The sequence below is a fragment of the Leifsonia shinshuensis genome (assembly GCF_013410375.1).
GTDB classification, from domain to species: domain Bacteria; phylum Actinomycetota; class Actinomycetes; order Actinomycetales; family Microbacteriaceae; genus Leifsonia; species Leifsonia shinshuensis.
This window is the reverse complement of the sequence record NZ_JACCFL010000001.1, coordinates 3994861-4107298: the sequence shown is the minus strand read 5'-3', so window position 1 is coordinate 4107298 and position 112438 is coordinate 3994861. Positions and strand designations below refer to the sequence as shown.

Genomic DNA, 112438 nt, shown 5'->3' with positions numbered 1-112438 from the left:
AGCTCCTCGGCTGAGCAGACCGAACAGAACCGCACCATACCGAACCGACCATCGAAGGGGACTCGATGACCGCCACCGCCACCTCGCATCGCCCGGCCGGAGCCCACACCTCCGGACTCCGCATCGGCACGGCTCCCGACTCCTGGGGAGTCTGGTTCCCGGACGATCCGCGGCAGATCCCATGGGACCGCTTCCTCGACGAGGTGCAGGCCGCCGGCTACCACTGGATCGAGCTCGGTCCCTATGGCTACCTGCCGACCGACCCGGCGCAGCTGCTCGACGAACTCGCGAAGCGCGACCTGCGGATCAGCGGCGGCACCGTGTTCACCGGCTTCCACAAGGGGGCCGAGCAGTGGGACCGCGCGGCCGAGCAGGTCGAGAAGGTCGCCGCGCTGACCCGGGCGGTCGGCGGCGAGCACATCGTCGTCATCCCCGACCTGTGGCGATCGGACGCCACCGGGGAGGCGCTGGAGCCGCGCACGCTGACCGATGAGCAGTGGGCCGCGCTGGCGGCCGGGCACGACCGCCTCGGTCGTATGCTCCTCGAGGAATACGGCCTCCGCCAGCAGTTCCACTCGCACGCCGACTCGCACGTCGGCACCCACCGGGAGGTCGAGCGCCTGCTGGCCGAGACGGATCCGCGCTACCTGAACCTGTGCCTCGACACCGGCCACCTCGCCTACTACGGCGGCGACAGTGTGAAGATGATCCACGACCACCCGGAGCGCATCGGGTATCTGCACCTCAAGCAGATCGACCCCGAACTGCGCTTCGAGGTGCTGAAGAACGATGTCCCCTTCGCCGACGCGGCCATCGACGTCATGGTGGAGCCTCCGGCCGGGATCCCCGACTTCGCACCGATCATCGAGGCGGTCGCCGCCATCGACCCGGAGACGTTCGCGATCGTCGAGCAGGACATGCCCGGCATCGACATCGACGTCCCCCTGGGGATCGCCACCCGCACCCGGGAGCACATCTTCGGGTGCTCGCCGCTGACCCGCACGCGCTGACCCGCACGCGCTGACCCGCGGGCGCTGACCCGCACCCCGCCTGACCCGCGCGCCGACCCTCCGACGCCGACACCTCCACCACGCAGAGAAACGAGCCAGACCGCATGACCAGCACCAACCAGGACCTCCGCGTCGGCGTCGTCGGCGCCGGGCAGATGGGCGCCGACCACATCCAGCGCATCACCCGCACGATCAGCGGCGCGACCGTGTCGGCCATCGTCGAGCCCGACGCCGGCCGGGCGGCAGCCGCCGCGGCGGCCGCGCCGGGCGCGCAGCCGTTCGCGAGCATCGAGGACGCGATCGACGCGGCGGCGCTCGACGCGGTGATCATCGCGACCCCCGGCCCGTTCCACGAGCCGGTGCTCCTGCCGGCGCTGGAGGCCCGGCTGCCCATCCTGTGCGAGAAGCCGCTCACCCCCGACAGTGCGTCGTCGCTGCGCATCCTGGAGCGGGAGCAGCAGCTCGACCGGCCGCACATCCAGCTCGGCTTCATGCGCCGGTTCGACGACGAGTACCGTGCGCTGCGCGAGCTCATCGCCGGCGGCGACGCGGGGGAGCTGCTGATGCTGCGCGGCGTGCATCGCAACCCGTCGGTCCCGGACAGCTACACGCAGTCGATGCTCATCACCGACTCGGTCGTGCACGAGTTCGACGTCATGCCGTGGCTCGCCGGCTCGCCCATCCGCAGCGTCGAAGTCAAGTATCCGCGCCGCAACGGCCTCGCGCCCGAGCGGCTCCGCGAGCCGATCCTGGTGCTCATCGAGCTGGAGAACGGCGTGCTCGTGGACGTGGAGATGAACGTCAGCGTGCGGTTCGGCTACCAGGTCGGCACGGAGGCGGTTCTCCAGACCGGCATCGCCCGCATCGGCCAGCCCGCGGGACTGCAGCGCTGGTCGGACGCCGCGTTCTCGATCGCGGAGCACACGACGTTCAAGACCCGGTTCGCCCGCGCCTACGACGCGCAGGTCCAGGCCTGGGTGGACGCGGTCCGCGACGGCTCGCTGGTCGCCGGCCCGAACGCGTGGGACGGCTACCTCGTCGCGCTCGCCTGCGAGGCCGGCGTGCGGGCGCTCGACGAGTCCGGCCCCGTCCCGGTCGAGTCGGCCGCGCGTCCCGCGTTCTACGCCTGATGTCGGCCCGTCGCGGAGGTCAGCGGTCGACGAGCGTGAGCTCGAACGAGTAGAGGTCGGGCCGGTACACGTGCCGCCCGAACTCCACCGCCCGGCCGGAGTTGTCGAAGGCGGTGCGGGACATGGTGAGCAGCGGCGAACCGCGCCGGATCTCCAGGAGGTCGGCCTCGTTCGCGTTCGCGGCGCGGGCGCCGATCCGCTGGTTGGCGACCCGGATGGCGACCCCGCGCGCCTTCAGCAGCTGGTACAGGCCGCGCGACTCGAGCTCTTCCCGGGTGATGCCGATGAAGTCCTCCGGCAGCGTGTTCTCGAGGATCGCCAGCGGGACGCCGTCCGCCGACCTCAGCCGGGTGAGCTCCAGCACCGGGTTCCCGATCGGTACGCCGAGCTCGCGCGCCGCGGTCTCGTCCGCGATCCCGATCTCGTAGGAGATGACGCGGGTCGTCGGCGTCTGCCCGGACTGGCCGAGGTCCTCGTAGAGGCTGGTCAGCTCGACGTTGCGGGTCACCCGGCCGTGGACGACCTGGGTGCCGATGCCGCGGCGACGGACCAGGAGGCCCTTGTCGACGAGCTCCTGCAGCGCGCGGCGGATGGTCGGACGCGACAGCCCGAGCCGGTTGCCGAGCGAGATCTCGTTCTCGAGGCGCGATCCCGGCGGCACCGTCTCGGAGCGGATGGCCGCCTCCAGCGCGGTGGCGAGCTGGTAGTAGAGCGGCACCGGGCTCGACTTGTCGAGGCTGTCGAACAGGTCCACGGGAAGCGGGTACTCGGCTTGCATCCGTGCCCTCCACAGCTTGGTGTAAATGTCAGAACAACCGTACACCAGTGGATGCTTGTCAGCCCTGTGGACCGGGGCTCGGCGTCACTCCGCGGCGCTGAGGGCGATGGTCCCGATGCCGAGGGCGGCCAGGATCGCCGCGGAGATCCGCTCCAGCGCCCTCGTCACGGACGGCTTCTTGAGCCAGGCCACGGCGCGCGAGGCGAGCAGCGCGACAACGCAGAGATAGGCGGACCCCACCGCGGCGTCGATCCCGCCGAGCAGGAGGGTGTTGCCGATGGCGTGGCCGTCCCGCGGGACGAACTGCGGCGCGATCGCGACGAAGAAGAGGCCGACCTTCGGGTTCATCAGCGTGGACAGCATCCCCGCGAGGAAGCCGGAGCGGAGCGTCGTGGTGCGCACCTGCCCCTCCGGCCCGTGCGCGGCCTTCCGCCGGCTCGCGATGAGCGCGGCGACGCCGAGGTAGAGGAGGTAGAGGCCGCCCGCGATCTTGACGACCCGGTAGATCTCGGCGGACTGCTCCAGCAGTGCGGCCAGCCCCAGCGCGACGGCCAGCGCCCAGAGCATCGAGCCCACGGCGGACCCCGCCGACGCCGAGAGGCCGGCGCCCGGACGGGCCAGGCTGTAGCGGAGCACGAGGAAGGTGTCGGGGCCGGGCGTCACCGCCAGGATCGCGCACAGGCCCGCGAAGGCGAGGAGGGCAGGGGCTGTCATGGAGCAAGTGTAGAGGGGCGTAGGCTCCCGCCATGACCGACGATCTGCTCGCCGCCGTGCGCGCCCGCTTCGACGGCCGAGTACGACGAGAGCGCGATGCACCGGGAGCTGGCCGCTGCGGTCGCGGCCTTCGCCGACCTCGACGGCGTGCACGACGTCCTCGACGTCGCCACCGGGACCGGGCTGGTCCTGCGCGCGCTGGCGTCACGCGACCGTGCGCTGCAGCTGACCGGCATCGACCTGTCCGGCGGGATGCTGGCGGTCGCCCGCGCCGCGCTCCCGGAGGCCGAGTTGGTCGAGGCCGACGCCACGGTCCTCCCGTTCGGCGACGACGCGTTCGACCTGGTCACCTGCGCGACGGGGGTGCACCTGTTCCCGGACGCCGACGCCGCGATCGCGGAGTGGGCGCGTGTGCTCCGGCCCGGAGGCCGCGTGGTCACCGCCACCTTCGGCGAGATCGACCCGTCCCAGCACGGCGGCCGCCCGGACGGGGCCGTCGCCCCGGGCGCCGCCCGCGCGGCCGGCCACGGCGCCGGCCACCCCGGAGCCGGCCGCCACGGGGCCGGCCACCACGGGGCCGAGCCCCCGCCCTACCCGACGCACCACGAGCGCTTCCGCACCCCCGAACTCCTCGCCGCGGCGGTCGCCCCCGCCGGCCTCCACCTCGCCCGCCACGCCTGGTGGACCCACGGCGACGACCGCATCCTCCTCGCCGACCTCCGCCTCGCCTGACCCGCCCGCCCCGCGAACAACGGAGGACCCGCGCCCTCCCTCCGCCCCGATCTCCTCCGCTGACTGCGTTCCAGGCACTCCCGCCCCCGGATCTCCTCCGCTACCTCCGCGCCCGCCCGGGGTTGCCCACGCGTGCGCAACGGAGGACCCGCGCCCTCCGTCCGCCCGGATCTCCTCCGTTGACTGCGTTCCGGCCGCTCGCGCCCCCGGATCTCCTCCGCTACCTCCGCGCCCGCACGGGGGTTGCCCACGCGTGTGCAACGGAGGACCCGCGCCCTCCGTCCGCCCCGATCTCCTCCGTTGACTGCGTTCCGGCCGCCCGCACCCTCGGATCTCCTCCGCTACCCCCGCGCCCGCACGGGGGTTGCCCACGCGTGTGCAACGGAGGACCCGCGCCCTCCCTCCGCCCGGATCTCCTCCGTTGACTGCGTTCCAGGCACTCCCGTCCCCGGATCTCCTCCGCTACCTCCGCGCCAGCCCTGCGAGCGACCGGGCGATCACCACGGCCCGTGCCGACACCTCGTCCGGCGTCCCGGTCGCGCCGGCCTCCGCCCACTCGCGCACCGCGATCCGGACCGCTCCGATGCACGCGACCACGAGCAGTTCGGCCTGCGCCTCCACCGGCACGTCGGCCGTGGAGTCCACGGAGCCCGCGGAGTCGGCGGCGTCAGCCCGCTCGATCAGTTCCGCGACCGCCGCGACCACGCCGTGCCGGAGGTCGTCCAGCCGGCGCACCTTCCGCTGGATCAGCCCCGGGTTGCGTGACGCGATCAGCATGCGCGCCTCGTGCAGCGCCGGGTCGGCGGTGTCGGCGGGGAGGGCGCGGAACAGCGTCTGGATGACGGCTGCGACCACGCTCCCGTCGTACGCCTCCTGCAGGCGCGCAGCCACCAGCGAACGGTCGCCCCAGGCACGGCGGACGCCGAACAGCGCGTCCTCCTTGCTGTCGAAGTAGTTGAAGAACGTCCGGTGGGATACCGGGACGCGCGCGCAGATGTCGTCCACGGTGACGTCATCCAGGTCCCGCGCGAGGACGAGCTCGACGGCGGCGCGCTCCAGGTCGGCGCGGGTCTGCGCCTTCTTGCGCTCCCGCAGGCCGGGCTCGGGCGCGGCCGCTTCGGGGATGGTCGGAAAATTTTGCATGCTCGGAAATTTTACATCAATGCAGATTGTTAGTTGACTGTGGTCCACTAATTATATATGGTTGCTCATTGTCAACCAACTGCGAAGGAATCACATGTCCACTGTCACCACGAGGGAGGACGCCCCCGCCTCGGCCATGTCGCACCGGCAGGTGCTCGAATCCCTGTCCGGGCTCCTGCTCGGCATGTTCGTCTCGATCCTCGCCGGAACGGTCGTCTCGACCTCCCTGCCGCGCATCATCTCGGAGCTCGGCGGCAACCAGACCGCGTTCACCTGGGTCGTCACCAGCACGCTGCTCGCCACCACGGTCTCGACGCCGATCTGGGGCAAGCTCGCGGACCTGCTGAACCGCAAGATCCTCATCCAGTCCGCGCTCGTGCTGTTCGTGCTCGGCTCCGCGCTCGCCGGCTTCTCGCAGAACACCGACATGCTCATCGGCTTCCGCGTGGTGCAGGGCCTCGGCGCCGGCGGCCTGACCGCGCTGAGCCAGATCATCATGGCCGACATCATCAGCCCCCGCGACCGCGGCCGGTACATGGGCCTGTTCGGCGGCATCATGGCTGTCGGCACGGTCGGCGGGCCGCTCATCGGCGGCCTCCTCACCGACTCCGTCGGGTGGCGCTGGAACTTCTTCGTCGGCGTCCCCGTCGCGATCGTCGCGATCATCCTGCTGCAGGTCACCCTCAAGCTCCCGAAGCGCCCGGCCCGCAAGGTCCGCATCGACTACCTGGGCGCGATCTTCCTCGCCGGCGGCATCTCGCTGCTGCTCATCTGGGTGACGATGGCCGGCTCGCAGTTCGACTGGTGGAGCGCGCAGACCTTCTGGATGGTCGGCGGGTCGGTCGCGCTGCTGGCCGCGACGGTGATCACCGAGCTCGTGGTGAAGGAGCCGATCATCCCGCTGGCGATGTTCAAGAACCGCACCTTCACGCTCGCGGTCATCGCGTCCATTTCGGTGGGTGTGGCGATGTTCGGCACCTCGGTCTTCCTCGGCCAATACATGCAGCTCGCCCGCGGCGCGACCCCGACCGAGTCGGGACTGCTGACCCTCCCGATGATCGTCGGCCTGCTGCTCTCGTCCACCATCGTCGGTAACCTGATCAGCCGGTTCGGCAAGTGGAAGGCGTTCATGGTCACCGGCGCGGTGCTGCTGACCATCGGCCTCTACCTGATGAGCACGATCGAGTACGACACGAACTACGTGCTGGTCTCGCTCTACATGCTCGTGCTCGGCGCGGGCGTCGGCATGGTCATGCAGAACCTGGTGCTCATCGTGCAGAACACGGTGCGCCCGGAGCAGCTGGGAGCGGCGAGCTCCAACGTCGCGTTCTTCCGCAGCCTCGGCGGCACCATCGGCGTCTCGGTGATGGGCAGCCTCCTCGGCACGAAGGTCACCGACCTGATGGCCGACCGGCAGCACGACCTCCAGGTCGCCATCGCCAAGCTCGGCCAGAAGGGGCTGGAGGTCGCGCAGTCGCTGCAGAGCGGCACCCTCCCGGAGGTGGGCAAGCTGCCGGTCGGCATCCGGACCATCATCGAGGCGGTCTACGGCCAGGCGGTCGCGGACATCTTCCTGGTGGCGGTGCCGCTGGCGATCGTGACGATCATCGCGATCCTCCTGCTGCCGAACGCCAAGCTCGGCACCAAGACCGCGATCCAGCAGCTGGACGAGAACACGGCGGCTGCCGCCGCTCCGGAGTCGGCCGCCGAGCAGGCCGAGGAGACGGTCGTGGAGGTCGCGGAGGCCCTGATCGGAGCCCCGGCGACCGGGTCGATCGGCACTCAGGAACGGCGCTGACGGGACGCGTTATGATCGCGGCCATGGACAACACGGAGCGGGCGGCGCTGCAGGACAGCACCGCCCGTTCCGGGCCGGCGTCGGCGAACCCGGCCGACGCGGCGATCGCGGCCGTCGAGGAGCAGTTCACGATCCTCTTCAACCGCGTGAGCGCCGGGATGCGCGAGCGCTCCGCCCGCGTGCACCCCGACCTCCAGCCCGTCGGCTTCAAGCTGCTGAACACCCTGGTGCGGACGGGTCCGGTCCACGCGGGCGCCCTGGCGGGCGAGCTCGCGACGGACAAGAGCGTCGTCAGCCGGCAGGTCCGCATCCTGGAGGAGCTCGGCTTCGTGGAGCGCCGCACCGACCCGGCCGACCGCCGGGCCAGCTTCCTGGTCGCGACGCCCGCGGCGATCGAGCGCGTCAACGAGGCGCGCGCCGCCGACCAGGCCCAGCTCTACCGCAGCCTCCGCCAGTGGGGCGCCGACGACGTCGGCCGCCTCGCCGACCTGCTGGCCCGCCTCAACGAGTCGACCCCGATCCGCTAACGGCGCGGGAAGGCCAGGTCGCGCCGCTTCGCCGCCTGGGAGTCCGTATCTCCGGAGATCCCGCGCTCCGCGCCCCGGGTCTCCGGAGCTACGGTCCTTTCCGGCCCGGCTCCGCCCGACCTTCCGGAGTTGCGTGCGGCGTCCCCAACTCCGGAGCTTCGCCGCGCCGCGCCGCCCGGGAGACCGTATCTCCGGAGATCCCGCCCTCCGCGTCCCGGTTCTCCGGAGTTACGGTCATGGCCCGGCCTTACCGAACCATCCGGAGTTGCGCGCCCCGCCCGCTCAGCGGGCCGGCAGCCGCAGCTCGAGCGCGGTCCCGTCCGGCCCGGTCGCAGCGACGCGGACCTCGCCGCCGTGGCGCACCGCGACCTCCCGGACGAGCGCGAGCCCGATGCCGAACCCCGACCGGGAGCGGCCCGCCGTCGCGGCGGAGGAGGGCTCCGCGCGGGCGAACCGGTCGAAGATCCGGGCCGGGTCGATGCCCTGGATGCCCGGGCCCTGGTCGGCGACCGTCAGGTACGCCGCGCGTCCCTCCCGCCGGATGGTCGCCGTCACCACGCCGCCGGCGGGGGAGTGCGCGACCGCGTTGTCGAGCAGCGCCGTCGCGCAGCGCTGCAGCGTCATCGCCGGGACGTCGCTGGCGACCTCGTCCCGCACGTCCAGCCGGACCTCCACCCCGGCCTTCTCCGCGAGCACCCGCAACGAGTCGACCGCGCGCCGCACCGGCTCGGCCAGCGGCACCGGCCCGTCCGACGCGGCCGCCCGCTCGCGCTCGGGGTCCGCCGCCAGCAGCAGGTCGTTCACGACCTCGATCAGCGTGCGGGTGTCGTCGCGCAGCTCGGCCACCGTCGCCGCCGAGGGGTCGTCGTCCGGGAGGCCGCGCTGGAGCACCTGGAGGCGTGCGTCCAGCACGGCGAGCGGTGTCCGCAGCTCGTGGCTGGCGTCCGCGACGAAGTCCCGCTGCCGGCGCAGCGCCTCCCCGAGCGGCCGCACCGCGCGACGCGTCACCACCACGGCGAGCACCCCGGCGACGGCCACCGCCAGTACGCCCACGATGATGAAGGCGATCATCGCGTCCACCGTGTCGATGTAGATCTTGTGCTGGCCGGGCCGCGGGACCTCCTCCAACTCCTTCGGCTGGAGCTGGTCGAGCACGAAGAAGAACGCCACCCCGATCGCCGCGACGACCAGCGCGCCGGACGCGATGGTGAGCTGGAGGCCGACCGTGCGGGACGCGCGGCGGACCTCCTGGAAGTCGACGTCGTCGCGCCTGCTCACCGCCGGCACCTCACAGCTGCCCCAGCCGGTAGCCCTCGCCGCGCACGGTCGCGATGATCTCCGGGTCGGTCTTGCGCCGCAGGTAGTGCACGTAGGTGTCGACGGTGCCGGGCTGCTCGTCGGCCTCGAACACGGCCTCCAGGATGTGCGCGCGCGAGAAGGTGCGCAGCGGGCTCTCGGCCAGCAGCCGCAGCAAGTCCGACTCGCGCTCGGTGAGCTGGATGCGGCCCTCGTAGGGCGAGTAGATGCTGCGGCTCTCCGGGTAGAAGCGCCACTCGCCGACCGGCAGCTCGCGCCCTTCGCCGCTGAAGGTGCGGGTGAGCGCGCGCAGCCGCGCCAGCAGCTCGTCGAACTCGAACGGCTTCACCAGGTAGTCGTTCGCGCCGGCGTCCAGGCCCTCCACCCGGTCCCGGAGTGCGCCGAGCGCCGTCAGCATGATGATCGGCGCGACGACGCGGCCGTCCCGGAGCTTGCCGACGAGCGTCACGCCGTCGATGCCCGGCAGTCGGCGGTCGACCACCATCGCGTCGAAGCGCTCGCCGAGGCCGACGGCGAGCGCGGCCTCCCCGTCGGTGACGCGGGTGACCTCGTAGGTCTCCGACAGCACCTGCTCGATCAGCGGCCCGAGACGCGCATCGTCCTCGACCAGCAGCACGCGCAGTCGGGTGGCCTCCATGTCGTTCAACCTATCGCGCGCTCCGCGGTTCGCGGCGGTCTCGCGGGTCGAGCCCGGGCCCGATCAGCGGGAACCGCTCCAGCGCGGGCGCGATGGCTCGCAGGACACCGAGCACGAGGAGGACCGCCGCCGTCGCGTACACGAGCGACACCAGCACGTCGGTCGGGTTGTGCACCCCCAGATAGACGCGCGAGAACGCGGTGACCAGCGGAGCGAGGATCGCGAACGCGATCAGCGGCCGCCGCAGCCGGCCGTGCCCGAACACGATCAGCAGCGCCAGGGCGAGCGCCACCGCGAAGCTGGTGTGCCCGCTCGGGAAGCTGAACCCGGTGTCCGTGAGGACGTGGTGCGGGAGGTCGGCGGACAGCGGCCGGGGCCTGCGCACGATGTCCTTCACGACGGTGCTGCCCAGCCAGGGGAGCAGGGCGAGCGCCGCGAATGCGAGCGCCGGCCCCAGCCTCCGCCGGGCGATCCAGGTCGCCGCCGAGATCAGCCCGACGATCGTGAGTGCCGCCACCGGCGAGAACAGGACGGAGTCGGTCAGGGTCACGGCGTCGAGGAAGGGGGTGCGGGCGCCCTCGATGGCGCGGATGACGCCGAGGTCCCACGCGGTGACGGCGGGGGAGGCGGCGATCGCGAGCCCGGCGAGGATCACCAGGAGGATGACGGTGAGCGGGAGGACGATGGCGCGCGCGGTCGCGGCGCCCTCCCGGTGCGGCCCCGCGGCCGCCTGCGGCGTGGATGTGCGGCGGGGTGTGGTTGCGGTCATGGATCCTCCTCGACATCCCAGCCTCCGGGCCGCCTCCCCAGATGCCGCTAAGGATCCCCAGCGCGCTCTCAGGATCCGTCTCCGCCCTGGCCCACCGCCCCCGCCTCTCAGAGGATTCTGGGAGTGGTTGCGCCATGCTGTCGGGATGCTCCGCAACAAGGTCCCCGCCGTCACGGCGCTGTTCTGGGTCACGAAGCTGCTCACCACCGCGATGGGGGAGACCACCTCCGACTACCTGGTCAAGAACTACGACCCGGTGATCGCGGTCATCGCCGCCTTCGTGGTGTTCGCCGCCGCCCTGGTGCTGCAGTTCGCCGTGCGGAGGTACATCCCGTGGGTGTACTGGCTGACCGTGCTGATGGTCGCCGTGTTCGGGACCATGGTCGCCGACGTCCTGCACATCGTGATCGGCATCCCGTACCTGGTGTCGACGGTCTTTTTCGCCATCGTCCTGGCCGTGGTGTTCGCGGTCTGGTACCGGACGCAGCGGACGCTGTCCGTGCACCACATCGACACCCGCGCCCGCGAGTTCTTCTACTGGTGCGCCGTGCTCGCGACCTTCGCGCTCGGCACGGCGGTCGGCGACCTCACCGCGACGACGTTCGGTCTCGGCTACCTGGTGTCCGGGATCCTGTTCGGTGTGCTGTTCGCCGTGCCGGGTGTCGCGTACCGCTGGTGGGGCCTCGGCGCGACCGCAGCCTTCTGGATCTCATATGTTCTGACCCGCCCGTTCGGAGCCTCGATCTCGGACTGGCTGGCCGTCTCGCACGCGCGCGGCGGACTGAACCTCGGCACCGGCCCGGTGAGCCTGGTGCTGTTCGCCGGCATCGTGGTGTGCGTGGTGGTCATGACCGTGCGCCGTCCGGCCGACCCCGGGGCCGCGGCGGCCGAGGGACGCGTCAGCGCGCCCATCCCCGTCGACTAGGCGCAACGAGGCGGCCGCGAGCGGCGTGTCCCCTGTCCGCGGGTGAAATAGGTTTTCCAAAACCCTATTTGTCCATTGACACAACAAATCGATCTGGCGAAACTTCACTGCGGACGCCCAAAGCCCGGGCGTCCAAGCATACGAAGGAGTATCGCGTGACAATTCGAGGTCGATTGGTGATCGCCGGCGCCGCCCTGCTCGGGGCGAGCGCACTGTTCGTCAGCCAGGGCGCCGCCGTGGCGGACCCGCACGGGAGCACGGAGCGCCCCTCCCCGTCCCAGTCCACATCCCTGCGCTCTCTCGCCGCGCAGAGCGGGCTGCGGATCGGAACCGCCGTCAACATGGACGCCTTGGCGAGCGATGCGGCGTACAAGGCCATCGCCGCCGGCCAGTTCTCGACGGTGAGCCCGGAGAACGTCATGAAGTGGGACACCATCGAGCCCACGCAGGGCACGTACAACTGGGCCCCCGCCGACCAGCTCGTCGCGTTCGCCCAGCAGAACGGCCAGCTCGTGCGCGGCCACACGCTGGTCTGGCACAACCAGCTCCCGGCGTGGCTCTCCCAGGCACTGCCGTCGATGTCGTCCGCCGACGTGGCGGCGCTGCTGAAGAAGCACATCACCGACGAGGTCACCCACTTCACGGGCAAGATCTGGCAGTGGGACGTCGTCAACGAGGCGTTCAACGACGACGGGACGCTGCGCGACTCGATCTGGCTGCAGAAGCTGGGGCCGGCCTACATCGCCGACGCCTTCCGCTGGGCGCACGCCGCCGACCCGAAGGCGCTGCTGTTCTACAACGACTACAACATCGAGTACACCGGCCCGAAGAGCAACGCGGTGTACAGCTACGTGCAGCAGCTGAAGGCGCAGGGCGTGCCGATCCAGGGCGTCGGATTCCAGACCCACCTCGACACCCAGTACGGGCTGCCCGACCTGCAGAACAACCTGCAGCGGTTCTCGGACCTCGGCCTGAAGGTCGCGGAGACCGAGGTGGACGTGCGGACCACGCTCCCCGTGACCCCGGTGGAGCAGAACGCCCAGGTGGCCGGCTACACGAGCACCCTGCAGGCCTGCCTCGCGGTGCGCAGCTGCCTCTCCTACACGGTCTGGGGATTCGGCGACGCGTACTCGTGGGTGCCTGGCGTGTTCGCGGGCGAGGGCGCGGCGGACATCTACGACGCCAACCTCCAGCCCAAGGCCGAGTACACGGCGCTGCAGCAGACGCTGGCGCTCGCGGCGGCGCCGGCGCGGGACGACCGGCGCTGACGGGTCGACGGGAGGTCTCCGGGGCGCGTTCCCTGGAGATCTCCCGGGTTCCCTTAACGCGAGGCGCTGGTACCCTCGATCGGGTATGACGCCCGCGGACCCCCCTCGCATGCGCGGCCGCCGCTCGGCAGGCCGTCGTGCCGCCGTACCCCCGGCGAGGCGGTCGAGCGCCCGGAAGTCCGCCCGTCCCGCGTCCACCGCGCCGGAGGCATCGCCCTCGCGTCGGCGCGCCCGTCGCCCGTTGCAGCTCCCGCTCCACCACCGGCTCGGCGTCTCCTTCGCGGTGATCGCGCTGGTGTGCGGCTTCTCGATCGTGCCGACCGACGCCGCGCTCGCCGCGACCGTCATCGGCCCCGCCGCCACCGACTCGGACGCCACGACCCTGGCACCAGGCGCGCCCGGCGCCCCGCCCGTGCAGCACCTGCTGGTGGACGCCACGATCGGCGCTCCCGTGGTCAACCGGGACACCCTCGGCGCGACGGACAGCATCCAGAGCCTGTCCCGCATCGGTACGAACGAGTCGTGGGCGGAGCTGGTGCTGATGTTCGGCGGCTGGCCGACGACCAAGCCCAACGTCGACTTCATGCTGCGCTGGATGCGCCAGGAGAACGGCCCGCCGGACTGGTGGAACCGCAACAACCCGCTCAACAACGGCTACGGCTCGGGAGGCGGCGCCGGTTTCGGCAGCTACCCCGACCTGGTGACGGCCGCGAAGTACTGCGCCGAGAACCTGCAGCGCGGCTACCCGGCCGTCGTCGCCGGGCTCACCGCGGGCACCAGCGCGGACGTCACCGCTGCCGCGATCTGGGCGTCGCCCTGGGCGAGCAGCCACTACGGCTACGGCTCGCACTGGAGCACGAGCCCGGTCCAGATCGTGACGGCCCCGGCCTCCGCCTGGGGCAACTAGCGCGACCTAGCGCACCGCCTCCGACGGCGCGCCCTCGCGGGTGATGATCGCGGCGTCGCCGTCCTCGTCCAGCTTCACGCCGAGGCGCTTGCGGAAGGCGCGGGTCAGCACGAGCAGCGTGACGATGCCGATCGCCAGCCAGATCAGGCCATAGGTGAGTGCGTCGAAGTGGAGGTTGGCCCACAGCACACCGGTCAGCAGCATTCCGATGCCCGGCAGCACGATGTTGCGGATGATCTGCTTCGCGCCGTGCACCTGCCGCTTGCGGATCGCGAAGTGGATGATGACCGTCGCGTTCACCATCGTGAAGGCGATGAGCGCGCCGAAGTTAATCATCGACGACACGAACTCCAGCGTGAACGCCGCCGCGAGCAGTGACACCGCGCCGACCAGGAGCACGGCCACCGCCGGCGTGCGGAACTTCGGGTGGACGAACGAGAGCGTGCGCGAGATGCGGCCGTTGCCGTTGCGGGCCATCACGTAGATCATCCGCGAGACGCTGGCGTGCGACGCCAGGCTGGAGGCCACCGCCGCCGCGACCGCGGCCGAGATGAAGAGGATCTGGAAGAAGAGGCCGCCGGTCTTGAGCGCGATCTCCGGCAGCGTGTCGTCGGTGAAGTGGAAGCCGGCCAGGGTCGGGAAGCGCGACTGCGCGAACCACGCGGCGACGAAGAAGATCGCGCCGCCGATCATCAGCGCGAGGACGATCGCCTTCGGCACCGTGCGGGCGTCCTTGGCCTCCTCGGTGTACATCGTTATCGCGTCGAAGCCGATGAAGGAGAAGCAGACGACGGTGGCTCCGCCGATCACGGCGAAGATGTTGACGCCGGCATGGAACAGCGGCGTCAGGCTGAAGGCCGTCCCGGTGCCCGCGCCGCCGTTCAGCGCCGCCCAGGTCAGCGCCACGAACACCCCGATCAGCACGATCTGGAACGCGACCAGGATGCCGTTGACCTTGGAGGTGGACGACATGCTGAACAGGTTCATCGCCGTGATCGCCGCGACGTAGCCGACCACCCAGATCCAGCCGGGCACCTGCGGGAAGAACGACTCCAGGTAGAGCCGGACGATCAGCGCGTTCACGAGCGGCAGCAGCAGGTAGTCGAGCAGCGACGACCAGCCGACCAGGAAGCCGACGTTCGGGTGGATGGTCTCCGACGCGTAGGTGTACGCCGAGCCCGCGGAGGGGAACACGCGGGTCATCCGGCCGTAGCTCACTGCGGTGAACACCATCGCCACGAGAGCGAACAGGTACGCGGACGGGACGACGCCGTTGGTCTCACCGGTCACGATGCCGAACGTGTCGAACACGGTCATCGGGGTCATGTAACCGAGGCCGAGGCCGACGATCGCCCAGAGGCCGAGGGACCGTCGCAGTGCGGTGGGGGCGGGGTTGGTGGACACGCGAGCTCCTTCGCTGCAGTCGGGGACGTGCCATAGTAAGCCCACTCCGCGACGAAATCCGAATCGACAACGACGGATCGCATACCACATCGGGCGATTTCGCCACGGAATACGTGGTGATTCGGCGTTTCGAGCGCCGATTCCGATAGTCGGCGGAATCCCCGGATCGGGACGCCGACGGCGGCTCGCGCGCTACTTCGCGAGCCACTCCCGCAGCCGCGGCAGCGGCCAGGTCGTCACGATGCGCTCGGCCGGGACGCCGTTCGCCGCCGCCCGCGCCGCGCCGTAGGCGAGGAAGTCGAGCTGCCCCGGCGCGTGCGCGTCCGTGTCGATCGAGAACAGGCAGCCCGCGTCGAGGGCGCGCCGGATGAGGTCGTCCGGAGGGTCCTGGCGCTCCGGGCGCGAGTTGATCTCGACCGCGACGCCGTGCTCCGCGCAGGCCGCGAACACCGCGTCGGCGTCGAACTCGCTCTGCGGGCGGGTGCCGCGCGAGCCCTGCACCAGCCGTCCGGTGACGTGGCCCAGCACGTTGGTGTGCGGGGCGCGGATGCCGCCCAGCATGCGCGCGGTCATGGTGCGGCTGTCCGCGCGCAGCTTGGAGTGCACGCTCGCGACCACGACGTCCAGCCGGTCGAGCAAGGCGGGGGTCTGGTCGAGCGTGCCGTCCTCCAGGATGTCGACCTCGATGCCGGTGAGGAGCGTGACGCTGCCGGTGTCGAGACCGGCGATGACGTCGAGCTGCTCCTCCAGCCGCTCGGCGCTGAGCCCGCTCGCGACGGTGAGCGTGGGGGAGTGGTCCGTGATCGCCTGGTACTCGCGGCCCAGCGTGGCGGCGGCCGCGGCCATCACCTCGATGGGCACGGTGCCGTCCGACCACTCGGTGTGGCTGTGCAGGTCGCCCCGCAGCTGCGCGCGCAGCTCCGCGCCGCCGGCGTCGAGCGGCTCGGCGTTCCGCTCGCGCAGGTCGGCGAGGTACGACGGGACCTCGCCGTCGACGGCCTGCGAGATCACCTGGAACGTCCGGTCGCCGATCCCCTTCGTGCGCTTGAGCCGCCCGTCGGCGACGCGCGCAGCGACCTCGGCGGTGTCCAGCGGCGCGATGATCGCCGCCGCCTTGCGGAACGCCTGGACCTTGAAGGACGGCGCGAGCTCCCGCTCCAGCCAAAAAGCGATCTCGTTCAGCGCGGCGACCGGTTCCATGCCCACATGCTCCCACCCCGAGCCGCCCCGCGGTCGCCCCGCAGCCATCGCTTCCTCACTTTCTCCCGCCTCCCATCGGCGTGTTGCGGGAGGAAGTGAGGACGCGATGGCGGTTACGGGCGGTTACGCGGGAGGCGGGAGGCGGCGGGGGGCGCGGCTAGCGTCGGAGCGTGAGCGGTGCGATCGAGAACCTGGCGCGCGAGTCCCGCGTGTACGAGCCGAGCCCGGAGTTCGCGGCGCAGGCCAACGTCGGCGCGGAGGTGTTCGCGGAGGCAGCCGCCGACCCCGTCGGGTTCTGGGAGAAGCAGGCGGGCCGCCTGGACTGGGCAGAGCCTTGGCACACGGCCCACACCTGGGAGCCCGCGACGCCGGGCCCCGACGGCGAGCTGAGCGTCCCCCGCGCCGAGTGGTTCGCCGGCGGGAGGCTGAACGTCGCGGTCAACTGCGTCGACCGGCACGTCGCGGCCGGGAACGGCGACCGCGTCGCGCTCCACTTCGAGGGCGAGCCGGGCGACCGCGAGACCGTCACCTATGCCGACCTGCAGCGCCGCGTCGCGCAGGCGGCCAACGCGCTGACCGCCCTCGGTGTCGGGAAAGGCGATCGCGTCGTCGTCTACCTCCCGGTGCTGGTGGAGACCGTCGTCATCACTCTCGCGATCGCGCGCGTCGGCGCCATCCACTCGCTCGTGTTCGGCGGGTTCTCGGCAGAGGCGCTGCGGTTCCGCGTGGAGGACACCCGCGCGAAGCTGCTGGTGACCTCCGACGGGCAGTTCCGCCGCGGCGCCGCGGTGCCGGTGAAGGCCCAGGCGGACACCGCGGTCGAGGGCGTCGACGCGATCGAGCACGTGCTGGTCGTGCGCCGCACCGGCGAGCTCACCCCGGACCTCCCGTGGACCCCCGACCGGGACGTCTGGTGGCACGACGTCGTCGACACCGCGCCGGACGTCCACAAGCCCGAGTCCTTCGACGCCGAGACCCCGCTCTTCATCATCTACACGTCCGGCACCACCGGCCGGCCGAAGGGCGTCGTGCACACCACCGGCGGATACCTCACCCAGGCGTCCTGGAGCCACTGGGCGCTCTTCGACGCGAAGGACTCCGACGTCTACTGGTGCACGGCCGACCTGGCCTGGGTGACCGCGCACACCTACGTCCTGTACGGCCCGCTGTCGAACGGCGCGACCTCCGTCATCTACGAGGGGACGCCGAACACGCCGAGCACCGGCCGGCACTTCGAGATCATCGAGCGCTACGGCGTGACGACCTACTACACAGCGCCGACCCTCATCCGGACGTTCATGAGCTGGTTCCCGGACGGGCTGCGCGCGGCCGGCGACTGGGACCTGTCCAGCATCCGCCTGCTCGGCACCGTCGGCGAGGCGATCAACCCGGAGGTCTGGGTGTGGTTCCGGGAGCAGCTCGGCGGCGGCCGGGCGCCCGTGGTCGACACCTGGTGGCAGTCGGAGTCCGGCGCGGCCATCGTCGCCCCGCTCCCCGGTGTCACCGCGCTGAAGCCCGGTTCCGCGACCGTGGCGGTGCCCGGAGTGACCGTGCGCGTGGCGGACGAGCACGGGGAGGACGTCCCGCGCGGCTCCGGCGGCTCCATCGTGATCGACGGCACCTGGCCGGCGATGTCGCGCACGGTCTGGGGCGACCCGGAGCGCTACCGCGACTCGTACTGGCGGGCCTTCGCCGACCGCGGCTACTTCCTGGCCGGCGACGGCGCGGCCGTGGACGACGACGGCTACCTCTGGCTGCTCGGGAGGCTGGACGACGTCATCAACGTTTCCGGCCACCGGCTCTCCACCATCGAGATCGAGTCGGCGCTGGTCGCGCACCCGTCGGTCGCCGAGGCCGCGGTGGTCGGCGTCGGCGACGCGACGACCGGTCAGGCGGTGGCGGCGTTCGTCATCCCCGTCGGGATGCCTCCGGAGGCGTCGGGCCTGCGCGATCAGGTCGCCCGCGCGATCGGCGCGATCGCCAAGCCGCGCCATGTCGTCGTGGTGGACGACCTCCCCAAGACCCGCTCGGGCAAGATCATGCGGCGGCTGCTGGTCGACCTCTTCGACGGGAGGCCGCTCGGCGACACGACGTCCCTGCAGGACGAGACGGTGCCCGGCCGCATCGCGGAGGTGCTGGCCGGCACGCGCTGACCGCGCCTCAGTCCTGTTCGAGCCCCACGAACATGGTCTCGTGCAGTACCGCCACGTGCCGTTCCGCGAGCGCGACCGCCGTCACCGGGTCCCGCCCGCGGATGGCGGCGGCCAGCGCGGCGTGCTCGGCGTTGACTTCGTGGAGGTACGCGATCGGGTAGGGGATGAAGTACGCGTAGAGCCGCCGCAGGGTCTCCTCGTAGAGCCCGGCCAGCGCCGGGCGCCCCGCTGCGCGGGCGACCGCCAGATGGAAGCGCTCGTCGGCGGCGTGGTAGTCGCTCCAGTCCTGCGCGGACGCCGCCGCCGCGACGGCCGCGTCCAGCTCGGCGAGGTCGTCCTCCGTGGCGGAGACCGCGGCGAGATGGGTCAGTCCCGCCTCGGCCAGGAGGCGCTGGTCGATCAGGCGGTGGACCTGCTCCGCGTCGGCGCGGTAGGCCGCCACGGCCGGGCCTGCGCCGCCGGCGGCCTCCGGGGCCGCCTCGGCCACGAACGTGCCGCCCGAGCGCCCCCGCACGCGCCGGAGCAGCCCCTCCTCGGCCAGGCTCTTGATCGCGCGGCGCGCGGTGATCTCGCTGACATCGAGGGCGGCGGCGATGTCCGCGTCGCTCGGCAGCTGCTCGCCGGGCGCCAGCAGGCGCAGCTCGACGGCCAGCGCGATCCGCGCCCGGACGGTGTCGACGGCGGACAGCCGCGTGATCCCGGCCACGGCGGGTCCCGTCAGTGCGGGCACGGCCGTGTGCGTGAGCGTGCCGGGGGCGTCGCCGGTCATGGCCTCCAGCATAGGGAGATCAGTGGGGGTGGACAAATCCGATCATAATGATCTATTTTATTTCCCAGCACCTTCGCAGCACCGGTGCACCGCCCTTCTCCACCCGTCCCCGACCAATGGAGGTCCCCATGCCGGGTCAGCTCAGCGTCGCCGGCGTCCAGGCCGCACCGCGGCCGATCGGCGCCGAACTCGAGCCCTTCGCCGCCGACGTCGCACGCCACGCGGCCGCAGGCGCCCGCCTCGTCGTCTACCCGGAACTCCACCTCTTCGGAGCCGACCACCTCGCGGCGTCCGCGCGGAACACCGCCCTCGGCGCGTCGGCCGTGGCGCTCGACGGCGAGCTGGTGCGCACGCTCGGCGCGATCGCCGCGGACGCGGGGGTCTGGCTCGTGCCAGGGAGCATCTGCGAGCGCGGCCCGCAAGGCGAGCTCTTCAACACCGCGCTGGCGTTCTCGCCGGACGGCGCGCTCGCCGCGAGCTACCGCAAGATCTTCCCCTGGCGGCCGTTCGAGCCGTACGTGCCGGGCGACCGCTTCGTCGTCTTCGACCTCGACGGCAGCACCGTCGGGCTCGACATCTGCTACGACGCCTGGTTCCCCGAGGTCAGCAGGCACCTCGCCTGGCTCGGCGCCGAGGTGATCGTGAACGTCGTGAAGACCACCACCCCCGACCGCGAGCAGGAGGTCGTGCTCGCCCGGGCCAACTCCATCGCGAACCAGGTCTTCACGGTGAGCGTCAACACGGCCGGTCCGGTGGGCCGCGGCCGCTCGATCGTCGTCGACCCGGAGGGCGCCGTCCTCGCGGAGTCGCCCGGGGACGAGGAGACCGTCCTCGCGCTCGACCTCGACCTCGACCAGGTCGCCCACGTCCGGGAGCACGGCACCGCCGGCGTCAACCGGATGTGGTCGCAGTTCCGTCCAGAGGACGCGGTGATCCCGCTGCCGCTGTACGCGGGCCGGATCGACCCGCGCGACTGGGCCATCCAGTCTCGCGCCGCTCAGTCCAGCCCCCTCCCGAGCACCACCCCCTCCCGTCAGCCTCTCCTGTGAAGGATCCCGGCATGTCCACTGCTCCCGCTTCTGCCGCCCAGCCGTCGCTGGCCCGCACGCTCCGCCTCCCGTCCCTCGTCCTCTTCGGCCTGGCGTACATGACGCCGCTGATCGTCCTCGGGATCTTCGGCGTCGTGGCCGAGACCACCGGTGGCGCGAGCGCGTCCGCCTACCTGGTCGCGCTGGTCGCGATGCTGTTCACGGCCTCCAGCTACGGCAGGATGGCCGCCGCCTACCCCGTCGCCGGCTCCGCCTACACCTACGTGCGCCGCACCATCGATCCGCGGGTCGGCTTCCTGGTCGGCTGGGCGGTGCTGCTCGACTATCTGTTCCTCCCGATGGTCATCTGGCTGATCGGCGCCGCGTACCTGGAGGCGCAGTTCCCCGCGGTGCCCGGCTGGATGTGGATCCTCGGCTTCATCATCGTCACCACGCTGCTGAACATCCTCGGCATCAAGGTCGCCGACCGCGCGAACTACATCCTGATGGCCTTCCAGGTGCTGGTCATCGTCGTGTTCGTCGGGCTCTCGATCGGCTCGGTCGTCGCCCACCAGGGCGCGGGCGGCCTGATCTCCGCCGGGCCGTTCCTCAACCCGACCGCGACGTTCCAGGGCGTGACGGCGGGCGCGGCGATCGCCGCGTACTCGTTCCTCGGCTTCGACGCCGTGACGACGTTCACCGAGGAGACCATCGAACCGCGCAAGACGGTGCCCCGCGCCATCCTGCTGATCGCCCTGATCGGCGGCGTGATCTTCATCCTCGTCTCGTACACGACGCAGCTCGTGCACCCCGGCGGGCAGTTCCACGACGCGTCGTCCGCGGCGTTCGACATCGCGATCACCATCGGCGGCAACGTCTTCGGCTCGATCTTCATCGCGGGCCTCGTCGTCGCGCAGTTCGCCTCCGGCCTCGCCGCCCAGGCGTCCGCCGCCCGCCTGATGTTCGCGATGGGCCGCGACGGCGCGCTGCCGCGCAAGGTGTTCGGCGAGATCAGCCGCCGGTTCCGCTCGCCGGTCGTGAACCTGGTCATCATCGGCGTCGTCGGCCTGGTGGCGATGTTCCTGGACGTCGCGACCTCCACGTCGTTCATCAACTTCGGCGCCTTCGTCGCCTTCACGATGGTGAACGTGTCCGTCATCGTCTACTACTTGCGGCAGCGCAAGGAGGGCGTGCGCCACAATGCGGTCCTCTATGTGGTCCTCCCGGCGGTCGGCGCGATCGTCACCGGCTACCTGCTGACCCGGCTGGACATCAACGCGATCGTCCTGGGCCTGAGCTGGCTGGTGCTCGGCATCATCGTGCTCGCGATCGTGACCAAGGGCTTCCGGCAGCTGCCCCCGGAGATCGCGTACGACGAGGCCGACACCGAAACGACCGCGGCGCCGGCCGCGGCGGCGCCGGTCGCCGGGCCCGCGCCGGAGGCCGCTCCCGCCCCGGCGCGGGAGTGACCGTGCGGCTGGCCCTCGCGCAGCTCGCGTCGGACGACGACGTCGCAGGCAACCTCCGGGCTGTCCGCGACGTCGTCGCGCGCGCGGCGGACCAGGGCGCGGAGCTCGTGCTCCTGCCGGAGTACGCGATGTACGAGAAGAAGATGGTGGACGCCACCTTCGCCGGCGTCGCCGAGCCGCTCGACGGCCGGTTCGGCTCGGCGGTCGCGGAGCTCGCGGCCGCCCGTGGCGTGACCATCGTGGCGGGACTCGTCGAGCGGGCCCCGGAGGGCGACGACCCGCGACCGTTCAACACCCTCGCGGCGTTCGGGCCGGACGGCGCCCTGCTGGCGCGGTACCGCAAGATCCACCTGTTCGACTCGTTCGGCTTCCGCGAGTCGGAGTGGATCGCTCCCGCCCCGGAGCCCGAGCCGGTCGTGTTCGAGACCGGCGGCGTGACCGTCGGGCTGATGACCTGCTACGACCTTCGCTTCCCCGAGCTGGGGAGGGCGCTCGCCGACGCCGGAGCCGGCCTGCTCGCGGTGTGCTCGTCCTGGGTGCCCGGCCCGTCGAAGGTGGAGCAGTGGCGGACGCTCGCGCGGGCGCGGGCGATCGAGAACGGCTGCTACACGGCGGCGGTGTCCCAGTCGGAGCCGATCTCGGTGGGCCACAGCCTGCTCGCCGACCCGCACGGCGACGTGCGGGTGGAGGCGGCCGGCGGTCCGGAGCTGGTGCTGGTCGACATCGACCCCGGCGAGGTCGACGCCGCACGCGAACGGGACCCCGCGCTGCGGCTCCGGAGGCTCTGAGCTCAGCCCGCGACGGTCACCCCGGACGCGGCGATGACCTCCTCGCGGAAGGCCTGCGCCAGCGTCGCGGAGGCGGGCCGCGCCGCCGGGTCGCGGGCGGTCATCGCGCGCAGCAGCGCCGTCCACCCGCCGGGGAGGTCGTCGGGCACGGACGGGTCGGCCTTCAGCCGCGCGAGCGCCGAGTCCACCGCGGTGCCGGGGAAGGCGACCGTGTGCGTGAAGCACTCCAGCAGCACCAGGCCGAGCGAGTAGATGTCGCTCGCCGGCGTCGCTGCCTTGAGCGAGGCCTGCTCGGGACTGAGGTAGGCGGCCGTCCCCGTGGTGGTCTTGCCCTCCTCCTCGGTCTGCGGCGAGGCCAGGATGCCGCCGGCGATCCCGAAGTCGGTCAGCCGCGCGCGGGCGCGGAAGGTAGTGGTGCCGTAGGTCACCAGCATCACGTTGGACGGCTTGATGTCGCGGTGCACGACGCCGTTCGCGTGCACGTACTCCAGGGCCTCCGCGATGTCGTAGGCGATCTCGGAGATCTCCTCGGTGTTCAGGGTCCGCTCGCGGAGGGTGGCGGCCAGGTCGTTGCCGGTGACCAGCTCCATCACCAGGAACGGCCGCGGGTCCGTGGGCGCCGAGTAGTCGATGCCGGCGTCGATGAGGGAGACGATGCCGTGGTGGCTCAGCCGGGCGAGCGCGGCCTGCTCCGTGCGGAACTGCGCCATCTGCTCCTCGGTCGCCGAGCGGTAGAGCTTGATGGCGACCTCGCGGTCGAGCAGCTCGTCGGTCGCCCGGAACACGCTCGCCTCGCCGCCGCGGCCGATGATGGTCTGCGGGCGGTAGCGGCCGAGCAGGGCGGGGATCGGGGTGTCGGTCATGTCCGGGCGGCCGATCGGAACAGCGCGAAGGAGGTCTCGCCGACGATCACGCTCTCGCCGTCGTTCAGGGCGAGCTCCGGGTCGCTGGACAGCTCCAGCTCCCAGTGCGCGCCCGGCGGGTCGGGCAGCACGAACTCCACCCCGTTCTCGGCGGCGTTGAGCATCAGCAGGAACGAGTCGGCGCCCTCGTGCATGAGTTGGAAGGCGATCGAGCGGGCCTCCGGGTCGCCCCAGTCCTCGTCCGCGAACGGCTCCCCGTCGGCGCGCACGATGCGGACCGTGTCCGGGCCGCCGACGTCGGGAGCGTGCCGGTACCACTCGGGCCGGAGGGCGGGCTCGCTGCGGCGGAGGCGGATGAGCACCGCCGTGAAGGCGTGCAGGTCCCAGTCGGCGTTCGCCCAGTCGTACCAGGAGATCTCGTTGTCCTGGCAGTAGGCGTTGTTGTTGCCCTGCTGGGTGCGGCCGATCTCGTCGCCGCCGAGGATCATCGGCACGCCGGCAGAGAGCAGCACGGTGGCGAGGAAGTTCTTGCGCTGCCGGATGCGGACGGCGTTGATGGCCGGGTCGTCGGTCGGGCCCTCCACGCCGTAGTTGCGCGAGCGGTTGTCGGATTCGCCGTCGCGGTTGTCCTCGCCGTTGGCCTCGTTGTGCTTCTCGTCGTAACTCGTGAGGTCGGCGAGCGTGAAGCCGTCGTGGGCGGTGACGAAGTTCACGCTCGAGAGCGGGGCGCGCCGGGAGTCCTCGTAGATGTCCGGGCTGCCGAGCACGCGCTGCGAGAGCGTCCCGAGCACGCCGGGGGTGCCGCGCCAGAAGTCGCGGACGTCGTCGCGGAACTTGCCGTTCCACTCCGACCAGTCGGCCGGGAAGCCGCCGAGCTGGTAGCCGGCGGTGTCCCACGGCTCGGCGATCATCTTCACCCGTGCGAGGACCGGGTCCTGCTGGATGAGCGTGAGGAACGCGCTGTGCAGGCTGGCGTCGCCGCCCTGCCGGGTGAGCGTGGTGGCCAGATCGAAGCGGAACCCGTCGATGTGGTAGTCCTCAACCCAGTACCGCAGCGAGTCCATGATGAGCTGCAGGGCGGCGGGATGGCTGACGTTGACGCTGTTCCCGGTGCCGGTGGTGTCGAAGTAGTGCGCGCGGTCGCCCTCGACGAGCCGGTAGTAGGAGGGGTTGTCGATGCCCTTGAAGCTGTAGGTGGGACCGAGGTCGTTGCCCTCCGCGGTGTGGTTGTAGACCACGTCGAGGATGACCTCCAGGCCGGCCGCGTGCAGCGCCTTGACCATGCCCTTGAACTCGTCCACCTGGTGCCCGGTGTCGCCGGTGGCGGCGTACTCGTTGTGCGGGGCGAAGAAGCCGATGGAGTTGTAGCCCCAGTAGTTGCGGAGACCCTTCTCCTGCAGGTGCGGGTCCTGGACGAACTGGTGCACCGGCATGAGCTCGACCGCGGTGACGCCGAGGTTCTTCAGGTACTCGACGGCGGCCGGGTGGGCGAGGCCGGCGTAGGTGCCGCGGAACTCCTCCGGCACCCACTCCATCAGCTTGGTGAAGCCCTTGACGTGGGTCTCGTAGATGATGGTCTCGCTGAGCGGCGTGTACGGCCGCTCGTGGTCGCCCCAGTCGAACTCCTGCGGGTCGACGACGACCCCGAGCGCGACGTGGCCCTTGCCGTTGGTGTCGCTGCGCCGCTTCGGCCGGCCGAGCTGGTGGCCGAACACGGCCTGCGAGTTGTCCCACGAGCCGCTCACGGCGCGGGCCCGCGTCGGCAGGAGCACCTTCGCGGGCGAGAAGCGCAGGCCGTTGGCCGGATCCCACGGACCGGCGACCCGGATACCGTAGCGGGTGCCGGGGACGAGCCCCGGCACGAAACCGTGGAACACGTGGCCGGTGCGGTTGTGGAGCTCGGTCCTGGTCTCCCGGCCGCGCGCGTCGAAGCGCGACACGTAGACGTTGTCGGCGTTCTCGCTGTAGACGGCGACGTTCGCCCCGCCCTCGACGAGGGTGATCCCGAGCGGATACGGGTTGGAGCCGTCGGCGCTCACTGGGCGGTCCCGCGGACGCCTGCGAGCCGGACGCGGAGCTGTGCGCCGGCCGACCCGGAGAAGCCGGGATGACGAAGCGCAGGCAGGGGGCAGAGCTGGGACACGGTGCCTCCGATGATCGGGTAGACCGACAGGCTACCTGCGTGCGACGGACCGCGGGAAGCGGTTGACACGGGGGAGCGGTCCCGCTATCGGGTCAGCGAGTGATCCGCACGACCCGCACCGCGTCGTCGAACACGGCCTCGGTGACGGTGCCGTCCGCCGGGTGCGGGAGGTCGTGCCCGCTGAGCGCCGCCTCCACCCGCAGGCCCGCACGCGTGAACCCGAAGACGCCGTCCGCGCAGGTCACGTCCTTCGCGCGGGCGTCGGCCGGGAGGGCGCGCCGCACCTCGATGAGGCGGCGGTACCAGGCGAGCAGGCGCGCGTGGGACGGCTCGGCCGGCTCGGTCCAGTCGAGTTTCGCGCTCTCGAAGGTGGCGGGGTCCTGCGGGTCGGGGACCACGGCCGGGTCCCAGCCCATGCGGGCGAACTCGGCGATCCGGCCGGTGCGGGTGGCCTCCGCCAGGTCGGGCTCGGGGTGGGAGCTGAAGAACGGCCACGGGGTCGTCGCGCCCCACTCCTCGCCCATGAACAGCATGGGCGTGAACGGGCCGAGCAGGATCAACGCCGCGGCGACGGCGAGACGGCCCTCGTCGAGGGTCGCGGTGAGCCGGTCGCCGATCGCCCGGTTGCCGACCTGGTCGTGGTCCTGGCTGAACGCGACCAGCCGGGAGTGCGGGATGTCCGCGTCGAGTGGGCGGCCGTGGTGCCGTTCGCGGAAGCTGGACCAGGTGCCGTCGTGGAAGAAGCCGCGCTCGAACGTCTTGATCAGCGCCTCCGGCCCGGCGAAGTCGGCGTAGTACCCGCTCGTCTCGCCGGTCAGGTTGACATGGACCGCGTGGTGCACGTCGTCGTCCCACTGCGCGTCGAGGCCGTAGCCGTGCCGGCGGCGGTCGCGGATGAGCCTCGGGTCGTTGAGGTCGCTCTCCGCGATCAGGGTCGCCGGGCGGCCGGTCGTGTCGCGGAGCGCCGCCGCCTCGCGGGCGAGGGCCTCCAGGATGTGCTCCGCGCTGCTGTCGCGGAGCGCGTGCACGGCGTCCAGCCGCAGCCCGTCCACGTGCATGTCGCGCAGCCAGAACGCTGCGTTGTCGAGGATGAGCCTGCGCACCTCGTCGGAGCGCGGGCCGTCCAGGTTGACGGACGAGCCCCAGGTGTTGCGGCCCTCGCTCAGGTAGGGGCCGAACACCGGCAGATAATTGCCGCTCGGCCCGAGGTGGTTGTAGACCACGTCCTGTATGACCGCGATGCCGCGCCCGTGGCACGCGTCGACGAAGCGCTGGTAGGCGTCTGGACCGCCGTACGGTTCGTGGACGGCGAACCAGAGCACGCCGTCGTACCCCCAGCCGTGCGGGCCGTTGAACGCGTTGACCGGCAGCAGCTCGACGGCCTCCACGCCGAGCTCGGCGAGGTGGTCGAGCCGGCCGGCCGCCGCGTCGAGCGTCCCCTCGGGGGTGAACGTGCCGAGGTGGAGCTCGTAGATCACCCGGCCGGTGAGTGTGCCGGGCCGCCAGCCGCCGTCGGTCCAGCGGAACGCCGACGGGTCCCACTCCCGGCTCAGCGCGTGCACGCCGTCCGGCTGCCGCCGCGAGCGCGGGTCGGGGTGCGGCCCGGCGCCGTCGACGACGAAGCCGTAGTCGAGGGGCGCGCCATCGCCTCCTCGGTCCAGGGGAGCGGGAAGCCGCCACCACCCGTCGTCGCCCTTCTCCAGGGGATGCCGGCCTGCTCCGGCCACGTCCACCAGGACCGACTCCGCGTCGGGCGCCCACACCGGGAACGTGCGGTCGGGCACCGGCCGCCACGTGCCCCGCGCGCTCATCGGCCCACCGCCAGCAGCGCCACCGGGTACCGATCGAAGAGCTCGGCGAGACGCACCCGGCCGCTCACCTCGCGACCGGTCAGCTCGTCCCGGAGGGCGGCGTCGCCGAGGTCGACCGAGGTGTCGCCCCAGCCTCCCGCCGCCGCCAAGCCGACCGGCAGCCGGGTCGCGAGCGTGATCGCGCCGCCGCGGTCGAAGGCCACAAGGTGGTCCGCGCGGTCGCCGGAGGCCGTCACCGGCCGGTACTCCGAGAACAGCTCCGGCCGGTCGCGGCGGAGCCGCAGCGCACGGGAGGTGACCAGCAGCTTCGCCGCGCCCGACGAGTCGATCGGCGGCAGCCTGCCCTCGTCGAGGTGCGCGAGCAGCCCGGCCGCCGCGTCGAACTCCACCGGCCGCCGGTTGTCCGGGTCGACCAGCGAGCGCTCCCAGCGCTCGGACCCCTGGTACACGTCCGGGACGCCGGGCAACGTCAGTTGGACCAGCTTGGCGCCGAGGCCGTTGCTCGCTCCCGGCGCGTCGAGGATCGCTGCGATGGCGGTCACCTCCGCTGCAACGCGCGCGTCGTCGAAGGCGGCGTCGACCAGTTCGCCGAGCGCGTCCTCGAAGGACGCGTCCGGATCGGCCCAGCTCGTGCTCGCTCCGGCCTCGCGTGCGGCCTTGAGCGCGTAGGCGTGCAGCCGCTCGCGCGACGCGGGCCAGGCGCCGACGATCGACTGCCAGAGCAGGTTCTCGAGCGACCCGTCGCCGACCGACACGCGCAGGCGCACGGCGGCGAGGAAGCGCCCCCAGCGTTCCGGCAGCTCCGCGAGCACGGCGATGCGCGCGCGTGTGTCCTCGCTGCGTTTGGTGTCGTGCGTGCTGAGCGTCGTCAGCGAGTGCGGGAGCGCGGCCAGCCGCCGCTCCTGCAGCCGGTGGAACTCCCCGACCGGGAGGGCGAACTCGCTGGGATCGCCGCCCACCTCCGTCAGCGAGGCCAGCCGGGAGTACCGGTAGAAGGCGTTGTCCTCGACGCCTTTGGCCATGATCGCGCCGCTGGTCTGCTGGAACCGTGCGGATGCCGGCGCGATGCCGCCGTCAGGGCCCGGGGCGAACGCCTCGCCCACCCCGTTCAGCGCGTCGGCCAGGTCCGGCCGCGAGGCCGCCGCCGCGTCGAGCGCCGCACTCAGGTGGTCCGCGCCGAACGGGAGGTAGCTCCGGTAGACCGGGAAGCACGCCGCCAGTTCCGCCACTGCGTCCGCCCAGGTCTCGGACGCCGCCTCCGGATCCGGTTCCCCCGCGGGCGAACCGAGCTCTCGCACCACCCGCAGCACCTCCGACCGCAGGATCCCGTCGGCCGCCGCGCGCTTGCGCCGGTGGACGAGGCCCGGCCAGTCCCTGCTCTCCTCGCGCGCGTCGTGCTCCTCGGCCAGCGCGGTCAGCGGCTCCTCGCCCGCGGGGTCGACGAACACCCGGTCGACGATCCCGAGCGCGTCGTAGCCGGTCGTTCCGGCGATCGGCCAGTCGGGGATGCGCTCGTCGCCCTCCAGGATCTTCTCGACCCAGATCGGGCGCCCGTCGGCGAGGCCGGCGAGCCGGCGCAGGTAGTCGCCGGGGTCGCGCAGACCGTCGGGGTGGTCCACGCGGAGGCCGTCGACCAGGCCCTCGCGCAGCCAGCGCCCGATCTCGGCGTGCGTCGCCTCGAACACCCGCGGATCCTCCACCCGCAGCCCGGCGAGCGAGTTCACCGCGAAGAACCGGCGGTAGTTCAGCTCGGCGTCCGCGCGGCGCCAGGAGATCAGCTCGTAGTGCTGTCGCGCGTGCACTTCCCGCGGAGACGCGAACTCCGTTCCGGGAGCGAGCGGGAAGCGGTGCTCGTAGTAGCGCAGCTCGCCGTCCACCACCCGCAGCGCGTCGAGCTCGTCGGGGCCGTCGCCGAGCACCGGGAGGCGCAGCCGGCCCCCGCCGAACGCCCAGTCGATGTCGAAGTGGTCGGCGAACGCCGAGCCCTGGCCGGATCGGAGGACATCCCACCACCAGGGGTTCTCGTGCGGCACGGCGACGCCGAGATGGTTGGGCACGATGTCGACGACGACCCGGAACCCGCGGAGATGGGCCGCGTCGGCGAACTCGCGGAGCGCCTCCGGGCCGCCGCGCGCCTCGTCCACCCGGGTCGGATCGACGACGTCGTAGCCGTGGTCGGACCCGGCCGCCGACTGCAGCAGCGGCGACAGGTAGACGGCGTCGACGCCGAGGCGCCGCAGATAGTCGAGCACTTGGGTGGCGTCCCGCAGTGTGAATCCGGGCGTGATCTGGAGGCGGTAGGTGTTCTCGGGGACGTCTTGGCTCACACCAAGGATTCTTTCGCGCACCGCTCCGCGCTGGAAGGGGCTGGACATTCCGGTGGAGAACCGGTCACTACGACCGGCTGTGAGGGAACGGAGGGGATTGAAAAAAGCGGTCACCTGTGCGTTCTGGACGCGCCCGCCGCACGGTGGGAACGTCGGTGCCGACCCGAGCGAAAGGGGACAACCATGGGACTCGACGACAAGATCGAGAACACCGCTCAGAACGCGGGCGGCAAGGCCAAGGAGGCGACCGGCAAGGCGACCGGCGACCGGGACCTCGAGGCCGAAGGCAAGGGGGACCAGGTCAAGGCGGACCTCAAGAACGCCGGCGAGAAGGTGAAGGACGCCTTCAAGCACTGACCGGCCCCACGAGCAGCCCCCGCCCCGTCATCCCGGGCGGGGGCTTCCCGTCCGCGCGCCGGGACGGATCAGCCCGGACGAATCAGCGCAGACGGATCAGCCCCGACCGCTCAGCCCCGCCCGCTCAGCCCCGCCCGCTCACGCCGGCACCGCCGCGATCGCGCTGATCTCGATCAGCGCGCCCGGCACGCCGAGCCCCGCGACGCGGGAGGCCGTCACCAGGGGAGGAGCGCCGTCCCGCGCGAGCCGGGCCGCGATGGCGCCGTACGCCGCGCGCAGATCGGCGCCCGCGTCGATGAGGACGAACCACTGCACGACATCGTCGAGGCCGGCGCCCGCCGCGGCGAGGGCGACGCACGCGTTGTCGAGGGCGCGGGCGGCCTGCGGGCCGACCTCCGGCGAGACCAGCGCACCGGTCTCGTCGACGCCGTTCTGGCCGCCGAGGTAGACGGTCGCCGAGCCCGGCGGGACGACGGCGACATGGCTGAAGGCGGGGCTGCGGACGAGCCCGTCCGGCTGGAGGAAGGTGACGGCCATGCCCACATCCTGGCAGCGACCCCCGACGACGCGCCTCCCCGCTTCCGCGCACGCGCTGAAATCCCCGCGACGCGATACTCCAGGTGAAATCCGCCGCTCTCTCCCGCTCCGGGCGGCGCGACGCCCGCCGGCGGCCCCGATACTCGCTCCATGAACACGACGTCCCACACCCTCCCGTCCGCAGCCGGACCGGTCGTGCCGCACGTCGAGCGCGCGACGAGCATGGTGACGGGGCAGCCGATCCTGATCCGCTGCGAGTGCCCGCTGGGACGCGACCACACCTACGCCGAATGGCGGGAGCGGTTCGGCGACTCCGCCCCGGCCGAATGACCAGCCCCGCGCCCGCCTCGCGTGTGCGGAGCGTTGGTATCCGGCCGCTCCGCGCATGGATTCCGTGAGGATGCGCGCCACCCGCTTCCGCCCGGCGTAAACCGGTAGCCGTGACCACGATCGAGCGACCTCCCGCGCGCAGCAGGACGGCCCGATTCCTCGAAGGCGCCCACCGCTGGGGCTGGTTCGAGGAGACCTCCGCCCTGTACACCGCGCGCACGGGCGTCTCCGCGCGGCGGCTCGTCGTCTACCCGCCGGGGACGACCAGCTCCCAGCGGCGCGCCATCGTCTTCCGGCGGCGCTGGCCGGCCGCGGGCGGCCTGCTCGCGCTCCTGCCCGCCTTCGTCCTGGCGCCCGCGCCCGCGGTGGTCGCGATCGGCGCGATGGTGGTCGTCTACGTGGCGGGATTCGTGGTCGCCCTGGTCGCGACCCGGCGCGTGTGGCCGGAGTGCCGGGTGATCCGGTGCTCCACGGTCTCGGTCGGCGAGCAGCACGAGACCTACGGCGAGGAGCAGCTGGTCACGGCCTCCCTCGCCGCCCTCCTCGCGCTGGAGCGCGCCCGCCAGGAGGGGCGCATCGACGAAGTCGGCTTCGAACTCGGATGGAGCCGCGTCTACGATCTGGCGCACTCACGTCACGCGGAGTAGCTTGCGCAGCATGGGCGACCGTGTGGAGCGCGCCCGGGCGTGGCGTCGCGTCGGGCTGGGTGCGGTGTTCGCCGTCCTCGCGCTGGTCTCCACGATCGTCCTCACCGTCCTCATCCCCACCGAGGGAGAGAACCCGCGGGCGTGGGGGATCGTGGTGTGCGGCGTCGTGACGGTGCTGGTCTTCACCCAGGTGGCCCTCCGCAACTGGAGGCTGCTAAAGCACTACCGCGGCGACGACCTCCCGGTCGCGCACGCTGTGCACCGCCGCCTGCTGCACCACTGAGCGGCCGGGGTCATCCGCCTACGGGAGCAGGATGACCTTGCCGCCGGGGTGCCCCGACTCCACCAGCCGCGCTGCCTCGGCGGCCTCCGCGAGCGGGAACGTGCGGGCGATGTCCACCTCGAACGCGCCGTCGGCGATCAGGTCGAGCGCAAGGGCGTAGGCCTCGTCGCGCAGCCGGAGCTCGTCCGCGGTCATCGGCACCGGGTTCCCGCCGCCCCAGGCGCGGATGCCGAGCTCTTCCGCGCGCGGGCCGACCACGATCGTCCCGATCCGCGAGCGGTCGTCGACGAGGGCGAAGGAGGCCTCCAGTGCCTCGTCGGAGCCGATCGCGTCGAGGATGAGGTCGTAGCCGTCCGGCGCGGCCGCGCGGAGCCGGTCGAGCAAGCCCGGACCGTACGCGACCGGGATCGCGCCGAGCTCGCGCAGCCGCTCGTGGTTGGCCGGGGACGCGGTCGCGACCACCGTGGCGCCCATCCGGCGGGCGAGCTGGATCGCGGCCCGGCCGACACTGCCGGAACCGCCGTGGACGAGCAGCGTGATCCCCGGTCCGACCCCCAGCGACACGAGGGCCTGGTGGGCGGTGCCGACCGGGACTCCGATCGCGGCCGCCTGCTCCCAGGTCACCGCGGCGGGCTTGCGGACCAGGTGGGAGGCCGGGGCGACCAGGTGCGTCGTGTAGGCGCCGTGCGCGCCGCGCACCACGACGTGATCGCCCGGAGCCCAGTTGTCCACTCCCGGGCCGACCGCGACCACGACGCCGGCGGCGTCGCTGCCCGGCACGCGGGGCGCCGTGATCGGAGCGCTCGGCCGCGAGCCGCTGCGGAGCTTTCCGTCGATCGGGTTGACGCCGGCGGCGCGCACCGCGACCACCACACCGCCCTCCGGGGCGACAGGATCCGGCACCGCCGCCACCTCGAGCACGTCGGGGTCGCCGAGGCGGTCGTACTGGATCTGGGTGGCCATGCGGGAGTCCTTCCGTCGGGGTCGTGCTCTCGACTCAACCCGTGGGCGGCCGGTTCATTCCCCGCCCGGGCGGCCCGCAGGTCAGCGCTGGGCGAAGGCCGCGCGGTAGCGGGTCGGCGGCACGCCCACCTCGGCGTCGAAGTGGTGCCGCAGCAGGGTGGCGCTGGCGAAGCCGCTGCGACGCGCGACCTCCTCGACGGCGAGGTCGGTGGTCTCCAGCAGCAGGCGGGCGTGCAGGACGCGCTGCGTCGTGAGCCACTGCATCGGCGGCACCCCGGTTTCGGCGACGAAGCGGCGGGAGAAGCTCCTGGTCGACATGTGGGTGCGGGCGGCGAGGCCGGACACCGTGTGGTTCTCGTCCAGCGTGGTGCTGAGGTGGTCTAGCAGTTCGCTGAAGGTGTCGTCCTCGCAGTCGGAGACCGGCTTCTCGATGTACTGCCGCTGGCCGCCGTCGCGCTGCGGCGGGACGACCATGTTGCGCGCGATGGTGTTGGCGATCGCGCTGCCGAGCTCGCGCCGGACCAGGTGGAGGCAGGCGTCGATGCCCGCGGAGGTGCCCGCGCTCGTGATGATCGTGCCGTCGTCGATGAACAGCACGTCGGGGTCCACCTTCGCGAGCGGGAAGCGCTCCTGGAGGGCGTCGGCGTGGCGCCAGTGCGTCGTGCACACGCGGCCGTCGAGGAGGCCGGCGGCGCCGAGCACGAAGGCGCCGGAGCAGACGCTGAGCAGAATGGCGCCCCGGGCGTGCGCGCGGCGGAGGCCGTCGAGCAGCTCCTCCGGGTACTCGTCGCGGATCGTGGCGGCCGGCACGGCGATGAGGTCGGCGTCCTCCATCGCCTCCAGCCCGTAGGGCGCGATCAGCTGGACGCCGATCTCGTTCCGGATGGGCTCGCCCGGGGTCGCCGAGCAGACCCGGAAGTCGAACGGCGCGATCCCGGCGTAGCTGCGGTCGAGGCCGAACACCTCGCAGATGACGCCGAACTCGAACATCGCGAACTCGTCGATGACGGGCACAGCCACACGCTTCAACATGCCGTCCAGTGTACTGGCCGTATCTTTGCGAAGATAGACCTGAAGCCATCTGGTGGCCGAATATTTTCGCTCGTAACGTTGAGGTCATGGCAAACGGAACCTGGGCACAAGGAATCGAACATGGCTGGGTGGCCCGCCCGGTCCGCACCAACGGCGGCGAGCCGGTCCCGCCGCGACGCCGCCGCTTCGTGCTGAGCGATTGGCTCCCCGCGGCGGTCGCCGCGCGTGGGGGCCGCGTCACCCGCGAGACCGAGCGGGGCCTCGCCGACCTGCGCGCCGCGCAGGACGCCCGGAGCACCGGACGCTGATCCACGGCAGCCCGCGTCGTCCGGTCGCGGGCGCCGCCTAGGCTGGTCCGATGGAGATCAGCGCATCCGGATTCCTCTTCGATATGGACGGCACGCTCGTCGACTCGCACGCCGTGGTCGAAGCCGTCTGGAGCGAGTTCGGCCGGCGCCACGACCTCGACCCCGCCGAGATCCTCGCCTACGCGCACGGCAGGCAGGCGGCCGACACCGTCGCGCACCTTCTGCCGGACCTGCCGGCCGAGCGCCGCGCCGAGTTGGTTGCTGGGCTCGTCGCCGAGGAGGTGACACGGACGGACGGCATCGTGGAGGTGCCGGGGGCCGCCGCGCTGCTGGCGGCGCTCGCCGACGCCGCCGTGCCGGTGGCGATCGTCACGAGCGCGCCGCGCGAACTGGCCGTGGCGCGGCTGCGGGCCGCCGGCGTCCCCGTCCCCGGCGTCCTGGTCGCCGCCGAGGACGTCTCCCGCGGCAAGCCGGACCCGCAGGGCTACCTGCTCGCCGCCGAGCGGCTCGGCGTGCCGATCCGGAGCTGCGTCGTCTTCGAGGACGCCGAGGCCGGCCTGGCGGCCGCCGTCGCGTCCGGCGCCCGGGTCGTCGTCGTGGGCGGCCACTCCTCCGCCACGACCGAGGGCCTCGAGCGGCTCCGGGACTACACGGGCGCCGTCCCCGGCGTCGAGAGCGCCCCGCTGCACCGCTGATGGAGCCGCCTCCCATGGAGGGTTGACGGGCCGTTCGCCGCGTTCTATCCTCTAATCAACCGATTGATTGATAAATAAGCAGGTTGATTATGGTGGACGACGCGCTCGACAGGGCCTTCGCGGCCCTGTCCGACCCGGTGCGACGCGCGATGGTGGCGCGGCTCAGCCGGGGGCCGGCGACGGTGAACGAGCTGGCCGAGCCGTTCGACATCACCCTGCAGGCCGTCTCCAAGCACATCAGCGTGCTGGAGTCGGCCGGGCTGGTCTGGCGCACGCGCGAGGCACAGCGCCGCCCCGTCCACCTCGACGCCGCCGCGCTGGAGCGCCTCACGTCGTGGATCGATCGGTACCGCCTGGAGGCGGAACGGCAGTACCGCAGGCTCGACGCCCTGCTCGCGGCGCCTCCGGCACCCTCACCAGAACAGAGCAAGCGAATCAAGGAGAAGGAATCATGACCAACCCGGTCGTCATCGATGCCGTACCCGGCACCTCGTACGCCGACATCACCCGGGAGTTCGAAGCTCCCGTCGAGGCGGTCTTCCGCGCGCACGCCGACCCCGACCTGTACGTGCAGTGGATCGGCCCGCGCAGGCTCGACAACGCGATCACCCACTGGGACTTCCGCACCGGTGGAGGCTACGCCTTCGAGCAGAAGGACGAGGACGGCACGGTCTACGCCTTCCGCGGCGTCATCCACACCGTCGTCGAGAACGAGCTCATCATCCAGACCTTCGAGTTCCTCGGCGCGCCCAACGAGGTCAGCATCGACACGCTGCGCTTCGAGCCGCTGCCCGGCGGCCGCTCCCGGCTCGTCGGCCACTCGGTGTTCCCCTCCAAGGAGGCGCTGGAGGCCATGGTCGCCTCCGGCATGGAGTACGGGATGCGCGAAGGCTACGAGAAGCTCGACGAGCTCCTGGCGCGGGCCTGATCGCGATGACCAGGGTCGTCGCCGACATCACCGTCTCCCTCGACGGGTACGTGACCGGCCCCGACGCCGGCCCCGGCAACGGGCTCGGCACCGGGGGAGAGCCGCTGCACCGCTGGGTGTTCTCCGACGACCCCGGCGACAAGCGCATCCTCGCCGCCGCGACCGAGCGCTCCGGCGCGGTCGTCATGGGCCGCAACCTGTTCGACGTCGTCGACGGCCCCGGCGGCTGGAGCGACGAGCTGGGCTACGGCGCCACGGAGGTCGGGAAGCCGCCGTTCGTGGTCGCCACGAGCGCCGCGCCGCCGTCGGTGCGTCTCACCGGGCTAGACTGGACGTTCGTAACGACGGGCTTGTCCGACGCGGTCGCCGCAGCGCGGAAGGCCGCCGAAGCCGCATCGGCCGCGCGCGGCGCCGACCTGGACGCGATCCTCATGGGCGGAGGCGCCCTCGTGGGCTCGGCGCTCGCCGCTGGCCTCGTGGACACGCTGGTCCTGCACCTCTCGCCGATCATCCTGGGCGCGGGAACGCCGCTGTTCACGGGCACCCAGCCCCGCGAGCTCGTGCAGCGGGAGGTCGTGGTCACGACGACGGCTACGCACCTGACCTACGAGGTGGGGTGAGGCGCGCTCTCAGCCGTTCGTGACGAAGCTGGAGCCGGTCGGCGTGCAGGTGTAGGTGGTGCTCCCGACCACGTGCGTCCCGTAACCGAGCCGGTTGCACTCCTCGAAGAGGTGGACGAACTGCGGAATGAGGAAGGCGAGGATGAGCGCGATCATCAGGATCGTGACGGAGGCGACGGCGATCCCGGCGATCGCGAAGCCGTTCCGCTCCCCGGCACGCCGGGACTTCACGAGCGCCACGATGCTCAGCACCAGGCCCACGATGTTGGCGAAGCCGATGAACGCGAGCACGAAGCCGACGATTCCGAGCACCTGCGCAGTGCTCATGCGCGACGCGGGCGGGCGAGTCGGGTAGGGCGGCGCAGGCGCGGCGCCGATGGGCATGCTGCGGTCCTGGGGCTGGGCCTGGGGCGGGGGCGTGGCTGCGTCGCTGATCGGTCGCTCCTTCGGTCGAGCCGAGTGTAGGGCCTCGCCACACGATTTCGTGCTCGTTCGAGCAGAAAGCGTTTCGATTCGCCCGTCATCGTCACGACGTGGCAGGCTCTTGAACAGTGAGGCGGGCCGCGACTGGCGACAACGGCCGGCGGCCCGCCATCGCGAAGGGGCAGATCTGGGATGACGTTCCATCGATCGAGTGGGGTGTCGAATGACCGCCCCCGATGCCGTGGGGTTCGTGGCATCCACAAGCAAAGGCCGGCTTCGCGCCGTCGATCCAACAGGACAAAAGCCCCGCTGTTCCGGCTATTGCCTATTCAGCGGGGCTTTGCATCACTTGTGAAACGAGATAACATCTGGCGGAGTTGGCCCATTTTGGCGGCTGTATTTACGCGGATCTGGTGGCGAGAGCGATCCCAACTCGGAAAATTTAGTTGGCGGAAATTCAGCGAAGCTCCGGATCGAGCCGGGCCGGCTGGATCGGCCACGAAGCAGCAGTGGGCGCCGCCATGGGACTCGGACATGATCTGTCCGATCCCCGCGACAGTGACCACAAGTCCGTAGGCGAGCAACAGTCCAGCGGGGAGCCGGCTCGGATTGGGCTTGGAGGCAATTTGGACATGCTCCGCCGGGTTTCGCCGAATAGCGACCCGAGTTCGTTCGACCAACGCTTCATGGGTTCTCGGCGGAGGCAAGGGTCGACTCTGGTATCCATGCCGCGCGCTCCAAAGTATTGGAGTTGGCGTTGAACCGTCTGTGATGCGGAGGTCCAATTGGACTCGTATTCCAACCGCCCCGCCATGTTGCGCCACAGTCTGGGGGTGCCACCTTCCTCGGCGCAGAAGCGGAATCTCCATAGACTGACGACGATGAGTCACGAGGACCTGGCCGATCGCCTACCGGCGGAAGCTCGCGCCCGTGTGCTCATTGATCAACAGCTCACTGCTGCGGGCTGGTCTGTCCAGAATCGCAAAGAACTGAATCTTTTCAGCGCGCAGGGCATCGCGGTTCGCGAGGTGCCGATGGCCCGGGGCCACGGCCGCGTCGATTACCTGCTGTTTGTGGACAAACGGGTTGTAGGCGTCATCGAGGCCAAACCCGAAGGTGCCACACTGTCGGGCGTCGAGTGGCAATCGACGAAGTACGCAGATGGCCTGCCTTCTGAGTTCCAAAACCGTGCCGGTACGGTCGATGGGCGCCTTCCCTTCGTGTTCGAGGCGTCCGGTTCCGAGACACACTTCACGAATGGACTCGATCCGGATCCGCGGGCGCGGTCGATCTTCGCGTTCCCTCAGCCCGAGACACTCGCACGGTATCTCCGCGATCGGGATGAGGACCCGCTGACGCCGACCTGGCGAGGCAAGATTCGGCACATGCCGCCGCTATACACGGTTCCGCTGCGTCCGGCCCAGATTGATGCGATCCAGTGCACGGAAGCATCCCTCGCTGCGCAACGCGTGGATCGGTCGCTCATCCAGATGGCTACTGGCGCCGGCAAGACGTACACCGCCGTTACGCTCGCTTATCGGCTGCTGAAGGACGCTGGTTTCAAACGCATCCTGTTCCTCGTTGACCGGAACAACCTTGCGAAGCAGACCGCAGCTGAGTTTGAGAACTACTCCACCCCGGGGGACGGACGGAAGTTCACCGAGCTATACCCGGTACAGCGACTGCGCAGCGCGGCGATGGCGTCTAGCAGCAGCATCGTGATTTCCACCATCCAGCGCGTCCACGCCGCGCTGCGCGGCAAGGAAGTCTCCGACACGGACGACCCGGACCTCGATGACTTCGTGCCCGAGCAGCCCGCCGAAGTGTCCTACAACCCCGACATGCCGCCCGAAGCGTTCGACCTGGTGATCGTCGACGAAGCGCACCGGTCGATCTATGGAGTTTGGAAGGGAGTCCTCGAGTACTTCGACGCCCACATCCTGGGCCTCACCGCGACCCCGGGAAAGCAAACCTTCGCATTCTTCCGGCAGAACCTTGTCTCTCAATACACATATACCGAGTCCGTCGCTGACGGGGTGAATGTCGACTTCGACATCTACAGGATCCGCACCGAAGTCTCCGAAAATGGGGCGCGCATCGACGCGGGCACAGTAGTGCCGAAGGTGGATCGTCGCACGCGCAAGCAGAAGATCGAAGCGATTGACGAGGATCTGGAATACAGGAAGTCGCAGCTTGACCGTGCGGTGCAGAATCCGAACCAGATCCGCCTCGTCCTCGAGACGTTCCGCGACCGCCTGTTCAGCGAAATCTTCCCGGATCGTAATGCTGTGCCGAAGACGCTGATCTTCTGTAAAGACGACGCCCACGCTGAGGAGGTCGTAACGCAGGTGCGGCAGGTGTTCGGGAAGGGTAATGACTTCGCGGCGAAGATCACCTACCAGGCCAAGGATCCCGAAAGGGCCCTGCAGCAGTTCCGCACATCGCCAACTCTGCGAGTCGCGGTCACGGTCGACATGATTGCCACGGGGACCGACGTGAGGCCCCTTGAATGCGTTTTCTTCATGCGCGACGTGCGCAGTGCTCAATACTTCGAGCAGATGAAGGGCCGCGGGGCCCGTACGATCGCAAAGGCCGATTTTCAGGCCGTCACCCCCGACGCGCTGACGAGCGCGGCGGCGCAGGAGAAGACCCGGTTCGTTATCATCGATGCCGTCGGCGTCACCGAGCATGCCTTCGTCGACCCACCCCTCAACCGGGAAAAGGGCATCAGTCTGCAGAAGCTGCTGGGCAAGGTCGCGACGCTCACGATAACCGAGGATGAGACCGCGACGCTCGCATCCCGCCTCGCTGCGCTAGAACTGCAGGTCACAAGTAAAGAGCGGACAGAGCTGGACACCGTTGCTAAGCAGCCGCTGCGGGACATCATCAAGAGCCTGGTCGAGGCCAGCGACCCGCAGTTGCAAGCTGATGCCATTCAACAGGCCGGGGAGGGCGCAAACCCGAAGCGCGTCATCGCGGGTCTAATAGAGAAGGCGATCGAACCGCTCGCGGCGAACCCCGAACTGCGAACCCGGATCCTCGAGTTGCGCCGTCAGCACGATCTGATCATCGATGACGCTAACCCAGACCAACTCATCGAGGCATACGGTGTCGAGAACGCCGGCGCGGCAAAGGAACTCGTAAGCGACTGGCGTCAGTACATCGAAGATCACCGCGACGACATTATTGCCATCCAGGCGCTGCACCTCACTGGCGATACGTCGATCAAGGGCAGCTCGTTCGCGCAGTTGCGGGAACTCGCTGACCGCATTGCGCGCCCCCCGCACCAGTGGACGCCTCAAAAAATCTGGCAGGCTTATGCCGCGCTCGATACCACCCGGGTAAAGAAGAACGACCGTGCACAGGTCACCGATCTCGTGTCGTTGCTGCGGTTCGCCCTGGAAAGCGATGACGAACTTGTCCCGTACGCTGAGAAGGTCGCGAATCGGTACGCAAGTTGGCTCCTGCAACAGGAGCAGGCGGGTGTGACATTCAACGACACCCAACGATGGTGGCTCGACCGGATCGCCGACGTAATCGCCTCCTCCGCGGGTATGGGGCTTGAAGCTTTAGAGGGCGAACCATTCGCGCAGAAGGGTGGTATCTCTGGCGTGATTCGGGACCTGGGCGACCAAGCGGGCGACATCGTGCAGAAGATGAATGAGGAGCTGACGGCTTGACGGACTTGTGGCCGCTGGTACCCCTTGAGAAGCTCGGCAAATGGATCGGGGGCGGCACGCCCAGCAAGCGAAAGCCGGAGTACTGGACTAACGGAACTGTGCCATGGCTCTCGCCGAAGGACATGGGTGCCGATGTTCTCGTTGATGTCCGGGATCGGATCACAGAGCTAGCTGTAGAAGAATCCTCAACCTGCATTGTTCCTGCAGGTTCGGTCGCGATCGTCATACGGTCAGGAATCTTGGAGAGAACAGCGCCGGTTGCTGTGGTCCCTTTCGCGACGGCTGTGAACCAGGACATCAAGGCACTCGTTCCGGCTGAGGATGTGTCGCCTAGGTGGGTCGCCTGGATGCTCCGGGCGTTGGAACAGGAAATCCTCAGCGCAGCGCGCAAGGCCGGTACGACGGTTGCCTCACTCGAATTCTCACGCCTTAAAGCTATTGAGATCCCGATTCCTCCTCTCCAGGAGCAACTGCTGACCCTCGAGATCTTGGAGGATCAAGTTTCCCGAGTCGAAGCCGCCGCCCGCTACGTCACCACAGCTACGCGGCGCGCCCGCGCACTGCGAAGATCCCTCTCGAACGAGCTGTACCAGCGCGCAATAGGGGCAAGCGGCAACAGGCTTCGACGCTTGCCCGAAGTAGCGGCAATTCGAGGTGGAATTCAGAAACAAGCCAAGCGCCGACCGATCGCGAATAAGTATCCGTTTCTGCGGGTAGCAAATGTCACCGCCGAGGGGCTCGCCCTGGACGAGATCCACGAGGTCGAGCTTTTCGACGGTGAGCTTGAACGATACGAGTTGCAGCCTGGCGATCTGCTCGTTGTGGAGGGCAACGGCAGCGCGAGCCAAATCGGGCGGGCAGCCGTTTGGGACGGCTCGATCGCACCTGCTGTCCACCAGAATCATCTGATACGAGTTCGTCCTGGCGAACTGCTTGACCCTGCCTTCCTCGGAGCGGTCTGGAACTCCCCCGTGCTTCGAACCGCGCTGAGTAATGTTGCGAGTTCAACGAGCGGGTTACATACGCTCAGCGTTCGCAAGCTTGAACAACTTGAGATTCCGGTCCCCACGTTGGCCGTTCAGAAACGCCTAGTGGAAGAATTCACGACAAGGGTATGCGAACTGCGCCGAACTGAACGAGCGACGGAAATTGCATCAAAACGAGCGTCGTCGCTTCGCCGCGCGCTCCTCGCCGCCGCATATTCCGGCCGACTCACGGGATCGAACGCATGACTGACACTCGCCGCCTCGTTGACAAGCTTTGGTCTTACGCGGGTGTCCTCCGCGACGCTGGCGTCGGCGTAATCGAGTACACCGAGCAACTCACGTACCTTTTGTTCCTCAAGATGGCGCACGAACGCGCCACGCGGCCGTTGCTCCCCCAGCAGATTGTGCCAGAAGAGTTCTCTTGGCAGAAGCTTCTCGACGCGAAGGGCGCCGAGCTGGAGACTCTTTACTCGTCGTTCCTGCAGGGGCTAGGGAAGCTCGACGGTCTGCTCGGCACCATCTTTCGCAAAGCCGAGAATCGCGTGCAGGACCCTGCAATCCTCCAGCGCCTGATACATGACCTGATCAACAAGGAGACATGGTCAGCTGGCGGCGACCTCAACGGCGATGCCTACGAGGCTTTGCTCTCCAAGGGCGCCAGCGACAAGGGGTCGGGTGCCGGCCAGTACTTCACGCCGCGATCTATCATCTCGGCCATTGTCGACGCGGTTCAGCCCACTGTCCGCGACACGGTCGTCGATCCTGCGTGTGGCACCGGAGGATTCCTTCTCGGCGCGCACGAATACGCGTCTCGGGACTCAGAACACCTCGATCCCGAATCTCGCGAGCATTTGCGTACTGGTTTTGCGCACGGGACAGAGCTGGTGCCAGGTACAGCGCGCCTCGCGGCGATGAACCTGCTTCTGCATAACATGGCGGATCCAACTGGCGAATCACCGATCGAGGTCAAGGATGCGCTCCTCGCCGATCCCGGTAAGCGGTGGTCGGTGGTGCTCGCAAACCCACCGTTCGGCACTAAATCGTCGGTGACAATGGTCGGCGCCGACGGTCGCGAAGCGAAGGAAGACCGTGAGATCGAGCGAAACGACTTCGTCGTCACCACGAGCAACAAGCAACTGAATTTCCTGCAGCATATTATGACGGTGCTCGACATCAACGGACGTGCAGCCGTCGTGCTGCCCGACAATGTGCTCTTTGAAGGGGGCCCTGGTGAGACTCTGCGCCGCCGCCTTCTAAATGAGTTCGATCTGCATACGATCCTGCGCCTGCCGACTGGTGTGTTCTACGCGCAGGGAGTGAAGGCGAACGTGCTGTTCTTCGACAAGAAGCCGGCAAGCGAGACTCCATGGACACAGAAGACTTGGGTGTATGACCTGCGCACAAACAAGCACTTCACCCTCAAGCAGAACCCGCTCACCCGGGCCCACCTCGACGAGTTCGTGGACCTTTACCTCCCCGGGCGTTCGCACGCTGAGCGCGGAGAGTCTGGGCGTTTCAAGGCGTTCAACTACGAAGAGCTCATCGCGCGGGACAAGGTCAACTTAGATATCACATGGCTGCGCGACGAGTCCCTCGAAGACCTTGATAGCCTCCCATCCCCGGAAATCCTCGCGCGAGAGATTGTCGACGATCTCACCGCCGCGCTCGAAGAGTTTGCGGCGGTCGCCGACGCACTTGAGATGCGCCGCAGCGAGAACTCGTTCGAGTAGGCACTTCCACCAATAGAATTTCGCTCCGGACATTGACAGCTCGCACGAACCTTGGCATCTCCGTCGCCATTCCTGACATCTCTCGCAACTCGTTAGCTCGATGGCCGAGGTTTCACGTTGTTGACACCGCGAAAAGTGGGGCGCCAGGAGTGCCTGACCGAGAAGCACTCGCGGAAGCCGGGAGCGCTGCGAGGCTCGTGGCGCAACGAAACGGTGCGTGGTGCAGATGGGATAAACGCGCTGCCGACGCGTACCAGGACGACTCGACCTTCGGCTACCGATACTCGGCCGACGAAGCCGGTAGGGCTGGCTGGCGGATGAGCCGGCGCACGGTATGGAAACTGTGCCACAGGTCGGGATACTTCCCTCCGCGCAGTGTCGACGCCAGGTGAGATGTCTGGTCAGCGAGCGAAAGTGCAGGGAGCACATCCTGACCTCGGTCAAGAAGCCCGGCCGCGCCGCCGCTTCGTGGCGCAGTAAGCTACCGACTCAATCTGCCCACGAGCCTGCTCTCGCCTCGGGGCCCGGCTGTCGACCACGAGCTTGGAACCAACCGTGCCGCGTGATAGCCGGGCAATCCGAGTTTGAATGATGCGTGCGGGCGCTCGATCGGTACGCGCGCGAAGAAGGTCCATTCTTATGGATTCACGAAAGTGATCGCTTGTCAGCGACGAACTCTGCTGGATCACTCGATCGAAATTCCTGAATGGAGCACGCCGTCTCCTCCGTCTTAGCGGAGCCGGATTCGCGGACCCGGCAATGCCGGTCATCCCCCTTGCAGTGATACCGCGGGGAGGAGCATCGCGCTCCGTTCCGTCGGCAGCGGTTGAGGACATGACCACGATCGGCCTTCACTGGGTCGCGGACGGAGCCTCGTCGAGAATCGCGAGTGTCTCGCGGCACCACTGGCAGACGTGACAACCTCAAACGCATACGGCGTAGTCGCCTTTTCATTCGCGCTTCGCGCCGACGGGCCGAACCCGTGTAACCGACGACTCGCGGAGAACGCGGCGCCGTCGCCCTGTTCACATGGCTCCGGGGTGTTGATTGAGGTTTAGAACACGATCGTTTGATTCCCGTGACGGATGACGCGGTCTTCCGCGTGCCATTGGACGGCGCGGGATAGGACGGCCCGCTCGACGTATGCACCTCGTGCTTGAAGATCGGCGGCGCTCATGCGGTGATCGACGCGCGCTACATCCTGCTCGATGATCGGACCCTCGTCGAGATCCGCGGTGACGTAGTGCGACGTTGCGCCGATCAGCTTCACACCCCTCTCTTTGGCCCGCTTGTACGGGGCGGCGCCGATGAAGGCGGGAAGGAAAGAGTGGTGGATGTTGATCACCGGAACACCTAGTTTGTCGAGGAAACCGTCGGTCAGGATCTGCATGTACCGGGCGAGGACGACGAAGTCCACATTGCCGATCAGCAGTTCGAGGATCGCGGCTTCGGCTGCGGACTTGTCCGCCCCTTGAGACGGAACGTGGAAGAATGGCACGCCGAACGAGCGGACGTCCTCCTCCGTGTTCGTGTGGTTCGCGATGACCATCGGGATGGTGACGGGCAGCTCGCCTCGGCGGTGCCGCCACAGCAGTTCCAACAGGCAGTGGTCTGCTGTGGATGCGAGGATCGCCATTCGCTTCGGAATTGACCGATCGGTCAACTGCCACTGCATTGTGTACGGCTCGAGGAGGTCCACGAGCTGTTCTCGCAGATCCGGAAGAGCTGCCGAAAGGTCGGACTTGTGGAAGACGACGCGCTGGAAGAACGCTCCCCCGGCGGGGTTGTCGGAGTACTGATCTAGCGACACGATGTTGCCGTCGATCCGGGAGATCCAGTCGGAGATCGTCGCCACGAGCCCAGGCTGGTCTGGGCCGTGCACGATCAGGCAGCCGTGGTCTAGAAGCGGGGCGACGGTTGCGTCGCTCATCGGCGGGCCCCTTCCAGGGTGAACCGCTGAGCCCACTCCGCCGTCGCGCGAAGACCGCCGAAGGCGTAGAGATGCATCTTCACATCCTTTGCGAGCCCCTGCTCCGTGAGCTGCGTAGCAAGGCTGGCGACGAAACGGTCAGGCCCCGCCGTTCCCAGCAGGTTGGTCAGCGAGAATCCGTATTTCTTGACGATCATCGCGTTGGCGCCGATGCCGAACCGCCGCGCGAAACCGAGAAGCCTTTTGACTCCGGCCGGACCGGGGACGCCCACGCGGACGGGAGCATCGATTCCTCGGGAGCGCAGCTCTCGGATCCATGCGACGACGGGCTCCGTGTCGAATCCGAACTGCGTGACGATGACGGTCTGGAGGCCGCGCTCGCGTAGGGTCTCCACCTTTGCTTCTAGGTGTTCCCACAACGCCGAGTTTGGGATGTCGGGGTGCCCCTCCGGGTAACCTGCGATCCCCACCTCTCGGACGCCGTGGCGCTCAAGGACGCCGGAGCGGATCAGGGTGAGCGCGTCCGGATACGGTCCGGCGGCCTCCGAAGGGTCGCCCCCGATAACGAAGACCTTGTCGATGGCCTGGACCTCTGCGAGACGATCCAGGAATCTCGCCAGCTCCTGCTCCGAGGTCAATCGCCGTGCTGCGATGTGCGGAACAGGCAGGAGACCGTGTTCGCGGACGGCGCGAGCCGCCGTCACTCGTTGCTCGAGGTCCTCCGCGCCCAGGTATGTCACGTTCACGCGGGTCCCGTGCGGGAGCGCATCTCGTGCCTCGTCAAGACCGGGGACATCTTTGCCGGTCATTTCGATCGAATAGTCGTCGAGGAATGCGATCACGTGTTCTCCCGAGAGCTCGACAGCGGTGTCGGACATCGGTCCACCTGCTTCCTTGTCAGTTCTTGCGGTAGTTCTCGCGAGCGAAGGTGGAGTACGGCGCCGGCTGGACAGTCGCGCGAACTGTCGCCTGGCGGTGGGCTTCGACGGTCGGCTTTGCCGAGTTCGGGGATTCGCCCCAGACGACGGTCACTTCGGTGCCAGGCTCGGCGTGCTCGAGGTCTATCGTGGCGAGCGAGACGAACGCCTGCTCGTTGGTGATGTAGCCGGCGTCGGTGGAGATTCCGACGAGTCGGCCATCGACCTCGACCCGGTCAACCTGGTAGAGGCCATAGCGGGCCTTGGGGAACTCGATGTACTTGGCGGGAGTGCCCGGCTCGTACTGCGACCGCTGGATGGCGGCGACGTCTTCGGGGTTCCAGACGAGGGTGACCTTCTTGCGCTTCTGGTTCGCGGCGTGCTTCTCGAGGGCTTCGCGCCCGATGAAGTCGTGGTCGAACGCGACCGTACGGCCGTAGCCGATGTCGTAGGGCGTCAGGTAGTAGTCTTCAATGTTCTCCTGGAGCAGGCTTCCGGCGATGGAGCCGATGCGATCCGCGGGGAGCCAGTTGAGGTACTCCTCGGTGCGCTCGCCCGTGAAGATCGCGGGCAGCGGTGAGGGCACCCACGCGGACTCGAGGTTCGCGGTGGAGTAAGCCCGGGCACCGGCCAGAACGAGGCCGAACTCCTCGCCGTGCCGCAGGATGGCGTTGCGGACCGTTTCACGCTCAGCCCAGGGTCCGAACAGCTCGAAACCGGGCATGCCGGCCATGCCGTGCCGCAGGGACCGGACGGTGACGCCGTCGATCGTCAGCGTGGCAGTGCCGAAGAACTTGGTCTCGGGGGCTGGTCCCCCAATCACCTTTTCGAGAAGCGAGAGAGCGTTGGGGCCCTGGATCTCGTAGCGGTAGAGTACCGGGTCCTTGCCGGGCTCGCGGAGCAGGGTGTTCCAGTCGCGTTCGAAGGTGACGTCGTAGTCGCCCGTCTTCGCGATGAACTCGACCCAGTCGAGCACCATGTACCAGCCGACGAGATCGAAGGAGTTCTCCTCCAGATAGAAGAGGACGGCATCGCCGATGAGGTAACCCTCGTAGTTGACGCCGACGAACTGCTTGGCGTCTCCGACCTTGAAGTTCGAGAAGTTGTTGACGCCCGTGTCTGACAGCAGCTTGAGCGCGTCGGGGCCCTTGATGAAGAGGTCCGTCATGTGGTGCGACTGGTCGAGCAGAGCGACCGTGCTCCGCCATGACCGCTGCTCGGAGCGCCAGTTGGTGAACTCCGGCGTGACCGGGAAGATCGAAGGCTTGGCGGGCGCGTCGCGAAGTGCGTCGACGACGCCGCCTGCGTTCGCGATCGTCTCGGCTGCCGTACCGGGCATGGGAACTCCTTTGTCCAGGGAAAGTTGCCCTACGAGGCTAAGATTCATCACACTAAGTCGGCAAGAGCATCTGCGTTAGCAGTGCTAATGTAGAAAGAAACCGCGCTAACGGAGGTGCGCCATCGATCTGAACCTGATCCGCGTGATGGTCGCGGTGTACGAGACGCGGAGCCTCACCATGGCCGGCGAGCGGCTCTTCGTGACGCAGTCCGCGATCAGCCAGGCCCTCGGACGCCTTCGGAACCAGTTCGACGATGCACTCTTTGTCCGCGTCGGACGCGAGATGCAGCCGACCCCCCTTGCCGACTCCGTCTTCGTCGACTTCCGCGCTGCGCTCGCACGTGTCGAACAGGCGCTTGATTCCGTCCACGGCTTCCAACCGTCGGACTCGGAGCGCGTCTTCCGAATCGCGCTTTCCGAGCTCGGCGAGATCGGTTGGCTACCCGCCATCCACGCCGCGGTACGAGCCGAAGCGCCACGCGCTCGGGTTGACGTCGTTCCGCTCGAGACCGACAGACTCGCAGAGTGGCTGGACCGCGGGTCCGTGGACTTGGCCGTGACGCCGTCCGACCTGCCATTGGAGTACGAGCGTTCACCGGTGAAGCAGGAGAATTACCGGGTGCTCATGTCGGCCACGAACCGCCTGGCAGACGGCGACATGACGATCGAGCGGTATCAGCATGCCGTGCACGCCGCTGTAACAAGTGATTCAGGCGCTCATCTTCTCGAAGCGGCTCAGCGACACGCTGGGGCGGCGATCATCCCGCGCGTGACCGTCCAGCATTTCGCGACACTGCCACGGCTGATCGCCGAGAGCGACGAACTGGTCGTCACGATTCCAACCGCCATCGCGATGGGCTGGGCCTCCACGTGGCCCATCGTCATCAAGAAGCTACCTTTCGAAATGGCGCCGATCGAGCTCAACCTGTACCGTCGCCGGACCACTCAGGGCACCGGTGCGCTGAACTGGTTCTACTCGACCGTCGCACGAGCGATCCAAGGCTCCGCGGGCGAGTTCTCCGCGATCCGAGTGGGATAGCCCGAACTCAGACGATCGGCGTCCCATGCGTGTGGAAGGTCTCGATGGTCTTCATGCCCCACGCCTGGCCCTTCTTGCGCTCCTCTTCGGACCACTCGACCACCGGCTGGTCCGGGTCGAGAAGGAGTCGCGCTCCGGCGTTGGCGAACTCGATGCGGTTGCCCCCGGGCTCCCAGACATAGAGGAAGAAGGTCTGGTTGATGGCGTGCTTGTGCGGCCCCGACTCGATGTGGATGCCGTTCTCGAGGAAGATGTCGGCACCCTTGAGGATGTCCTCCCTCGTGTCGGGGGCGAAAGCGATGTGGTGCAGACGATTGCCATGCTTGGTCCAGTCGTCTGAGTAGACAACGTCGTAGGACTTGAGCGAGAAGTGGAACCACCACGCGGCGAGCTTTCCGTTGTCGAGCTTGATCCGCTCCGACTCCCGCCCTCCGAGCGCGGCGGCGATGAACTCTCCATTGGCCTCCACATCCTTGGCCAGGAAATTGATGTGGTCCAGACGACGAGCGTTGACCCCGCGACCGGGGTAGGCGGATGCCTGGTTCTTCAGCGCCGGGCGGTCTTCGTCCGACGCCACATAGCGTTCGGTGTCGTAGTAGATGCCCATCTCGTGGCCGTCAGGGTCACGGAAGAGGAAGGTGCGCCCAGTACCCACTTCGCCTTCGACCCAGCCCTCACCGAGGCCCGCGCCATCGATCGCGGCGACGCGACGCTCGAGCGCTTCGGGAGACGCGGCGCGGAACGACGTGCGCCCGACGCCGGCTGCGTCCGACGCAGTCAGTTTGATCGTGTACTGCTGGTACTCGTCCCAGCAGCGGAGATACGCGGAGTCCCCAACGCGGGTGACCTCTCGCATCGCGAGAAGGTCCTTGAAGAACCACAGGCTCTCCTCGAATTTCGGGGTGAGCAGTTCGACGTTGGCTAGGTGTGCGACGTCGAAGGCGGTGTAGTCGGCCATCGGTGTTCCTCTCTGAAGACGGATGAAGCTAGAGACGCGGCCTGGGGAAGACGAGGCCGTCGAAGATCTTGCGGGCGGTGCGCAGCGACGTGGACGTTCCGGTCCACTCACCGTCGGCGTTTCGCTCGACGCGGACGCGGGCGGGGAAGATCCCGGTCGGGTGCTCGATGTCGAAGACATCCGAGTCCGGGAGCCGCGCGAGGTCGGAACCGACGGCGCCCGGGATCGCGATACCCGCGGCAACCGATGCAGCCATGAGTACACCGATCGACGTGTGCACGCGCTTCGGAATGAATCCGCGGGTGCCGATTGCGCCGCCGTTCGTCGGCGCCGAAAGCAGGAACATCTTCGGGACGGTCTGGTCGGTCACATCGCCGAGCCCCATCATCCTGCCTGCTTCGAGACGCACATGCTCAAGCTCCTGGGTAAGGTCCGTCCGGCTCTCGAGCACCTCCGGATCTTCGTCTCCGGATACTCCGAGCTCGCCGGCGTCGAGGAGTACAACAGGCATTCCGTTGTCGACGATGGTCACACGATGTCCGCGGATCTCGTCCGTGACGTTGCCCGTGGGCAGCAGCGGCTTCGTGCCGGCCTGCATCTCGAGGTCGATCGGGCAAGCAGTGCCGGGAACGCCATCGATCTCCGCCGCGCCGTCATAGTCGGGCCGGCCGCCCGGCGTGGCGAAGACCGCCGTCGCCACGTCTCCCGTGTTCACCAGACGGATGCGCACACTGGTGGTTTCGTGGCCAGGCGCAATTAGGCCGCGCTCAACTGCGAACGGGCCGACTCCGGCGAGGAGATTGCCGCAGGTCTGCGCATCGCTCACGACAGGTTTGTCCACCACCACCTGGAGGAAGAGATAGTCGATGTCGATTCCCGGCTCGGTCGAGCGGGACACGATCGCGACCTTGCTCGTCAGAGGATGCGCGCCGCCGAGACCATCGATCTGGGCCTGGTCGGGACTTCCCATGATTCGGAGCATCAAGTTGTCGCGGGTCAGCGGCTCCGCAGGCACATCCGAGGCGAGGAAGTACGCGCCCTTCGATGTCCCACCGCGCATGAGCATGCAGCGGATGCCGTCACGGACAGCCGGCTCCACAGCGGGGCTTTCAGTGGGCGTCATAATCCTGCTGCGTGACCCACCGGACGCCCAGCAGGGTGAGGGTGTCGCGAAGGCCCTTGCGATCGAGGCTGAGCTCACCGCCGCGGTACGCTTCGCGGTCCGCGGCCTCCTTGTCCACCCGGGTGTCAGACGCGGCGAGCGCCGCCTCAGCCTCGGCGCGTGGCACGACCATCACACCGTCGTCGTCGGCGATGACGACATCACCCGCGTGAATCGTCACCCCGCCGACGACGACGGGAATGTTCACCGACCCGGCCGTCGCCTTGACCGTGCCCTGGGCATTGATCGCGCTCGACCAGACCGGGAATTCCATGTCTCGCAGATCCACGACATCGCGAACGCCGGTCGTCGTCACCAGACCGCGGACGCCGCGCACCTGCAGCGCCGTCGCGAAGAGTTCGCCGAACGCGCCGTCGGTGGAGGGTGACGTGGTCGAGACGACAAGGATGTCGCCCTCCTCGCACTGCTCGACAGCAGCGTGGATCATCAGGTTGTCACCCGGCCACGACGAGACCGTGACAGCGGATCCCGCGATGCGGGCGCCGTCCTGGATCGGCCGAATGCCAGCGCCGACGAGACCGACGCGGCCCAGCGCCTCGTGCACCGTAGCGACTCCGTGCTCGGCGAGCGCGTCGATCGTCGCCGCGTCCGCCCGAGCGATGTCGGTTACGATGACCGGGCCGGTCACGCGAGCTCCCCGGTCACCTGCGGGTAGTAGCGCACGTACGCCTCGCCCATCGTCTCGTGGGGAAGACCCAGGTTGGGTCCCGCATTGCGCTTGACCTGGACGCCTCGACGGATCGCGAGATCGGTGTAGTAGGTCCACATGTGCTTCTGGGCGGGCAGGCACTCCATCGCGGCGCGCTTCTTGGGGAAGGCCTCGGTGATGTCCAGCAGCACGTTCGGCTTGAAGTCCGACTGCTCGGGCTGGTGCGGCTCGAAGAAGAACACCGGAGGGGCCCCGATGATCTCTTCCTTGGACGGGAACGATCCGTCGGAGTTGGCCACCCCGATCGCTTGAGCGAGCACGCGCGCCTGGAGGGCCATGCGGGCGGCTGCGGGATGGTCGCCGTTGTACGGGTCTGCGAGCGGATGTGTCAGGACCACGGTCGGCTGGACTCGGCGGAACACGTCCACGAGCTTCGCCACAGCTTCCGGGGACTCCACGAGCGGATAGTCGCCCAGGTCGAGGAACTCGATGTCGGCTCCGAGCGCAGCCGCCGCAGCCTCCGCCTCCCCTCGACGGATCTGCTTGATCTCGTCGAGGTCCTTGCCGGCGAGCCATTGCGACGCCGACTCACCGCGCTCACCGTACGAGAGGCAGACCACGGTCGCACGCTCACCGCGCAACACCGCCGCGGCGATCGCGCCGCCGGCTCGCCAGACGAAATCGCCCGCATGGGCGCTCACTACGAGCAGCGAAGCCGCTGTCGACTCGGTCATGTTGTGCCTCCCGCCCTGGCCCGCTACTGCGCGAGCATTCGATCTTCCGACAGCAAATCACAGAGCAGCACATTGGTCAACAAATTGGCGCCAATTCATGTGCCACTTTCCGAACGGGGACGCCGGGTGAGGTCATCGCTCGGTTCGGATGCGCTCGAACCAGGCGAGAGTCGCGCGTGTCATATCCGCGTGCTGGTCCGACGCCTCGAGCATGTGCAGCGCATCTTCGACCTCGTGCGTGCGCCGTTCGATGTGCTCATACGTGCCCGTGATCAACCGGTCGACGAGCTGGCGCCCGTCAGGGCCGAGTTCCGCGGACATCTGTTCTGTGATCCACTCCTCCGCCCCGGCGCTTCTCGCTGCGCTGACGCTTTCGATGACGAGGGCCGCCAGACCCTTCATGAAGACGCTGCGGAGGAGCTTGAGCCGCGCCGCGTCGCCGGCCACGGCGCCGGACACGGTGATGGGAACCCCGAGCGGTGCGAGGAGGTCGACCAGGGTCTCCGCCCCGGCTCCGCTTGCGAGGAGCGGCGTCTTGAAACCGGCCCGCGGCACCGGTGCGAGAACAGCGACGTCTGCCATCAACGCTCCATGGCTGGCGGCCTCATCGGCGATCTGCGACTTCACGTCCGGCGCCACCGTGTTCAAGTCGGCGAAGACCGCACCGTTGGGCATTACGGTCAAGAAGTCATGCGCTACAGCCACAGCGGCCCGTCCGCCGACGAGGCTCAGCACGACGTCGACATCGGGGGCGAGATCCTCGGGGGTCGCCATCTGTTCGACGCGGGGGTCGCCTAGCTCCCGGAACGGATCGTAACCGCGAACCCGGGCGCCGGCGTCGGCGAGTCCCGTCGCATACAAGGCCCCGGCTTCCCCGAGTCCCACGACACCGATGGTGACGTCGGTCATGTGTTCTCCTGTCTGAGGTCCGCTAAGGAGCCGACTCCTGTCATGCTTCGAGCCGACGGAGCACGTCGATCACGGAGGCGAGGTGGACCTTGGTCGCCCGTTCGGCAGCGTCCGGATCCCTTGCCAGGACGGCATCGATGATCGCGGCGTGCTCAACCGCTGAAACCCGTGCACGGTCGGGTACGAACCCGATGCGGAACTGGTGGCGAGCCGATTGCCCAGCGAGCCGTTCGAGCAGCTCGTTCGCGGTTTGGTGGTCGCCGATGACGCGCAGGGCGCGGTCGAGCTCCTGATGCAGTCGCGAGTACTCGATGAGGTTTCCCGTGGCGACGGAAGTCACGATCTTGTCTCGGAGTTCCTCGAGTTCGCGAGCGGTGCTCGGAGTGAGATTCTCTGCTGCGCGACGGGCGACGAGCACTTCCAGGCCGATTCGCGCCTCCACGATCTCGATGGCCTCATCGATGCTGATCGCGCGCACACGCGCACCCCGGTTGGGCAACTGCTCGATGAGCCCTTCGCTCTCGAGGGTGAGGAAGGCGGCCCGCACAGCTGCGCGCGAGACACCGTACCGCTCGCTGAGATCGATAGCGACCAGTCTCTGGTTCGGAGCGTACTCGGATGCGAGGATTGCATCGCGAAGAGCCGCCGTCACATCAATCCGTTGGCGAGGCGCTGCCTCGACTGTCGCTGTCGGCATCTGACAGCCTCCCCTCGATCGTCACCGGCCGCGGAAAGCGGTCGGCGCATTGGCTCCATTATCGGCGCCAATGTGCCACCAGCCGAGCGAGCACGAGAAGTCCGAAGGCGACGACCGTGCCGATGACCGTGGCGATGACGCGATCGGTGACGAGCGTGGCCGCGGGTTCGGGTGAGGCGAATGAGGTGAGGATCAGCGCGAGCGGAGTGATAAAGACGACCGCGATGCCGTAGTTGCGGTCCACGAAGAGCTCGACGAGGAACTGGAGGAGGCCCACCAGCACGACGCGCATCCAGTCCGTCGGCAAGAACGACAGCAGCAGGAACGCGAGCGCGGACCCGAGGAGGGTGCCGAACAGTCGAAGCGCTCCCCTCCCGAGCCTGTTCGTCAAGCCGACTCCGACCAGAGGAACCGTTGCCGAGACGGCGGCCCAGTACGCGTGTCCGACTCCGAACGCCAGTGCGAGTCCGCCCGCGATGATCGGGGCGATCGCCGAAACTGTCACTTGCTCGAGGAACTCGAAGCTGACGATGGTGGAGCGCTTCGGTTTGAGCGTCACGAACTCGGCTTGGGCTGCGATTTGCAACAGGTAGACGGCCTGCCCGACCACCGCACCGAAGACCGCCGCGAGGGCGCTGGCGACGAAGGCGGTCTGAACGTCTGCCAGTTCATGCCCCTGCGCCGCGATCGTCCCCGTCGCGAACACCAGGAACAGCGAAGGCGACGGGACCCAGCCCAACCTGTCCGCGGCGAGCAACCCGGCGACGGACACCAGTGACATGGCTGGCAGCGCGAGCAACCCGCTATCGGCGTTCGCTCCGACAAGGACGCCCACGCACACTGCGAAGACCAGGAGGGCGCCGGCGCCGAGCTGCGTCAGCAGACGCGGGATCGGTGGCAGCCGCTTGCCGTAGACCGCGCTGAGCGACCCGAAGACCGCGTAGGCGAGCAGGTCGGTGCGGTCAAGAGCGACCAGCAGCACCAGCGGACCGGTGACGCCGATGCCGACCTGGATCGCTCCCCAGTGGTTCTGCCGGTTCGGCCCGAGATGGAGGATCTCCGACCAGACATTCCGCCCGCCGGCTCGAACACGTCGGATGGCTCCGGTGGAGATCATGAGGACCTCGGGACCTCCACCCACCGGCCGGCCCTGTCGGATTCGATGACGGCGTCCACGATGTGGTTCGAGCGTGCGCCGTCTGCGAAGCGCGGAAGCCCTTCCCGGGTTCCCCCCCGAACGGTCGCGTACGTGTCGGCGACGAAGTTCTCGAAGCACTGGGCGTAGCCCTGTGCATGGCCGGCGGGCAGTGCCGACAGCCGACGCTGCTCAGACGATCCCCGTCCCGGGTCACGCTGGAGGATCTCTGCCGACGCTTCCGACCCCAGCCACACCGACTCCGGGTTCTCCTGGTCGAAGACTGCGGAGCGCTCTGCTCCGTCGAACTCGAACCACAGCCGGTTCTTCCGCCCTGCAGAGACCTGCGAGATGACCACGGAGCCGGTCACGCCTGAGGCCGTCCGGAACACGACGGTCGCTGCGTCCTCGGTGTCGACGTCGACGAGCGGCCCGTCTGACTTTCCGCCGCCGAAGGCCGCGGTCGAGGTTGCCGGGCGCGTGGGCACGGTCGTCGACATCGCGGCGAAGACCGATGCGATGCGCTCGCCGGTCACGAACTCCATGAGGTCGCACCAGTGCGAGCCGATGTCCGCGAATGCACGCGAGGGCCCTCCTACCTTGGAATCCACTCGCCAACTCGTCGCCGATGGAGACAGGAGCCAGTCCTGCAGGTAGCTGCCGTGAAGCAATTGCCACCGCCCGAACTCACCCGCGGCAGCGCGTGCGCGGATTTCGCGGACGAGCGGGTGATAGCGATAGACGAACGGCACGGCCGCGATCCGTCCGGACGCGGCAGCGAGGTGCGTGAGGCGATCGGCTTCCGCACTCGATGTCGCCAACGGCTTCTCGCAGATCACGTGGGCGCCGGCTTCGATGGCCGCTTCCACATGCTCCGAGTGGAACGCGTTCGGTGTACAGACGTGTACGACATCCGGCTGGAGCGCCGCCAGTTCGTTCGCGGACAGGATCGGGTGGGTGTTCCACTCTCGTGCGACTTCGGCTGACCGTTTCGGGGTGGATGCCATGGCACCGACGAGTTCCGCTCCGGCCAGGACGGACGCCCGGCGATGGACTTCGCCGATCATGCCGGTCCCGAGGATGGCGACGCGGGGGCCGCGCGCGCTCATGATGCGAGCTCCGCGAATTCGATGAACGCCGGGTCCGGCAGGGAAAGCTCGGAGAGCTCGGTCAGTGCGCCGGTCGTGCGGTCGACGCGGTACGCCCTGATGAGGCCGGCCGGCCGGTCGGCGATCAGCACGGTATCGGCCGATGGCGTGAAGGCGAAACTGCGTGCGGCCAGTCCGGGGTGGAGCGATTTCGCCAGCGCTACGTGTCCGCGTCGAGCAAGAGACTTGTCGGGCATGATTTCGAACCATGCGAGGGAATCCTCGCCGCGGTTGTTCACGTAGAGGAATCTGCCGTCGGGATGGAGGCGCAGATCCGCCGGCTCGTTGAGGCCGGTGAAGCCGTCCGCTGTGGAGGAGGCACTGTCGATCAGTTCGAACGTTCCCGTCTCTGGGTCGAATCCGAGAGATGCGACTTCGGAGGAGAACTCGCAGGTCAGCAGCGCATGCGTTCCGCTCGTATCGAAAACGAGATGGCGCGGGCCGGTCTGCTGCCGCATCGCGAACTCGCTGACCAACGTGAGCGTGTCCGAAAGCTCGAAGACGGAAATGACGTCCGTCCCCTTGTCGCAGACGATGACGTACCTCGCAGAGGGATCGATCACTGCACTGTGAGCGTGCGCGCTCGCCTGGCCGTGGCCGCCGGCTTGCGGAGAGTCGTTCGGGTCGAGCCCGTGTCCAGCGAGGACGACGACATCGCGGAGCACGTCGAGTGAGCCGTCGGGTTTGACGCTGTAGAGCAGGACTGCCGAGTCGTCGTACACGTACTCGACCGTCCAGCCTTCAGCCGTGCGGACGATCTGCTCCACGTGGTCGAAGCTCCCGTGGCTGGCGCACACGAGCGCCCGACGCTTCTCGTCAAAGTCGAGGTAGGTGGGGAACGGAGCCGGTGCGATGAGCGTGTTCAGCCGGGTGAGCGATCCGTCGGCCTGGTCGACCTTGAACGCGCGGACCGAGGCGGGTGCTCGCACTGGTCCCCGGCCGTCGGTCTTGCGCTCGTCGACCGCGTAGAGCGTGCCGGTGGATGGCGCGTATTTGAGGTAGCCCGCCTCCTCCGGCACACTTGTGGCGCTGAGGACGGAGAGTGCTGCGCCGTCGTCCTGCACCTCGACGACAGTGATACCACCTCCGCCATCCGCCGGGCCGCTGGCGTAGCTGCCCACGAAGGCGACCAGCCTGCCGCTCGAGGGTGTGGATGAATCGGTCATGATGCGATCAGTCTCGCAAGCATCTCCTGGTGCCGGCGCACCTGTTCCACTTCGTTCTCGAGGTCCTCGACGCCACGGTCCTGGAAGTAGCGCTGTCCCTCATACTCGGTGTCGATGTATCCGTCGTATCCGCCATCCTTGAGCGCCTGCACCACGGGGGCGTAGTCGATCGAGATGTCCTGATACTGCCCGGGGCGGCCAGGGATCTCCGACATGTTGTTGAACTTGCCGTGGATGTGCGTGATCCGGCCGGTGAGCTCGCGCAGCGTGTCGGTCGATGTGTGCGACAGCATCAAGGCTTCGGAGACGACCGTGTAGTCGAGATCGGTCGGGTTCTCGACGCGGTCGTTGGTCACTGCGATGACGCCGTTGAATGCGTCGGTGAATTCGGGGGACGTCTCCCGGGTGCGGATGAATCGGCCGAAGTCGGCACGCAGGTTGCCCGCGGTGTGCCGGGACATGTCGATGTGCCCGAACGGCGCCTTTCCGTCGCGCAGCTCCAGCGACAGGTCGACGACCGCATCGCACGCGCTCTGCTGGGCGCCCTTGCGCTTGTACCAGTCGAGCTGCACGTCGGAAGGCCGGAACTGGAAGATGCCGAGGTCGGGCACGAGTCCGACGTGTTCGCTGCCGGTGCGCTCCGCCAGATCCAGGATCTCGCGCGCCTGCGGCCCTTCGAGCACCATCGGCTGGTGCAGTTCCTTGCCGAGTTTCACATCGAGTTTCTCGGCGTGCGGCAACGCCTTCTCGATGACCTCGATCGGAACCACCGACAGCGTCCGGACGATGTTGAATCCGAGCGACTTCGCCAGCGTGATGTCGTGGATGAGCCGGTCGGCGCACTCGTCGTAGCTCATGACGTGGTCGCGGAACTGCAGGACGTCCATGCCGACATCCATCGCCACGGGCTTCGTGCCGTACTGCTCCATCCACGAGAACCACTCGCGAGTGAACTCAGCGCCCGGGTCCGGGTAGTGCAGCGACATCTCGTCGACGATCTCGATGCCGTCGGCGCCGCCGAGGTTGGTGCCGACCTCGCGGATCTGTCCTTCGAGGTCGAGCTCTTTGAAGAACTGCGTCTGCTGGTAGCTGTAGAGCGAGACTCCGCGCTTGATGGTCATCGGTTCTCCTGGGTGCTGCTCGCGACGGGACTGGTCAGGGTCAGGTCGTAGCTGATGATCTGGGGGGTCTTGTCGGAACCCGCCCCGCTGCCGGGCACGGGCGGGTTCTTCACCCACTCCTCGTCGGTCGGGAGGTATCCGTAGGCAGCCAGCACGGACTGCTGCAACCGGACGGTGTGGGGCCCCTCCGACAGGCCGCCGGGCGCGGCCATGTGGAGGATGCCTTCGTCGTCGTAGTCCCAGTGCTCCCACACGGCCGTCTTGAGCTCCTCGAACGTCCGCGGTGCCTGCCCGTTGATCTCGAACGTCTGCACGCTGGTCGGGTAGTTCACACCGTCGACTTCGATGAAGTAGCCGTTGTGGAGGGAGAGGAAGACGCCGCGGTAGTTCGCGTGCCGGACGGCAAGAGAAAATCCCACGGTCTCGCCATCGACGACGTCGTTGCGGAGGCTGTCGGAGCGGATCAGGAAGTTGTCGAACATGCTGTCTCCCGTCAGAGCGCGCCGGCGGCGTGCTGGTCGGCGATGTACTCGCACGCACGAGCGGTCATCGCCATGATGGTCAGGGTTGGTCCTACGGCACCGTTGGTGACGTAGGCACTTGCGTCGGTCACGAAGAGGTTCGGCACGTCCCAGCTCTGATTGAACTCGTTGAGCACGGAGGTCTTCGGGTCGGATCCAATGCGGGCGCCGCCGCACTCGTGGATCGCGGCGCCCATCGAGACGCTCTTCTTGAAGGCGAGGACGAAGAGTGCGCGGCTGAACGGGTCGGCGTTCGGCCATACCTTCTTGGAGTCCAGGCCGAGTGGAGAGCCGGCGAAGTTGATCCGGTATCCGCTGGCCAGAGCCATTTCCTTGAGACCGGCCACCTGGGCGCGCATGAGCTCTCGCTCGTTGTCCGTGATGCCGAGGCGGATGCGCGGTACGGGGATGCCCCAGCGGTCCTTGATGGCGCGGCTGATGCTGACGTTGTTCTCGCGATAGGCCGGGATCTCGCCGAAGCCCATCAGACCCACCGTTCCGCCGTGGCCTTCAGGGACCGGGATGCGACCGACCGTCCCCTGCATCGCCCAACCATGCTCGAAGTTCGGGTTGGTGATCCCGTCGACGTTGTCGAACTGCGGGATGTAGATGCCGCCAACCGGCGGGTAGTACGGGTCGGGCGGTGCTGGGTCGATGCGCTCGAAGCCGGGACGGCTCGGGTCGTCGCCGAACAGCAGGCTGGGCGTCTGGTCCATGAAGTACTTGCCGAGCAGACCGGACGAATTGCCGAGACCGTCCGGGTGGCCGTCGGTGGCCGAGTTGAGCATCAGGCGGATCGACTCAATCGTCGACGCGCACAGCACGATGACGTCCGCCTTGACCGTGTACTCCTTCTTAGTGATCCGGTCGATGAAGACGACGCCGTCCGCCTTGCCAGTGGAACGGTCGATGGTGACGCGGCTCACGACCGCGTTCATCCGCTCGGTGAGCCGGCCGGTCTCACGTGCGGCGACGACGCCCAGCGGCACGCGGTGGAGGTTGGGGGCGGCGTAGCGCCACGGAATGACCTTCCGCTCGGGCCAGCGCTCTTCGACGACCTTCTTGAACTGCTTCTCCGATTCGGTGAGAAGTGACGGACCGCGGTAGCGACCGTCAGGCAGGTTGGGAATGCCATCCTTCTCGCCGTAGAGCCCGAGGAACTCCTCGATTCGGTCGTAGTACGGTTCTAGGTCCGAATACGAGATCGGCCAATCCTCACCACGGCCGGTCAGCGTCTTGCCCTTGAACTCGTGATCCGACGCACGCAACAGCATCCGTCCGTAGGAGTGGAAGCGGCCGCCGAGCTGCTGCCCACGGATCCAGAGGAAGTTGCCATCCTTGGTCGTGTACGGCTGCTGCAGGTCGTTGACCAGGAACGGGTCCTTCTGCGGCTGGTACATGGCTCGGCGCGCCTGCACGTACTGACCGCGCAGGAACGCCCGGGCGCGACCGAAGAGGTCGATGCTCATCGCAGCGGGAGGGGTCGGAGGGCCGGGGACGAAGTCGTCCTCGGTGATGTCGCGGCCGGCCTCCAGGAGGAGGACATCCATCCCGCGCTCCGTGAGCTCTTTGACGGCGGTCGAGCCGGCGGGGCCGGAGCCGACGACGAGCGCGTCGTAGCGCTTATTCAGTACTTCGTTCATTATTCTTCTCAGCCTTGTCTGCGTGTGGTCCAACGGGTGCGTTCACAAGAACGGAGTCGGCCCTCGCAGCTCACGGAGACCGAGGCGCTGAGCGCGGCGGCGATCGCGGCACTCGCTCTCATTCAGGTGGAGAAGAGTCATGGGGTCACGCGCTCTCCGAGGCGGCGCTAACAGTGCTGGGGATCGTCGCTCCGGACTGCTCCTCGGCGCCGAGCACGGTCAGCGGCTTCTTGCGGTCGTACCGGAAGAAGATGATCCAGACCACGGCGGTGATGATCGCCGACACGATGGGGATGATCCAGATCGGTGTCCACGCTGCCGGGCCGGCGTGCGGGTCGGCGCCGACGGTGCCCGCGTAGACAAAGCCGGAGAAGAGGGAGCCGAAGAACTGGCCGAAGCCCGAGACCACAAGGATCAGCATGCTCTGGGCCTGTGCCGAGAACTGAACTGGAGCAACACGGCCGATGTACATGGCCGCCAGCACGAGGAAGAAGTCGTTGCATATACCCTGAAGCGCGACGGCGAGGACGGCGACCCAGGTGTGGTCGTTAGCAGCGACGATGAAGAGCGCGAAACGAACGCCCCACATCACCATGCCGCCGAGGAGGGCCCACTTCATGCCGAGGTACTTCACCGCGAATGGGATCGTGATCACGAAGACCACCTCAGCGGCCTGGCCGATCGCCAGCACGCCTGCGACGTTCTGGATGCCGAGAGCGCCGAGGAACGGAGACGCGTAGGTGTTGTAGACGCCAAGCGCAACGGCGGTAAGGAGGGAGCAGATCATCAGAACTGCGAAGTTGCGGTACTTCAGGAGGCTGAAGGCCTTCGCACCTACGAGGTCGCCGAGCGAGAAACGCGCTCCCTTGGCCGGAGCTGGTGTCGACGGGAGGGTGAAGGAGTAGACGCCGAAGATGAAGCTGGCGATCGCCGTGACGTAGAAGAGGTTCGTTGAGGCCGAAAGTCCGAGGGCGCCGACCCCGAGTCCGGCGATGACCCAGCCGAGGGTGCCGAACACGCGGATGTACGGGAAGGCCTTCTGGTTGGTGCCAAGGTGCCTAAAGGCGATGGAGTTGGCGAGCCCAAGCGTGGGCTGGAAGAAAAGCATGTAGACGAAGATCAGCGTCAGGGTGAGGCCGCCGTTGCCGGACGCGATGATTGTCGGGAGGAGTGCCATAACAATGCCGCCGGCGATCTGCGCGAGGGCCAGGGCCTTCTGCGATGCCAGGAACCGGTCGCCGATTGCTCCGAGGAGCATCGGGGACGCGATCGCAGCGACGGCCGCGAGCGTGTACGCCGGTCCGATGATCGCGCCGAGACCGTGGGTCGCCAGGACGAGACCGAAGGTCGCGAACCACGATCCGAACACGACGAACTCGAGCAGCATCATGAGAGTGAGGCGGACGAACACGCCGGGACGGCCACTGATGGTCTCATCGGTTGAGAGTGCGGAGACAGCCGCTGTCGGTGTCTCGTTGTCGCTGGTGAGCTGATTCCTCATCATTGAGTTCCTAAACTGTTTGTTTCTTGAAGTGTTGGGCCTTTGTTTGCGGCTTTTTCATGCTAAGTCCCGAATGGTTTACACGTCAACCCGCGCTAAACCATTTCTTGTTCGTACGATGTTCGTAGGTTGACCCACTCGGGGAGTTCGCCGAGGAGGGTTTCCTGTTGTTCCAGGCCGGCTGCGAGCGCCCCCAACAGGACCACATCGTCAACAAGTTCAGCAGGCCGGAGCTCGATGGTGGGCGAAACCGCACGAAGGCTCGCGATCTCTGCGGCGGACCGTACGCCTTGGATAAGTGGCTCTCCAGCGGCGCGGAGATCGCCGCCCACAGCGATAACCTCCGGCGCCATCGTCTTCCCGACGTTTCCGAGGGCGCGGCCGATCAGCCTGCCCGCCTCGTAGAACGCGCCGCGCGCTGCGAGATCACCCGAGCGCGCGCCTTCGATGATGTCCCCCAGAGACAGCATGTCGGTGTTCACCGAGGCTAGAGACGCGAGGAGAGCTGCCTCCGACGCGTAGGTGGTGAGGCATCCGCGGCTGCCGCAGAAGCAGAGCGGCCCCGACGGATCCACGACCATGTGACCGATTTCGCCCGCTAAGCCGTCGGCCCCGCGGTAGACCTTTCCGGCGAGGATGAAGGCTCCACCGATATGAGCGGAACACAGTGCATAGAAGAACGAGTCGTGACCGCGACCAGCTCCCCAGGTCCATTCGGCGAGGCCTGCGAGGTTGGCATCGTTGTCCACGATGACCGTTGCGCCGAGTGCGGCCTCGAGTTCGCTGGCGATGGCCACTTCCTGCCACCCCGGGAGATGAGCGGCCGCCCAGGACGCGACGGAGCCTGAACGACGCGCGATCGGTCCCTGGACGGCGACGGATACGACATCTACTTCATTCGCATCGATGCCCGCCTCTAGCAATGCTTCGCCGATGAGCTGGCTTGCTCGCTTGGGCCCGGCATCACTCTCGGCTACTACCGCCTCCGACACGTCGGTCCGGCGTTCGTTGGTGAAGTCGAAGACCGCGACGCGCAGCGCAGACGCCCCCACCTGGACCGCGATGACGACCTTATGCTTGGGCACGAGGGCAACGAGGGACTCTCGCCCGTTCGTCGAGCTCGTCTCCACTAGCCCTCGGTCGCGAAGCGACCGCACGATCACATTGACTGTCGACGCACTCAGAGACGTCGAGCGTGCCAGGGCGGCCTGAGAGGAGGGGCCGAGTCGCAGCGCTTCGATGACCCGCTTGACATTCGCCTGCCGGAACCCGGATTGACCTCGGCGTCTATCGAACGCTGCGGTGGGTGTGTTCATTCGTATTGCCGCCTTCCCATCCGCCGGTTCTGAATCGTTGGTCGTCGCGACCACGCGGTGCGGGTGACGCCCCTTGGCCGCCCGCACCGCGTCGTACGAGCCGATCGCAGTGGACCGCCTACTTGCAGGAGGCGGTGTACACCCAGTCACTGTTGGCAGAATCGTCCACGTTCTTCGACGTGAGGAGCTTCTGCGGGATGCCGGTGGTGTCACTTGTTGGCTTGATCGCGGACGGTGTCTTCTGGGTCTTGAGGAAGTCGACGAGCGTGCTCAGCTGCTCGGCCCCGATCTTTTTGGGCGCTTGAGCGACGAGCCCGGTGATTGTGCCGTCCTTGAGCGCGGCGACCTCCGGCGGCGTAGCGTCGAGGGCGATCACGGTGATCTTCCCCGCTTTGCCCGCAGCCTTCACGGCCGCAGCGGTCGCGGCACCGTCTGGACCGTCCGCGGCGACGATCACCTGGAGGTCGGGGTTGGCCACAATGAGCGAGGACACGGCCTGCGTGGCTTTGGACGAGTCGAACTGGGTGTAGACCGGGTCGAGCGCGGTCAGGCCCGAACGCCCCTTGAGGATCGCCTGAACGACCGGGTTCAGACGGTTCTCGACCGGTACCAGGCCGGGGACGCCGTTGATGATCGCCAGCTTGCCGGAGGCATCCTTGGGGACGAGGGCGACGGTGTCATCGACGAAGTCCAGGTGGGTGACATCCGTCCCGACGATCTTGTACTGGGAGGGAGGGGTCGTCGCGTTGAGCGTGACGATCGGCACACCCTGGCTCATCAGGGTCTGGTACTGGCTGACGAACTGGTCCGGATTGAGCGGGTTGACGAACATCCCGTTCGGGTTGGTCAGCTTGGCGGAGTTGAAGCTCTGGTCGAATGCTGCCGTGTCGGCCGAGGTCGATGAGAACTCCTTGTAGGTCACGCCGAGCTTCTTGGCTTCCTGGCTGGCCCCACAACCGATGGAGGTCCAGAACGGGTCGAACGTGTTGCCGAAGACTCCGGCGATCGTGATGCCCTTGGTGCTGCCGGACGTGTCCGCGGGGACGGATGCGACCGAACTGCAGGCGGCAAGCCCGACGGTGAGGGATGCTGCGGCGAGGACGCCGGCGGTGCGGCGAGCGTATCTGTGCATGACTGCCTTCCTGGGGTGCGGAGTGGGAGACAGGTTCGAGTCCATGTCACCCCGTTGTGATTGGGACGGTCGATAACGACCACACCCAAAAGGTGAATCATCAAACCGTCAAAGTCAAGGTTTTTGGGAAAAATTATTAAGTAACTGTTGCAATTTACGGTTCCAATCGTCAAAATCATTCGAGACAATGAAGTTTCCCGGCTCCGTAGTCCCTAACGATGCGGAACCCGAGTGCAAAGGAGCGCGACGTGAGAGACGACTCACTACCCGACGCGGGCAACCGGCCCCGATCCGGCGCTGACGATTCCGTAGCGAACGGAAACACGGCCCTGGCAACCCCAGGTGTGGCGATCGCCGCACGCAACGTGAGCAAACAGTTCGGCCACGTGCACGCACTGCGCGATGCTTCGCTCACCGCGCACCACGGCGAGATCGTCGCCCTGTTCGGCGACAACGGTGCCGGAAAGTCGACCTTCCTCCGCATCCTCCAAGGAAGTCACAAACCGGACAACGGCGAGGTCATCGTCGATGACCAGCCGGTCGTGATGACCTCCGTACGCGATGCGCAGAGGCTCGGCGTGGACACGGTCTACCAAGACCTCTCCTTGGCCCCTGACCTGAGTGTCGTAGACAACATGTTCCTGGGCGACGAAATCCTCACCGGCGGTGCAGGCGGCCTGTTAGGCATCCTGGACCGCAAGGAGATGGAGGAGCGGACGGACGCCGCGCTTCGTGAGTTGTCGATCGCTCTTCCTTCGCTGACCGTCCCTATCCGCGATCTCTCCGGCGGTCAGCGTCAGGCCGTCGCAGTCGCCCGATCTGTCATGCGATCGACGACGGCAGTCCTCCTCGACGAGCCGACCGCCGCTCTCGGCGCTCGGCAGTCCGAGCTCGTCTGCGATCTCATGCGCCGCGTCGCCGACCGGGGCCTCGGAGTCGTGGTCGTGTCACACGATCTTCCCCGAGTTCTCGGCCTTGCCGACCGCGTCGTCATCCTCTGGCGCGGCGAGACCGTCCTGGACAGCCCGGCCGCCGACCTCACCGTCCCCGAAGTCGTCGCGACGATGGTCGGCTACAAGAAGGAACAAGCATCATGAGCACCCCGACCCCGACGCCGACGCCTGCGCCTGCGCCTGCGACAGATTGGCGCACCACAGCCACCCCGGCCATCGACACACGAGCGACTAAGCCGAAGCCGTGGTGGCAGAAGACGCTGTCCAGTCGCGCCACCTCCATCCTGCTGTTGGACATTGTGCTGTTCATCTTCTTCAGCATCGTCACACATGGGCTTTTCGCCTCTCTCGGCAGCATTCAGGCGCTTCTGCTCACCGGAACCGAAGCGCTGCTCCTTGCTCTCGGCCTGACAATGCTGCTCGGCGCCGGGATCTTCGACCTGTCGCTTGGAGCGAACCTGGTCCTGTCATCGGTGGTCGGCGCGACGATCATGAAGGCGGTCGTCGCACCGGATGCGGCGGGCAACGTCACCGGCAACCTCGGGCTGGGGATCTTCGCCGGTCTCGTGGCTGCAGTCCTCACCGGCGCGATCTTCGGTCTCGTGAATGGCATCCTCGTGGCGTACGGGCGGATCAACGCCTTGATCGCAACGCTGGGAACGCTCGGCGTCGGAACCGGTCTCGCACTAGTGATCAGCGGCGGTGCGGACCTCGGAGGCCTTCCTGCGCAGCTGCAGTCGGGCTTCGGCCTCGCGGCAGTCGGTCCGATCCCCTTGCCGACGATCGTTGCCATCGTCGCGGCGGTGATCCTCTTCCTCGTGGTTCGTTTCACTCGGTTCGGGATGCGGACGCTCGCGATCGGCTCGTCCCGTCCTTCGGCAGAACGTGTAGGTATCCGGGTACCCGCGCATCTTCTCAAGCTGACCATCATGGCGGGCGCGCTGGCCGGCATCGCTGGATTCATCAACATCGCGCACTTCGCCGGCACGAGCATCAATGGTCACGCCAATGACGCGCTCAACGCGGTGACTGCGGCCGTCATCGGTGGAACGCTCCTGGAAGGTGGCCGGATCTCCATCCTCGGAACGGTCTGGGGCGCCGCTCTCGCCGTGATCCTCCAGGGCGGTCTGGTGATGATCGGTGTCTCGTCCTACTACCAGCTCATGGCAGTGGGCATCGTCCTGATCATCGCGGTCGGCCTCGACCGGATCAGCTACGTCCGACGCCGAGCAACCACCTAAAGTTCGGCCGGGTGTCGCTCACCCCCCATGAGCGGCGTCCGGCCGATCATTCAGAAAATGAAGGATAGTCTGGGCATGTGACGAACAATCCAGAAAGAATCGGTCCCGGGGCTGTGACTAACTCACGTAGATCCGCCAACGTCAATCGGTTGCTCGACACCCTTCGCACGGAGGGCCCCTCCTCCCAAGCCCAGCTCGCCCGCACACTCAACGTCTCCGCAGCGACCGTCAATGCGATTGTGCGCGATCTCAAGAAGCACGGGACCGTCGAGATCCGTCCGATCAACGGGCGCGAAGGCGTCGTGACACTTGTCACGGGTTCGGGAACCTACGTGACGATCGAGATTGCCGACCACTCGATCCGGGGCGCGGCCTATGCCTTCTCGCACCAGGAGCGCGTCGAAAAGCGGATCGATGGCGACAGCACCATCGAGGCGGCCCTGGAACTGATCAGCGACCTGGCCGAAGCCGTTGGCACGACCGCCCATGCGATCGACGGCCTCGCGGTCGCAGTCCAGGCACCCATCGAGCGTGCCACTGGGGCGATCGCCCCTTGGTGCAACAGCCGTCTCCCTGCCTGGGCCGGGGTCGACATCTCGGCTGCCTTCCGCCGGGCCCTCGATGTTCCCGTGCTCGTCGACAACGACGCCAACTTCGCAGCGCTCGCCGAATGGACATGGGGAGCAGGACGCGGCGCTGAGGATCTGCTCTACGTCCGCGCATCCGAGGGTGTCGGAGGCGGTGTCGTCATCAACGGATCCATCTATCAGGGTGGCAGCGGGATGGCCGGCGACCTCGGTCACATCGCTGTCGATCCCGGCGGCGACGTCTGCTATTGCGGCAGCCGGGGCTGCCTCACGACTCTTATCTCCGAGCGCGCGATCGTGTCGGCCGTGCGCACCTCACCGGGAATCAAACGAACGCTTACCGAGGTCATCGCCGCGGCACGAGCCGGAGATGCCGCCTGCCAGCGGGTGCTCGCCGAGGCCGGCGCCTACCTCGGCCGTGCCCTCGCCAACGCTGCGAAGATTCTCGGGCCGAGCCTGATCGCAGTCGGCGGCGAGCTGGGAGAGGCGGGCCCGATCGTCTTCGACGCATTGCTATCGTCCGTGGAGCTTTCTAGTCTGCGCTCCAGCGAGAACGCGACTCGATTCGTCGTCGGCGAGATCGATGAGTCAGCGTCGCTCCAGGGCGCCCTTGCCGCTCTTCTAACCGAGCTGGGCAAAGGCGTGAGCGAGATCGAGCCGTGGATGGCGGCTGCCTAGTCGGGCCATACCTCGTCGGCGATCGAGACGACGGACTCGAGCTTGCGCCACTGCTCATCCTCGGTGAGCAGATTCCCTTCCTCAGTGGACGCGAAACCGCACTGACTGCTCAGCGCCAGCTGGTCAAGCGGAGCGTATCGAGCTGCTTCGTCGATCCTTGCGATGACGGCTTCACGGGGTTCAAGCTCACCGGACTTGGAGGTGATCAGCCCGAGCACTACGCGTTTGTCGCCCTGTGGAAGGAAGCGCAACGGCTCGAAGCCGCCTGCACGGTCGCTGTCGTACTCCAGGAAGTAGCCGTCATAGTCCGTCCCTCCGAGTAACTGCTCAGCGACCGGCTCATAGCCGCCGGAGGAGATCCATGTCGAGCGGAAGTTGCCTCGACAAACGTGAGTGGTCACGGTCAGGTCGGACGGTCGTCCCTCAAGCACGCGATTGATGAGAATGGCGTACCGCTCCGCGATGCCGTCCGTGATAATTCCCCGCGCGCGCGCCTTCTCCAGTTCGACATCGGAGCAGAGGTAACCCCAGGCGGTGTCGTCCAGTTGGATGTACCGGGCGCCGCTCGCGTACAGCGACGCGAGCGCGTCCCGATAGGCCTGCACCAGGTCGTCGATCATCGCGTCACGATCGGCGTACGCGTCATGGTCAATGCGCTCGTTGTCGAGACGGAAGTCCAGGACGGTCGGAGACGGGATGGTGATCTTGGGCTCGAGTCCGACTGCGATCGCATCGTCTTTCAGCGCGGCGAAATCGGCGAGGAACGGATGGTCGGAGGGGAAGGCGATGGGCCCCGTCAGCCGCATCGTTTTCGGCCGCGTCGACACGCCCTGGAAGGCGATGCCGGATTCGGCGTCGACCACATCCAAGCCCTCGAGTGATTCCCAGAAGTCGAGATGCCACCATGCCCGACGAAGCTCGCCGTCGGTCGCGACCTTGAATCCCGCCTCGGCCTGGCGCTGCACAACCGGCCCGATCGCCTCATCCTCGGCCTGCCGTAAACCTGTCGCCGAAATCGTTCCCGCCGCATAATCGAGACGCGCCTTCTTCACGGTCGACGGTCGCAGAAGACTGCCGACCACGTCGGCACGATACGGAGCACGGTGGGTCATAGCTCAACACTACGGAGCCGGCGCTTCACGAACGGATGCTTCGACATACGACGAAACGGACGTCAGATGCATGCCTCAGTACAGCCGGCGCTCACAATCGGCGTGCTGGGCACGGCGCGCATCGTCCGCAATGCACTGCTTAGACCGGCGCGCATCATCCCGAGCGTCGAGGTCACCGTCGTCGGTAGCCGGGATGGAGCTCGAGGATCCGAATTCGCTCGTCGGAACGGCATTGGTCGATCGGTCGTCAGCTATCGGGCAGTGGTGGACGATCCGACAGTCGATGCGATCTACATTCCGCTGCCCAATTCTCAGCATGCGGAATGGACAATTCGGGCGATACGAGCGGGAAAGCACGTGCTGTGCGAGAAGCCCTCCGCTATGACCGCTGTCGAATCACGGCGAGTGGCGGAGACAGCGCACGGATCGCCGGTCGCCGTCGTTCAGGCGTTCCATTACCGCTATCACCCGTTCTTCGAACGGCAACGACAGCACCTAGCCAACGGTGAACTCGGGCAGGTCCGCTCCATACGTGTGAGCCTATGCGTCCCCCTTCCGCCGGGGCCCGACATTCGATGGGACTATGAGTTAGGCGGCGGGGCGATGATGGATCTGGGCTGCTATGCGGTCCACATGTTGCGGTCGTTGACCGGCGAGGAGCCGTCGGTACAGTCCGCAGCCGCATTAACTGTCCGAGATCACCGGGTCGACCGCGCGATGAAAGCGGATCTTCGCTTCCCGTCCGGTATCGCAGGCCGGCTGACCGTGAGCCTGCGCTCGGCCCGAATACTGACGCTTTCAATCCGCGTCGTCGGTGACGCGGGAACACTGCACATCCTGAACCCGCTCATGCCGCATCTATTCGGCAGATCGCGACTTCGGAATGGTGCGGGAGTGAGAATCGATCACGCAGAGCGCAGGCCCAGTTACTCGTACCAACTGGAGGCGTTCCGCGATGCGGCGTTGAGCGGGGCCCCAGTTCGAACGGGCATGGACGATGCTCTCGCGACAATGCGTGTGATCGACGAGGTATACGCAACAGCGGGAATCACGCCCCGCACAAGCATGGCCGAATTCTGAGGTACGGTGTTATTAAGCACCAGCAATGGCGTCCCGAGAGGACTACATGGCAAAATCGACTCCTCCCGACAGATGCGATCATTCAAGCACCCCCGCGGGCCGCACGGACCCTCGTGAGCTAACGCTTCGCCTAGTCGCTGAGCTGGGTGCACAAGCGCTCGCGCGACTCTGTTCCGTCCATCCGTCCACTGTGCGGCGGTGGGCGCGCGGCGAGTCAAAGCCGTCCAGGGAGGCCAGCGGAAGGCTGAGGTTCGCTGCGCTTGTGGCCGAATTGATCCCCTTCATCAAGGCGCAGCGCAGTGTTGCCGAATGGCTCGCACGTCCGAACGCAATTGTCGGTGGCGAGCCGCCGCTCACCGCGCTCCGGGATCAGGACCCAGGGCTCCTTGCATGGGATTGGGTTGGGACAGCTGCAACCGAATGGGCATTCGACTCCTTGTTGTCCGCGCTATCGAAGCCGACCCCTCCGCCAGGGCCCTCAATCGCGAAACGTGTTGGCCCAGGTAATCGTCCGACCCGTCCGGGACCAAGCGACCCGAATCCACCAGCCACCAAGCGCACCTCGCCGAAAGGGGAGCCCTCGGTTGGGCACCGCACACTCGAGGAAGCGAAGGCTCTTGTCCCACAGGCCCGTGCCGTCGTCGACGAGGTTGCGAAGCGTCTACCCACCGATTCCTTCGCCGTCTCGCCCGAGACGACGTTCGTCTCCACCACGACCCCGAAGGAGACGGCCGTCTTCGCCCTAACCGTGCTCGGGACTCCACCCCACCTCTCAGCCGTGCCGTTCCAACTCGGCTTCGACTTCGAAGACACGGTGCAGACGATCGTCGACGCGGCATGGCGATTCAAGGAACGATCGGAGGCCGAACAGGTCGAGTAGCCGGGTCAAGAAGGCGCCGGCAGCCGACCGCATGCCCGACTGCCGCCGATGCTCGCTCTCGTTGCCGCACGCCGACACAGCCGACACGCACGGAACGGCGTGGGACTGACGCGAGGTGGTGCACCTGCGCTTGAGTGGGATCCTCGAGGAGAGGTCGTGTGCGATGAGCTCGAGAGCTGAGACGAAGGGCCGTCCGCGGTCTGTTGTGCAGAGGCGGCTGCACTTGCTTGTGGAGGCGTTGGATGGGCGCACGAAGGTCGCACATGCTCTGCGCGTTTCCCCCCGCCAGGTCGGCGCGTGGCTTACCGGAGAAGAGTTACCGAGCCCGGAAACCGCGGTCTTGATAGTGGATCTCGACGGCGTGCTCGCTCGTGCTCAACTTCTGCGGCCATTGCCCGTGGCTCGCCAGTGGCTGAATGGCAGCGATCCCTCCCTCGGCGGTGGGACTCCGCTCGAAATCCTGAGACTTCGAGGCTCGACGGAAGTAATCGAGGCGTTGGACGCGGTCACTGCTGGAGCTTCGTCTGCAGCTCTGGCGAGAGGCGTCGTTGCAGGTGGCGAATCCGAACCGAGGAAACGACAACTGGCGCGAAGTAGCGTCATCTTTTCGCGAAACTCCACAACGACGCGCCCGCTGTGCGGTACGGTGATTGTTAGCACCATCGACTATGGAAGGACCTTGCCATGGACGTAGCAGCGTTTCTGAACGCTCTACCCATAGGTGCCGTCTTCACTCATGCGAACCCGAGCGTCATGCCTGACAGCTGGGTCAAGGTCGGGCCGGACACCTACCGGCGCACATACGATTGGATCACTTTTCCCACGTCCGACTTTGCCGAGACGTGGACCCATGCGGAGCTCACCGACCCGGTTCCTGGCTCGATCGATCAGGAAGAGGCTGACAGACGCCGGGACGAGGAAATGGGCCGCCGCCGCCGGGACGATGACCTCGAGCCCTAGCGCCTCCAGGCCGTTTCACTAACAATGCCCGCTCTCCGATGCATCAAGCCGACACCCGAGCAAAGTGGCGGGCCTCGCTGCATGGAACAACTGCACCCAAGATCGGGAGACGACGACACGACCTTCCACAGGTGCGGGCATAGAAAATCGACCGTTTCAACGAAGACGCTGCGCGCAGCCGGCCGACACTCAATCCCGTCTTCAGCCCAGTAAGATTCACAGGACTATGCCGAGATCAAGGCAAAGCTTCCACGAGGCCCAAGTCGAATGCAGCGTTCACCCGCTAAGTTTCGGCCAGTCGATCGAGAAGCTCCGCATCGTGAATCGAAACCCAATCCAGTCCGGCGTCGATCTCCGCTGCACGGTCATCCGGCGTCCGAGCCACGTCTCTCCTCCTTCGGCACAACCGGTGCTGAGACACGTGGTACACGAGACGCGTCGTCGGTGAGCGCACAATCTGCGGGCTGGCCGAAGGTGAAACGGGCAGCTGCTTGGGCGACCGTGTCCCATTCCGAGCTTCCCGGATCGCTCGAAGCGAGGACGCGGACGGGCACATTGTCCCGCAGCCACGGGTTCGGCATGGTGAACCACGTGGCAGCGACGCGTTCCGAGTCGCGGTAGGAGATCATCCGGCTCGTCATCTCAACGAACAGCAGGCGGGCGATGTTCGCTCGGTTGGGTGCAGTGACCCCCTTTGCCCATCGTTTGGCCGTCGCGGGCGTGACAGAGCAAAGTGCAGTGATCGTTCGGATCCCGTGCTGGGCGAGAAGCCTGGCCAGCAACTCGGAAAGGTCGTCCACGTCCGGGGCTGTGCCCCAGCGCCCGCGTAGCTCACGGAGGTCCACGTATCTAGTCATAACCGGGCCGCGCCTCCACGCGGGCGCGGCACGTGCACGACGTCGCAATCACGGCGTCCTCGGCCGAATCATGATTTGGACCCACCTGACTCTCTCCCCGACCCGGTCAGTGGTCGGCGAAAGCGTCCCGGATTCCTCGATGCCGACCTATACTGGTGTTATCTTGCACCATGCCCCTGCAGCCCGCAAGGGCTGCGCCCACCGGTGATTGAATCGAGGATCCCAGCGGCTGCGTACCCAATCGACGGGCTTGGAGTCAGTCCTCGAGCGCGTGCCATGCTAGAAAGGCATGTCGTCCGAGGTCACCTCATCGGTGTGCTCCGGCTCGGGAGCCCCACCCAAGACGAATTCCGCGGGGACGAGCTCGGCGTAGCGGTCATCCTCGAAGGATTCGTTCGCGCGGAGGTTCTTCTGCTCCCAGAGGCCGCGGATGAGGAGGACGAGTGTCTCCAGATCGGTGGCGTTCCTTAGTGCATCGTCGATGAGACTGCGGACCGCAGGGCGCAATTCTCTCGTTCCCGCGGTAACAGGAGCCACGTGTCGCTCGCGTCCTGAATCGATGGCGAGGCCCATCTCCACCGCCATCCCCAGCGCCTTATTCGCCGTACCAATGGCGATCCCCGATTTTCTCGCCAACTCGCGCGATGTGGGGAGGCGCGAATTGGGTGCGCGGGTTCCACTGAGGATGGCCCCGGCCAGATCTTCGAATGCTGCCGTCGCGGCGCCGTACTCTGACATGTTTCCTCCTCGTTTCTTTGTCGCTCACACCTGACCCGCCACGAACCGCTTCGGCCGACCGTGTGTCAGCGAGGCGATACGAACTTCATAGTGAACGTGCTATCGATCTAAGACATGCGGCGAAACGATTGTGTCAATCGAGCGACACAACGGCTGTATCAGCTGAGTGATACGAAGTTCGTGTCATCAACGCGAATTGGCTTTGTACAGCGGACAGATACATGGCTCGTGCAAATGTGTCACTCGAGTGACACGCTCGCCGGGGTTATGTATCACCGCGTTGATACATGATCGCAGTCGGGCTCTTGGGCCGCGTGCCAATACGCGCGCTCCCAGGCCAGCTTCGTGCCCGGTGCAGACCACGTCAGCTTCAGGGCCGCCCGCTCGCAGCCGCGAACGCCACCGAAACCAGGCTTTAGGCCGCCAGCAACCAGCGCTCGTCTTCCGGAAACTTACGAAAACGGCTCTGGTCTTAGAGCTGTAAGACAAGATTCGGGGCTGAGAACCGCGGAAAATCAACGATCTATAGATAGATAGATAGATATGTCTTCTTGTCTTACTACTACTACTTCTCACTACGAGGCTCCCCCTTTGTATTTCTCCCCCTCCACCCCATAGATATATAAAGCCCCTGGTTCTCTATAGGCCCTACCCCCAGCGCGAGACGGAAGACAAGCAGCCTGAAACCCCCGCGATCCCAGTGGTGGCGCGGAATTCGCTGTCTTATGGCCGTGAGCCATGAAGCAGTTTCACAAGCGTTCGCCGTCACGCAGCCGAGCGAAGCCGACTAGCATGACCGTCGCCCGAGCCCCGTCCCTCGCCAATTCCAGCGTCATGGCCGGCGTGACCGGTAGCTAACCCCACCTCGGCGCAGACGATCGATCCGCCCAGGGCACCGAGTGGGGGTTCCATCGCTCGCGGGTTACGCGTGACGTGCCGGTCGTCGCATCGCCGTGCGCATCGAGCAATGCCGGTCAGAACACGCGCCGCGACAGATTCGCCGCATGTACTTCGACATAACGATCTATACCGCCGCCGGACGCGCTCGAGCTCGCGCTATCCGGACCGCTTGGCGCACCAAGTCCGCCAACATGGCGTCGCAGCGTTTTCGCCGCATGTTCATTGACATGCGCACCTTCGCCACCTTCACGGACCCCAGCCGCTTCGGCGCGCTTGCCGCCCGGCGACTCCCATTCGGACGTCCGCGGCACCCAGGCAACGGGCCGCTCTGCGACAGACGCCGTCCAGGCCCCGAGTCACGTCGGGAGCTAGCCGCGAGCATCCCGACGCGGCCACAGGTCCGAATCGAGTCCATCTTCGAGCTTCGCGATCGTGACCAGGTCGGCCCACTGCTCGCCGTTGAGGACCCGGACGACCACGGAGTGCTCGAGCCCGCAGACCTCAGCGACTTCACGGATGCTTCGATCCGCGATGGCGGCCCGGACGTTGATCGCGAACTGCCGAGCTACACGCGCAGGCTTGATGAGGCTATCGTCCTGCGGCTTCCCCGACACTCTTCCCCACTCTGCCTCTGCGACCCTCGAGGACGCCGGCTTCGGCCAGTCGTCAACGAGCTCGCGCGGTCTCTGACGAGGCGGTCTGGGCATACGACGAGCGTAGACGAACCGCACCGAATCGCGGGCAACCCGAAATCGATGCGCTCTAGACACCTCTGCGCCTATGGTGCTATCAATCACCATAACGTGTCGAACGCCCGGCGTGCAAATTCGGATGACCTGGCGAACAACTCAATTGATCTCCGGCGGTGCCGCCGACCCCCCGCCGGCTCCGAACACCGACCAGGCTCGGGGCCAGAGCCTTCGCGTCGTTCCTCAGACATCAGGCGAACTTTTCGCCGCATAGAGATTAGTGAAAGCGACGGCGGGTCAGTTGTTCGCCGTCGCAATAAGAGCCGCAACAAGTTTGGAAGGAGAGCGCATATGGCCAGGTACCGCGCACCGGTCAACGGCTACGGCCGCAACGATGGCGAGACAGTAGGCGAGTACATCCTGTGGACCGATGCGCGCCGCGAACCGCAGAAGACCCGGGCCGACAAGCGCGCCCTCAACATCCCATTCGAGACCGCTTCCGTCATCCGCCAGCCAGCCGAATACAAGGACCGCGCGAACTATGAAGGCTTCTATTGGATGGCTGCAACCGACGGTCACGTCTGGTACGAGTCGTTCGAGGAGATGACTTCGCTCAAGCTCCTTGACCACCACGGCACAATCCGAGCCATTTCCACCCAGCCGATGCAGATCTACTTCGACGACGGCAGCGACCACACCCCTGACTTCTTCGCCGTCCACACCGATGGAAGCCGGACCGTCTATGACTCGAAGCACTCGTCTCGCATCAAAGGCAAGGTTGCGACCTCGTTCGAGAACACCAGGCGTGTCTGCAAGCGAATCGGATGGGACTACCAGGTCATCACCGAACTAACGCGAGTCCAACGGCACAACCTCGACTGGATCGGCTACAACCGCCACCCCCGGTACGCGCCAACCGCCGAACGACGCGAGCGCATCCTCGCCGCAGCTCAAGCGCCTACCGCTCTTGGCGAGCTCCTGCTGGCCGACCACCGCCCCCACGAGATCTACCACCTCATGTGGAAACGCGAACTGCTCTTCGACGCAACCGCACAACTCACACTGAACACCATCCTCGAAAGGACCCATCCATGACCCCAACACCTAGTGTCGGCAGCCGGGAAAATAGCGCTACCGGCCCTAACCAGCTCTTCAACGACTGGGCAACCCTCAACGGCCTCGGGGTCGACTCCGCCGCCTTCCGTGCTGGCGTAGAGCCAACTGCGCTCGAGCGAGCGATCTGGAAGACCCGGGGCGGTCTCCACGTCCGCGGGTACCGCCCGGATGGACTGAGGGTGCAGAGCCGGGAGGAGAACGCATGAATCGTGGCTTACGACTCGGGCAACGGTACGAATTCGTGGACGGCAATTACATCCTCGTCGGCATCAGCGGCCGCGCACTTCGGTTGCGAAACGAAGACACCCAGGAGGTTGAAATCTGCGCGGTGACGGACCTGCCCCACCGGTTGGCGACACCGCCAGAGTTCACCACCTTCGGCGCTGCCGAACTGCACGCGTTCGACAAGGACGAGAACAACCAGGAGCTCGTCATTCTCGAAGCCCACATCCTGGAGATCATCGAGGCAAAACCGTTCCGAGGCGACACGATCCGCCCGGAATACGATCCGGCGATGACCACGCTGTCTGGACGAATCGCGACCAAGTCGAGGGAGCTTAGCCAAGCCGCCGACAAAGAGATCAAGCCACGGACGCTCGAACGTCACATCAGCAACTACCGCAAGCTCGGCCGAGCTGGCCTCGTAGACAAGCGGAAGGTTAGACCCACGAAACCCCTCGGAAACGCAGACCCACGCCTGATCGATGCGATTGCGCATGTCGTCAGCGAAGAGAGGAACCTCGCGACCGGAACTGGCACACGCCTCATCGGGAGGGTCAAAGAGGAACTGGCGAAGCGCCACCCTGGCGAGGAGATCAAAATCCCGACCGAGAAAACCATCGCTGTCTACGTGAAGCGACTCTCCCAGGGCATGTACCCCCTCGATGACGCGAAGCTACGACGGACAGCGACCAGCGCACCACGGAAGATGCACAACTCGCGGCCGCCCGTCCGACCCGGAAGCGAATGCCAGATCGACTCAAGCCCGTTCAACATCGTCGTCCTCGACCGAGACGGCAACCCGATTCGCGTCGTCTTGACGATCATCATTGACAAGGCCACCCGCAGCATCATCGGGGTGGCGGTGAACCCATACGCGACTCGCGGCTACGACCACGCCCTGCTGCTCAGTCGTTGCTTCGTCCCACAAGAGCTGCGGCCCGTCCCCGGCTTCGAGGAGATCGACGCTCCGACCATGCCGTGGGCGGCCAGCCTTACGGCCGATCGCGCCGCCAAGCTGAATGTGAACCAGCCGTTCATCGTGCCTGAGCGCATCGTCACTGACCACGGCATGGACTACCTCTCCGCGGCGTTCGTATCCGCCTGCAAACAATTTGGTGTGACGATCACCGAGGCAAGCCCCAAGACCCCCTACGACAAAGGCATGGTCGAACGAGCGTTCCGCACGATCGACGTGGGATTCGCCCAGCACCTCCCCGGCTACAAGGGAAACAGCGTGAAGAACCGAGGCGAGTCGCCAGAGAAGGAGCCAGGTCTACTCGACATTTACACGCTTCTCACCCTCTCCGAGCGCTGGATAACCATCGTCTGGCAAAACACGTTCACAGAAGGGCTACGCGACCCATACGACCCCAGCATCCGCCTCACCCCGAACATGGCGTACATGTCGTTCTTCAACCTCACCGACGACTTCGTACCCGTCCCGCGTACCGGCGACGACTACATCCGGATGCTGCCAATCACCGAACGGAAGATCACTACCAAGGGCATCCAGATCGGCTACCGACGTTATGACTCCGTGAAGCTGAACCCCTACCGGGACGTCCCCGGCCCGGGCGGCCGCGGCAAGCTCAGCTACAACGTTCGCGAAGATCCGAGCAACCCCAAAGCTGTCTGGGTCGAAGACCACAAGAACGGCGGATGGATCCAGTGCGACTGGATGGACGGCGACGCCTTCATCAAACCGTTCACACGCTCGATGCGACGCGCCGCAGACCACCTCGTGAACAGCAACCTCGGGCTGAGTCGCGAACAAGCCCGAGACATCACCCGATCGGTCGTCCTCACAATGAACCCAGACACTCGCAAGCACGCTCGTAACGAGATGGACCTAGAGCTCCGCAACCTGCAGGGGATCTCGATCCCAGTGCACGACAACGACGCCGCCCCCACCCCGTTCACTCCTGCGTTCGACGACTCCGAAGATGACGAACTCGAGACCTACGACGCCAGCACGCCCCTTACTGACCGACTTGGAGACTTCTTCTAATGAACACTGACCAGCAGCACACCGCCGACGAAAACGATCTGAACAACCATCTCGGTCTCACGGCGTTCCTCCGAAACAAGACGCCCGCACCGCGCGCGCTCACCATCGATGGGTACACGCGCTTGAGCAAAGCCGACTGCGCGAAATACAAGGAAGAGAGGATCGATTACCTCAGCACCGACATCACCGTGATCACGCCGCAGCTGGAACGCATCGCCATGTCCACCCTCTCAACGATGCGAACCAATCGCGGCAAGAAGTGGGGCCGACAGGGAGTACTGGTGTCGGGGGAAAGCAACATGGGCAAGACAACTGCCATTCTCAACACCGCGCGGATCGTCTTCCAGGACTACACCCGCAATCACTCCGAGTGGGAAGCCAACGGCGACATTCCGGTCGCTTTCGTGAACGTCCCGGAAGGCACCACCGTGAAGGCCATGCTGGGCCGCTTCTGCGAGTTCTTCGGCTACACCCCCCGAAAATCCGACACCGTCGAGATGATGAAGCGCTTCGTCGTCCCTCAGCTCAACGGCCGGCGAACGGTGCTCGTCATCGTTGACGAGATCCACAACCTCGAAGGCGGCAATCGAGACTCAGCCAAAACGGTCGACTTCCTCAAAGACCTCTCGAACTCGATCCACGCGACCTTCATCTACGCAGGAATTGACATCCATCAGGGTGCAATTTTCAGCGGAACGAGCCGCGACAGGCAGGTTCGCGGTCGGTTCCGGCAACAGCTCATCGACAACTACGGCTACACCACATCGGAACACAAGGTCGTCTGGCGAGGAATCGTCCAGGCATTCGGCAGCGAGCTGCGGCTCCTCGCTCAGAGCCCGCAGGAGCTCACGGGCTTCTCGGACTACCTCTACAACCGCACCCGCGGCGGCATCGGACCGCTGAACCAGTTACTCCGCGAAAGCGCTCAATACGCCATCGCTACAGCAAAAAGGCCCGAAAACGAGGAGCTCACTCTCGCGCTCATGGACAAGATCGACCTCGATATGTCGACAGAAGAAGCAACTGGCGGATGGCGTTCAACGGACTCAGCTCATGCCGCGTAGCGTCCAGAGGCAACTGCCGCTTCGAATAGCTCCGCACGACTACGAGACCGTCGAGAGTTTCACCACGCGCCTATGCCGGGAAAACAACCTCGAGGTGAAGGTTGAAGCCATCGCCGCGGAGATCCGCAAGCATGACAACATTCCGATCGGGGCGGCTCGCCGGCGGCTCGCGTGTGAGTTTGGTGGGCTACGGGAAGAAAGCGACGCGTTCTTGTCTCCGCTGCGTCACGATGACGGGTCCGAATGCAGCCGTTGCCGGATGGGCCTCGAAGACCGGTGGGTCTGCCGGCTGTGCTCAAACGGCGAAGCAATCGAACAGGTTCCGCATTTCGGGCCCTTTGTGTGCGCGATCCATCGTCTCTGGATCGCGCCGGGTGTCCGGCCAGAAGATCACGCCCTCATCAGCGCCGACCACTCGACCGCCGATGCGTGCCTTCAGAAGTTGGTGGAGGCTCAGCGGGTCAACGGCTCTCTCTACAGAGAAGTGACCCGGATCGCGCGATACTGGGCAGCTTGCAGCGGACGACGATCGCGCGACGTGGATGTCTTCCCACAAGCTGTGTTCGCACTTCACCTAATCACAGACGAACGCCTGATCACGACGATTTGCGATCGAAGCAGAACTTACGCCGAGTCGCACGGGTTACTGCACGCAGCGGTAGCCGCGGCAATCACCGAAAACCCCGCTGTGATTACCGACCGGCTTTGGCTGCTTCTGCGGCCCGTTCTCCGAGCCGTGCACGAAACGCTCATGGGTTTGGCGTGCCCGAAGTCGGGGCCGCATGATCTGTTTCCGGGAGCTCACGATCTGCTCCGATCTGTCGGCCTGGCTCCCGTCGCGCGGCCGCTTGAACCGTTCTCGCGAACAATCGACATGCTCCATTCGATGCCAAGCGATCGGCTCCACGCGGAGATCATCAGTCGGGCAATTCGCCCACCCGTAACCCAGACGATCGACGAGATTGACGAGGAAACCACAGTGCCCATCGACTTCATCTGTCCAACCGGTCACCGGTACCAGAGCAGCGTTCGCGTGCTGTCAGCCGCGCTACACAAGGGGAACAGCGGATGCCCCTACTGCGGCCCGCGAGCGCGACCGTATCCCGGGGAGACGTCCCTCGCAATGCGGGCACCCAACGTGGCGGCGGACTGGGACTGGGACCGGAACCCGGAGTTGAACCCAGACACGGTCGGACTGGGAGCAGTTCTCGTACATTGGAAATGTCGTAGCGGGCACGGCCGATCGCAGACGGTGTCACAGCGTGTGCGTAGGGGGTGCGTTGAATGTAAACGGCGGCCCGACTTCGAAAGCTTGTCTTTCACCGCGCACAACCCGGTGGCAAGTGCCCAGTTCCGTCCCGAACTCAACGACGGCAAGACGCTCGACGGCGTGCGCGCATTCTCAACGCAGGTGTTCACCTGGCAGTGCGAGCTCGGTCACCTGTGGTCCGTGGCCTGCAGCTCTCGATCCAAGGGCAATGGCTGCCCCATCTGCCGGAATAGGGTTCTGCTCGTCGGGTTCAATGACCTGCAATCGCGCGAACCTTCCGTAGCAAAGGACTGGGACTACGAGAGGAACAACGGACTGACACCCAAGGATGTCATTTACTGCTCCAGCAAACTACGGCACTGGAGATGCTCTCGCGGCCACCGCTACAGCGCGTCGCCAGCCTCACGATCGCGGGACGTGACCGGCTGCCCCTACTGCTCGGGCTCACGAGTGGATGGGTCCACCACGTCCCTTCGCGCGCGCTTCCCGGAGGTCGCTCGACAACTTCACCCGTACCTCAACTCGTTCGCCGCTGACGAGGTAACCGCCGGCAGCCAGAAGTCGGCCATCTTCGCTTGTGACGCTGGCCACTTGTACATCCGAGTGATCCACACGCGCACAAGGCGTGGACTGGGGTGCACCGTCTGCGCCTAGATCTGAGAACGCCGCGATCGATCGAGCATGTTCCTTGACAGATCAAGAGACCAGTTGTGGGTGGCCACCCGGATCCTGAAGACATACTGGGGTGATGAGTTCTATTGCTCTCGAACCCGGAGGCTACAGTGATCCCGTCTGCCTACCTGCGCCAGACGGGCACCAGCGTGGCCCAGGGTGGATCGCGACGCTTGAGTACCGCCCGTTGGAAGGCGGGCCTACACGGTCAGTCGAGATGCATGGTCCTTCCGAAGAACTCGCCAGGTCGGAACTTCTTGAATGGGTCCATGCCACGCTCGGGCAAGTCCAGACAATGGTGCCGCACTCTGCTGCGGTCGAGAAGTTCATCGAAGCCGCCAGCCACATGCACGACCTTCGGCAAGCGGCAAGCGCTCTCGAGAAGACGCATTCGACGGATGACGTCGACATGATCAGATTTCTACGCTCGTACGCCGTCGTGACATATTCGCGAACGCGTGGATCGAACGTCCGGCCAGATCTCGACAAGTTCATCACGTTTTCCGAAGAGGATCTCGAACTCTCATCTCAACTCAAGACGCTTCGCAACAAGTTCGCCGCCCACTCCGAGAACCGAATGCTCACCACAACACCGGTCGTGGATCTGCGACGTCAACCTGATGGGACCATCGCGGTCGACCGAGTCTTCGCCTTGACGGTCGAGACGCCGATCCCGCATGAGGTGATTGAAAGCTTCGAGGTGATGTTGGATCGAATTATTGCCCAACTAACCGATGCCTTGCTTCCGTTGAAGGCAGCCATCGCCCATGAGATCAGCCAAGAGGTAGCGGAAGACATGCTCGCGAACCCGAAGCGTCTCCAGTTCGTTCCTGCGCCCGTTTCGGACTGGTCTCCGGATGGACGACGACCTCGGTATCCTTCGTCGCCGTTCGCTCCGGTATACATAGTGCCGGGCAGCGCAACGTCCACTCAGGTCACGATCACACAGTAGGGTCAGTCTCCTCGTCGCAGAACGTCTGTAGACCACTATGTGGGTGGAAGTAGGCAAATCGCTCAGCCCCGTGCAGCTCGAAGGCGTTGATGCGTCGAACACCGGGCCCGGATAGCGTGATGATGTCCGGTGCGGACGAGATCCCAAGCAACAACTTGCGTCCCACCGGCAAAAGGTGCACGAAGTTGCCCAGGAGCTGAGCGTCCGCCAGCTGACCGTCCGCGTCGAGGGAAACGACTCCCTCATCTCCGATCATGAACTCGTACTCACCTGCACGCCAAATCTGAAGTTCGAGCTGGTCCAGGTCAGCTGCCGATCGCCGAACCATATCCATGAGCAGATCTTGAAAGATTCGCTCTTGCGCTTTGTCGAGGTGTTCACCGAAGCGACGGAGAACGTAATCGAATTCGGACCTGGATCGAGGGCGATGCCCGATCAGGCGCTCCGCGATGGGGTTCAGACGCAGTGGATCCGCTGAAACCTCCTCGAGACGTTCCTTGCGTCGCCTCGCGTAACTGAGGTCGAACACGTTCCGTGTGGCTTGCCTGCGCAAGAAATGAAGCGCAACCAGCCGCTTGAGCGCGTCTCTGTCTCGATCGTCACCGATCGCGCCACCGGCCGTTTCCGACGGATCTGCATCGATGCGGTCAAGGGCACGAGCGGCCTGCGTTTCTATAACGCCCCAGGCGTTCTCCGATGCCGAAGGATCGTGATTGATGAAGTGCTCTACATACCCAACCGACGCGACCGATCGGAAGCGAGTGTGGCGATGTTCCTTATTGAAAGTGGCGACACGTACGTCGCCATTTCGGTTCTCCCCGAACCGTTTGAGTACCAGCTTGGAGATTACGTGTTGGCTCTTTGGAACCGTCACGATCCAGCCCTGCGTCGGTAACGTCGGCAACGAGAAGCGGTCGACTCAACCACGAATGTCTCGTATGGTCACCAGCTGCCCTGCCCCGTGCTGCACGGTCTTGAGCGCGTAGCTCGTTGGCCCCTCCGGTGCGTGTTCGATCACCACACGAAGCCCCGCTACGAGGGTCGCGACCGTCACCGTGATCTGCTCTAAGCCCTTTAGTCGTTTGTCTGCGACTCCGACCCAACGCAAGCCCGAGTTGATGACGGCCTTTCGCTCGTCAGGGTCACGCAGCTGAGCACGATCACGTGTAACAAATGCCTCAAAGCCTCGCGCACGAAGGCTCGTGAGAAGAGGGATGTCCTCGGTCCCCGTGAGTCCTTCTTCCAGGTGCGTCGAGAACACGTGTTCTCTGTAAACGACAGACAGAGGCTCGGCCAAAACATAAGGCAGGTTCTCGTCAAGGTAGATCTTCACGCTGCTTCACCATGTACCGAGCGCTCGTAGTCGAGAGCATCCAACGCGGCAGAAGCTGTCACGCCTGGGTAGTAGGCGCCGACGTCCTCGGGCGATACTGATCCGTCGTCGATGAGGCTCGCGACGACATCATAAGGAACTCTGGTCCCCACGATGGTCGGCCATCCCCCTAACCGGCCGGGATTTACCTCGACTCCAACGCGGGGGCGCAGCAGGGGATCGACTCGTCGCTTATTCACGGTCTCGAATTCCGCGAAGACCTGAGCGAATGTACCGATTACTGCCTGACCCGGCTCCCGGCCTACATCGATCGCCTCAGCACCCGGGTGATGCACGCCAATACTGCGACCCAGCTTCACGAGCTTGTATGTCGACGGGTGATCCACAAGATCCATCTCGCGAAGCGTCGCGAGGGCCTGCCTGATCAATTGAAGCGAATGGTCGCCTCGAAGCCACGCAAAGGTTCTCAACGCGACGATGTCGCGGAACGAGTACAGGTAGGGCCGCTCGCTGGATTCGATCTCTGGAATCAGGACGTTGGTCTTTCTCCAGTACGCGAGCTGCTCGACCGAGGCCCCACTCATCTTTGAGGCGAGTGGAATGGGAAACGCCATCGTGACCCCCTTCATTCCCACGTCAGTCTCGCAGAATCTTCTGACGTGGAAGGATAGGCGCGTTCGTGCGCCGGGGAACTGTCTAGTTGGGGAATCTCCGCCAAATACGCGGTTACCGCAAGAAAGAGGCGAAGTTCACGCAGATCGGATTACCGTTCCGCCAGAATGAACTTCGCCTCACATCACTGTCTCAACCAGTGTTTAGCTTGCGCTGTGCGCCACGAGGGATTCGAACCCCCAACCTTCTGATCCGTAGTCAGATGCTCTATCCGTTGAGCTAGTGGCGCGTGACCCGATCGCGTTCTCCGCGCGGGCCTGTTAGAGCTTACATGACCCGTTCGCAGACCGCCAATCAGGGTGCCCCGTCACGCGAACACCTCGTCCAGGAAGCACACCAGCGCTCGCCAGCTGCGGGCATCCGCCAGCGGCCGGTACCGGTCCGTCCCGGGGATCGTGAACGCGTGGGGGGCTCCCGAGTACGTCGTGAGCTGCCAGTCGACGTGCGGAGCCGCGCGCAGCTCGTCCTGGAAGGCGGCGACCGCCGAGTCGGGGACGACCGGGTCGGCTCCGCCGTTGAGCACCAGCAGGGAGGCCGCGATCGCCGCCGCGTCCGACGGGTCGTGGGCGATCAGGCCGCCGTGGAACGACGCGACGCCGCGGGCCGGCGCTCCGGTGCGGGCGAACTCGAGCGCCGCCGTGCCGCCGAAGCAGTAGCCGATCACCGCCAAGCGGGCCGGATCGACGGCGGGGTGCTGCTGCAGCCAGCTGAAACCGGCGGCGACGCGCGAGCGGAGCAGCGGGAGGTCCTCGTAGTACTGCTGCGCCACCGCGGGCGCCTCCTCGCCGCTGGGCCGCACGTCCGCGCCGAACAGGTCCGCGGCGAAGGCGACGTAGCCGCGCCGGGCCAGCATCTGGGCGCGCATGCGGACGTTGTCGCCGACGCCGTGCCAGTCGTGCAGGATCAGCACGGCCGGACGCCGCTCGTCGGCCTGGACGTCCCTGGCGAGGTAGCCCTGCAGTGGCAGCCCCTCCTGCTCGTAGTCGACGACCTCCGCGTCGATGACGGAGTGCTCGCCGATCGGCACCTGCTCGAGCAGGGACTGGTGGGCAGGGGAAAGCGAGGGCGACGGGGTGTCGGACGTCACAGGTGCGGCTCCAGGTTCGGGTGCGCTTCGCGGGCGACGGTCATCGCACGCGGCCTGGCCTGCTGTGGCTTCATCGCGGAGTGCGCGCGGGAGCCCGAAACGGTGCGGGTTCGGGTCCCACCTCGTTCACGATACCTCTCCTGACGGGGAGGCGCGACGGACGTACGATGGGCCCATGGCGACGGAGTTCAGCAACGAGACCGACGCGGGCCGCTACGCGATGCGCATCGACGGCGAGCTCGTCGGCGTCCTCGACTACAGCGTCCTCGGCGAGTCCATCTCGCTGACCCGCGCGTTCACGGTGCCCGCGCACCGCGGCAAGGGGTACGCGGCCGACCTGGTCGCCTACGCGGTCGACGACATCGAGGGCAGCTCCGACCGCAGGATCGTGCCGATGTGCTGGTACGTGGCGGAATGGTTCGACGCGCACCCCGAGCGCGCCGGCCTGCTGCAGCGACGCGCCGGCTGACGGCGATGGGCGGCCCAACGGAGCGCGCGGCGGCCCGCGTCGTCCGCTTCGGTGACGCGTCCGCGATCGGGATCGCCCGCCAGCGGGTGCGTCCGCCGCGCGGCAACGAGGTGCTCGTGCGCGTCACCCACGCGGCCCTCGGCGCGACGGACGTGCTGGCCCGGCGGGGAGGCTACGTGCTCCAGCCGGTGCCGGGCTTCGTCCCCGGCTACGACTTCGTCGGGGTGCTGGAGACGGAGTCCGCCGTGTCGGTCGCGCTCGGCCTCCGCACCGGCGCGCGCGTCGCCGGCGTCCTCCCGCGGATGGGAGCGCACGCGACCCTGCTGGTGCTGCCGCCGACCTACCTGGTCGCGGTCCCGGACGCCCTCTCGTCGGAGGCTGCGGCGACAGTCCCGCTCAACGGCGTGACCGCGGCGCTCGCCCTCCGGTACGCCGGGCCGGCGCCGCGCATCCTCATCCAGGGGATCACGGGCGCGGTCGGCGCGCTCGCCGCCCAGCTCGCCCTCCGCGACGGGAGGACGCTGTTCGGCACCGGGACGACACCGCCGCCGGGCCTCGCGGACGGCGACCCGCGGCTCACCCTCGTCGACTACCGCGACCCCGGATGGCCCGCGGAGGTGCGCGAGCGCACGGGCGGAGGCGTGGAGGCCGCGATCGACCACACCGGCTCCCCGCTCGTACGGGAGGCGGTCGCACCGGACGGCGTCGTCGTCCGGACCGCGTTCGCCGGCCGCTCCGGCCACGAACGCGGCGACGCGCTGCGCGGCACGGCCGCGGCGGTGGTCCGCAGCCGAGCACACCCGCGCGAGGTGGTGTGCTCGGTGCCGTTCTGGGTGCTGCGGAAGCGGGTGGAGTACCGGCGGATGCTCGCCGGATTGCTGGGTGATGTCGCGGAGGGGAGGCTCCGCGCGTTCGAGCCGGAGGTGTACCCGTTCAGTGCGGTGTGGGACGCGCACCGGGCGGCGGAGGCACGGAGTGCGGGGCGGACGGTCGTGCTGGCGATGTGAGGGCCGGCGGCGCAGCCGGAAAGCGGCGCCGTACGGACGCCGCCACCAAGGGGGCCGGCCACCGCTCGGCCCCCTTCGTCATCGGCCGCTACCGGGTCATGCCCTGGCGGATCCAGGTCTGGGCCGCCCAGAGCAGGTTGTAGAGGTTCCACGGGGCGACGTCGAAGCTGTCCCACCGCTGACCGATGTGCGCCGTCCACTCGGGCAGGCGGCAGCAGGCCCGATGACCGAGGGCGCGGAACAGTGAATCGCAGAACGCGCGACGGAGGCGCGAGGGCGGGGTGCACAGGCGTTCGCCGTACACCATGCGGAAAAGAAGGTCGTTGAGCGCAGTCGTCATGGGAGACTCCCTGATCGGTGTCGCCGGCCGCCGGGTGCGGCTAGCGTTGCTGCGCGCTCATGGCGACAGAATAGCGCCAAGCGTCAGGTGCGCGGCGCCTCCGAGTCGGCACTTCAACCGTACGGAGCAGAATTCCGGCTCACCCACCCACGGCCGTATGGGAGTGGCTCCCCCACTCCCACACGGCATTCGGGTAAGACCCCGGCGCGTGGCGAGACGCCCCCTAACTGCGTGCGCGGCGCCGGTGACCCTTCCAGAGTAACCGCAGAGTAGACCGTACAGTAAACCCTGTTTCGGCGCGGCGTGCCCCGGATGGGATGCGCGGAATCCCGGGGGTGCCCTGCGCGGCGCGGCGCTGGCTATCATGTGCGCCATGAGCACGAAGAGCAGGCAGGCGCCGCATCAGGAGGAGACGCTGCACCTGGGCGCTCACCGGGGGATGTGGGGTGCCTTCGCCGGGCTGATTACGGCGGTCCTGATCGCGTATCCGCTCTCCGCGAGCATCGCGTTCGCCACGCATCCGGCCACGCAGAAGCTGTTCGGGGAGCGGCTGGCGTCGGCGTCGCAGGCCGGGTTCCAGGCGTTCTGGTGGATCATCGCGCTCGGCTGCCTGGCGCTGCCGTTCCTCGTCGGGTTCGGGATCGCGCGGATGTCGGGGCGAACCCTCGTCATCATCGGCGGTGTGGTCGTCGTGTTCCTCATCCTGGTGCTCGTGATGGGTCAGTTGTTCCTGTTCTGAGCCGGCGACGCCCACACGGGCACGGCGAGGACCACGGTGAGCCCGCCGCCGGGTCGTGGTGCGAGCCGCAGCGTTCCCCGGTGCGCCTCGACCACGCTTGACACGATGGCGAGGCCGAGGCCGTGGCCGCGCACCGATTCGGCCGCGGAGCCGGTCCGCCCCGCCCCGCGAGCGAACGGTTCGAGCAGGTCCTCGACCCGGTCCGCGGGGATCACCGGACCCGTGTTCTCGATGCGAAGCTCGCCGGTGCCGTCCCTCACGGCGACGCGGACGACGACCTCGCCTCCCTCGAGGTTGTGGCGGACGGCGTTCAGCACCAGGTTCGACACCGCGCGCCGGATGAGCGTGGCCTCGCCGGCGACGGCGACGTTGTGCAGGGAGACCGCGATCCGGATGCCTCGAGCCTCCAGTTCCGGGCCGGCGGCTTCGATGGCCTCCCGGACGACCGCGTCCAGCCGGACCTCCTCCATCGTCAGCGGGCGGGGCCCGATCGCGGCGAGCGCAAGGAGCGACGCGACCGTCTCGACGCTGCGCCGGTTGGTCTCACGGACGCGCTCCGCGACACGGCGGAACGCCCCCGCGTCGGCGTCCGGGTCGTCGAGCACCACGTCGAGCAGGGTCTGGGTCGTCGCCAGCGGTGTCCGCAGCTCGTGGGAGGCGTTCGCCGCGAACCTCCGGTGGGCGTCGAAGGTCCGGTGGAGGCGGTCCAGCATGGCGTCGAACGTGTCCGCCAGGTCGCGCAGCTCGTCGCGCGGGCCGCTCAGGTCGATCCGCTCCGAGAAGTCCCCGGAGCCCGCCCGCTGCGCGGCCCGGTTGATGCGCGTCAGCGGCTGGAGGAGGCGGGACGAGATGGCCCAGGACAGCACGGCCCCGGCACCGACGAGGAGGACGAGGACCACGAGGGAGACGACGAGCGTCGCGTTGAGGATCTCCTCCGGCGAGTTCAGCGACAGGAGGGCGGACGGTCCGGGTTCGTCGCCGCGGAGGCTGCTGCGCCCGGTCGCGACGTACGACGGCACCGTCCGCATGAACAGGGAGACGGCTGCGGCCATGATCAGGCCGGCCGCAGCGACCACGCCGGTGAAGGTCAGCATCAGCCGCGCGCGGATCGTCGGGGACGGGAGCCGGGACCGTCCCTCCGCCGAGGGCCGCGCACCATCGCCCCGCGTCGGCGGAGGACTCATTCCGGCGGGCCGATCCGGTACCCAACGCCCGGAACAGTGTGGACGAGCCGGGGACGACCCAATCCCTTGCGCAGCGTAGAGATGGTCACCCGCACCGTGTTGGTGAACGGGTCGGCGTTGATGTCCCAGGCCTTCTCGAGCAGGGTCTCCGCGCTGACCACCCCGCCCTCCGAACGCAGCAGCAGGTGGAGCACGGAGAACTCCTTGTTGGTCAGCCGCACGAGCCTCCCGTCCCGGTAGACCTCGCGGCGGAACGGGTCGAGCCGCACGCCGAAGGCTTCGAGGGTCGGCGGATGCGCGGGCCCGGTGCGACGGCCGAGGGCGCGCACCCGGGCGACCAGCTCGGGGAACTCGAACGGCTTGGCCAGGTAGTCGTCCGCGCCCGCCTCGAATCCTTCGACCTTCTCGTCCAGCCCGCCCGCGGCGGTGAGCATGAGCACGCGGCAGCCGGGACGGTTGGCCGTGATCCACGCGCACACCTCGTCGCCGTGGACCAGCGGGAGGTCGCGGTCGAGCAGCACGATGTCGTAGTCGTTGACCGCGAGCAGTTCCAGGGCGGTCTGCCCGTCGGGCGCGATGTCCGCCGGGACGGATGCGCGGCGCAACCCGGTCCGGATGGCGTCGGCGAGGTAGGCCTCGTCCTCCACGATGAGCGTGCGCATCCGGCCCCCGATCCGTTTCGGGGAAGTCAAGCACGGCCGTCGTCAAGCCGGCGTAAAGAATCCGCCGAACGCCGGCTTAACGTCCCGGCTGGTGGACTGGCCACTCGTTCGGCAACGCCCGATGAGACGAAAGGACACCCGACCGTGACGATCACCAGACGACGGAGGCGTACACCTCCGGCCCTCGCCCTCGGTTTCACCATCGCGCTGGCCGCGCTGACCGCGCTGGCCGGCTGCGCCGGCTCCGAGCCCGTGCCCGGGCCGCAGGCGACGGGCACGCCGAACGCGATGACACGTTCGGACTGGCAGCTCCGGTACGCGCACTGCATGCGGGAGAACGGCATCGACGCGCGCGACCCCGGCTCCGCGGGCGGAGCGCTTCTGGATACCGACGCCGACCAGGACACCCTCATGGCCGCGGCGGGGGCGTGCCGCGCGAAGCTCGGGAATCCGCCGGCGGCCACCGCGGAGGAGGCGTCCGAGGCGGAGCGGATGGCGCTCGACGCGGGTCGTGAGATGGCCCGGTGCTATCGGGAGCGCGGCTACGACATGCCCGACCCCCGGCCCGGCGAAGCGCCGCAGCTCCCCGCCGACGCCTCGGATGAGGCGCTGCAGGCGTGCGGGGCCGGTGGCCGAGCGACGCCGGGGCAGTGAGAAGCGCACGATGACGTCGACGGATACGCAGGAAGAGCAGCACACAGGCAGGCGGAGGCGGAGGCTGTGGTGGCTCGCGGCGACGGGCGCGCTCGGAGTGGTCGCCGCCGTCGCGGCCGCGGCGCCCCTCGCCGAACGCCCGGCCGACCCGGCGCCGCGGCCGAAGGCGGCCAGCGTGACGATCGAGCGGGGGACGCTCGAAGGCTCGCACACGGTCCCCGGTGTGCTGGACTACGCCGGGCCCCGGAACGTCGCCGCCGGCCTCAACGGCATCGTCACCGCGGTGCGCGAGCCGGGCGACCGGGTCGCCGCGGGCGACGAGCTCCTCCGGATCGACGACACCCGCGTCTCGCTCATGCATGGCGCCCGCCCGGCCTGGCGCGACTTCGAACCCGGCATGACGGCAGGCTCGGACGTCCGGCAGCTGCAGGAGTCGCTCGGCGCCCTCGGTCATTTCGCCGGTGAGCCGGACGGGGACTACGGAGCCCGGACGGTCGCGGCGGTGCGCGCCTGGCAGTCGGCGACCGGCCAGCAGAAGACCGGGCGGATCGAGCTCGGACGCGTCGTGTTCCTCCCGGCGGACGCCCGGATCGCGTCGGTGGAGACCTCGGTTGGGGAGCGCGTCGGGGCCGCCTCCCCGGCGCTCGTCGTCACCGGCCGGGACCGGCTGGTCACGGCCGACCTGAAGCTCGGCGACCAGCGCCTCGGTGTGCCCGGCGCGGCCGTGACGATCGCACTGCCCGCGGGCGGGCGGACGACCGGCGTCCTCTACCGGGTCGGCCAGCCGACGGAGCGCCAGAACAACGGCCGCACCTCCACCGTCGTTCCGATCGAGATCCAGCTGGACCGGGCGGAGGACGCCGACGGTGTCGACCGGGCGAACGTGACGCTCCGCATCCCGACGGAACGGCGCGAGGACGTGCTCTCGGTGCCGGTGGAGGCGCTTCTGGCGCTCTCCGGCGACGAGTTCGGCGTCGAGGTGCTGGCGAAGGACGGGACGACCAGCCGGTTGCCGGTGACGACGGGACTGTTCGCCGGCGGCCGCGTCGAGATCTCCGGCGACGGAGTGCGCGAGGGCCTCCGCGTCGTGGTGCCGGAACGATGAGCGCCGTGATCGAGTTGCGCGGCGTCGAGCGCGCCTACGGAACTCCGGCCACGCTCGCGTGCGCCGGGGTGTCGGTGACCATCGAGGAAGGCGAGTTCGTCGCCGTCGTCGGCGCGAGCGGGTCGGGCAAGTCCACCCTGCTGAACCTCATGGGCACGCTCGACCTGCCCACCGCGGGAACCGTGAGGGTGGCCGGACGAGACGTCGGCTCCCTGGCGGACGACGAGCTGGCCGGCCTGCGCGCGCGCCGCATCGGCTTCGTCTTCCAGCAGTTCCACCTGCGCGAGGGCGCCACCTCCCTCGACAACGTCGCCGACGGCCTGCTGTACGCGGGGGTGCCGCGCGCGGGCCGGCGGGAACGGGCGCGGTCCGCGCTGGCCCGGGTCGGGCTGGCGGATCGTGCGCGGCACCGGCCGCACCAGCTGTCCGGAGGGGAACGCCAGCGAGTGGCGATCGCCCGCGCGCTCGTCAGCGACCCTTTGGTGCTGCTCGCGGACGAGCCGACCGGGAATCTCGACTCGGAGACGGGCGCCGAGATCTTCGAGCTGCTCCGATCCCTCAACGCCGCGGGCGCGACGGTGATCGTGATCACGCACGACCAGGGGATGGCGGAGCGGTTCCGGCGGCGGATCGTCGTCGCAGACGGGCGGGTGCGCGAAGACACCCGGAGCGAGGAGGTACGGCCATGACGACGACCGGATCCGTGTCGGGGACAGAGGCCGAGGCTCCGCGCTCGCGCCTGCGGTTCGCGGACAGCCTCGCGCTGGGTGCGAGCGGACTGCGCACCCGTCCGCTCCGGGTCGTACTGTCCGCGCTCGGGATCGCCATCGGCATCGGCGCGATGGTCGCCGTCGTCGGCGTCTCGGCGTCCAGCCAGGCGCGGCTGGACGACCAGCTCGCGGCGCTCGGCACGAACCTGCTGGAGGCGAAGGCGAACACCGGGCTCATGGGGGAGGAGGCGCAACTGCCGCCGAACACCGTCGCGAAGGTCGGCATGCTGGACGCCGTCGAGTCGGTTAGCGCGACCAGCGTCCTCCCCGTCGACGTCCTGCGCAGTCCGCTGTCGGACGAGCGTGCGACGGGAGGGATCGGCGTGCACGCCGCGGACCTCGACCTGCTCGAGGTGACGGCGACACCGCTCGCGGCCGGTCGCTGGCTCGACCGGGCCACGGACGGCTTCCCCACGGTCGTGCTGGGGACGGAGGCCGCCCGGCGCCTCGGGATCGTCAGCGTCGGCAGCCAGGTCTGGCTGGGCGGCCGCTCCTTCACCGTCGTCGGCATCCTCGCTCCCTCGGCCCTCGTGCCCGACCTGGACACGTCCGCGCTGATCGGCGAGCGGATCGCGGCGACCGCGTTCGACCACGACGGCTCACCGACGGTCGTGTATCAGCGCGTGGCCGAGTCGCGGATCGACGAGGTGCGGACTCTGCTGCCGCCGACGGTCAATCCCGAAGTGCCGTCAGAGGTCGCGGTCTCCCGGCCCTCGGACGCGCTGGCGGCCAAGGCCGCCGCTGACGACGCCTTCAGCGGCCTGCTCGTGGGGCTCGGCTCGGTCGCGCTGCTCGTCGGCGGGATCGGGGTCGCGAACACGATGATCATCTCCGTGCTCGAACGGCGCCGCGAGATCGGCCTCCGCCGCGCGCTCGGCGCGACGCGCAGCCACATCCGGCGGCAGTTCCTCGTCGAAGCGCTGCTGCTCTCCGCGATGGGAGCGGCGGGAGGCGTGGCCCTCGGGGCTGCCGCGACCGCGATCCTCGCGCTGGCGAACGGCTGGCCGGTGGCCATCCCTCCCGCGCTCCTCGGGATCGCCGCTGCGGCCGCGCTCGCGATCGGGGCGGCCGCCGGGCTCTACCCCGCGATCCGCGCGGCGCGCACGCCTCCGGTCACGGCGTTGAGCGGGTGAGCCCGGGCGGTGCGGCGCCGCGCTCAGTGGTCCACTTCGCCGAGGTCTTCCGCGTTGAGGTCGTCCGGCGAGCCCATCACCGCCGGCACGCACTCGGAGAACGCGTAGCGCAGCAGCACCGGCCATTCGCTGGCGTCGACCAGGTCGAAGACGTCCACCACCGCGGCGCCCCCGATGTGGGAGGGCACCCGCAGCTCGAACGGCGGCTCGCTCGTGCGCTCGAACTCGATCTCGTACGCGACGTCGCCGCGCTCGAGGACGGCCAGCACGATGTCCATGTCATCCGTCCTACCCGTTCCGGCGCGGCGGCAGAACCCCCGATCCGCCGAACACCGCAACCCGAGCCTCGCGGCTACAGGTCCAGCAGTCCCCGCCGGAATCCCTCCGCGACCGCCGCGGCCCGGTCGCCGACGCCCAGCTTGGCGTAGATGCTGAGCAGGTGCGTCTTCACGGTCGCCTCGCTCAGGTGGAGGCGCTCGCCGGCGGCGCGGTTGGTCGCGCCGTCGGCGACAAGGGCGAGGATCTCCAGTTCGCGCGGCGACAGCAGGTTCGCCTCCGGCGTCCGCACCCGGCCGACCAGCCGCGACGCCACCGAGGGCGCGAGCACGGCGTCGCCGGCCGCGGCCGCCCGGATGGCGCGCAGCAGGTCCTCGCGGGGCGCGTCCTTGAGCAGGTAGCCGGTCGCGCCCGCCTCGATCGCGGGCAGCACGTCGGAGTCGCCGTCGAAGGTGGTGAGCACCACCACCCGGCTCGGGAGGCCGAGCCGGGTGAGCTCGCGGATCGCGGCGACGCCGTCCATGCCGCGCATCCGCAGGTCCATGAGCACCACGTCCGGCAGCAGCACCCGGGCGAGCCGCACCGCCTCCGCGCCGTCGGACGCCTCGCCGACGACCTCCACCCCGGGGTCGGAGGCCACCATGCCGACGATGCCGTCGCGGACGACGGGATGGTCGTCGACCACGAGCAGCCGCACCGGGGCGGCCGGGGCGCTCACGCGGGCACCTGCACGCGGATCGCGGTGCCGTGGCCGGGACGGGACTCCACCACCAGGCCGCCGGCGACCGACTCGATCCGCTCGCGCATGGCGACGAGGCCGTAGCCGCCGTCCTCCGGCCGGTCGGGCTCCGCGGTGCGGGCCGCCGGGTCGAAGCCGCGGCCGTCGTCGCGCACCTCCAGGCGGGTGCCGGTGGCGTCGGTCCGCAGTGTCAGCCGCACACGCCGGGCACCGGCGTGACGTTCGACGTTGGCGAGGGCCTCCTGCGCGGTCCGCAGCAGCGCGACCTCCACGTCCGTAGGGAGGGCGGAGGCGTCGCCGGTGGTCGTGACGTCCACGGGGATGCCGGTGCGCTCCGACCAGGCACGCGCGAGCTGGCCGATCGCCTCGGGCAGCCGCATCGCGTCCAGGGCGGCGGGGCGCAGGGCATGCACCGAGCGCCGCGCCTCGGCGAGCCCGTCGCGGGCGAGCGCGAGGGCGGCGTCCGTGTGGCGGGCGCGCCCGGCGTCGTCGGGCGCCTGCTCCGCCGCCTGGAGTTGGGTCACGATCCCGGCGAAGCCCTGGGCGAGCGTGTCGTGGATCTCGCGCGCCATCCGCGACCGCTCGACCTCCGTCGCGGTCAGCTTCACCTGGCGCTCGGTGAGCCGGAGCGACCAGGACAGGCCGCACATGGCGACCACGTTGAGCAGCAGGATGCCGGCGATCCCGACGATCCCGGCCAGGTCGAACCGCAGCGTGGAGCTCTGCGCGATCCCCGCGACCACCGCGGTCGCGCCGACCGCGAGCAGCTCCCACGGCCACGGCACGATCGAGTACGCGAAGGTGAAGGTGGCGATCGCGAGGAACCCGAACCAACCGTCCCGGAGGACGAGCGCCAGGTTGAGCGCGATGAGCCCGGCCATGAACACGGCGATCACGACCGGGCGTTCCTGGATCCGCGCCGGCAGGAGCCGCAGCGCGAGGATCCACGCGGCGGTCAGCGCGGAGAGGGCGAGCGTCGGCACGAGCTTCGCCCAGTCGCCCCACTGCACGCCGAGCGTGAAGGCGACCAGCACCGCCAGCACGACGTACGGCGTGACCGTGAGCACGGTCCTCCAGCGCGGATCGATCACGTTCAGACCCTACGCGTTCGCGGCTTTCGCGGGGAACAGCGCCCGCGTCCTCGGCAGGTTGACGATGATCGCGACGGGCAGCACGAGCGCGCCGCAGACGGCCTGCTCGAGGCGCACCCAGTCGGGCAGGAAGCCGGGGATGGAGACGATCACGACGATCGCGGCGAGCACGATCGGCGCGATGATCCGCAGCCGCAGCAGGGCGCTGCGCGAGCCGCGCGCGGCGGCGATCGCGAAGATCAGCAGCAGCACGGCGCTGGCGAGCACGAACGAGCCGCGGATCCAGATGGCGATGTCGACCGCGACGCCGAAGGCGGCGAGCACGGGGAGGGAGCCGAGGAAGGCGGCGGAGAGGGCGACGAAGCAGCCCAGCAGGACGAGCACCGGGCGGAGGGCCGCGCGGCGGGCCGTGGCGAGCACGGCGGCGGTGGTGGAAGTGGTGGTCTCGGTCATGTCCCCAGCCTCGCCGTGGGGCCGTCCCGCCGGATCGACCGAACGGCTGCTCCCGGGCATCGATCGGTTGGTGGCCGCCACCTGTTGCCTCCACCCTCCGCGGGGTGTAGACGGGGAGTGACCCCGAACCGGCAGGAGGATCCCGCATGTCTTCGATCGTGGTGCAGTCGTTCGTCACCCTCGACGGTGTCGTCCAGGGGCCGGGCGGCCCCGAGGAGGACACGGAGGGCGGTTTCCAGCATGGCGGGTGGCAGTTCGACTACGACGGCGACGGCACCATCGCGGAGTGGGAGAAGAAGACCGAGGCGCTGCTGCTCGGGCGGAGGACCTACGAGATCTTCGCCGGCTCGTGGGGGGTCTGGCCGGAGGACGCCGACGGGTTCCAGGGGGAGCTGACGCGGCGGTACAACCGCATCCCCAAGTACGTGGCGTCGCGCTCCCTCACCGAGGTCGGCTGGAAGAACTCCTACCTGCTCGGCCCGGACGTCCCCGGAGCGGTGGAGCGGCTGCGCGGCGAGCCGGGCGGCGAGATCCGGGTCTGGGGGAGCACGGAGCTGATCCGCACGCTCGCCGAGCACGATCAGATCGACGAGTACCGGCTGCTGGTGCACCCGCTGGTGCTCGGTGTCGGCAAGAAGCTCTTCGGCGACGGATTCCCCTCCACGCGGCTCGCGCTCGTGGAGTCCCGCTCGACGGCGTCCGGTGTCGTGATCAACGTCTACCGCCGCGCGGCGGAGGCGACGACGCGGGCCTGACCGTCCCTCACAGCGCGTCGAGCGCCGCCGTCATCCGCCGGAAGATGTGCGAGCGCCAGCCGCCGTTCATGATCTGGAACGCGCGGGCCTGCGCCGGGTCGTCCAGGTCGAAGCCGGACTGCGTCAGGAGCAGGCGGGTGCCGTCGCCCTCCGGCACGAGCTCCCAGGTGACGACGGTGTCCAGCGCGGTGCCCTCGCTCGACCACGAGATGCTCAGGAGCCGGCCGGGGGCGACCTCCAGCACTTCGCAGTCGACCAGGCCGGAGAAGCCGGTCTGCGGCACCGGCTCGGTCCGGAAGGCGAATCGCGTCCCGACGACCGGCGCGAAGCCGTCGTGCGGCATCAGCCAGCCGGCGAGGAGGTCGGGCTCGCTCAGCACGCGCCAGACCTTCGCCGGCGGATGCGGGAGGAACTCGTCGAACTCGAAGGTGGTCAGGTCGGTCATGTGCGGTCCGTCTCGGGGTCGTGGCTGGACTGGTCGGCAGGGGAGTGGTCGTCGGCGGAATGGTCGTGAGGCTCGGCGCCGGGCTCCTGGTCGTCCGGCAGCGCGTCCAGCGTCGCGCGGAGGCGGCGCATCCGCTCGCGCCAGAACCGCTCGTGCGGCGCCAGCCAGTCCCGCAGCTCGGTCCACGGCTCCGGGACCAGCGCGTAGAACACCTGCCGCCCGGCGGCACGCTCGGCGACCAGGCCGGCGTCCCGCAGGGCCCGCAGGTGCTCGGAGACCGACGGCCGGCTCATGGCGAACCGCGCCGCGATCTCGCCCGCGCTGCGCTCGCCGTCGAGCAGGAGGTCGAGGATGTCGCGCCGGGTGGGGTTGGCCAGCGCGCCGAACAGCTGATCGGCCGCCGAGTCCTTCGCCCTGGTCGGCACGTCAGCCCTGCTGGAGCAGCACGAACCCGTTGCCGTCGGGGTCGCTGAACTGCGTCTGGACGCCCCAGCCGACCTGCTCGGGGTCGGCGACCTCCACCGAGGCGGCGCGGAGGGCGGCGACGACGCCGGCGATGTCGTCGGTGTGCAGCACGATGCCCTGCTGCCAGCCGGGGGCCGCCTGGCCGGGGAACGGCGGGTGCAGCGTGAAGTCGACGCCGCTGCCGGCGGGCGCGACCGCGAGCCAGCGGCTGTCGCCGAAGGAGGCGTCGGCGCGGACCTCGAAGCCGAGCACGTCGCGGTAGAACGCCAGCGACCGCTCCTGGTCGGCGACGGGGATGGTCACGGTCTGGATGCGGAGCGCGGGGATCGAACTGGTCATGCGCCGAGTATACGTAGGAAAAAACCTACATATCAAGCCCGGTGCCGCGGCCCTAAGCTGACCGCATGGCCGGTGGAGCTCAGGACGACCGCAGTGTCGCGGAACGCGTCTTCGCGATCGCCGATGCGTTCGAGCGCGGCGACGAGCTGACCCTCAGCGAGATCGCCCGCCGCGCCCGCCTCCCCGTCTCCACGACGCACCGGCTCCTGGCCGAGTGGGTCTCCTGGGGCGGGCTGGTGCGCGGAGACGACGGCCGCTACCGGGTCGGCATCAAGCTGTGGCGGCTGGGCGTGCGGCAGCCGACCGCGCGCCGGCTCCGCGACGCCGCCATGCCCTACCTCCAGGACCTCCTGGAGGCCACGGGCGAGCACGTGCACCTCGCCGTGCGCGACGGGCTCGGCGCGGTCTACCTGGAGCGGCTGTCCGGCCCCGGCGCCGTGCGGGTGATCAGCGACGTCGGGTCGCGGCTTCCGCTGCACGCCACGGGAGTCGGCCTCGTCCTGCTGGCGTACGCGCCGGACGGCACGCTGACCGACCTGCTCGCCGAGCGCCCGCGCAAGTTCCAGCCGAACACGCTCACCCGCGAGAAGGAGCTGCGGGCCCGGCTCGCCAGCATCCGTGCGACAGGCGTCTCGCAGTCGGTCGAGGAGCTGACGCAGGGCGCGTTCTCGGTCGCGGCGCCGGTCCGGGACGCGACGGGGGACGTCGTCGCGGCGGTGTCGATCATCGCGCACGCCGACCGGGCGGCCGAGCCGCAGTTCGCGTTCGGCGTGCGGATGGCGGCGCGCGGCATCTCCGCCGCACTCGGCTCCGACTTCGAGTAGCGGCGGGTGATCTCCAGAGGAAGGGTGATCTCGAGAGGGAAAGGCTTCCACTGAATGGAAACCCCGTCCTCACGCCACCGCACTTCGCCGAGGATGGGACGACCTTCCCACCGACGCGAGAGGCGGAACATGCGAACCCAGGTCGCCATCATCGGGGCCGGGCCCGCGGGACTCCTGCTCGGCCACATCCTCCGACGAGCGGGAGTCGGTTTCGTCATCCTCGAGCAGAAGAGCCGCGAGTACGTGCTCGGCCGCGTGCGCGCCGGTGTCCTGGAGCAGGGCTCCGTCGACATCCTTCGCGAGCTCGGCCTCGATGCCGACCTCGCCGCGCGCGGTCTGACCCACCACGGCATCTACCTGCAGTACGAGGGCGAGCGCCACCACCTCGACTTCGTCGACCTCGTCGGCCGCACCGTCACCGTGTACGGCCAGCAGGCGCTGGTGCGGCACCTGCTCGCCGAGCACCACCGCATCGGCTCCGACGTCCGCTTCGAGGTCGACGGCGTCACGCCGCACGACATCGACACCGACGCGCCCTTCGTCACGATCGGCGGACCGGAGGGCGAGCGCATCGATTGCGACATCGTCGTCGGCGCCGATGGCTACCACGGCGTCTGCCGCCCGGCGATCCCCGGCGTCCAGGCCCTCGAGCGCAGCTACCCCTATGCGTGGCTCGGCATCCTCGCCGACGTGGCGCCCTCGACGGACGACCTCATCTACGCGCTGCACCCGGATGGCTTCGCGATGCACTCGATGCGCTCCCGGGAGGTCTCGCGCCTCTACCTGCAGGTCGATCCCGGCGAGTCGGTCGACGACTGGTCGGACGAGCGGATCTGGGAGGCGCTGCAGACCCGCCTCGGCGTGCCCGGCTGGACGCTGCGCGAGGGCGCGATCACCGAGAAGTCCATCACGCCGATGCGTAGCTTCGTGGCCTCCACGCTGGAGCACGGGCGCCTCTTCCTCGTCGGCGACGCCGGGCACATCGTCCCGCCGACCGGCGCGAAGGGCCTCAACTCGGCGATCGCCGACGTCGCGCTGCTCGGGCGCTCGCTGGCCGCGCACTTCCGCGGCGACGACGCGCTCCTGAAGCGCTACAGCGACTCCGCCCTCGCCCGCCAGTGGAAGGTGCAGCAGTTCTCGCAGTGGATGACGGAGATGCTGCACGTCCACCGCGAGGTCGCGGACGAGGCCGCCCGCGCCTTCCGCTACCGCAGCCAGCTCGGTCAGCTGGAGTACACCACCGGATCGCGTCACGCTCAGGCGGCTCTCGCCGAGCAGTACGCCGGCCTTCCCTTCTGAGGTATGCGATGAGCGCTGAAGCCACGAACGAACCGACGCAGAACCAGATCACCGCGGAGATCGCGGCCGCGCACGCCGCAGCCGCCGCGGCGGGTCCCCTGCCTGTGCATCCGCTGCGCGACTTCGGACCGTACCGCAGCTCGCGGCTGCGGCACCCCACCCACGAGTTGGTGCGGGCGGACCCGGAGGAGATCGAGCTCGTCTCGCCGGCGTTCGGGCACTCCGACGTCGCGGCGGAGGAGAGCGACCTCACCATCCAGCACAGCGGCGAGCCGCTCGGCGAGCGCATCATCGTGACCGGCCGGGTGCTCGACGGCGAAGGACGGCCGGTGCGCAACCAGCTCGTGGAGATCTGGCAGGCGAACTCGTCCGGCCGCTACGTGCACAAGCGCGACCAGCATCCCGCCCCGCTCGACCCGAACTTCACCGGCGTCGGCCGCGCGATCACGGGGGACGACGGCTCGTACCGGTTCGTGACCATCAAGCCGGGACCGTACCCGTGGCGCAACCACCGCAACGCCTGGCGGCCCGCGCACATCCACTTCTCGCTGTTCGGCTCGCAGTTCACGCAGCGGCTCGTGACGCAGATGTACTTCCCGAGCGACCCGCTGTTCGCGCTCGACCCGATCTTCCAGTCGATCGCCGATCCGGCCGCGCGCGAGCGGCTGATCGCCACGTACGATCACGACGTGAGCGAGCCGGAGTGGGCGCTCGGCTACCGGTGGGACATCGTCCTGACCGGCGGGAAGGCGACCTGGATGGAGCCGGAGGAGGGCGAGCATGCCTGAACAGCACGAGCAGTATCTCCAGACCCCGTCGCAGACCGTCGGGCCGTTCTTCGGCTACGCGCTGCCCTACGACGGCGGTCCCGAGGTCGCGCCGCCGTGGCGGGAGGGCGCGATCCGCCTGCACGGCACGGTCCTCGACGGCGACGGCGAGCCGGTTCCCGACGCGATCCTCGAGCTCTGGGGCGCCGACGAGGACGGGACGCCCATCGCCCGCCGGGGCAGCCTGCAGCGCGACGGCTACACCGTCACCGGCTTCGGGCGCGCCGCGGTCGACCGGGCCGGGCACTACTCGTTCACGACGGTGCGGCCGGGCGCTCCGTCCCCGGGGCGCGCGCCGTACCTGCTGGTGACCGTGTTCGCCCGCGGCCTGCTGCATCACCTCTTCACGCGCGCCTACCTGGAGGACGGCGACCCGTTCCTGGCAAGCGTGCCGGAGGAGCGGCGGAGCACCCTGATCGCGACGCCGGACGGCGACGGCAGCTACCGCTTCGACATCCGGCTCCAGGGCGAGGGCGAGACCGTCTTCCTCGACTTCGTGGGAGACGGGCGTGGCTGAACCCTTCGACTGGGGTCTCCTCGAGCCGGCCGGCTCAGTGGGTGTTCCGGCCGGCGACGATCGTGTGCTGGCCGCCCTGGTCCGCGTCGAGGAGGCCCTGGCCGGAGCCTGGGACGAGCTCGACGGCAGGGCGGCCCGGCCCGGGTACGCAGCGCTCGCCTTCGACCCGGACGCGATCGACCGCGAACGACTCACGGCGGGAGCGCGCGATGCGGGCGTGCCGGTCATCGCGCTGGTCGCGCAGTTGCGCGCGCAGGCGGGAGCGGAGGCGGAGCGGGTCCATCGCGGCGCGACCAGCCAGGACATCGTCGACTCGGCGCTGATGCTGGTCTCCCGGGACGCGCTCTCCCGCGCCCGCGACGCGCTGGCGGCCGCCGCGGCGGAGCTCGCCGCCCGTGCCGCTGCGTCGCGCTCGACGCCGCTGCTGGTCCGCACGCTGTCCCAGCCCGCGGAGCCGTCGACGCTCGGAGCATTCGTGGGGTCCTGGCTGGACGCGGTGGTGTCCGCGCTCGAGACGCTCGACCGCCTCGACTTCCCCGTCCAACTCGGCGGCGCCGTCGGGACCGGGGCCGCGTTCGGCCGGCTCGCCGCCCGTTCCGACGCGCCCAGGGACCTCCGCGCCGCGCTCGCCGCCCGCCTCGGGCTCACCGATCCCGGCCGTGCCTGGCACACCGAGCGCACCCCGGTGCTGGCCGTCGCGGACGGCGCCGCACTCGTCGCCGCCGTGGCCGGCCGGATCGGCCGCGACCTCGCGCTGGCCGCGAGGGACGGCGTGCTGCTCCCGGCGACCGGCGGCGGGTCGTCGGCGATGCCGCACAAGAAGAACCCGGTCGACGCCGTGCTGCTCACCGCGAACGGCCTCCGCGCCCCCGGCCTGCTCGCCACGATCCATACGGCCGCGTTGAGCTCGGACGCGCGCCCCGCAGGGGAGTGGCACGCCGAGTGGCAGGCCTGGCGCGGGCTGCTCCGCATCGCGGTCGAGAGCGCGGAGGTGCTCGCGCACGCGGTCGGTGACCTGGTGGTCGCGGACAACGCCGGGACCGGAGTCGACGCCGACGCCGACGACCTGGCTGCTGCGGGCGACGTCGCCGACGCCGCCGTCGCACGCTACCGGGCCCGCACGGCGCAGGACCGAGACGACCGAGAGGTGATCCCGTGACCGTTCCCCGCCTGCGCGGCTCGATGACCGCCGCCTCCCCGTCGGCCGCCACGTCGCGCCTCCTGGTGCTGCTGCCCTCCCTCGGCACGACGACCGAGCTGTGGGACGGCGTGGTGGCGCGGCTGTCCGGAGCTGCCGGGTCCCCGCGGATCCTGCGCGTCGACGTCCCCGGCCACGGCGCGTCCCCGGCCACGCACGAGCCGTTCACGATGGCCGAGCTCGCCCAGGGCGTGCTGGCGCTCGTCGACGAGGTCGGCGGCGGCGCCTTCGACGTCGCGGGCGACTCGCTCGGCGGCGCGATCGCGCTGGAGGTGGCCCTCGCCGCCCCGGAGCGGGTGCGCAGCCTGGCGATGTTCTGCTCGGGAGCGCGCATCGGCACGCCGGAGGGCTGGGCCGACCGCGCCGCGCAGGTGCGCGCCTCCGGCACCGCCTCGGTGGTGGCAGGCAGTGCCCAGCGATGGTTCGCGCCGGGCTACCTGGACGCACACCCCGACGGGCCCGGCGGCCGCGCGCTCCGGACGCTGCTCGACGTGGACGACGAGTCGTACGCGCTCTGCTGCGAGGCACTCGGCGGATTCGACCGGCGCGACGTGCTCGCCGGCGTGCGCACCCCGGCGCTCATCGTCGCGGGCTCGCACGACCAGGTCGCGACCTCCGCGTCGATGGCGGAGCTCGCCGCGGCCCTCCCCGACGCGCGGTTCGTCGACCTCGCGCATGCCGGCCACCTCGTCCCGCTCGAGGACCCCGCCGAGACCGCGGCGCTCCTGACGGCGCTGTTCGCGCGCACCGGCGACACGGCGGAGCGGGAGCCGGTCGCCGCGCGCGGCATGCGCGTGCGCCGCGCGGTGCTCGGCGACGCGCACGTCGACCGGGCGACCGCCGCGATCACGCCGGAGACCGCCGACTTCCAGGACTTCATCACCCGTTACGCGTGGGGCGAGGTGTGGGCGCGGCCGCAGCTGACCCGGCAGCAGCGATCGATCGCCACCCTCGCCAGCCTGGTGACCGGCGGGCACGAGAACGAGCTCAGGATGCACATCCGCGCGGCCCTGCGCAACGGCCTGACCCGCACCGAGATTGCGGAGGTCATCCACCACACCGCCCTGTATGCCGGGTTGCCCGCCGCCAACGGGGCCCTCGCGATCATGCGGGACATCTTCACGGAGGAAACAGATGGATAAGACGTGCGCGTCGGCTGCGGACGCGGTCGCCGACATCCCGGACAGCGCCTCGCTCGCCGTCGGCGGCTTCGGCCTGTCCGGCGTCCCGATCGTCACGATCCGGGCGCTGCTGGCGCGGGGCGTCGGCGGCCTGGAGGTCGTCTCCAACAACTGCGGCGTGGACGGCTGGGGACTGGGCGAGCTGCTCGCCGCGGGCCGTATCCGCCGCGTGATCGCCAGCTACATCGGTGAGAACAAGGAGTTCGCCCGACAGTATCTCGGCGGCGAGGTGGAGGTCGAGCTGACGCCGCAGGGCACCCTGGCCGAGCGGCTGCGCGCCGGCGGCGTCGGCATCCCCGCCTTCTACACCGCGACCGGCGCCGGCACGGCGGTGTCCGACGGCGGCATGCCGATCCGGTACGCCGCCGACGGCTCGGTGGCCGAGGAGAGCGCGCCGAAGGAGCTGCGCCCGTTCGATGTGTTCGGCCGCAGCCGCGAGTACGTGCTGGAGACCGCGATCCGCACCGACTTCGGGCTGGTCCGTGCCGCCGTGGGCGACCGGCACGGCAATCTGCGCTTCGAGAAGTCGACCCGCAACTTCAACCCGCTGGCCGGGATGGCCGGCCGCATCACCATCGCGGAGGTGGACGAACTGGTGGAGCCGGGCGTGCTCGGCCCCGACGACATCCACCTGCCCGGCATCTACGTGGACCGGGTGATCGCGCTGACCCCGGAGCAGTCCGCCGACCTCCCGATCGAGAAGGTCACCGTGCGCGCCCGCCCCACCAGCGCCCCGGAAGGGAACTGACATGCCCCGCACCCGCGACGAGATGGCCGCCCGCGCCGCCCTCGAACTGGAGGACGGCTCCTACGTGAACCTGGGTATCGGCCTCCCCACGCTCATCCCGAACCACCTGCCCGGCGGCGTGCACGTCGTGCTGCATTCCGAGAACGGCATATTGGGCGTCGGGCCGTATCCGTGGGAGGGCGAAGAGGATCCCAAGCTCATCAACGCGGGCAAGGAGACGGTGACCGTGCTGCCCGGCGCGAGCTACTTCGACTCGGCCGCGAGCTTCGGGATGATCCGCGGCGGCCGCATCGCCACCGCGGTCCTCGGGGCCATGCAGGTCTCGGCCGGCGGCGACATCGCCAACTGGGCGGTCCCCGGCAAGATGGTCAAGGGGATGGGCGGGGCGATGGACCTCGTCAACGGCGCCGAGCGCGTCATCGTGGTCATGGAGCACGTCGCCAAGGACGGCTCGGCCAAGCTGGTCGAGCAGTGCACCCTCCCGTTGACTGGCCGCGGCTGCGTCGACCGGATCATCACCGACCTCGCCGTGATCGACGTCACTGACGACGGCCTCGTGCTGCGCGAGGTCGCGCCGGGCGTCACGATCGACGACGTCGTGGAGGCGACAGGCGCCCCGCTCGCGATCCCGGCGGAGCTGACCGCGGGAACGGAGACGGCGCATGCCTGAGCTCCGCGAGGTCGTCGTCTGCTCCCCGCTGCGCACCCCTGTCGGCCGGATGGGCGGTGCGCTCGCCCCGGTGTCGGCGCTCTCCCTCGCCGAGACCGTGCTGCGCGCGCTCCTCGACCGGACGGGGCTCGACCCGGCCGCGGTGGAGGGAGTGATCGGCGCGCAGGGCTATCCCACGATGGAGGCTCCCGCCTTCGGCCGCGTCGCCGCGCTCAACGCGGGCTTCCCCGTCACGACGACCGGGTACCAGCTCGACCGGCGCTGCGGGTCCGGCCTCCAGGCCGTCGTCAACGCGGCGATGGAGGTGCAGACCGGCGCGAGCGACGTGCTGGTCGCGCTCGGCGCCGAGTCGATGTCGAACGCTCCCCTCTATACCGAGCAGGGCCGCCGCGGCCTGCCGCCCGGAGGCCTCCTGCTGCACGATGCGCTGGCGCGCGGGCGCGAGACGGTCGGCGGCCGGAACTTCCCCACACCGGAGGGCAACGTCGGCTCGGCGGAGACCCTGCGCCGCGAGTACGGCATCGGCCGCGAGGCCCAGGACGAACTCGCCCTGCGCTCGCACCGTCGCGCGGTCGCCGCGCAGGAGTCCGGCGCGTTCGACGCCGAGCTGGTGCCTGTCGTCGTGCCCGGCCGGAAGGGCGACGTCGTGGTCGACCGCGACGAGCATCCCCGCGCCGACACGACGCTCGAGGCCCTCGCCGCCCTCCGCCCGATCCTCGGCCGCACCGACCCGGCGGCGACCGTCACCGCGGGCAACTCCAGCGGCCAGAACGACGCCGCGGCCGCCGCCATCGTCACCACCCCGGAGCGCGCCGCCGCGCTGGGGCTCACACCCGTCCTCCGCCTGCGGTCGTGGGCGGTCGCGGGCAACGATCCGGCCGTGTTCGGCGTCGCGCCCGTCCCCGCGGCGAACAGAGCGCTGGAACGAGCGGGCGTCACCTGGTCCGACATCGACGTGATCGAGCTCAACGAGGCGTTCGCCGTGCAGGTGCTCGCCTGCCTGGCGGACTGGGGGATCGACGCCGAGGACCCGCGGCTGAACCCGCGCGGCAGCGGCATCTCGATCGGGCATCCCATCGGCGCCACCGGCCTGCGGATGCTCGCGACGCTCGCCCACGAGCTGCCCGCCTTCGACGGCACGCTCGCGATCGAGACCATGTGCATCGGCGGAGGCCAGGGCCTCGCCGCCGTGTTCGAGCGCGTCTGACCGCATGCGCGCCGTGCCCTCGACGAGGGCGGTGTGCGCCGGTGCCGTGTCGCGTAGGGTGAGGTGGGCTGCGTCAGAGGAGCACGACAGCCCTGGGGAGGTGCGATGACGCAGGACGATGCGGTCGCGGTGGCGATCCGGGGACTGCACAAGCGGTTCGGGGCCAAGGCGGCGGTGGACGGGATCGATCTCGACGTCCCGTCCGGGAGCTTCTACGGCCTGGTCGGCCCGAACGGAGCAGGCAAGACCACGACGCTCAACATGGTCACCGGGCTGCTGCGCCCCGACGCCGGCCAGGTGCTCATCCACGGCGTCGACATGTGGCGCGACCCGCTGGCGGGCAAGGCCCTCGTCGGCGTGCTCTCGGACGGGGTCCGGCTCTTCGACCGGCTCACCGGCGAGCAGCTGGTCGAGTACGCGGGGCTCCTGAGCGGGATGGACCGGCCGACCGCGGTCGAGCGCACCCACGACCTCCTGAACCTGCTCGACCTCGCGTCCGCGGGTGGCACGCTCGTGGTGGATTACTCCGCCGGCATGACGAAGAAGATCGCGCTGGCCGCGGCGATGGTGCACGCGCCGCGCGTGCTGGTGCTGGACGAGCCGTTCGAGTCCGTCGACCCGGTCTCCGCGGCGAACATCCGCGACATCCTGCACGGCTACGTCCGCGGTGGCGGCACGGTCATCGTGTCGTCCCACGTCATGGACCTGGTGGAGCGGATGTGCGACCACGTCGCGGTCATCACCGACGGTCACGTGGTCGTCGCCGGAACCGTCGACGAGGTGCGCGCGGGCTCCACGCTGGAGGACCGCTTCGTCGAGCTCGTCGGCGGCCGCCGCGTGGGGGAGGGACCGGAGTGGTTGCGACACTCGTAAGGCTGCGCCTGCTCGTCCTCCGCAACTCGTTCCGCCGCAGCACGTCGCAGCTGGTCGCGGTCGTCATCGGCGGCGTCTACGCGCTCATCGCGCTCGTCGTCGTGCTGGGCGGGCTCGTGCTGCTGGGCTTCGCGCCGACCGAGGTGGTGCGCACCGTGGTGATCATCGCCGGCTCGGCCGCCGTGCTCGGCTGGGCGGTCTTCCCGCTGCTGCTGTCGGGCATCGAGCAGACCCTCGACCCGGCCAAGCTCGCCGTCTACCCGATCCCGCTCCGGCCGCTCATGGTCGGCATGCTGCTCAGCGCGGCCGTCGGCGTCGCGGGGGCGGCCACGACGCTGGCGTCGCTGGCGACCTCGCTGAGCTGGATTCGGCTCCCGGGCATCGCCCTGGTGGCGCTGGTGACCGGCGTGCTCGGCGCCGCGACCTGCATCGTAGTGTCGCGCGCGGTCACGTCGGTGTCGAGCGGGCTGTCCGGCGGCCGGCGCTTCCGGGAGGCCAGCGGGCTGCTCATCCTCATCCCGCTCATCCTGGCCGGACCGATCGTGATCGGCATCACGCGCGGCCTCCGCTCGTCGTCGGACGCGCTGCCCGCCGTCGCCGACGGGCTGTCCTGGTCGCCGCTCGGAGCGGTGTGGGCCGTCCCGTCGCAGCTCGCGCTCGGCGACCCGCTGGGCGCGCTGGCGCGATTCCTGATCGCGGTCGCCACCTTCGCGGTGCTCTGGCTGGTCTGGCGCTGGGGACTGGCCCGGTCGCTGACGACGCCGGCGCGTGCCTCGTCGCGCGTCCGCGCCCAGGGCAAGCTGGGCTGGTTCGGCGTCCTGCCCGGCACCCGGTCGGGAGCGATCGCGGCCCGCTGCCTGACCTACTGGTTCCGCGACCCGCGCTACCTGCGCCAGCTGCTGGTGGTCCCGCTGATGCCGGTGCTGTTCTGGTTCTACTCGAGCCTCAACCACTCCTCCGTCCTGCCCGTGATCGCCGCGCCCGTCGTTGCCTTCTCGCTCGGCATCGGGATGATCGCCGATGTCTCCTACGACTCCACGGCGTTCGCGCTGCACGTCGCGAAGGCGGTGCCCGGGCGCGCGGACCGCTGGGGCCGCGCGGCGGCGCTGCTCTCCTTCGCGGTGCCGGCGGTCGTGCTCATCGCGATCTTCGGCGCGGCCGTCGGCGACGCCTGGCACGTGCTCCCCGGCCTGATCGGGCTGTCGCTGGGCATCCTCCTCACCGGGTCGGCGGTGTGCGCGGTGACCTCGGCGCGGCTGGTCTTCCCGGTGCCGGAGCCGGGCGACAACCCGTTCCGGTCGCGGCCGGGCGCGAACATCTCGCTGATCGGGCCGACCTTCGCGGCCTGGGGCGTGATCGCGGTGCTGTGCCTCCCCGAGATCGTGCTCTTCATCGTCGGGCTGGTGACCGGGGAGGCGCTCTGGGGCTGGGCGGCGCTCGTCGTCGGCGTGGCGCTGGGCGGGGTGCTGGTCGCGGTCGGCGTGCGGATAGGCGGGAACGTCCTCGACGCACGGGCGCCGGAGCTTCTCCTCCAGCTGCGGAAGGACGCCTAGGGATGGCCGGGCTCGTCGTGGAGCGGGTCGACCGGCTGGTGGCGACCGCCTGAGCCCGGCACCTAAGCTGGCCGCATGGGCAGCATCGCAGTGCACGAGTTCGTCTCCCTCGACGGCGTCTTCGAGGACCCGAGCTGGACGGCGGAATACGGCTTCGATCCCGACATGGGGGAGGACCTCGCGCGCATCACGAACGCGTCGGAGGCGATCCTGCTCGGCCGGCGCACGTTCGAGATGTTCGCGCCGGCCTGGTCGGCGCGCACCTCGGCCGATGACCCGGGCGCTCCGTTCTTCAACGACACCACCAAGCTCGTGGTCAGCTCCACCCTCGACGACGCGGCCGCCGAGTCGATCTGGGGCAACTCGCGTTCGCTCGGCGGCTACGACGCCGACCGGGTGCGGGAGGCGAAGGAGAGCGTGAGCGGCGGCCTGTACGTCAGCGGCAGCGGCTCGCTCGTCCGGGCGCTGCTGGCGGACGGGCTGGTCGACGCCCTCCACCTGTTCGTGTACCCGGTCGTCCGCGGCTCGGGAGCGCGGCTGTTCCCGGAGGGGACGCCGGAGGCGAAGCTGCGGCTGCGCCAGTACGATGCGTACGCCAACGGTGTCCTGCACCTCCTCTACACGCCGGCCTGAACTCCACAGATCTCGAATGCAGTCAGCGGGTGGCCGCAACTCCCGATAGCGTCGGATCGGATCGATGAACATCGTCCCTCGCGGGGGGCGGATGTCGCCGGTCCGCGCTAGCGTTGCACTCTGCGGGGGTCATCGCACAGCGCCGTGCCGACGGGGGTCGGCTCGGCGGGGTCGGCGGCGGAGTGCGCCCGTCATAACTTTCCACCAGATCAGAACCAGGACTCATCCGTGACTCTTCTTCGATTGGCCGTGCGGTTCATCCGCCCCTACTGGGGTGCGGTCGCCGCCGTGGTCGTCCTGCAGCTCATCGCGACGATCGCCGCCCTCTACCTGCCCACGCTCAACGCCGACATCATCGACAAGGGCGTCGTCAAGGGCGACACGAACTTCATCTGGTCGACCGGCGGCATGATGCTCATGGTCTGCTTCGTCCAGGTCGCCGCGGCGATCACCGCCACGTACTTCGGCGCGCGCGCGTCGATGTCGCTGGGCCGGGACGTCCGGCGCACGTTCTACCGCAAGGTCGACGCGCTTCCGGCGCTCGACCTCGCGCGCTGGGGCATGCCGACCCTCATCACGCGAAACACCAACGACGTCCAGCAGGTGCAGATGCTCGTGCTGATGACGCTCAACTTCATGGTGTCCACGCCGATCATGTGCATCGCGGGCATCATCCTCGCGGTCCAGGTCGACGCCGGGCTCTCCTGGCTGATCTGGGTCTCGGTCGCCGTGCTGTTCGTCGTCGTCGGCATCCTGGTCTGGCTGCTGCTGCCGATGTTCCGCGAGATGCAGGACCGCATCGACGGCGTCAACGGCGTCATCCGCGAGCAGATCGTCGGCATCCGCGTCATCCGGGCGTTCGTCCGCGAGAAGTTCGAGACGGCGCGCTACGACGATGCGAACGCGGCGCTCACCCGCATCTCGGTCAAGGTCGGCAACGTCTTCGTGCTGATGTTCCCGATCATCATGCTCATCCTCAACGTCGCGACGGTGGCCGTGCTCTGGTTCGGCGGCCACCGGGTCGGCGCCGGCGACATCCAGATCGGCGCGCTGACCGCGTTCCTGCAGTACCTGCTGCAGATCCTGGTCGCGGTCATGATGGGCGTCTTCATGGCCATGATGATCCCGCGCGCGATGGTGTGCGCCGAGCGCATCGAGGAGGTGCTGAGCGCGACCCCGTCCACGGGCGGAGCCGCGGGCGCCGGCTCGGTGCCGGCAGACGGGCGCGTGGAGGTCGCCGGAGTCACGTTCGGCTACCCGGGCGCCGAGAAGCCGGTGCTCAACGACGTCAGCTTCACGGCGGAGCCCGGGCGCGTGACCGCGATCGTCGGCTCCACCGGGTCCGGCAAGTCCACGCTGGTCTCGGTCATCGCCGACCTGTTCACCCCGCAGAGCGGACACGTGCGGATCGGCGGCGTCCCCGTCGACTCGCTCAGCCGCGAACAGCTGTCCGGCGTGCTGGGCCTGGTGCCGCAGAAGCCGTACCTCTTCTCCGGGACCGTCGCCAGCAACCTGCGGTTCGGTCGTCCCACCGCGACGGACGAGGAGCTCTGGGCGGCGCTCCGGACCGCGCAGGCCGAGGACTTCGTCCGCGCCAAGGAGCACGGCCTCGACGAGCGGATCGCGCAGGGCGGAACCAACGTGTCCGGCGGGCAGCGCCAGCGGCTCTGCATCGCCCGCGCGCTGGTCGCGGAGCCGAAGGTGCTCCTGTTCGACGACTCGTTCTCGGCCCTCGACGTCGCCACCGACGCCCGCCTGCGGAGCGCGCTGGCGGAGTCCACGGGCGACGCCACCGTGATCGTCGTCGCGCAGCGCGTGTCGACGATCCGGGAGGCCGACCAGATCATCGTGCTCGACGACGGCAGGGTCGTCGGGCGCGGCACCCACGACGAACTCCTGGAGACGAGCGAGACGTATCGCGAGATCGTCGAGTCCCAGCTGAGCCTGGAGGTGGCCTGAGATGGCGCGTCCGAAGAAGAACCGCACCGCCCGCGCGAAGGCCGAGGGAGTCGAGCAGGAGGGCGTCCTCACCGAGGCGGGCGTGCAGACGGCGATCGACGAGCTCGAGCTCGAGTACGAGTACGAGCCGACGGAGGCCGACGGCGACATGTTCGGCGGCACGCCCGCCAAGAAGGCCGAGAACTTCTGGCCGTCCTTCAAGCGGCTGCTCGGGCTGCTGAAGCCCGAATGGCTCGCCATGTCGTTCGTGACGCTGCTGGTCGTCGTCTCGGTGGCGCTCGTCGTGATCGCGCCGAAGGTGCTCGGCCAGGCGACCGACGTCATCTTCAACGGCTTCGTCGGCGCGCAGCTGCCGAAGGGCCAGTCGCTCGACCAGGTGATCGCGGGAGCCCGCGCCGCCGGCCAGACCCAGTTCGCCGACATGCTGGCCGGGTCGCACGTCGTCCCCGGCCAGGGCATCGACTTCACGGCGCTCGGCCGGCTGCTCATGATCGTGCTGGCGATGTACCTCGTCGCGTCCCTGCTGCAGTGGTGGCAGGGCTACATCCTCAACGGCCTGGTCATGCGGGTGATCTACCGCCTGCGCGCCGACGTGGAGAACAAGCTCAATCGGCTGCCGCTCAGCTACTTCGACACCCGGCAGCGCGGCGACCTCATGTCGCGCGTGACCAACGACGTCGACAACATCCAGACCGCGCTGCAGCAGGCCTTCTCCCAGCTCATCCAGTCGGTGCTGACCGTCATCGGCATCGGCATCATGATGTTCATCGTCTCCTGGCAGCTGGCCCTCATCGCGCTCATCTCGATCCCGCTGTCCGGCGTGATCGCGGGCGTGATCGGCACCCGGTCGCAGAAGCTGTTCAAGCAGCAGTGGAGCTCGACGGGCGCGCTGAACGGGCACATCGAGGAGTCGTACTCCGGGCTCGACCTGGTGCGCGCCTTCGGCCGCGACGCCGTCATGCTCGAGGAGTTCGACAAGCGCAACGAGAAGCTCTGGAAGTCGACGGTCGGCGCCCAGTTCGTGTCCGGCATGATCATGCCGGCGATGAACTTCGTCTCCTACCTGTCGTACGTGCTCATCGCGG

The 112438-nt window shown here is 68.4% G+C and carries 112 protein-coding genes and 1 tRNA gene (2 of these 113 running past the window's edge); 60 read left to right on the top strand and 53 right to left on the bottom strand.

Annotation, left to right across the window (positions count from 1 at the left end; all coding sequences use genetic code 11):
• The 3 genes from iolD to HNR13_RS19780 all read left to right on the top strand — a co-directional run.
• A protein-coding gene (gene iolD, locus HNR13_RS19790; RefSeq protein WP_179608503.1) for a 3D-(3,5/4)-trihydroxycyclohexane-1,2-dione acylhydrolase (decyclizing) crosses the window boundary here: on the top strand, positions 1–14 show its 3' end. It extends 1915 nt beyond the left edge of the window; 14 of the gene's 1929 nt are visible here — the last part of the coding sequence; its start codon lies off the left edge, out of view; the stop codon is at positions 12–14.
• A 51-nt stretch (positions 15–65) separates the two neighbouring features.
• Entirely contained in the window at positions 66–1010 is a 945-nt protein-coding gene (locus tag HNR13_RS19785; protein ID WP_179608501.1) for a sugar phosphate isomerase/epimerase family protein, read from the top strand.
• 104 nt (positions 1011–1114) lie between these two features.
• On the top strand, positions 1115–2140 hold the full coding sequence (locus HNR13_RS19780; RefSeq protein WP_179608499.1) for a Gfo/Idh/MocA family protein: 1026 nt from the start codon (positions 1115–1117) through the stop codon (positions 2138–2140).
• 19 nt (positions 2141–2159) lie between these two features.
• On the opposite strand, the gene HNR13_RS19775 is transcribed toward HNR13_RS19780, so the two are convergent.
• Positions 2160–2918, bottom strand: coding sequence for a GntR family transcriptional regulator (locus HNR13_RS19775; protein WP_179608497.1), 759 nt, complete (start codon positions 2916–2918; stop codon positions 2160–2162).
• 84 nt (positions 2919–3002) lie between these two features.
• Positions 3003–3632: a LysE family translocator gene (locus tag HNR13_RS19770; protein ID WP_179608495.1), complete on the bottom strand. Its 630-nt coding sequence runs from the start codon at positions 3630–3632 to the stop codon at positions 3003–3005.
• A 96-nt stretch (positions 3633–3728) separates the two neighbouring features.
• Here HNR13_RS19770 and HNR13_RS19765 point away from each other — a divergent pair, with 96 nt between their 5' ends.
• Positions 3729–4364 (top strand): class I SAM-dependent methyltransferase, encoded by a 636-nt coding sequence (locus HNR13_RS19765; protein WP_218881276.1) that lies wholly within the window; start codon positions 3729–3731, stop codon positions 4362–4364.
• A 462-nt stretch (positions 4365–4826) separates the two neighbouring features.
• Here the strand turns inward: HNR13_RS19765 and HNR13_RS19760 are convergent, their stop codons facing one another.
• The gene (locus HNR13_RS19760) at positions 4827–5507 is read right to left on the bottom strand and encodes a TetR/AcrR family transcriptional regulator (protein ID WP_179608493.1); all 681 of its coding nucleotides are present in this window, start codon (positions 5505–5507) and stop codon (positions 4827–4829) included.
• 136 nt (positions 5508–5643) lie between these two features.
• Here HNR13_RS19760 and HNR13_RS19755 point away from each other — a divergent pair, with 136 nt between their 5' ends.
• Positions 5644–7305: an MDR family MFS transporter gene (locus tag HNR13_RS19755; RefSeq protein ID WP_179609708.1), complete on the top strand. Its 1662-nt coding sequence runs from the start codon at positions 5644–5646 to the stop codon at positions 7303–7305.
• Positions 7306–7328: 23 nt separating this feature from the next.
• Positions 7329–7832 (top strand): MarR family winged helix-turn-helix transcriptional regulator, encoded by a 504-nt coding sequence (locus tag HNR13_RS19750; protein ID WP_246312820.1) that lies wholly within the window; start codon positions 7329–7331, stop codon positions 7830–7832.
• Between the two features lie 282 nt (positions 7833–8114).
• Here HNR13_RS19750 and HNR13_RS19745 read toward each other — a convergent pair whose 3' ends face one another.
• The 3 genes from HNR13_RS19745 to HNR13_RS19735 are packed head-to-tail and all read right to left on the bottom strand — an operon-like array spanning position 8115 to position 10555.
• A complete protein-coding gene (locus HNR13_RS19745; RefSeq protein WP_179608489.1) occupies positions 8115–9110 on the bottom strand; it encodes an ATP-binding protein in 996 nt (331 codons plus the stop codon).
• A 10-nt stretch (positions 9111–9120) separates the two neighbouring features.
• Entirely contained in the window at positions 9121–9786 is a 666-nt protein-coding gene (locus HNR13_RS19740) for a response regulator transcription factor (RefSeq protein ID WP_179608487.1), read from the bottom strand.
• Positions 9787–9796: 10 nt separating this feature from the next.
• Positions 9797–10555: a phosphatase PAP2 family protein gene (locus tag HNR13_RS19735; RefSeq protein WP_179608486.1), complete on the bottom strand. Its 759-nt coding sequence runs from the start codon at positions 10553–10555 to the stop codon at positions 9797–9799.
• 145 nt (positions 10556–10700) lie between these two features.
• On the opposite strand from HNR13_RS19735, the gene HNR13_RS19730 reads away from it, so the two are divergent.
• From HNR13_RS19730 to HNR13_RS19720, 3 genes are all read left to right on the top strand, one after another.
• Positions 10701–11480, top strand: a complete 780-nt coding sequence (locus HNR13_RS19730) for a COG4705 family protein (RefSeq protein WP_179608484.1) — start codon at positions 10701–10703, stop codon at positions 11478–11480.
• 155 nt (positions 11481–11635) lie between these two features.
• Positions 11636–12748 (top strand): endo-1,4-beta-xylanase, encoded by a 1113-nt coding sequence (locus tag HNR13_RS19725; RefSeq protein WP_343063634.1) that lies wholly within the window; start codon positions 11636–11638, stop codon positions 12746–12748.
• Between the two features lie 241 nt (positions 12749–12989).
• Positions 12990–13655: a hypothetical protein gene (locus HNR13_RS19720; protein ID WP_179608482.1), complete on the top strand. Its 666-nt coding sequence runs from the start codon at positions 12990–12992 to the stop codon at positions 13653–13655.
• Between the two features lie 6 nt (positions 13656–13661).
• Here the strand turns inward: HNR13_RS19720 and HNR13_RS19715 are convergent, their stop codons facing one another.
• Both HNR13_RS19715 and HNR13_RS19710 read right to left on the bottom strand, forming a co-directional pair.
• A complete protein-coding gene (locus HNR13_RS19715) occupies positions 13662–15059 on the bottom strand; it encodes an APC family permease (protein WP_343063633.1) in 1398 nt (465 codons plus the stop codon).
• A 192-nt stretch (positions 15060–15251) separates the two neighbouring features.
• On the bottom strand, positions 15252–16259 hold the full coding sequence (locus tag HNR13_RS19710; protein WP_179608478.1) for a PHP domain-containing protein: 1008 nt from the start codon (positions 16257–16259) through the stop codon (positions 15252–15254).
• Between the two features lie 170 nt (positions 16260–16429).
• Between HNR13_RS19710 and acs the strand changes: the two genes are divergently transcribed.
• Entirely contained in the window at positions 16430–18412 is a 1983-nt protein-coding gene (gene acs, locus HNR13_RS19705; RefSeq protein ID WP_179608476.1) for an acetate--CoA ligase, read from the top strand.
• 7 nt (positions 18413–18419) lie between these two features.
• Here acs and HNR13_RS19700 read toward each other — a convergent pair whose 3' ends face one another.
• Positions 18420–19181, bottom strand: a complete 762-nt coding sequence (locus HNR13_RS19700) for a FadR/GntR family transcriptional regulator (RefSeq protein ID WP_179608474.1) — start codon at positions 19179–19181, stop codon at positions 18420–18422.
• A 128-nt stretch (positions 19182–19309) separates the two neighbouring features.
• Here HNR13_RS19700 and HNR13_RS19695 point away from each other — a divergent pair, with 128 nt between their 5' ends.
• Genes HNR13_RS19695 through HNR13_RS19685 form a run of 3 tightly spaced genes read left to right on the top strand, consistent with a single transcriptional unit; the run spans position 19310 to position 22466 of the window.
• Positions 19310–20230: a carbon-nitrogen hydrolase family protein gene (locus tag HNR13_RS19695; protein WP_179608472.1), complete on the top strand. Its 921-nt coding sequence runs from the start codon at positions 19310–19312 to the stop codon at positions 20228–20230.
• 11 nt (positions 20231–20241) lie between these two features.
• Positions 20242–21678, top strand: a complete 1437-nt coding sequence (locus HNR13_RS19690) for an APC family permease (protein ID WP_179608470.1) — start codon at positions 20242–20244, stop codon at positions 21676–21678.
• Positions 21679–21680: 2 nt separating this feature from the next.
• Positions 21681–22466, top strand: a complete 786-nt coding sequence (locus tag HNR13_RS19685) for a nitrilase-related carbon-nitrogen hydrolase (RefSeq protein WP_179608468.1) — start codon at positions 21681–21683, stop codon at positions 22464–22466.
• A gap of 2 nt (positions 22467–22468) precedes the next feature.
• Here the strand turns inward: HNR13_RS19685 and HNR13_RS19680 are convergent, their stop codons facing one another.
• From HNR13_RS19680 to treY, 4 genes are all read right to left on the bottom strand, one after another.
• Complete coding sequence (locus tag HNR13_RS19680; protein ID WP_179608467.1) at positions 22469–23329, bottom strand: serine/threonine-protein kinase; 861 nt, start codon at positions 23327–23329, stop codon at positions 22469–22471.
• Entirely contained in the window at positions 23326–25368 is a 2043-nt protein-coding gene (glgX, locus tag HNR13_RS19675; RefSeq protein WP_179608465.1) for a glycogen debranching protein GlgX, read from the bottom strand. Before glgX ends, HNR13_RS19680 begins: the two co-directional genes overlap by 4 nt.
• A 196-nt stretch (positions 25369–25564) precedes the next feature.
• Positions 25565–27283 (bottom strand): malto-oligosyltrehalose trehalohydrolase, encoded by a 1719-nt coding sequence (treZ, locus tag HNR13_RS19670; RefSeq protein ID WP_179608463.1) that lies wholly within the window; start codon positions 27281–27283, stop codon positions 25565–25567.
• Complete coding sequence (treY, locus tag HNR13_RS19665; protein ID WP_343063632.1) at positions 27280–29610, bottom strand: malto-oligosyltrehalose synthase; 2331 nt, start codon at positions 29608–29610, stop codon at positions 27280–27282. Before treY ends, treZ begins: the two co-directional genes overlap by 4 nt.
• A gap of 183 nt (positions 29611–29793) precedes the next feature.
• Here treY and HNR13_RS19660 point away from each other — a divergent pair, with 183 nt between their 5' ends.
• Positions 29794–29967, top strand: coding sequence for a CsbD family protein (locus HNR13_RS19660; protein WP_179608459.1), 174 nt, complete (start codon positions 29794–29796; stop codon positions 29965–29967).
• A gap of 138 nt (positions 29968–30105) precedes the next feature.
• Here HNR13_RS19660 and HNR13_RS19655 read toward each other — a convergent pair whose 3' ends face one another.
• The gene (locus HNR13_RS19655) at positions 30106–30504 is read right to left on the bottom strand and encodes a RidA family protein (protein ID WP_179608457.1); all 399 of its coding nucleotides are present in this window, start codon (positions 30502–30504) and stop codon (positions 30106–30108) included.
• A 150-nt stretch (positions 30505–30654) separates the two neighbouring features.
• On the opposite strand from HNR13_RS19655, the gene HNR13_RS19650 reads away from it, so the two are divergent.
• The 3 genes from HNR13_RS19650 (at position 30655) to HNR13_RS19640 (ending at position 31764) form a co-directional block, all read left to right on the top strand.
• A complete protein-coding gene (locus HNR13_RS19650; RefSeq protein ID WP_179608456.1) occupies positions 30655–30834 on the top strand; it encodes a hypothetical protein in 180 nt (59 codons plus the stop codon).
• A gap of 110 nt (positions 30835–30944) precedes the next feature.
• Entirely contained in the window at positions 30945–31481 is a 537-nt protein-coding gene (locus HNR13_RS19645) for a DUF6611 family protein (protein ID WP_179608454.1), read from the top strand.
• A 10-nt stretch (positions 31482–31491) separates the two neighbouring features.
• Positions 31492–31764 (top strand): hypothetical protein, encoded by a 273-nt coding sequence (locus HNR13_RS19640; protein ID WP_179608452.1) that lies wholly within the window; start codon positions 31492–31494, stop codon positions 31762–31764.
• Positions 31765–31782: 18 nt separating this feature from the next.
• Here the strand turns inward: HNR13_RS19640 and HNR13_RS19635 are convergent, their stop codons facing one another.
• Both HNR13_RS19635 and HNR13_RS19630 read right to left on the bottom strand, forming a co-directional pair.
• A complete protein-coding gene (locus HNR13_RS19635) occupies positions 31783–32727 on the bottom strand; it encodes an NADP-dependent oxidoreductase (RefSeq protein ID WP_179608450.1) in 945 nt (314 codons plus the stop codon).
• An 81-nt stretch (positions 32728–32808) separates the two neighbouring features.
• The gene (locus HNR13_RS19630) at positions 32809–33759 is read right to left on the bottom strand and encodes a helix-turn-helix domain-containing protein (protein WP_179608448.1); all 951 of its coding nucleotides are present in this window, start codon (positions 33757–33759) and stop codon (positions 32809–32811) included.
• 128 nt (positions 33760–33887) lie between these two features.
• Here HNR13_RS19630 and HNR13_RS19625 point away from each other — a divergent pair, with 128 nt between their 5' ends.
• The 5 genes from HNR13_RS19625 to HNR13_RS19605 all read left to right on the top strand — a co-directional run bounded on the left by HNR13_RS19625 (position 33888) and on the right by HNR13_RS19605 (position 36310).
• Positions 33888–34067 carry a hypothetical protein gene (locus HNR13_RS19625; protein ID WP_343063631.1) on the top strand — a complete coding sequence of 60 codons (180 nt, stop codon included), beginning with the start codon at positions 33888–33890 and terminating at the stop codon, positions 34065–34067.
• Positions 34068–34117: 50 nt separating this feature from the next.
• On the top strand, positions 34118–34762 hold the full coding sequence (locus HNR13_RS19620) for an HAD-IA family hydrolase (protein ID WP_246312819.1): 645 nt from the start codon (positions 34118–34120) through the stop codon (positions 34760–34762).
• Between the two features lie 89 nt (positions 34763–34851).
• Positions 34852–35217, top strand: a complete 366-nt coding sequence (locus HNR13_RS19615) for an ArsR/SmtB family transcription factor (RefSeq protein ID WP_179608446.1) — start codon at positions 34852–34854, stop codon at positions 35215–35217.
• A complete protein-coding gene (locus tag HNR13_RS19610) occupies positions 35214–35690 on the top strand; it encodes an SRPBCC family protein (protein ID WP_179608444.1) in 477 nt (158 codons plus the stop codon). The genes HNR13_RS19615 and HNR13_RS19610 overlap by 4 nt, the downstream gene beginning before the upstream one ends.
• A 5-nt stretch (positions 35691–35695) precedes the next feature.
• Positions 35696–36310 (top strand): dihydrofolate reductase family protein, encoded by a 615-nt coding sequence (locus HNR13_RS19605; RefSeq protein ID WP_179608442.1) that lies wholly within the window; start codon positions 35696–35698, stop codon positions 36308–36310.
• 9 nt (positions 36311–36319) lie between these two features.
• On the opposite strand, the gene HNR13_RS19600 is transcribed toward HNR13_RS19605, so the two are convergent.
• The gene (locus HNR13_RS19600) at positions 36320–36694 is read right to left on the bottom strand and encodes a DUF4190 domain-containing protein (RefSeq protein ID WP_179608440.1); all 375 of its coding nucleotides are present in this window, start codon (positions 36692–36694) and stop codon (positions 36320–36322) included.
• Between the two features lie 920 nt (positions 36695–37614).
• On the opposite strand from HNR13_RS19600, the gene HNR13_RS19595 reads away from it, so the two are divergent.
• The 3 genes from HNR13_RS19595 to HNR13_RS19585 are packed head-to-tail and all read left to right on the top strand — an operon-like array spanning position 37615 to position 43129.
• Positions 37615–40413 carry a type I restriction endonuclease subunit R gene (locus HNR13_RS19595; RefSeq protein WP_179608438.1) on the top strand — a complete coding sequence of 933 codons (2799 nt, stop codon included), beginning with the start codon at positions 37615–37617 and terminating at the stop codon, positions 40411–40413.
• Complete coding sequence (locus HNR13_RS19590) at positions 40410–41645, top strand: restriction endonuclease subunit S (RefSeq protein WP_179608436.1); 1236 nt, start codon at positions 40410–40412, stop codon at positions 41643–41645. The genes HNR13_RS19595 and HNR13_RS19590 overlap by 4 nt, the downstream gene beginning before the upstream one ends.
• Positions 41642–43129, top strand: coding sequence for a class I SAM-dependent DNA methyltransferase (locus HNR13_RS19585; RefSeq protein WP_179608434.1), 1488 nt, complete (start codon positions 41642–41644; stop codon positions 43127–43129). The genes HNR13_RS19590 and HNR13_RS19585 overlap by 4 nt, the downstream gene beginning before the upstream one ends.
• A 1054-nt stretch (positions 43130–44183) precedes the next feature.
• Here the strand turns inward: HNR13_RS19585 and purU are convergent.
• From purU to HNR13_RS19570, 3 genes are read right to left on the bottom strand one after another with little or no spacing between them, the layout of a single operon-like run.
• Positions 44184–45059, bottom strand: a complete 876-nt coding sequence (purU, locus tag HNR13_RS19580; protein WP_179608432.1) for a formyltetrahydrofolate deformylase — start codon at positions 45057–45059, stop codon at positions 44184–44186.
• Positions 45056–45937: a methylenetetrahydrofolate reductase gene (locus HNR13_RS19575; protein ID WP_179608430.1), complete on the bottom strand. Its 882-nt coding sequence runs from the start codon at positions 45935–45937 to the stop codon at positions 45056–45058. Before HNR13_RS19575 ends, purU begins: the two co-directional genes overlap by 4 nt.
• 19 nt (positions 45938–45956) lie before the next feature.
• Entirely contained in the window at positions 45957–47315 is a 1359-nt protein-coding gene (locus HNR13_RS19570; RefSeq protein ID WP_179608428.1) for an aminomethyl transferase family protein, read from the bottom strand.
• Positions 47316–47436: 121 nt separating this feature from the next.
• Here HNR13_RS19570 and HNR13_RS19565 point away from each other — a divergent pair, with 121 nt between their 5' ends.
• Complete coding sequence (locus tag HNR13_RS19565; protein WP_343063672.1) at positions 47437–48354, top strand: LysR family transcriptional regulator; 918 nt, start codon at positions 47437–47439, stop codon at positions 48352–48354.
• Positions 48355–48361: 7 nt separating this feature from the next.
• On the opposite strand, the gene HNR13_RS19560 is transcribed toward HNR13_RS19565, so the two are convergent.
• The 14 genes from HNR13_RS19560 to HNR13_RS19490 form a co-directional block, all read right to left on the bottom strand.
• Entirely contained in the window at positions 48362–49312 is a 951-nt protein-coding gene (locus tag HNR13_RS19560; protein WP_179608424.1) for a VOC family protein, read from the bottom strand.
• Positions 49313–49340: 28 nt separating this feature from the next.
• On the bottom strand, positions 49341–50435 hold the full coding sequence (locus HNR13_RS19555) for a 4-oxalomesaconate tautomerase (protein ID WP_179608422.1): 1095 nt from the start codon (positions 50433–50435) through the stop codon (positions 49341–49343).
• Entirely contained in the window at positions 50422–51123 is a 702-nt protein-coding gene (locus HNR13_RS19550) for a 4-carboxy-4-hydroxy-2-oxoadipate aldolase/oxaloacetate decarboxylase (RefSeq protein ID WP_179608421.1), read from the bottom strand. Before HNR13_RS19550 ends, HNR13_RS19555 begins: the two co-directional genes overlap by 14 nt.
• A complete protein-coding gene (locus HNR13_RS19545; RefSeq protein ID WP_179608419.1) occupies positions 51120–51878 on the bottom strand; it encodes a PIG-L deacetylase family protein in 759 nt (252 codons plus the stop codon). Before HNR13_RS19545 ends, HNR13_RS19550 begins: the two co-directional genes overlap by 4 nt.
• 132 nt (positions 51879–52010) lie before the next feature.
• A complete protein-coding gene (locus tag HNR13_RS19540; RefSeq protein WP_179608417.1) occupies positions 52011–52787 on the bottom strand; it encodes an NAD(P)-binding domain-containing protein in 777 nt (258 codons plus the stop codon).
• 40 nt (positions 52788–52827) lie between these two features.
• Positions 52828–53484: a GntR family transcriptional regulator gene (locus HNR13_RS19535; protein ID WP_179608415.1), complete on the bottom strand. Its 657-nt coding sequence runs from the start codon at positions 53482–53484 to the stop codon at positions 52828–52830.
• Positions 53485–53542: 58 nt separating this feature from the next.
• Entirely contained in the window at positions 53543–54466 is a 924-nt protein-coding gene (locus HNR13_RS19530) for an FUSC family protein (RefSeq protein WP_179608413.1), read from the bottom strand.
• A 131-nt stretch (positions 54467–54597) separates the two neighbouring features.
• Positions 54598–55728 (bottom strand): Gfo/Idh/MocA family protein, encoded by a 1131-nt coding sequence (locus tag HNR13_RS19525; RefSeq protein ID WP_179608411.1) that lies wholly within the window; start codon positions 55726–55728, stop codon positions 54598–54600.
• Positions 55725–56933: a lactonase family protein gene (locus HNR13_RS19520; protein WP_179608410.1), complete on the bottom strand. Its 1209-nt coding sequence runs from the start codon at positions 56931–56933 to the stop codon at positions 55725–55727. Before HNR13_RS19520 ends, HNR13_RS19525 begins: the two co-directional genes overlap by 4 nt.
• A gap of 1117 nt (positions 56934–58050) precedes the next feature.
• Positions 58051–58536, bottom strand: a complete 486-nt coding sequence (locus HNR13_RS21750; RefSeq protein ID WP_179608408.1) for a C-glycoside deglycosidase beta subunit domain-containing protein — start codon at positions 58534–58536, stop codon at positions 58051–58053.
• Between the two features lie 11 nt (positions 58537–58547).
• Complete coding sequence (locus HNR13_RS19505) at positions 58548–60218, bottom strand: GMC oxidoreductase (protein WP_179608406.1); 1671 nt, start codon at positions 60216–60218, stop codon at positions 58548–58550.
• 145 nt (positions 60219–60363) lie between these two features.
• The gene (locus HNR13_RS19500) at positions 60364–61719 is read right to left on the bottom strand and encodes an MFS transporter (protein ID WP_281369289.1); all 1356 of its coding nucleotides are present in this window, start codon (positions 61717–61719) and stop codon (positions 60364–60366) included.
• A 95-nt stretch (positions 61720–61814) separates the two neighbouring features.
• A complete protein-coding gene (locus HNR13_RS19495; RefSeq protein WP_179608403.1) occupies positions 61815–63035 on the bottom strand; it encodes an ROK family transcriptional regulator in 1221 nt (406 codons plus the stop codon).
• A 118-nt stretch (positions 63036–63153) separates the two neighbouring features.
• Positions 63154–64167: a sugar ABC transporter substrate-binding protein gene (locus HNR13_RS19490; protein WP_179608401.1), complete on the bottom strand. Its 1014-nt coding sequence runs from the start codon at positions 64165–64167 to the stop codon at positions 63154–63156.
• A gap of 248 nt (positions 64168–64415) precedes the next feature.
• On the opposite strand from HNR13_RS19490, the gene HNR13_RS19485 reads away from it, so the two are divergent.
• The 3 genes from HNR13_RS19485 (at position 64416) to HNR13_RS19475 (ending at position 67626) form a co-directional block, all read left to right on the top strand.
• On the top strand, positions 64416–65264 hold the full coding sequence (locus HNR13_RS19485) for an ATP-binding cassette domain-containing protein (RefSeq protein ID WP_218881273.1): 849 nt from the start codon (positions 64416–64418) through the stop codon (positions 65262–65264).
• Positions 65261–66361: an ABC transporter permease gene (locus HNR13_RS19480; protein ID WP_179608398.1), complete on the top strand. Its 1101-nt coding sequence runs from the start codon at positions 65261–65263 to the stop codon at positions 66359–66361. Before HNR13_RS19485 ends, HNR13_RS19480 begins: the two co-directional genes overlap by 4 nt.
• A gap of 149 nt (positions 66362–66510) precedes the next feature.
• Positions 66511–67626 carry an ROK family transcriptional regulator gene (locus HNR13_RS19475; RefSeq protein ID WP_179608397.1) on the top strand — a complete coding sequence of 372 codons (1116 nt, stop codon included), beginning with the start codon at positions 66511–66513 and terminating at the stop codon, positions 67624–67626.
• On the opposite strand, the gene HNR13_RS19470 is transcribed toward HNR13_RS19475, so the two are convergent.
• A complete protein-coding gene (locus HNR13_RS19470; protein ID WP_179608395.1) occupies positions 67623–68738 on the bottom strand; it encodes a 5-methyltetrahydropteroyltriglutamate--homocysteine S-methyltransferase in 1116 nt (371 codons plus the stop codon). The two genes, HNR13_RS19475 and HNR13_RS19470, sit on opposite strands and share 4 nt — an antisense overlap.
• Before the next feature lie 66 nt (positions 68739–68804).
• Here HNR13_RS19470 and HNR13_RS19465 point away from each other — a divergent pair, with 66 nt between their 5' ends.
• The 4 genes from HNR13_RS19465 (at position 68805) to HNR13_RS19450 (ending at position 71658) form a co-directional block, all read left to right on the top strand.
• Positions 68805–69818: a Gfo/Idh/MocA family protein gene (locus HNR13_RS19465; protein ID WP_179608394.1), complete on the top strand. Its 1014-nt coding sequence runs from the start codon at positions 68805–68807 to the stop codon at positions 69816–69818.
• A gap of 262 nt (positions 69819–70080) precedes the next feature.
• Positions 70081–70698: a hypothetical protein gene (locus tag HNR13_RS19460; RefSeq protein WP_179608392.1), complete on the top strand. Its 618-nt coding sequence runs from the start codon at positions 70081–70083 to the stop codon at positions 70696–70698.
• Positions 70699–70861: 163 nt separating this feature from the next.
• Entirely contained in the window at positions 70862–71392 is a 531-nt protein-coding gene (locus tag HNR13_RS22135; protein WP_382312455.1) for an antitoxin Xre/MbcA/ParS toxin-binding domain-containing protein, read from the top strand.
• Positions 71383–71658, top strand: coding sequence for a hypothetical protein (locus tag HNR13_RS19450; RefSeq protein WP_179608388.1), 276 nt, complete (start codon positions 71383–71385; stop codon positions 71656–71658). The genes HNR13_RS22135 and HNR13_RS19450 overlap by 10 nt, the downstream gene beginning before the upstream one ends.
• A 365-nt stretch (positions 71659–72023) precedes the next feature.
• Here HNR13_RS19450 and HNR13_RS19445 read toward each other — a convergent pair whose 3' ends face one another.
• From HNR13_RS19445 to HNR13_RS19435, 3 genes are all read right to left on the bottom strand, one after another.
• A complete protein-coding gene (locus HNR13_RS19445) occupies positions 72024–72458 on the bottom strand; it encodes a hypothetical protein (RefSeq protein WP_179608387.1) in 435 nt (144 codons plus the stop codon).
• 336 nt (positions 72459–72794) lie between these two features.
• Positions 72795–73253 carry a GntR family transcriptional regulator gene (locus tag HNR13_RS19440; RefSeq protein ID WP_179608385.1) on the bottom strand — a complete coding sequence of 153 codons (459 nt, stop codon included), beginning with the start codon at positions 73251–73253 and terminating at the stop codon, positions 72795–72797.
• A gap of 1268 nt (positions 73254–74521) precedes the next feature.
• Positions 74522–74767, bottom strand: coding sequence for a helix-turn-helix domain-containing protein (locus HNR13_RS19435; RefSeq protein ID WP_179608383.1), 246 nt, complete (start codon positions 74765–74767; stop codon positions 74522–74524).
• Between the two features lie 426 nt (positions 74768–75193).
• Between HNR13_RS19435 and HNR13_RS19430 the strand changes: the two genes are divergently transcribed.
• The 5 genes from HNR13_RS19430 (at position 75194) to HNR13_RS19410 (ending at position 82146) form a co-directional block, all read left to right on the top strand.
• The gene (locus HNR13_RS19430) at positions 75194–75937 is read left to right on the top strand and encodes a TnsA-like heteromeric transposase endonuclease subunit (protein ID WP_179608382.1); all 744 of its coding nucleotides are present in this window, start codon (positions 75194–75196) and stop codon (positions 75935–75937) included.
• Positions 75938–76199: 262 nt separating this feature from the next.
• On the top strand, positions 76200–78188 hold the full coding sequence (locus tag HNR13_RS19425) for a DDE-type integrase/transposase/recombinase (protein ID WP_179608380.1): 1989 nt from the start codon (positions 76200–76202) through the stop codon (positions 78186–78188).
• Positions 78188–79252: a TniB family NTP-binding protein gene (locus tag HNR13_RS19420; protein WP_179608379.1), complete on the top strand. Its 1065-nt coding sequence runs from the start codon at positions 78188–78190 to the stop codon at positions 79250–79252. Before HNR13_RS19425 ends, HNR13_RS19420 begins: the two co-directional genes overlap by 1 nt.
• Positions 79242–81176, top strand: a complete 1935-nt coding sequence (locus tag HNR13_RS22130) for a zinc-ribbon domain-containing protein (protein ID WP_179608377.1) — start codon at positions 79242–79244, stop codon at positions 81174–81176. The genes HNR13_RS19420 and HNR13_RS22130 overlap by 11 nt, the downstream gene beginning before the upstream one ends.
• Positions 81177–81411: 235 nt before the next feature.
• Entirely contained in the window at positions 81412–82146 is a 735-nt protein-coding gene (locus HNR13_RS19410) for a hypothetical protein (RefSeq protein WP_179608375.1), read from the top strand.
• Here HNR13_RS19410 and HNR13_RS19405 read toward each other — a convergent pair.
• The 5 genes from HNR13_RS19405 to HNR13_RS19385 all read right to left on the bottom strand — a co-directional run bounded on the left by HNR13_RS19405 (position 82136) and on the right by HNR13_RS19385 (position 85238).
• Positions 82136–83020: a DUF4238 domain-containing protein gene (locus tag HNR13_RS19405; RefSeq protein ID WP_179608374.1), complete on the bottom strand. Its 885-nt coding sequence runs from the start codon at positions 83018–83020 to the stop codon at positions 82136–82138. The two genes, HNR13_RS19410 and HNR13_RS19405, sit on opposite strands and share 11 nt — an antisense overlap.
• Before the next feature lie 45 nt (positions 83021–83065).
• Complete coding sequence (locus HNR13_RS19400; RefSeq protein ID WP_179608372.1) at positions 83066–83479, bottom strand: PIN-like domain-containing protein; 414 nt, start codon at positions 83477–83479, stop codon at positions 83066–83068.
• Positions 83476–84093, bottom strand: coding sequence for a DUF433 domain-containing protein (locus tag HNR13_RS19395; protein WP_179608370.1), 618 nt, complete (start codon positions 84091–84093; stop codon positions 83476–83478). The genes HNR13_RS19400 and HNR13_RS19395 overlap by 4 nt, the downstream gene beginning before the upstream one ends.
• Positions 84094–84307: 214 nt before the next feature.
• Positions 84308–84380: transfer RNA gene (locus HNR13_RS19390), tRNA-Arg, on the bottom strand.
• Positions 84381–84458: 78 nt separating this feature from the next.
• Positions 84459–85238, bottom strand: a complete 780-nt coding sequence (locus HNR13_RS19385) for a dienelactone hydrolase family protein (protein WP_179608369.1) — start codon at positions 85236–85238, stop codon at positions 84459–84461.
• A 175-nt stretch (positions 85239–85413) separates the two neighbouring features.
• Between HNR13_RS19385 and HNR13_RS19380 the strand changes: the two genes are divergently transcribed.
• Positions 85414–85707: a GNAT family N-acetyltransferase gene (locus HNR13_RS19380; RefSeq protein WP_179608367.1), complete on the top strand. Its 294-nt coding sequence runs from the start codon at positions 85414–85416 to the stop codon at positions 85705–85707.
• A 5-nt stretch (positions 85708–85712) separates the two neighbouring features.
• A complete protein-coding gene (locus tag HNR13_RS19375) occupies positions 85713–86714 on the top strand; it encodes a quinone oxidoreductase family protein (RefSeq protein WP_218881272.1) in 1002 nt (333 codons plus the stop codon).
• 88 nt (positions 86715–86802) lie between these two features.
• Here HNR13_RS19375 and HNR13_RS19370 read toward each other — a convergent pair whose 3' ends face one another.
• Positions 86803–87054 carry a hypothetical protein gene (locus tag HNR13_RS19370; protein ID WP_246312817.1) on the bottom strand — a complete coding sequence of 84 codons (252 nt, stop codon included), beginning with the start codon at positions 87052–87054 and terminating at the stop codon, positions 86803–86805.
• 373 nt (positions 87055–87427) lie between these two features.
• On the opposite strand from HNR13_RS19370, the gene HNR13_RS19365 reads away from it, so the two are divergent.
• Positions 87428–87793, top strand: a complete 366-nt coding sequence (locus tag HNR13_RS19365; protein ID WP_179608366.1) for a hypothetical protein — start codon at positions 87428–87430, stop codon at positions 87791–87793.
• Here HNR13_RS19365 and HNR13_RS19360 read toward each other — a convergent pair.
• Positions 87775–88887 (bottom strand): sensor histidine kinase, encoded by a 1113-nt coding sequence (locus tag HNR13_RS19360; RefSeq protein ID WP_179608364.1) that lies wholly within the window; start codon positions 88885–88887, stop codon positions 87775–87777. The two genes, HNR13_RS19365 and HNR13_RS19360, sit on opposite strands and share 19 nt — an antisense overlap.
• Before the next feature lie 86 nt (positions 88888–88973).
• Entirely contained in the window at positions 88974–89639 is a 666-nt protein-coding gene (locus HNR13_RS19355; protein ID WP_179608363.1) for a response regulator transcription factor, read from the bottom strand.
• A gap of 144 nt (positions 89640–89783) precedes the next feature.
• Between HNR13_RS19355 and HNR13_RS19350 the strand changes: the two genes are divergently transcribed.
• Genes HNR13_RS19350 through HNR13_RS19335 form a run of 4 tightly spaced genes read left to right on the top strand, consistent with a single transcriptional unit; the run spans position 89784 to position 93301 of the window.
• Positions 89784–90293 (top strand): hypothetical protein, encoded by a 510-nt coding sequence (locus HNR13_RS19350; RefSeq protein WP_179608361.1) that lies wholly within the window; start codon positions 89784–89786, stop codon positions 90291–90293.
• A 10-nt stretch (positions 90294–90303) separates the two neighbouring features.
• Entirely contained in the window at positions 90304–91398 is a 1095-nt protein-coding gene (locus tag HNR13_RS19345) for an efflux RND transporter periplasmic adaptor subunit (RefSeq protein WP_179608359.1), read from the top strand.
• The gene (locus HNR13_RS19340; protein ID WP_179608358.1) at positions 91395–92087 is read left to right on the top strand and encodes an ABC transporter ATP-binding protein; all 693 of its coding nucleotides are present in this window, start codon (positions 91395–91397) and stop codon (positions 92085–92087) included. The genes HNR13_RS19345 and HNR13_RS19340 overlap by 4 nt, the downstream gene beginning before the upstream one ends.
• Positions 92084–93301: an ABC transporter permease gene (locus HNR13_RS19335; RefSeq protein ID WP_179608356.1), complete on the top strand. Its 1218-nt coding sequence runs from the start codon at positions 92084–92086 to the stop codon at positions 93299–93301. Before HNR13_RS19340 ends, HNR13_RS19335 begins: the two co-directional genes overlap by 4 nt.
• Positions 93302–93324: 23 nt before the next feature.
• On the opposite strand, the gene HNR13_RS19330 is transcribed toward HNR13_RS19335, so the two are convergent.
• The 4 genes from HNR13_RS19330 to HNR13_RS21340 all read right to left on the bottom strand — a co-directional run bounded on the left by HNR13_RS19330 (position 93325) and on the right by HNR13_RS21340 (position 95860).
• Complete coding sequence (locus HNR13_RS19330) at positions 93325–93579, bottom strand: hypothetical protein (RefSeq protein WP_179608355.1); 255 nt, start codon at positions 93577–93579, stop codon at positions 93325–93327.
• A gap of 74 nt (positions 93580–93653) precedes the next feature.
• A complete protein-coding gene (locus tag HNR13_RS21350) occupies positions 93654–94295 on the bottom strand; it encodes a response regulator (protein ID WP_343063630.1) in 642 nt (213 codons plus the stop codon).
• Positions 94292–95407 carry a histidine kinase gene (locus HNR13_RS22095; protein WP_218881271.1) on the bottom strand — a complete coding sequence of 372 codons (1116 nt, stop codon included), beginning with the start codon at positions 95405–95407 and terminating at the stop codon, positions 94292–94294. Before HNR13_RS22095 ends, HNR13_RS21350 begins: the two co-directional genes overlap by 4 nt.
• A 9-nt stretch (positions 95408–95416) precedes the next feature.
• Positions 95417–95860 (bottom strand): hypothetical protein, encoded by a 444-nt coding sequence (locus HNR13_RS21340; protein ID WP_218881270.1) that lies wholly within the window; start codon positions 95858–95860, stop codon positions 95417–95419.
• Between the two features lie 146 nt (positions 95861–96006).
• On the opposite strand from HNR13_RS21340, the gene HNR13_RS19320 reads away from it, so the two are divergent.
• On the top strand, positions 96007–96615 hold the full coding sequence (locus tag HNR13_RS19320) for a dihydrofolate reductase family protein (RefSeq protein WP_179608353.1): 609 nt from the start codon (positions 96007–96009) through the stop codon (positions 96613–96615).
• Between the two features lie 7 nt (positions 96616–96622).
• On the opposite strand, the gene HNR13_RS19315 is transcribed toward HNR13_RS19320, so the two are convergent.
• Genes HNR13_RS19315 through HNR13_RS19305 form a run of 3 tightly spaced genes read right to left on the bottom strand, consistent with a single transcriptional unit; the run spans position 96623 to position 97864 of the window.
• Positions 96623–97060, bottom strand: coding sequence for an SRPBCC family protein (locus tag HNR13_RS19315; protein ID WP_179608352.1), 438 nt, complete (start codon positions 97058–97060; stop codon positions 96623–96625).
• Positions 97057–97485 carry a metalloregulator ArsR/SmtB family transcription factor gene (locus HNR13_RS19310; protein ID WP_179608350.1) on the bottom strand — a complete coding sequence of 143 codons (429 nt, stop codon included), beginning with the start codon at positions 97483–97485 and terminating at the stop codon, positions 97057–97059. Before HNR13_RS19310 ends, HNR13_RS19315 begins: the two co-directional genes overlap by 4 nt.
• A 1-nt stretch (position 97486) precedes the next feature.
• Positions 97487–97864, bottom strand: coding sequence for a VOC family protein (locus HNR13_RS19305; protein ID WP_179608348.1), 378 nt, complete (start codon positions 97862–97864; stop codon positions 97487–97489).
• 65 nt (positions 97865–97929) lie between these two features.
• Between HNR13_RS19305 and HNR13_RS19300 the strand changes: the two genes are divergently transcribed.
• The 14 genes from HNR13_RS19300 to HNR13_RS19235 form a co-directional block, all read left to right on the top strand.
• Entirely contained in the window at positions 97930–98688 is a 759-nt protein-coding gene (locus HNR13_RS19300; protein WP_179608347.1) for an IclR family transcriptional regulator, read from the top strand.
• A 129-nt stretch (positions 98689–98817) separates the two neighbouring features.
• A complete protein-coding gene (locus tag HNR13_RS19295; protein ID WP_179608345.1) occupies positions 98818–99987 on the top strand; it encodes a 4-hydroxybenzoate 3-monooxygenase in 1170 nt (389 codons plus the stop codon).
• 8 nt (positions 99988–99995) lie between these two features.
• A complete protein-coding gene (pcaH, locus tag HNR13_RS19290; RefSeq protein ID WP_179608344.1) occupies positions 99996–100775 on the top strand; it encodes a protocatechuate 3,4-dioxygenase subunit beta in 780 nt (259 codons plus the stop codon).
• Complete coding sequence (gene pcaG / locus HNR13_RS19285) at positions 100768–101331, top strand: protocatechuate 3,4-dioxygenase subunit alpha (protein WP_179608342.1); 564 nt, start codon at positions 100768–100770, stop codon at positions 101329–101331. The genes pcaH and pcaG overlap by 8 nt, the downstream gene beginning before the upstream one ends.
• Positions 101324–102490 (top strand): lyase family protein, encoded by a 1167-nt coding sequence (locus tag HNR13_RS19280; protein WP_179608340.1) that lies wholly within the window; start codon positions 101324–101326, stop codon positions 102488–102490. The genes pcaG and HNR13_RS19280 overlap by 8 nt, the downstream gene beginning before the upstream one ends.
• Positions 102487–103671, top strand: a complete 1185-nt coding sequence (gene pcaDC / locus HNR13_RS22090; RefSeq protein WP_343063629.1) for a bifunctional 3-oxoadipate enol-lactonase/4-carboxymuconolactone decarboxylase PcaDC — start codon at positions 102487–102489, stop codon at positions 103669–103671. Before HNR13_RS19280 ends, pcaDC begins: the two co-directional genes overlap by 4 nt.
• The gene (locus tag HNR13_RS19270; protein ID WP_179608339.1) at positions 103664–104458 is read left to right on the top strand and encodes a CoA transferase subunit A; all 795 of its coding nucleotides are present in this window, start codon (positions 103664–103666) and stop codon (positions 104456–104458) included. Before pcaDC ends, HNR13_RS19270 begins: the two co-directional genes overlap by 8 nt.
• A 1-nt stretch (position 104459) precedes the next feature.
• Positions 104460–105128: a CoA transferase subunit B gene (locus HNR13_RS19265; RefSeq protein ID WP_179608337.1), complete on the top strand. Its 669-nt coding sequence runs from the start codon at positions 104460–104462 to the stop codon at positions 105126–105128.
• Positions 105121–106335, top strand: coding sequence for an acetyl-CoA C-acetyltransferase (locus tag HNR13_RS19260; RefSeq protein WP_179608335.1), 1215 nt, complete (start codon positions 105121–105123; stop codon positions 106333–106335). Before HNR13_RS19265 ends, HNR13_RS19260 begins: the two co-directional genes overlap by 8 nt.
• Positions 106336–106440: 105 nt before the next feature.
• Positions 106441–107208 carry an ABC transporter ATP-binding protein gene (locus HNR13_RS19255; protein WP_179608334.1) on the top strand — a complete coding sequence of 256 codons (768 nt, stop codon included), beginning with the start codon at positions 106441–106443 and terminating at the stop codon, positions 107206–107208.
• On the top strand, positions 107190–108761 hold the full coding sequence (locus HNR13_RS19250) for a transporter (RefSeq protein WP_179608332.1): 1572 nt from the start codon (positions 107190–107192) through the stop codon (positions 108759–108761). Before HNR13_RS19255 ends, HNR13_RS19250 begins: the two co-directional genes overlap by 19 nt.
• 75 nt (positions 108762–108836) lie before the next feature.
• Positions 108837–109394 (top strand): dihydrofolate reductase family protein, encoded by a 558-nt coding sequence (locus HNR13_RS19245; protein WP_179608331.1) that lies wholly within the window; start codon positions 108837–108839, stop codon positions 109392–109394.
• Positions 109395–109622: 228 nt separating this feature from the next.
• A complete protein-coding gene (locus HNR13_RS19240) occupies positions 109623–111353 on the top strand; it encodes an ABC transporter transmembrane domain-containing protein (RefSeq protein ID WP_179608329.1) in 1731 nt (576 codons plus the stop codon).
• Positions 111354–111501: 148 nt separating this feature from the next.
• Positions 111502–112438, top strand: partial view of an ABC transporter ATP-binding protein gene (locus tag HNR13_RS19235; protein WP_179609690.1) — the 5' end (the start) only. 1010 nt of this gene lie beyond the right edge of the window; only the first 937 of its 1947 coding nucleotides appear in the window; it begins with the start codon at positions 111502–111504; its stop codon lies off the right edge, out of view.

What these genes read in the sequence shown, in the direction of transcription:
- HNR13_RS19785 (WP_179608501.1), top strand. Translation starts at nt 66, where the DNA reads ATGACCGCCACCGCCACCTCGCATCGCCCGGCCGGAGCCCACACCTCC.
- HNR13_RS19780 (WP_179608499.1), top strand. Translation starts at nt 1,115, where the DNA reads ATGACCAGCACCAACCAGGACCTCCGCGTCGGCGTCGTCGGCGCCGGG.
- HNR13_RS19775 (WP_179608497.1), bottom strand. Translation starts at nt 2,918, where the DNA reads ATGCAAGCCGAGTACCCGCTTCCCGTGGACCTGTTCGACAGCCTCGAC.
- HNR13_RS19770 (WP_179608495.1), bottom strand. Translation starts at nt 3,632, where the DNA reads ATGACAGCCCCTGCCCTCCTCGCCTTCGCGGGCCTGTGCGCGATCCTG.
- HNR13_RS19765 (WP_218881276.1), top strand. Translation starts at nt 3,729, where the DNA reads ATGCACCGGGAGCTGGCCGCTGCGGTCGCGGCCTTCGCCGACCTCGAC.
- HNR13_RS19760 (WP_179608493.1), bottom strand. Translation starts at nt 5,507, where the DNA reads ATGCAAAATTTTCCGACCATCCCCGAAGCGGCCGCGCCCGAGCCCGGC.
- HNR13_RS19755 (WP_179609708.1), top strand. Translation starts at nt 5,644, where the DNA reads ATGTCGCACCGGCAGGTGCTCGAATCCCTGTCCGGGCTCCTGCTCGGC.
- HNR13_RS19750 (WP_246312820.1), top strand. Translation starts at nt 7,329, where the DNA reads ATGGACAACACGGAGCGGGCGGCGCTGCAGGACAGCACCGCCCGTTCC.
- HNR13_RS19740 (WP_179608487.1), bottom strand. Translation starts at nt 9,786, where the DNA reads ATGGAGGCCACCCGACTGCGCGTGCTGCTGGTCGAGGACGATGCGCGT.
- HNR13_RS19735 (WP_179608486.1), bottom strand. Translation starts at nt 10,555, where the DNA reads ATGACCGCAACCACACCCCGCCGCACATCCACGCCGCAGGCGGCCGCG.
- HNR13_RS19730 (WP_179608484.1), top strand. Translation starts at nt 10,701, where the DNA reads ATGCTCCGCAACAAGGTCCCCGCCGTCACGGCGCTGTTCTGGGTCACG.
- HNR13_RS19710 (WP_179608478.1), bottom strand. Translation starts at nt 16,259, where the DNA reads ATGGAACCGGTCGCCGCGCTGAACGAGATCGCTTTTTGGCTGGAGCGG.
- HNR13_RS19700 (WP_179608474.1), bottom strand. Translation starts at nt 19,181, where the DNA reads ATGACCGGCGACGCCCCCGGCACGCTCACGCACACGGCCGTGCCCGCA.
- HNR13_RS19695 (WP_179608472.1), top strand. Translation starts at nt 19,310, where the DNA reads ATGCCGGGTCAGCTCAGCGTCGCCGGCGTCCAGGCCGCACCGCGGCCG.
- HNR13_RS19690 (WP_179608470.1), top strand. Translation starts at nt 20,242, where the DNA reads ATGTCCACTGCTCCCGCTTCTGCCGCCCAGCCGTCGCTGGCCCGCACG.
- HNR13_RS19680 (WP_179608467.1), bottom strand. Translation starts at nt 23,329, where the DNA reads ATGACCGACACCCCGATCCCCGCCCTGCTCGGCCGCTACCGCCCGCAG.
- treZ (WP_179608463.1), bottom strand. Translation starts at nt 27,283, where the DNA reads ATGAGCGCGCGGGGCACGTGGCGGCCGGTGCCCGACCGCACGTTCCCG.
- HNR13_RS19660 (WP_179608459.1), top strand. Translation starts at nt 29,794, where the DNA reads ATGGGACTCGACGACAAGATCGAGAACACCGCTCAGAACGCGGGCGGC.
- HNR13_RS19655 (WP_179608457.1), bottom strand. Translation starts at nt 30,504, where the DNA reads ATGGCCGTCACCTTCCTCCAGCCGGACGGGCTCGTCCGCAGCCCCGCC.
- HNR13_RS19650 (WP_179608456.1), top strand. Translation starts at nt 30,655, where the DNA reads ATGAACACGACGTCCCACACCCTCCCGTCCGCAGCCGGACCGGTCGTG.
- HNR13_RS19640 (WP_179608452.1), top strand. Translation starts at nt 31,492, where the DNA reads ATGGGCGACCGTGTGGAGCGCGCCCGGGCGTGGCGTCGCGTCGGGCTG.
- HNR13_RS19635 (WP_179608450.1), bottom strand. Translation starts at nt 32,727, where the DNA reads ATGGCCACCCAGATCCAGTACGACCGCCTCGGCGACCCCGACGTGCTC.
- HNR13_RS19630 (WP_179608448.1), bottom strand. Translation starts at nt 33,759, where the DNA reads ATGTTGAAGCGTGTGGCTGTGCCCGTCATCGACGAGTTCGCGATGTTC.
- HNR13_RS19620 (WP_246312819.1), top strand. Translation starts at nt 34,118, where the DNA reads ATGGAGATCAGCGCATCCGGATTCCTCTTCGATATGGACGGCACGCTC.
- HNR13_RS19615 (WP_179608446.1), top strand. Translation starts at nt 34,852, where the DNA reads ATGGTGGACGACGCGCTCGACAGGGCCTTCGCGGCCCTGTCCGACCCG.
- HNR13_RS19610 (WP_179608444.1), top strand. Translation starts at nt 35,214, where the DNA reads ATGACCAACCCGGTCGTCATCGATGCCGTACCCGGCACCTCGTACGCC.
- HNR13_RS19605 (WP_179608442.1), top strand. Translation starts at nt 35,696, where the DNA reads ATGACCAGGGTCGTCGCCGACATCACCGTCTCCCTCGACGGGTACGTG.
- HNR13_RS19600 (WP_179608440.1), bottom strand. Translation starts at nt 36,694, where the DNA reads ATGCCCATCGGCGCCGCGCCTGCGCCGCCCTACCCGACTCGCCCGCCC.
- HNR13_RS19595 (WP_179608438.1), top strand. Translation starts at nt 37,615, where the DNA reads ATGAGTCACGAGGACCTGGCCGATCGCCTACCGGCGGAAGCTCGCGCC.
- HNR13_RS19585 (WP_179608434.1), top strand. Translation starts at nt 41,642, where the DNA reads ATGACTGACACTCGCCGCCTCGTTGACAAGCTTTGGTCTTACGCGGGT.
- purU (WP_179608432.1), bottom strand. Translation starts at nt 45,059, where the DNA reads ATGAGCGACGCAACCGTCGCCCCGCTTCTAGACCACGGCTGCCTGATC.
- HNR13_RS19575 (WP_179608430.1), bottom strand. Translation starts at nt 45,937, where the DNA reads ATGTCCGACACCGCTGTCGAGCTCTCGGGAGAACACGTGATCGCATTC.
- HNR13_RS19570 (WP_179608428.1), bottom strand. Translation starts at nt 47,315, where the DNA reads ATGCCCGGTACGGCAGCCGAGACGATCGCGAACGCAGGCGGCGTCGTC.
- HNR13_RS19560 (WP_179608424.1), bottom strand. Translation starts at nt 49,312, where the DNA reads ATGGCCGACTACACCGCCTTCGACGTCGCACACCTAGCCAACGTCGAA.
- HNR13_RS19555 (WP_179608422.1), bottom strand. Translation starts at nt 50,435, where the DNA reads ATGACGCCCACTGAAAGCCCCGCTGTGGAGCCGGCTGTCCGTGACGGC.
- HNR13_RS19545 (WP_179608419.1), bottom strand. Translation starts at nt 51,878, where the DNA reads ATGACCGAGTCGACAGCGGCTTCGCTGCTCGTAGTGAGCGCCCATGCG.
- HNR13_RS19540 (WP_179608417.1), bottom strand. Translation starts at nt 52,787, where the DNA reads ATGACCGACGTCACCATCGGTGTCGTGGGACTCGGGGAAGCCGGGGCC.
- HNR13_RS19535 (WP_179608415.1), bottom strand. Translation starts at nt 53,484, where the DNA reads ATGCCGACAGCGACAGTCGAGGCAGCGCCTCGCCAACGGATTGATGTG.
- HNR13_RS19525 (WP_179608411.1), bottom strand. Translation starts at nt 55,728, where the DNA reads ATGAGCGCGCGCGGCCCCCGCGTCGCCATCCTCGGGACCGGCATGATC.
- HNR13_RS19520 (WP_179608410.1), bottom strand. Translation starts at nt 56,933, where the DNA reads ATGACCGATTCATCCACACCCTCGAGCGGCAGGCTGGTCGCCTTCGTG.
- HNR13_RS21750 (WP_179608408.1), bottom strand. Translation starts at nt 58,536, where the DNA reads ATGTTCGACAACTTCCTGATCCGCTCCGACAGCCTCCGCAACGACGTC.
- HNR13_RS19505 (WP_179608406.1), bottom strand. Translation starts at nt 60,218, where the DNA reads ATGAACGAAGTACTGAATAAGCGCTACGACGCGCTCGTCGTCGGCTCC.
- HNR13_RS19500 (WP_281369289.1), bottom strand. Translation starts at nt 61,719, where the DNA reads ATGAGGAATCAGCTCACCAGCGACAACGAGACACCGACAGCGGCTGTC.
- HNR13_RS19495 (WP_179608403.1), bottom strand. Translation starts at nt 63,035, where the DNA reads ATGAACACACCCACCGCAGCGTTCGATAGACGCCGAGGTCAATCCGGG.
- HNR13_RS19490 (WP_179608401.1), bottom strand. Translation starts at nt 64,167, where the DNA reads ATGCACAGATACGCTCGCCGCACCGCCGGCGTCCTCGCCGCAGCATCC.
- HNR13_RS19480 (WP_179608398.1), top strand. Translation starts at nt 65,261, where the DNA reads ATGAGCACCCCGACCCCGACGCCGACGCCTGCGCCTGCGCCTGCGACA.
- HNR13_RS19470 (WP_179608395.1), bottom strand. Translation starts at nt 68,738, where the DNA reads ATGACCCACCGTGCTCCGTATCGTGCCGACGTGGTCGGCAGTCTTCTG.
- HNR13_RS19465 (WP_179608394.1), top strand. Translation starts at nt 68,805, where the DNA reads ATGCATGCCTCAGTACAGCCGGCGCTCACAATCGGCGTGCTGGGCACG.
- HNR13_RS22135 (WP_382312455.1), top strand. Translation starts at nt 70,862, where the DNA reads ATGAGCTCGAGAGCTGAGACGAAGGGCCGTCCGCGGTCTGTTGTGCAG.
- HNR13_RS19450 (WP_179608388.1), top strand. Translation starts at nt 71,383, where the DNA reads ATGGACGTAGCAGCGTTTCTGAACGCTCTACCCATAGGTGCCGTCTTC.
- HNR13_RS19440 (WP_179608385.1), bottom strand. Translation starts at nt 73,253, where the DNA reads ATGTCAGAGTACGGCGCCGCGACGGCAGCATTCGAAGATCTGGCCGGG.
- HNR13_RS19430 (WP_179608382.1), top strand. Translation starts at nt 75,194, where the DNA reads ATGGCCAGGTACCGCGCACCGGTCAACGGCTACGGCCGCAACGATGGC.
- HNR13_RS19420 (WP_179608379.1), top strand. Translation starts at nt 78,188, where the DNA reads ATGAACACTGACCAGCAGCACACCGCCGACGAAAACGATCTGAACAAC.
- HNR13_RS22130 (WP_179608377.1), top strand. Translation starts at nt 79,242, where the DNA reads ATGCCGCGTAGCGTCCAGAGGCAACTGCCGCTTCGAATAGCTCCGCAC.
- HNR13_RS19410 (WP_179608375.1), top strand. Translation starts at nt 81,412, where the DNA reads ATGCATGGTCCTTCCGAAGAACTCGCCAGGTCGGAACTTCTTGAATGG.
- HNR13_RS19395 (WP_179608370.1), bottom strand. Translation starts at nt 84,093, where the DNA reads ATGGCGTTTCCCATTCCACTCGCCTCAAAGATGAGTGGGGCCTCGGTC.
- HNR13_RS19380 (WP_179608367.1), top strand. Translation starts at nt 85,414, where the DNA reads ATGGCGACGGAGTTCAGCAACGAGACCGACGCGGGCCGCTACGCGATG.
- HNR13_RS19375 (WP_218881272.1), top strand. Translation starts at nt 85,713, where the DNA reads ATGGGCGGCCCAACGGAGCGCGCGGCGGCCCGCGTCGTCCGCTTCGGT.
- HNR13_RS19370 (WP_246312817.1), bottom strand. Translation starts at nt 87,054, where the DNA reads ATGACGACTGCGCTCAACGACCTTCTTTTCCGCATGGTGTACGGCGAA.
- HNR13_RS19365 (WP_179608366.1), top strand. Translation starts at nt 87,428, where the DNA reads ATGAGCACGAAGAGCAGGCAGGCGCCGCATCAGGAGGAGACGCTGCAC.
- HNR13_RS19360 (WP_179608364.1), bottom strand. Translation starts at nt 88,887, where the DNA reads ATGCTGACCTTCACCGGCGTGGTCGCTGCGGCCGGCCTGATCATGGCC.
- HNR13_RS19355 (WP_179608363.1), bottom strand. Translation starts at nt 89,639, where the DNA reads ATGCGCACGCTCATCGTGGAGGACGAGGCCTACCTCGCCGACGCCATC.
- HNR13_RS19345 (WP_179608359.1), top strand. Translation starts at nt 90,304, where the DNA reads ATGACGTCGACGGATACGCAGGAAGAGCAGCACACAGGCAGGCGGAGG.
- HNR13_RS19340 (WP_179608358.1), top strand. Translation starts at nt 91,395, where the DNA reads ATGAGCGCCGTGATCGAGTTGCGCGGCGTCGAGCGCGCCTACGGAACT.
- HNR13_RS19335 (WP_179608356.1), top strand. Translation starts at nt 92,084, where the DNA reads ATGACGACGACCGGATCCGTGTCGGGGACAGAGGCCGAGGCTCCGCGC.
- HNR13_RS19330 (WP_179608355.1), bottom strand. Translation starts at nt 93,579, where the DNA reads ATGGACATCGTGCTGGCCGTCCTCGAGCGCGGCGACGTCGCGTACGAG.
- HNR13_RS21340 (WP_218881270.1), bottom strand. Translation starts at nt 95,860, where the DNA reads ATGACCGAGACCACCACTTCCACCACCGCCGCCGTGCTCGCCACGGCC.
- HNR13_RS19320 (WP_179608353.1), top strand. Translation starts at nt 96,007, where the DNA reads ATGTCTTCGATCGTGGTGCAGTCGTTCGTCACCCTCGACGGTGTCGTC.
- HNR13_RS19315 (WP_179608352.1), bottom strand. Translation starts at nt 97,060, where the DNA reads ATGACCGACCTGACCACCTTCGAGTTCGACGAGTTCCTCCCGCATCCG.
- HNR13_RS19305 (WP_179608348.1), bottom strand. Translation starts at nt 97,864, where the DNA reads ATGACCAGTTCGATCCCCGCGCTCCGCATCCAGACCGTGACCATCCCC.
- HNR13_RS19300 (WP_179608347.1), top strand. Translation starts at nt 97,930, where the DNA reads ATGGCCGGTGGAGCTCAGGACGACCGCAGTGTCGCGGAACGCGTCTTC.
- HNR13_RS19295 (WP_179608345.1), top strand. Translation starts at nt 98,818, where the DNA reads ATGCGAACCCAGGTCGCCATCATCGGGGCCGGGCCCGCGGGACTCCTG.
- pcaH (WP_179608344.1), top strand. Translation starts at nt 99,996, where the DNA reads ATGAGCGCTGAAGCCACGAACGAACCGACGCAGAACCAGATCACCGCG.
- pcaG (WP_179608342.1), top strand. Translation starts at nt 100,768, where the DNA reads ATGCCTGAACAGCACGAGCAGTATCTCCAGACCCCGTCGCAGACCGTC.
- HNR13_RS19270 (WP_179608339.1), top strand. Translation starts at nt 103,664, where the DNA reads ATGGATAAGACGTGCGCGTCGGCTGCGGACGCGGTCGCCGACATCCCG.
- HNR13_RS19265 (WP_179608337.1), top strand. Translation starts at nt 104,460, where the DNA reads ATGCCCCGCACCCGCGACGAGATGGCCGCCCGCGCCGCCCTCGAACTG.
- HNR13_RS19260 (WP_179608335.1), top strand. Translation starts at nt 105,121, where the DNA reads ATGCCTGAGCTCCGCGAGGTCGTCGTCTGCTCCCCGCTGCGCACCCCT.
- HNR13_RS19255 (WP_179608334.1), top strand. Translation starts at nt 106,441, where the DNA reads ATGACGCAGGACGATGCGGTCGCGGTGGCGATCCGGGGACTGCACAAG.
- HNR13_RS19245 (WP_179608331.1), top strand. Translation starts at nt 108,837, where the DNA reads ATGGGCAGCATCGCAGTGCACGAGTTCGTCTCCCTCGACGGCGTCTTC.